The following is a 114,611-nucleotide window of genomic DNA, read 5'->3' as shown; positions in this document are numbered from 1 at the left end:
GCCGCGGCCGGAGCCGCGAAGGATGCTGTAGGAGAGCGTCACGTACTTCGTGTCGCCCTTCATGTCGAAGAGGCCGTCGTAGCCCTCGGACTCGCCGCCCGAGGCCTCGAGCGTCACGTGGTCCGCCCACACGTTCGACACGCCGGACTCCATGCCGATCGCGTCGCCGCCGTTGGACGTCGGGGAGCCCGACTTCTTGACGTTCTTGACCGTGACGTTCTGGATGATGATGTTGCTGGCCTCGCGGATGTGGATGCCCACCTGGTCGAACGTGGCGCCGCTGCCCACCCCGACGAGCGTGACGTTGCTGATCTGCTTCAGCTCGATCACGCCGTCCGCGGTATTGCAGCTGTCTCCCGAGACCTTGCTCGTGTTGCCGTGGTTGATCGTGCCCTCGACCTGGATCGTGATCGGGGTGTCCTCGGACGCGCGGCCGCACAGGGCCTCGTGGATCTGGGTGCCGGTCGTCGCCTTCACGACGGAGCCGCCGGAGCCGCCCGTCGTGCCGCCGTTCTGGGTGGCGAACCCGGTCACGCCACCCTCCGCGGCCTGGGCGCCGAGCGTCATCGCGGTGACCCCGATCGCGGCCACCAGTGACGTCGTCACCCCCGCCGCGAGAAGTCGTCGTTTCGCGTGCCGTCTCATCGTTGCTGCCTCACCTTCGTCGTCGAACGCGGGACCTGCAGCCGGTGCCGGGGCCGCTCCGCTCGGCGGAACGACCGCTGTCCGAACCCACATTGGTTACGAACAGATCACAGCAACCGGTTTCTTGACCGTAGGGGACCGGTTTCCCGGAGCGCAACCCCCAATTTCACCCGGTCCGCGGATCGACGTGTGTTGACGGGACCGCCGGACGTCAGGCGGCGGGCTCCGCGGAGCTCCGCGCCCACCCGGCCAGGAGGTCGGCCACCTGCACGCGCGGATCGCGGCGGGAGTCCACCTGCCGCACCCCGAGGAGCGGCGGCGGTGCGGGCGAGACCGCCGCGGCGAGGGTCGCGGCCAGGACGGCGGTGCGCTGCCGCGTCAGCGCGCTCTGCTCGTCGTGCACGACGACGACCGAGCGGCGGCCGTCGCTCCACCGCAGCACCGTCTCGGCCAGCGCCGGCACCAGCGGCTCGAGCGGGGGCGGGACGGCGGGGTCGCCGTCGAGCAGCCGGTCCAGGACCGCCACGACGTCGCGCCGGGCCACGCCGGCCAGCTCCGGCACCCCGTCGGCCACCACGCCAGGGACCAGGGCGAGGAACCGGTCGACGGCGGCGCGGTCCGGCCGGCGCCGGTGCTTGAGGTGGGTCATCGCGACGAACGCGGCGAGGACGTCGGCCCGCTCCCGCAGGACGGCGACCGCGCGGACGCGGTCGTGACCGAGGCGCGTCCCGTCGACGTACGACGGCTCGCCCGTGAGCAGGTCGAGCACCCGCCCCGCGACGTGGTCCCGCTTGTCGACGACGTGCACCGTCGAGCGTCCCGCGAGCTCCGCCAGGAACCACGCCACCGCCTCCGGCTGCCCGGGCCGCAGCAGCAGGTGGGCCTTGTGCTCCGTCGTCCGGCGATGGTTGAAACGCGACCGCAGCGTGCCGAGCACGGCGGCCGCCTCGTCACGGGTGAGGTCCACCCCCGCGTGCGCGATCACCGGCGACGCCGGGTCCAGCAGGTTCGTCCCGGTGAAGCCCGACTCGTCGCACGCGATCTCCACGATGGCGACCGGCCCGGACATGACGTCATCGTGGCGCGGCCGCTCGCCCACCACCACCGCATTCCGGGGACGGACCTGCCGTGCCCCCGTCCCTGCCGGCCGGCCCCATGACAGATGTCACGGCCGAGGCGTGCGATCGGCACGGGAACCGGTGACTCCGGGCACTACCGAGCCTTCTCGCTCGCGGGTGGACTGGGTGCATCGTCCGACACGCCCCCGACACCCCCGGAGCACCTCGTGAATCTCGTCGACACCTTCCAGGACCTGGTCGCCCAGGTACCCGACCTGGTCCAGCCCCTGATCGTCGCGGTCGCGGCCATGGTCCCCTTCATCGAGGGGGAGGGCGGCGCGACCATCGGCATCATCGGCGGGATCCACCCCGCGGTCGCGGCCGTCGCCGCGATGCTCGGCAACTTCCTCGCCGTCACCGCCGTCGTGCTCGCCAGCGCCGGCGCCCGTGACGCGGTCGTGAACCGCCGCCGGGCGAAGGCCCGGCAGAGCAGCCCCGTCCCGGTGGGCTCCGGGCCCGCGCCGGGCGGCAAGGGCGCGCTCGGACCGGCGGAGGACCGCCGCGACGCGCGCCGGGCGAAGTTCCAGCGCGCCTACGAGCGCTACGGCGTCCCCGGCGTCAGCCTCCTCGGCCCGCTGCTGCTGCCCACCCACTTCACGGCCTCGATGCTGGTGGCGTCCGGCGTCGGCAAGGCGCGCGTGCTCGTCTGGCAGGCGGTGGCGATCGTCGGCTGGACCACGGTCACCGCCTTCGTCGCCAGCCGGCTGCTGAACCTCGTGTCCGGAACGGCTGCCTGAGACGCCGTCAGCGCACGACGTCGTAGACGAGCTTGACCACGCCGTTCGCGTACGCGGCCGACTCCCGCAACGACAGGGCGCGGCGGTCCGCGCCCTTCGTGCCGAAGATCGTCTTCCCCCCGGGGAGCAGGTACGGGAACACGAGCAGGTTGTAGCGGTCGACGAGGCCGGCCTCGCCCAACCGCAGCGCGAGCTCCGCGCTGCCGTGGATGAAGATCGGGCCGCCGTCGGTCTGCTTGAGGGCGGCGACGTCCTGCGTGCCGCGCAGGATCGTCGTCGGACCCCAGCCGTCGACGAGGGCGTCGTCGTCGAGCGTCGACGACACGACGAACTTCGGGAGGTCCCGGTACGCCGCGTGGTCGTCGGAGCCGGGCCAGACCGCCGAGAACGCCTCGTAGCTGCGACGACCGAACATCAGGGCCGTCGTCTCCTCGAGCTCCTCGCCCTTGAGCGCGTACGCCTCGGGGAGGAACTCGGTGTCGAACACCCACCCGCCCCCGGGGTGGCCCTCGGCCGTCCCGCCCGGAGAGTCGACCGAGCCGTCGAGGGTGATGAATCCGGTATAGACGAGCTCTCGTGCCATGGTCCCGCTCCTGTCGTGTGGCCTTCACTGCTGTCACTCCGAGGTCGAACGGCCGCGGCCCGGATCGACATCGTCGCGCGAACCGCCTGCGACCGGTGCGGCGTCAGGCAGGCAGCCCGAGGCTCCCCGGCGCCTCGGCACGATGGATACCGAGGTCGGTGCGGCCGGGCAGCAGGTCCGGGTGCAGCGCCCGGAGGTCCGACGGGTAGTCGCCGTCGCGCAGGCGGCGGAACGGCCGGCCGCGCTCGGTGCCGATCCCCGCGAGCCGCGCACGCAGCCGCTGCGCCTCGCGGTCCGCCGCGGCGGCGTCCAGGGAGTCGGCGTCGTGCACGACGTGCAGGTCGAGGGCCTCGATCCCGACGTACCAGAGCGCGCCGTGGGTGAGCGGGAAGAGCAGGGAGTCGAGGTCGCCGCTGACACCCCGGGGTCCCAGCGTGCGCTCGTCCTCGCCGACGGTCACCACGATGAGCGCCTTGCGCCGCGTGAGCCCGCCGTCGCCGTACCGTCGCGGCAGCCCGAGCACCGGGTCGAGGCCGTTGTCGTAGGCGAAGCCCTCCGTGAAGGTGCGGTCCAGCCAACCCTTGAGGATCGCCGGCGGCCCGTACCACCACAGCGGGAACTGGAGCACGAGCAGCTCCGCGCGAGCGACCTTCTCGTGCTCCGCCCGCACGTCCGGGGCGGTCTGGCCGCGGGCGTAGGCCTCCCCGGCCAGCGTGGCCAGGTTGCCGGGCCGGTCCGCGAGCTCGCCCAGGTCCCTCGCACCGAGCACGGGGTCGAAGCCCAGCTCGTAGAGGTCCGACGTCGCGACGTCGTGGTCCCGGGACAACGCCTCGACGCCGGCGCGGTACAGGTGGCCGTTGAGGGAGCTGCGGCGCGGGTGCGCGAGGACCCACAGCGCGGAGCCGGGGGTGGGCGTCTGGTCGACGGACATCGTGACCTCCAGGGGTGGGAGCGGATCGGAGCCTCGCCCGGTGCGTCGTGCGGGGCCGGGCTCCTCGGGTACGAGACGAGTCCACCCCTCGCCCGTGAGACGGAGAATGGTTGGAACGCTGGACCAGATACGTCGTCGTCTAACCTCGTGAGGGTGGACACCCTGACGGAAGTGCTCGACAACCTCCGCGCCTCGGGCTCCCTCATCGGGCAGGACGTGCTCACCGCGCCGTGGTCGGTCTGCGTCGAGGCGGGCCCCACGATCACGCTCGTGGCGATGCTCCGGGGTGACGGGTGGGTCCTGCATGACGACGCCGACCCGGTCCACCTGGGCACCCGGGACCTCGCGGTGCTCACCGGGCAGGGCAGTGCCCTTCTGGCCAGCGACCGCGAGGGCGGCGGTCACCCCATCTGCGCCCTGACCGCGGAGGGCGTCCGCGACGACGCGTCCGGGCAGCTCCTCGAGCAGGAACGTCTCGGCCACGGTGAGGCGGGCGGCACGTCGCCCCTGGTGGCCGAGCACGCGCTGCTGGCCGGGTCGTTCCGCACCTCGGGCCGCATCGCCGAGCGCCTGGTCGGTGCGCTGCCGCCCGTGCTCGTGGTGCCCCGCGCGCAGCAGAGCGCCCGCACGCTGGACCTGCTCGAGAGCGAGCTCGATCGGCAGGAGCCCGGCCAGCAGGCCGTGCTCGACCGGCTCCTGGACATCCTGCTGATCGGGGCCCTGCGGGACTGGTTCGCCCTGCCCCAGGCCGCCGCCCCCGCCTGGTACGGGGCCGCGGGAGACCCGGTGGTCGGCCCGGCGCTCAGGGCTCTGCACGCCGACCCGTCGCGCGCGTGGACCGTCGAGGCGCTGGCGCGCCGGGCCCGCGTCTCGCGGGCGACCTTCGCCCGCCGCTTCACCGAGGCGATGGGGGAGCCACCCATCTCCTACCTCGCGGGCTGGAGGCTGTGCCTGGCGGCGGACCTCCTGCAGGAGCGCGACGACACCCTCGAGTCCATCGCCCGTCAGGTCGGCTACTCCAACGCCTACGCCCTCAGCGCCGCGTTCACCCGGGAGTACGGCGTGCGCCCGAGCCGGTACCGCTCCCAGGCCCGGCACGGCACCGAGCAGCCCGTGGCGTCGTGAGCCGGCCGGGTCGCACCGTCCCCAACGCAGCGAGGCCCGTCCATGGTGGCCTCCGGGCACACCCGGCTGCGGCCCGCAGGCACACCGGCCTCTCCGCGACGGTTTCCTGGCTGGGGCGGACGCCGCTCTTCAGTGGCGAGGGTCAGCCAGGGCCTGTTCGGAAGTACTGGTCAGGGCGTTGCTGGAGCCAGGCGATGGGGACGGCCGCGATCTGGGCGACGTCGCGCGGAGGGGCTGATCTCGGTGCGAGAAGGGCCTCCGGCCCGGCGACGTGGAAAGGGACGTCCCCGGGCCGGAGGCCCTTGCTGCGTGGTGCGACGCGTCAGACCTTCGGGGTCGCGGTGGTCGTGCCGCCCCCGTTGGTCGTGGTCGGAGCGATCGTGACGCGGTAGTTGTACTTGTGCGAGGCCGTGAACTTGTAGGTCTTCAGGCCGTACTTGTCCAGGGTGAGCGTCTTGCGCGTGTGCCAGCCGGTGGAGTTCTTGTACTGCACCTTCACCTTGGCGTACGAGTACGAGTGCCAGCCGGACGGGGTGTACCTCTTCAGGCCGATCTTGACGGTCTTGTGGCTGCCGCTCGAGGTCACCCGGACGACGTTGCCGTACTTGAGCTTGCCGTCGATCGAGGACTTCATCATGAAGGTGCCGCGGGAGTACGAGGCGTCCTTGAGCGTGACGTCCGGCGTGGTCGAGTTGTAGTCGGTGTCGACCACCACGCGCACGTTCTTCACCTTGAAGGTGCCGCGGCCCCAGGACGACTTCGCGGCGATGTAGGTGTCCAGGCTCTTGTAGTTCTGCGAGGCGACCGAGCCCAGGTCGAGGTTCTTCGCGACGCGGGTGCTGCCGCGGTAGATGTCGGCGGAGATGTCGGCCCACCAGTACTGGCCGTAGCCGCTGAGGTTGCCGAGCTTCACGCTCGTGTGGACGTCGTAGTACTTCGTCGCGGAGTTGGTCCCGGTGCTGCCGTTGGAGGGCGTGACCTTGATCGAGGTCACGTCGATCGCCGGGGCGGCGGCTGCGGTCGCGGGAGCGACGGCGGTGCCGAGCAAGAGCGAGGCCGCCGCCACCGTGGTGACCGCGAGCTTGGACAGGATGCGCATGGGGACCCTTTCGAGGGGAGAGATGAGCCGCGCGGATCCTATTCAGGTACCCGTGATATGTGCCCGCCGAAACCACCGCCCGGACCGCCCAGGACCTGCGGTAGCGGATACCGGCGAGCGGCCTCGCCGGCGGGGCGACAGGTCGCGCAGGCCCGGGATGCCGGGCCTCGCGGGGGCTGACCGGTCGGCCGTCGCCTCCCGCCCCGCCCTCCCGCGCGGCACGCGGCGGTCGTCCGAGGCCCGAAGATTTCACCCGCCCGGCCCACGCATGGCCGCCTCCGCAGGTGCGCAGAGGGCCCCGGCCAGACAGACACCCGCTCCTCACCGATCGGTAGGCATGAGGCGTCGCTCTTCCTCCGTCCTCACGGGCCCCCTCGCCAGCGAGGGCCGACGGTGGCCGGGGCGGTGTGGTGGCGGTCGTGGTTGTCGTCGGAGCTCGGCGGGTGGGACGAGTCCGCTTGACCAGGCTCGAGACCAGGAGAGGGCTCGCGCCGTCACCCACAGCCGGATCAGACCTCCCGGAACGCAGAAAGTCCCGGCCAGGAGAACCTGACCGGGACTTTCCGAAGGTGTTCCGGCCCTGAAGCCGAAACCCTCCTCACGTGCGCGAGGGGGGAGTTGAACCCCCACGCCCTCTCGGGCACACGGACCTGAACCGTGCGCGTCTGCCTATTCCGCCACTCGCGCGTGCCGCAGAAGATTAGCACGGCGCCGGGGGTGCTCCCCAATCCCCTGCTGAGGGGTCTGCGCGCCCGGGAACGGCCCGGACCCGCCGTTGACGGTGAGCGTGGCGGCCGTCACCGCGCCGTGACCTGCCGGTTCCGCTTCTGCGCCGAGCGTTCGCAGGAAATCCACACCGCGCGGAGGAGTGGTGCTGCGGCGCTGCCTACGATCTAGATAGTCTGCCCGCGGACGTGTCGGGCCAATGGGAGGAGGTGGCATGGGCGCCCTGGATCGCTTCGAGAAAGGCGTGGAGCGCGTGATGAACAACGCGTTCGCGAAGGTGGGTCGCAACAGCGAGATCAAGCCGGTCGAGCTGGCGAGCCGCCTGCGGCGCGAGATCGACGACCGCGCTGCCGTCGTCGGGCGCGACCGCACGGTCGTGCCGAACGAGTTCACGATCGAGCTGTCGTCCGCGGACTTCTCGCAGATCGACGCCTGGGGCGCGGAGACGATGGCCGACGAGCTGGCCACGAACCTCACCGAGTACGCCGCCTCGCAGCACTACGCCTTCGTGGGCCCGGTCAGCGTGTCGTTCGAGGAGCACGAGGACCTGCCGGGCGGCCGGTTCCAGCTCCGCTCCGCGACCGTGCGCGGCAACGTCGCCCCCGCCACGTCGGCGGCGCCGTCCACCCGCCACCCCCTCATCGACATCGACGGCCAGCGCTACCTGCTCACCGGCCCGGTGACGGTCATCGGCCGCGACGCCGAGGCCGACATCGTGGTCGACGACCCGGGGGTCTCGCGCCGCCACCTGGAGATCCGCGTGACGCCGGAGGGTGTCGTCGCGACCGACCTCGGCTCCACGAACGGCCTGTTCGTCGAGGGCCACCAGGTGCCCGCCGCCACCCTGCTGGACGGCAACACCCTGACCATCGGCCGTACCCGCATCATGTTCTGGACCGGCAGCGCCTCGGGCCAGCAGACCGAAGGCTGGTGATCCCCCCAGGATGAGTGAGCTGACGATCACCCTGCTGCGGCTGGGCTACCTGGTGCTGCTCTGGGTGTTCGTGCTCTCCGCGATCGCGGTGCTGCGCCGCGACCTGGCGCCGCGCGGCGCCCCGCGAGCCTCCAAGGCCGAGCGCCGTCGTGCCGAGTCGGCACCGGCCGCCGGTGCTCCCGCCACCGCCGCGCCCGCGCCCGCCCGGCGCTCCGGTCCCACGCGCCTGGTCGTGACGACCGGCCCGCTGACCGGCACCACCCTCCCGCTGTCCTCGGCGTCGATCCTCATCGGGCGGTCGCCGGGCTGCACCCTCGTGCTCGACGACGACTACTCGTCGTCGCGGCACGCCCGCATCTTCCCGCAGGGTGACCAGTGGTACGTGGAGGACCTCGGATCGACGAACGGCACCTTCATCGGGGACGCCCAGGTGTCGGGACCGCAGCCGCTGGCGCCGGGTGTCGGCGTCCGGATCGGCCAGTCCGTCGTCGAGCTCCAGGGGTGACCGCTCCGTGACCCTCACCCTGCGCTACGCCGCGCGGTCCGACGTCGGGCTCGTGCGGTCCAACAACCAGGACTCCGCGTACGCCGGGCCGCACCTGCTGGCCGTCGCCGACGGCATGGGCGGGCACGCGGGCGGCGACGTCGCGTCGCGGCTCGCGATCGCCGCCCTCGCGCCGCTCGACCGCACGGAGCACGGCCCCGAGGAGGCGCTGACCGACCTCGAGCAGACCGTGGAGCGTGCCCGGCAGGACCTGGTCCGGGTCAGCGACGCCGACCCCGAGCTGGTCGGCATGGGCACCACCGTCACCGCCCTGCTGCACACCGGCACCACCCTGGTGATGGCGCACCTCGGCGACTCGCGCGCCTATCTGCTGCGCGAGGGCCGCCTGACGCAGGTCACGGTGGACCACACGTTCGTGCAGCACCTGGTGGACACCGGCCGCATCTCGCCCGAGGAGGCGGAGCACCACCCGCAGCGCAACGTCGTCATGCGGGTGCTGGGCGACTTCGACGTCGACCTCACGCCCGACATGTCGGTGCGCGAGGCGCGCGCCGGCGACCGGTGGCTGCTCTGCTCGGACGGGCTGTCCGGGTTCGTCTCGCCCGAGCAGATCACCGAGGTGCTCACCGAGACCTCGGCGCCCGACGAGGCGGCCGACCTGCTGATCACGCTGTCCATGACGGCGGGCAGCACCGACAACATCACCGTCGTCGTCGCCGACGTCGTGGAGGACGGCGACGCCCCCGCGACCGAGGACGCGGCGTCGGCCCCGGTCGAGGGCGCGACCGTGCCGCAGGTCGTGGGCGCGGCCGCGACGGGCGAGCTCCCCGCGGTCCTCCAGAACCCGGTCGAGGACCCGGCCGACGACCCCGTGCCCACCGAGCAGGACGCCGACGACGACGACCCGGACGACCCCGAGGACGACGACGACGCCCGGCCAGCCCGCAAGCGCCGTCCCTGGATCACGGTGCTCGTGGTGCTCGTGGTGCTCGGCGGCCTCGGGTACGGCCTCTGGCGCGCGTACGGCTGGACGCAGCAGCAGTACTACGTCGGCGTCGCCGACGGCGAGGTCGCCGTCTTCCAGGGCATCCCGGCCAGCGCCGGCCCCCTCACCCTCTCCACCCCGGTGGAGCTCACCGGCACCCCGGTCTCCGACCTGCCGGACTACTGGGCGGATCGCCTCGACGGGTCCATCCGGGCGTCGTCCGAGGCCGAGGCTCGCGAGCGAGCGGACCGGCTCATCACCGAGGCCGCCCCCGAGCCGACCCCGTCCCCCACCCCCTCCGCGACCCCGTCGAGCACGCCGTCCCCCTCGAAGAGCACGGCGACCTCGAAGCCCTCGAAGCAGCCCGCCGACTCCGAGCAGGCGGCGGGCACGACCGACAGCGCCGACAGCAAGGCCGACGGGGGGTCGAAGGGGTGAGCGCCGCCGTCGAGACCCCCGCCGGGCGCACGGTCGAGCCCACCGAACGCCGTCCCGCACGCCTGGCCGAGCTGTTCCTGCTGATCCTCGCCCTGACCGCGGGCATCAGCGCGTTCGCGATGGTCGGCCGCAGCGTCACGGGCGAGCTGCCCGGCGACTTCTGGGCCGTCAGCCTGCTCCTGGTGGGCATCGCCGCAGCCGCGCACGTCGTGCTGCGCCTCCGCGCGCCGTGGGCCGACCAGGTGATCCTGCCCGCGGTCGTGCTGCTCAACGGGCTCGGCCTGGCCATGATCCTGCGGCTGGAGCTCGCGGGCACGAAGGGCGCCGACGCCTGGTCGCAGATGATGTACACCGCGCTCGGCGCGGTCATCGCGATCCTCCTCGTCTGGTTCCTGCGCGACCACCGCTGGATCCGCCGCCTCACCTACACGGCGATGCTGGTGGGCCTGGGGCTCGTCGTCCTGCCGCTGCTGCCCGTCATCGGGCGCGAGATCAACGGCGCCCGCATCTGGGTGAACATCGCCGGCTTCTCCCTGCAGCCCGCCGAGTTCGCGAAGATCGCGTTCGCGATCTTCTTCGCCGGCTACCTCGTGACCAACCGCGACACCCTGGCCCTGGCGGGCAAGAAGGTGCTCGGCCTGCAGCTGCCGCGCATCCGCGACCTCGGCCCGATCATCATCGTGTGGGCCGCGTCGCTGGCCGTCCTCGTCTTCGAGCGCGACCTGGGCACCTCGCTGCTGTTCTTCGGGCTGTTCGTCGCGATGCTGTACCTCGCCACCGAGCGGTTCAGCTGGGTGCTCATCGGCCTCGTGCTGTTCGCGGCGGGCGCGCTCGTCGCCGCAAGCGTGTTCCCGCACGTCGGCGCCCGCATGGACGTCTGGCTGCACCCGTTCGACAACGAGCTGTACAACGCGGTCGGCGGGTCGTACCAGATCGTGCAGGGCACGTTCGCGCTCGCCGCGGGGGGCCTGTTCGGCACCGGCTGGGGCGAGGGCTACCCGTACCTCGTGCCGTACGCCTTCTCCGACTTCATCTACTCCTCGCTGGGCGAGGAGCTCGGTCTCACCGGCCTGCTCGCCATCCTGCTGGCGTACCTGCTCATCGTGCAGCGCGGCCTGCGCACGGCGATCGCGGTGCGCGACGGCTTCGGCAAGCTGCTGGCCGGCGGCCTCGCGTTCGTCATGGCGCTGCAGCTCTTCGTCGTCGTCGGCGGCATCACGCGGATCATCCCGCTCACCGGCCTGACGCTGCCGTTCATGGCGCAGGGCGGGTCGTCGCTGCTCGCCAACTGGATCGTCATCGCGCTGCTGCTGCGGATCTCCGACAACGCCCGGCGCCCGTCGGCGCTGCCGATGCGCGGCACGATCGCGCAGGGCGGCGCCATGCACGACCCCATCGTGGTCGGCGCGCACGACGGGACGACGCCGGGGGGCGGCGTCCCCGTCCGCCGGTCCGCCGCGGACGCGCCCTCGCGCGGGTCGACGCCGTCGCACCCCACCGAGGCGTTCGGCGGACCGCTGGACCCCCGACGCGACGATCCCCGAGGCACGACTGGAGGTGAGCACCTGTGAACACGACCCTGCGCCGGCTCGCGAGCGTCGTCATGGTCATGTTCCTGGCGCTCATGGTGTCGACCACGTGGATCCAGTTCTTCCACGCCGACGAGCTGAACAGCGACACCCGCAACATCCGCTCGATCTACGCCGAGTACGGGCGCGCCCGCGGCCCGATCGTCGTCGGGGGCGAGGCGGTCGCGCTGTCCAAGCCCGTCGACGACGAGTTCGGCTACCAGCGCGAGTACACGAACGGCAAGCTCTACGCGCCGCTGACCGGCTTCTTCTCGCTGGCCAACGGCACGACGGCGATCGAGCACGCCGAGAACGACTACCTCAACGGGCAGGCCGACGCCCTGTGGGTGGACCGGCTGCAGAACCTGCTCACCGGTCGTGACCCGGAGGGGTCGTCGGTGGAGCTCACCATCGACCCGAAGGCGCAGAAGGCCGCCTGGGACGCGCTCGGCGACCAGCAGGGCGCCGTCGTCGCGCTCGACCCGAAGACCGGCGCCGTCCTCGCGATGGTGTCCAAGCCCTCCTTCGACCCGAACGACCTGGCGTCGCACTCCACCAAGGAGGCAGGCCAGGCGTACACCGACCTGCTCAACGACGACGACGACCCGCTGGTCAACCGCGCCACGGCGTGGAACCCGCCCCCGGGCTCGACGTTCAAGCTCGTCACGACGGCCGCCGCGCTCGAGAGCGGCGACTACACGCCCGACACGGTGATCGACGCCCCGTCCACCTACACCCTGACCGGCACGAGCACCCAGGTCGGGAACTTCGCGGGCACCTCCTGCGCCTCCTCGGGGGAGATGACGCTGGCCGACGCGCTGCGGATCTCCTGCAACACGGCCTTCCTGGGTCTCGGTGGCGAGCTCGGCGCCGACGCGATGAACGAGCAGGCCGAGAAGTTCGGGTTCGGCAGCAGGTACGAGGTCCCGTTCTCGACCGCCGCGAGCCAGTACGACCCCGACCCGGACGAGATGAACTCTGCGCAGGTGGAGCTGTCCGGAATCGGCCAGGGCAGCGTGGCCGCCACGCCGATGCAGGTCGCCATGGTCTCCGCCGCGATCGCGAACGGCGGCGAGGTCATGCAGCCCTACTCGGTCGACACGGTCCGCGACCCGCAGCTCGAGGTGGTCCGCCAGACGTCGCCCACCAGCCTCGGCCGTGCCGTCTCGGACAAGACCGCGAGCCAGCTCACCGACATGATGAAGAGCGTCGTCGAGTCCGGGTCGGGCACCACCGCCCAGATCCCGGGCGTCCAGGTGGCCGGCAAGACCGGCACCGCCCAGCACGGCGACAACTCCCAGCCGCCGCACGTGTGGTTCACCGGGTTCGCGCCGGCCGACGACCCGCAGGTCGCCGTGGCCGTCGTCGTCAAGAACGGCGGGAAGCTCGGCGGCCAGGCCACCGGCGGCTCGGTGTCCGCGCCGATCGCGAAGGCCGTCATGGAAGCGGTGCTGAACGGATGAGGCCGTCCACGGGGCTCGCGCTCGGCGAGCGTTACCGCCTCACGCGCCGGATCGCGATCGGCGGCATGGGCGAGGTCTGGGTGGCCGACGACGGCTACCTGGGCCGCGAGGTCGCCGTGAAGGTGCTCCGCGAGGAGTACACGGGCAACGAGGACTTCCTGCGCCGCCTGCGCACGGAGGCGCGCAACAGCGCCGCCCTGTCGCACCCGAACATCGCCCAGATGTACGACTACGGCGAGCAGGACGGCGCCGGCTTCCTCGTCATGGAGCTGGTGCTGGGCGAGCCGCTGGCCGACCTGCTGGAGCGCGAGCCCGTCGTCGCGCCCCGCAAGCTGCTGCCGATCCTCGCCGCCACGGCGCGGGGCCTGCACCACGCGCACCTGGCCAAGGTGGTGCACCGCGACGTCAAGCCCGGCAACATCCTGCTGGAGCACGGCGGCAGCGTGAAGATCACCGACTTCGGCGTCTCGCTCGCCGCGAACCAGGCCCCCATGACGGCCACCGGCATGGTCATGGGCACGGCGCAGTACCTGTCGCCCGAGCAGGCGGTGGGGCAGCCCGCGACGGCGGCGTCCGACCTGTACGCGCTCGGCGTCGTCGCGTACGAGGCGACGGCGGGCAAGCGCCCGTTCACGGGCTCGACGCCGGTCGACATCGCCGTGGCGCACGTCAACGCCCCGGTCCCGCCCCTGCCCACGCACGTGCACCCGGGTCTCGCGGACGTCATCGGGCGCATGCTCGAGAAGGACCCGTCGCGCCGACCCGAGTCGGCCGCCGCGCTCGCGGGGGAGCTCGAGTCGCTCGCCCGCGAGATCGCGGAGGACCCGCTGGGCGCCCGGTCCCGGTCCGCGCGGCGCGCCGCCGCCGCCCGCCAGGGCGCCCGACCCGCCCGCGCCGTCCCCGCGCACGCCGCCCCCACGACGCCGCGACCCGCCGGCCCGACCGGCCCCTCAGGTCCCGCCGGCACCGCCGGCCCGAACGCTCCCGCCGGCCCCGCCACGCCGCCGTCGGCCGCGCTGCCGGTCGCCTGGTCGTCGGTCACGGCGTCCGACGACGAGCGCACGACGGCCTCCGGGCCGGCGCCCCACGGCGACGAGCCGGCCCCGCCGACGCCCGTCGACGACCTCGCCGCCGGCCGCGCCTACCCGCTGCGCCGCGACGTGCGCGCCGGCGCCCACGACGCCCGCCGTCCCCCGGTGCGCAAGACCGCCCCGACCGGCACCCGGAGCCGTTCGGCGTCCCGCGCCGCGCCCGAGGCGAAGCCGGAGCGCCGGACGTCCACGTCGACGGGCCAGCGCTTCGGCCCCCTCGGGCGCCTCTCCTGGCCGCTGCTCGCGCTGCTCGGCCTCCTCGTCGTCCTGCTGCTCGCCACCATCGTGCAGGCCATGGCGGCCGACGCCGGGGGCCAGGCGGCGGCCCTCCTGGTGGGACCGGCCCTCGCGGTCTCCCGCCCCTCCCGCACGGTTGCCCCTCCCTCCTCTGGGATGATGCTCCGAGACACGCCGCGCGCCCCGCGCGCGGCCATGACCGAGAAGGACTTCTGAGTGGTGGACAACACGCCCCGGGTACTCGCCGGCCGCTACGAGGTCGGTGAGCTCATCGGCCGCGGCGGCATGGCCGAGGTGCACATCGGGCACGACACGCGCCTGGGTCGCACCGTCGCGATCAAGGTGCTGCGGTCCGACCTCGCCCGCGACCCGTCCTTCCTGGCACGGTTCCGTCGCGAGGCCCAGTCGGCCGCCGCGCTGAACCACCCCGCCATCGTCGCCGTGTACGACACCGGCGAGGACACGCACACGGACACGCAGGGCGCGTCCGTGCACGTCCCGTTCATCGTCATGGAGTACGTCGAGGGCCACACGGTCCGCGACATCCTCCAGGACGGCGCGGCGGTGCCGATCGAGGAGGCCGTCGAGATCACGGCGGGCATCCTCAGCGCGCTCGAGTACTCGCACCAGGCCGGCATCGTGCACCGCGACATCAAGCCCGCCAACGTGATGATCACGCCGACGGGCGCGGTCAAGGTGATGGACTTCGGCATCGCCCGAGCGATGGCGGACTCCGCCGCGACCATGACGCAGACGCACGCCGTCATCGGCACGGCCCAGTACCTGTCGCCCGAGCAGGCCCGCGGCGAGACGGTGGACGCCCGCAGCGACCTGTACTCCACCGGGTGCGTGCTGTTCGAGCTGCTCACCGGGCGTCCGCCGTTCATGGGCGACTCCCCGGTCGCCGTGGCGTACCAGCACGTCGGGCAGGCGCCGCAGCGACCCAGCGAGCTCGCCTCGGACGTGCCCGAGGTGCTCGACCGCATCGTGCTCAAGGCGCTCACGAAGGACCGCGACGCCCGCTACTCGACGGCGGCGGAGTTCCGCGCGGACCTCGAGACCGCGCTGCGCGGGGGTGACGTCACCGCGCCGCTCATCGGCGCGGCCATGGCCGGCGCCGCGGCGACGCAGGTCATGGGCCAGCCCCAGGGCACGCAGGTGATGGACCCGGCGAGCACGTCGCAGTGGGGCACCACCGGTGTCCAGGGCGCGAACGGCGAGCCCGACGACGAGAAGAAGAGCCGCAAGGGGCTCATGTGGACGCTCATCGCGATCGGCGCCGTCGCGCTGGCCGCGATCATCACGTTCCTCGTCATGAACGGCGCCGAGGCCAAGACCACCGTGCCCGAGCTCAAGTCCAACGTCACGCCGGCCGAGGCGGAGCGGGAGATCACGGCCGCGGGGCTCGAGTACGAGCAGGCCGTGGACACCGAGTCCACGGAGCCGGAGAACACCTTCCTGGGGCAGAACCCGGCGGGCGGCGCCGAGGTGGACCGCGGGACCATCGTCACCGTGACGTTCTCCGCCGGCCCGGACACCGTCGCCGTGCCGAAGCTCTCCGGCCTCACGCAGGACGAGGCCGAGGCAGAGCTCGAGAAGCTGAACCTCACGCTCGGCGAGGTCTCGCAGGAGAACAGCAAGGGCGTCGAGAAGGACCACGTCGTCAAGTCCGACCCGGCCGAGGGTCAGGCGGTCAGCGAAGGATCGGCCGTCGACATCGTCGTCTCCACCGGTCAGGTCGACCTGCCGAACCTGGTGGGCATGACCGAGGGCAAGGCCAAGGAGACGATCACCAACCTCGGGCTCAACTCGGAGACCAGCACCGAGGAGAGCGACGAGAAGGCCGGCACCGTGATCCGCCAGAGCCCGCAGTCCGGTTCGGTCCCGCAGGGCAGCGGGGTCTCGATCGTCATCGCCAAGGAGAAGGCCCCGGAGATGACGACGGTGCCGAACGTCGTCGGGCAGACTGCTGCGGACGCCCAGGCCGCCATCAGCGGCGCGAGCCTGAACCCGCAGATCACCTTCGAGCCCTCGGACGACGTGCCGAACGGCACGGTGATCTCCCAGGACCCGGAGGGCGGGGAGGCCGAGGTCGGCTCGAACGTCGCCGTCGTGGTGTCCAGCGGCCCGGAGGCGGAGGAGACGCCCACGGGTGAGCCGTCCGGCGACCCCACGGACGACGAGACCGACGACGCCGGCGGGCTGCCGGGTCTCGACCTCGGCGGCGACAGCTAGGGCCGGTCGAGCTCCCCAGCCACATCGGATCCACTAAGGTCGCTCAGCATGACCGAGGTCGACATCACCGCCGGCCTCGTCCGCGACCTGCTGCGGGACCAGCACCCGGACCTGGCGGAGCTGCCCCTCCGCGAGGTGGAGGGCGGCTGGGGCAACCAGATGTGGCGGCTCGGGGACGAGCTCGCCGTGCGCATCCAGCGGATGGATACCGTCCCCGATCACCAGCTCAAGGAGCGCCGGTGGCTGCCGCTGCTCGCCCCGCGTCTGCCGTTGCCCATCCCCGTCCCGGTGCGCAGTGGTGCGCCCTCCGAGCGGTTCCCCAAGGTGTGGACGGTCATGACCTGGGTGCCGGGCACGCCGCTGGACCACGCGTCGATCACCCGCGGCGAGCACGCGGCCGACACCCTGGCGGCGTTCCTCCGGGCGCTGCATGTGGCAGCGCCCGCCGACGCCCCGACAGAGGGCGGGCGCGGCGCGCATCCCCACGACTGGTCAGACGGCTTCGACCACTTCTTCGACTCCGTCGACGCCGATGCGATCGGCTCCGACGCCGCCGACGTCCGGGCGGTCTGGGACGACGCGGTCTCGGCCGCGGCGTGGGCGGGTCCGCCGGTGTGGGTGCACGGCGACCTGCACCCCGCGAACATGGTCGTCGCGGACGGGACGCTGGCCGGCGTCGTCGACTTCGGTGACCTGTCCGCCGGCGACCCGGCGTCCGACCTGGCGGCCGCCTGGGTCCTGCTGCCGAAGGGCGCGGCCGCACGCTTCTTCGCCGCCTACGGGGAGGCGGACGACGCGACGGTCCGGCGCGCCCGCGGGCTGGCCGCGCTGAAGAGTCTCTTCCTGATGCTGATGGGCCAGAACGGGGACCGTGGCCTTCCCGGCGGCAAGCCGGCATGGGGTCCAGCCGGACGGGCGGCTCTCGACCGGGTCCTGGCGAGCGTCTGACCCGGCTTCCCGACGAGCCGCTCGGGGCGACGTCAGCCCTGGTGCACCAGCGGTGCCATGCCGGCGGACCGCTCGACCGCGCCGTCGTCGCCGCACACGGCGAGCCAGTTGGCGAGCAGCCGGTGCCCGCCCTCGGTGAGCACGGACTCGGGGTGGAACTGCACACCGTGCAGCGGCAGCTCGCGGTGCTGGAGACCCATGACGACGCCGCTCGCCGTCGCGCCCGTCACCTCGAGCTCGGCGGGCACGGTCTCCGGGAGCACGGCGAGGGAGTGGTAGCGCGTGGCCGTGAACGGCGACGCGAGGCCGTCGAGCACGCCCTCGCCGTCGTGCTCGACGAGGCTGGTCTTGCCGTGCATGAGCTCCGGCGCGTGCGCGACCGTGGCGCCGTACACCTCCGCGAGGGCCTGGTGGCCCAGGCACACGCCGAGCATCGGCGTGCGGGAGCGGGCGCAGGCGCGGATGACGTCCTCCGACGAGCCGGCCTCCTTCGGGGTGCCGGGGCCGGGGGAGACGAGCACGCCGTCGAAGGGCGCGCCGTCCGCGTCGTGGAAGACGCCGTCGGCGTCGGGCTCGGGCACGGCGTCGTTGCGCACCACGACGGTGCGTGCCCCGAGCTGGTCGAGGTAGCCGACGATCGTGTAGACGAACGAGTCGTAGTTGTCGACCACGAGGATGCGCGGGCCGGCGGGGGTGGGAGCGGGGGTGGTCATGGCTGTCTCGCTTCGGGGAGGTGGTCAGGCGGGCTGCGGGGCGGGACGGCGGCCACGCCATCGCCGGCCCGGCCCCGGCACCGCGGCGCCCACGACGGTCGTGGCGCTCACGAGAACACGTCCGTGCCGGCGGGGACCGTCGCGTACTTCATCTCGGAGCTGCCGGTGTACGCGGGGAGCTGGAGCGTGCCCGCGTCCTTGACCGACCAGCCGAGGGCGACCCAGTCGACGTACTGCTGGTAGATCGCGACGCCCGGGTCCGCGTCGAGCGAGTCCCGCAGCTCCTGGGGGTCGCCCACCGCCTCGATCACGTACGGAGGGGAGAAGACCTTGCCGTGCAGCAGCAGGATGTTGCCGGAGCAGCGGAACGCCGACGTCGCGGTGACGCGCTCGCCCTGCAGCGTCATCGCCTCGGCGCCGCCCGCCCACAGCGCGTTGATCACGTGCTGCACGTCCTGCTGGTGCACGACCAGGTCGTCCGGCCGCACCCCGGCGATCGACTGGCTGGACGCGGGCGCATCGTCGAGCGCCACCCGCAGCCCGGGCCCCGAGACGGCCGCGGCGCCGGTGACGACCGACTCGTCGGCCACGAGGTCGGCGCTCCGCGTGGGCAGGTCCGTGCCGGTCTGCTTGCCGAGGTCGTCGATCTCTGCCTCGAGCTCGTTCATGCGGTCGGTGAGGCCGGCCACCCGGTCGGACTCCGTGGTGACGAGCTCGGCGAGGTCCTGCGGGTCGCGACCGTCCTTGGTGTCAGCGAGCTGCGCGCTGGCGGTGAACAGGAGCCCGGACGCGGCGAGGACGCACGCGACGGTCGCGCTCTGGCGCAGTCGGCGGTTCATCGGCACCCCTGTCAGTCCCCTGCTGTCCTTCTCGAGCCTGCTGACGACTACGCTAGTCGACAGAATCGCCGACGGTGGCGGGCATCCGGCCCGCGGCCGCCACCCACCCGTCCGGACAGGAGACCTCCCCGTGCCCGAGTCGAAGTCCCGCAAGAAGAAGAGCACGCCCGACGAGCAGCCGGTCACGCCGAAGGCGAAGCCGCAGGGCAACCCCCGCTGGCTGGTGCCGACGATGCTCACGCTCATGCTGCTGGGCCTCGCGTGGATCGTCCTGTACTACCTCACGGCACAGGGCCTGGGGCTCCCGATCCCGGCGCTCGGCGCCTGGAACCTCGCCGTCGGGTTCGTGCTGATCATCGCGGGTTTCGGGCTCACCACGCGCTGGCGCTGACGCCAGGACTTCCACCCGTGTAGTTCGTTCCACACCTGTGGGCAACCCTGTGGACGACGGGTCGGGCCGTGCGGTCAGAGCCAGCCGACGGAGGCGTACTTCCACAGGGTCGCGGCCACGAGGACGACGGCCACCCCCAGCGGCAGCAGCCATCCCACGAGCGCCTGCCGCTCGCGGGGCGCGAAGGCGAAACCTGCGCCCATCGCCAGTCCGACCGCCAGGCCGCCCAGGTGCGCCTGCCACGCGATCCCGCCGACGAAGAACGGGATCGCCATGTTGATGGCGATGAGCACGAGGATCTGCGCGGCGCTGCGCCCGGTGCGGCGCAGGACCGGGATGATCGCGCCGAACAGCCCGAAGACGGCCCCGGAGGCCCCGACGACGGCGGTGTTCCACCCGCCGTCGATCGTCGGCGTCGCGAGCAGCAGGTAGCCCACCGAACCGCCGATCGCCGACAGCACGTACAGCGCGACGAAGCGTCCGCGCCCGAACGCCTGCTCGAGGAACGGGCCGGTGAGCCACAGGGCATACATGTTGAACAGGATGTGCAGGATGCTGGTGGAGTGCAGGAACGCCGCGGTGAGGAAGCGCCACGGCTGGTCCAGCCCCACGGACGGGGCGAACGCCCACCGTTGCGTCCACTCACCGCCCGTGACGAGCTGCAGCACCCAGCTCACCACGCACAGCGCGACGATCGTCAGCGTGACGACCGGCCGCCCGCCCCGCACCGTGCCCCCGAACATCGTGCGTGCGCTCGGGACCGCGCGCGACGCCTCCTTGACGCAGTCGACGCACTGGATCCCGACGGCGGCGGGCCGCTGGCACTCGGGGCACGTCGGCCGGCCGCAGCGCTGGCAGCGCACGTAGGAGACGCGGTCCGGGTGCCGCGGGCACACCGGCGGCGCGTCGGCAGGCTGTCCGAACTGCGGGGCTGGCGGTGTCGAGATGAGTCGGCCCTCCGTGAGGCGATGGAAAGGTCAGGGTCGGGAACCTCGTCGCAGTTCCATCTTTCCCGAAGTGGAGCGCCCCTTGGGCGCGTGAACGGGACTGCGACGAGGTTCCCGACCCCGACCGTGACCAGGTGACCCGGTTTCGGTCTGTGTCGGTCAGTCCTCGATGGTGACGCTGTTGATGACGATGTCCTGGACGGGGCGGTCGCCCGGTCGGGTCGGGGTGTCACCGATCGCGTCGACGACGGCGCGGGAACCGTCGTCCACGACCTTGCCGAAGATGGTGTGCTTGCCGTTCAGCCACGGGGTGTCGCCCGTCGTGATGAAGAACTGCGAGCCGTTGGTGCCCTCGACGGCGCCCGTGACGGGGTTGCGGCGCTTGCCGGCGTTCGCCATCGCGAGGATGTACTTGCCGTCGAACTGGAGCTCGGGGTGGATCTCGTCGTCGAAGGTGTAGCCGGGGCCGCCGGTGCCGGTGCCCAGCGGGTCCCCGCCCTGGATCATGAAGTTGTCGATGACGCGGTGGAAGATCACGCCGTCGTACAGGGGGTCGTTGCGCTCGGCGCCCGTGGCCGGGTCCGTCCACGTCGTGGTGCCCTTGGCCAGCCCGACGAAGTTCGCGACGGTCTTGGGCGCGTGGTTCGGCAGCAGCTCGATGCGGATGTCACCGGCGGTGGTGTGGAGGGTTGCGAACATGCCCTCATCCTCTCACCCTCCCTCTCACCATCCGTCTCCACGACCCGCACGGCGCGGCCCGCGCGTACCGCTGCAGGCCAGGGCGCCAGGTGGCACAGTGGGTCCATGGTGCGAAAGAACGTGGGCGACAGCGTCAAGGACACTGCCAAGGACCAGGCCGAGAAGCTCTCCGCCAAGGTGAGCTCGACGATCAACGACATCGACACCGAGAAGCTCAAGGGCTCCGCGACCGAGGCGGCCGCCGTCCTGGTCGACGTCGGCGCCCGTGCTGCGGGCGGGGCGAAGGACGCCGCGAACCAGGCCAAGGACTGGGCCGAGCCGCGGGTCGACTCGTTCCTCGAGTGGCTCGTGCCCCGCGCCGAGAAGGCGTGGCGCGAGAGCGTGCTCGCGGCGGCGCCGCGGGTCGAGAAGGCCGCCGACAAGGCGGGCCCGCTCGTGGACACCGCGCACGACAAGATCGTGGACGACTACCTGCCGCGGGTCGTCACCGCCTTCAACGAGGCGGCGACGCGCGCCGGGGCCGCCGCAGGTGCGGCCGGCGTCCTGGCGGCGGACGCCGCGCGCGACGCCGCGGAGAAGGCCGGACGCGCGGGCAAGAAGGCCGCGAAGAAGGCGGCCAAGGAGGCCACCAAGGCCCAGGCCGCCGCCGAGAAGGCGGCGGAGAAGGCCGCCAAGGAGGCCGAGAAGTCCGGCAAGGGCAAGGGGCTCTTCTGGTTCCTCGCGCTCGCCGGGGCCGCCGTGGCAGGCTATGCCTTTTGGCGCCGCGCCCAGCCGCAGAACGACCCGTGGGCCGAGCCCTGGGAGCAGCAGTCGGGCCCGGACTACGACGGCGCGGCCCGCGACGCGCGGCACGCCGTCGCCGACGCGGCGGAGGCGGTCGGCGAGGCCGCGGGGCACGCCGTCGCGAAGGGCCGCGAGGCCGCCGAGCGCGCCTCGGAGAAGGCCGCCGAGCTCGGCGAGGAGGTCACCGAGGCTGTGGACAAGGCCAAGGACAAGGCGACCGACGCCGCCAAGAAGGCCACGAACCGCACGCGCTCGGCCGCCCGCAAGACCGAGGACGCCGCCGAGGACGCGGCGGACGCCGCGAAGGACGCGGGGGAGGGCGACAAGGCCTGATCCGACCGCCGTCCGGGACGGCACCGCACCGCTCGCCGCAGGGCCCCGTCCACAGGACGGGGCCCTGCGGCTCTCGGTCGGTCGTCAGCCGGACGGCACGTCCTGGAACGCCCGGACCTCGACCCGACCGCCGAGCGCCTCGGCCGCCAGGGTGCCCCATGCGATGGCCGCGGCGTCGTCCGCCGCCTCGATCACCCAGAGCCCGCCGAGGTACTCGGGAGCCTCGACGAACGGTCCCGGGGCGACGGTCGCCGTCTCACCCGACCCGTCGATCGTCGTGGCCGTGCTCGGCGGGTGCAGTCCTCCGGCGAACCGCAGCGCGTCCGCGGCCTCCAGCGACTCGTTGAAGGCGCCCACCGCCGCGAGCGTCGCCTCCAGCTCGTCCGGGTCCATCGTCGCCATCGTGGGTTCGGTCTCGGAGTCGTGCGGCACGGACAGCAGGTACAGCGTCATCGTGACCCCCTCGTCGTGACGGCCGGCCGGTCGGCGGGCCCACCCACCACCATGCGGGACCGGGGGCGGGGGCTCAACACCTCGGGCACGCCGGCACGGAACGACGAGACCCCGCACGCCGGCAGGCGTACGGGGTCTTCGGTGGTGGAGCCAAGGGGACTCGAACCCCTAACCCCCTGCTTGCAAAGCAGGTGCGCTACCAATTGCGCCATGGCCCCTGGCGGCCTCGTCAGACGGGCCGGGCGTGCTCAGTCGATGGTGTCGGTGACCTCGGACCACAGGTCCCGGTCGGCCGAGTCCTCGTTGAGACGGCGCCAGACCAGGTAACCCGCGCCCAGCGCGAGCAGGAGGACGAACAGCTTCTTCATCTTCTGCCTCCTCGTCACGACCGTCGTCGTGCGTCTCGGGCCCGGGCCTGAGGTGGCCTGGAGTGGGGCTAGGAGGACTTGAACCTCCGACCTCTTCCTTATCAGGGAAGCGCTCTAACCGTCTGAGCTATAGCCCCGAGCGCGCCCCCGCGAGGGAGCGCGTGCAGCACGGAACATTACCGTACGCGCGGGTCCGTTCCCAAACCGGGGGTGCCGTCGCGCGGTGTGACGTCGGTCCCGGTCGGGACGGGGTTCACTCGTCCGTCAGCGTGAGGTGCACGCCGCCGACGAGTGCTGCGGTGATGTTGTACAGGATGGCCATGATCGTGGCGAGCGCGGTCAGCAGCACCACGTTGACGATGGCGATCAGCACCGACAGGGAGACGACCCGGTCGAACTCGATGAACTGCATGAGGTTCACGGCCTGCGGGCCGATCGTCTCGCTCAGGAAGCCCTGGATCTTCGCGAACGTGCCCATGTCGTTGAGCACGTACCAGACCACCATCGTCGCGACGACGGTGATGAAGCCGATCGCGACGGACAGCAGGAACGCCAGCTTCATGATCGACCACGGGTCGACGCGCGAGACCGACAGCCGCACGCGGCGCGCGCCGGCGCCGGGCTGCGCGGCCCCGACCATCGGGCTCCCCACGGGGGCCGCGGCGGCAGGAGCGGCCGTCCCGTGCACGCCACCGGCCGAGTAGTGCATCTCCGGACGCGGCTCGGCGGGCTTCGCGGCGTTCTTGGCCGTGCCCGTGACGCCGGTGCTGCCCGTGCCGTCCTGCGCCTTGGCCGGCGCCTCCGGCATGACCGACTGGACCTTCTTCGCCGCACTCCGCGCGGCGGCGAGGGCGGCGGCAGCGGCCTTCACCGCGCCTTCCTTGACGGGGGACGCGCCCTGGGCGGCGGTGGTGCCGTCCGAGGTGACGCCGGCAACGGGCGACGGGGCGGCGACCGGCGGTGCGGGCGGTGCGGGCACCTCACCGAGTCGGACGGCGCCGGCGGACGCCGTGGCCGGCGCCGCGCCCGCAGCCGGGCTGCGGCGGTGGGTCGAGTCGTCGATCTCCGCCTCCCGCGTGGGAGGCGCCGACGACGCCCGGGTCGACGCGCTGTTCTCCGTCATCAGTCCTCGTCCCCGCTCGTGGTCTGCTCGTCGGCGGCCTGCTCGTCCACGCTAACCGACTCGTCGCCGCTTGCCTCGTCGACGTCCCGACGCTCGACGTTACGGGCGACGGCGATGATGCGGTCCCCGCGGTCGGGCTTCGCGAACGTCACGCCCTGCGTGGTGCGGCCGGTGAGGTTCACCTCCGCGACCGCCGAGCGCACGATCTTGCCACGCTCCATGATGACCAGCACCTCGTCGTCCGCCTCCGTGACCAAGGCCCCCACGAGGTCTCCACGAGCCTCGACCAGGTTGGCGACCTTGATGCCGTAGCCGGCGCGGCCCTGGACGCGGTACTCCGTGATCGCGGTGCGCTTCGCGAAGCCGCCCTCGGTCACGACGAACAGGTCCGTCCCCGGGGTGACGACGTCCGCGTTGAGCAGCTCGTCCTCCTCGCGGAACTTCATGCCGGTGACGCCGGACGTCGCGCGGCCCATCGGGCGCAGCGTGTCGTCGTCGGCGGGGAAGCGGATCGACTGGCCCTTGCGGGACACGAGGATGAGGTGGTCGTCCGCGTTCACGAGCCGCGCCGCGACGAGCTCGTCGGGGTGGCCCTCGTCGTCCTCGCGCAGGTTGATGGCGATGAGGCCGCCCGAGCGCGGCGAGTTGTACTCGCCCAGGCGGGTCTTCTTCACCAGGCCGCGACGGGTCGCGAGCACCAGGTAGTCCGCCGCCTCGTAGTCGGGCAGGTCCAGCACCTGGGCGATGTGCTCGCCCGGCTGGAACGCCAGCATGTTCGCCACGTGCTGGCCCTTGGCGTCCCGACCGCCCTCGGGCAGCTCGTAGCCCTTGGCGCGGTACACCCGGCCGAGGTTCGTGAAGAACAGCAGCCAGTGGTGCGTCGTCGTGACGAAGAAGTGCTCGACGATGTCGTCCTCGCGCAGCGCGGCACCGCGCACGCCCTTGCCGCCGCGCCGCTGGGCGCGGTAGCTGTCCGAGCGGGTGCGCTTCGCGTACCCGCCGCGCGTGATCGTGACGACGACCTCCTCCTCGGGGATGAGGTCCTCGACCGACATGTCGCCGTCGAACGGCAGCACCGTGGTGCGGCGCTCGTCGCCGTAGCGCGCGACGATGTCGTCGAGCTCGTCCTGGACGATGGTCCGCTGGCGCTCCGGCTTCGCGAGGATGTCCTTGTAGTCCTCGATCTCCCGCTGGAGGGAGTCGTGCTCGTCGATGATCCGCTGGCGCTCGAGGGCGGCGAGCCGGCGCAGCTGCAGCGCCAGGATCGCGTTCGCCTGCTGCTCGTCGACGTCGAGCAGCTCCATCAGGCCGGTGCGGGCCTGCTCGGCGTCGGGGGAGCGGCGGATGAGGGCGATGACCTCGTCCAGCGCGTCGAGGGCCTTGAGGTACCCGCGCAGGATGTGGATCTGGCGCTCGGCCTCCGCCAGCAGGTACTCGGTGCGCCGGCGGACGACCTCGATCTGGTGCGTGGTCCAGTGCCGCACGAAGGCGTCGAGGCTGAGCGTGCGCGGCACGTCGTCGACGAGCGCCACCATGTTCGCGCCGAAGCTGAACTGCAACGGCGTGTGCTTGTACAGGTTGTTCAGCACGACCTTGGCGATCGCATCGCGCTTGAGCACGATGACGAGGCGCTGGCCGGTGCGGCCCGACGTCTCGTCGCGGATGTCCGCGATACCGGCGAGCTTCCCGTCGTTGACGAGGTCCGCGATCTTGCTGGCGAGGTTGTCCGGGTTGACCTGGTACGGCAGCTCGGTGATGACGAGGCAGATCCGGTTCTGGATCTCCTCGACGTTCACGACGGCGCGCATCGTGATGGAGCCGCGGCCGGTGCGGTACGCCTCCTCGATGCCCTTGGTGCCGAGGATCGTGGCGCCGGTCGGGAAGTCCGGCCCCTTGATGCGGAGCATCAGTGCGGCGAGGAGCTCCTCGCGCGACGCGTCGGGGTTCGCGAGGTGCCAGCGCACGCCCTCCGCGACCTCGCGCAGGTTGTGCGGCGGGATGTTGGTCGCCATGCCCACCGCGATGCCGGCGGAACCGTTGACCAGGAGGTTCGGGAACCGGGCGGGCAGGACGACGGGCTCCTGCGTCCGGCCGTCGTAGTTGTCCTGGAAGTCGACCGTGTTCTTCTCGATGTCCCGGACCATCTCCATGGCCAGCGGGGCCATGCGGCACTCGGTGTACCGGGGGGCGGCGGCCGGGTCGTTGCCGGGCGAGCCGAAGTTCCCCTGGCCCGCGACGAGCGGGTAGCGCAGCACCCAGTCCTGCACGAGGCGCACGAGGGTGTCGTAGATCGCGGTGTCGCCGTGCGGGTGGAACTTGCCCATGACGTCGCCCACGACGCGCGAGCACTTCGAGTACGCGCGGTCAGGGCGGTAGCCGCCGTCGTACATCGCGTACAGCACACGGCGGTGCACCGGCTTGAGGCCGTCCCGCACGTCCGGGAGCGCACGCCCGACGATGACGCTCATCGCGTAGTCGAGGTAGCTCCGCTGCATCTCCAGCTGGAGGTCCACCTGGTCGATGCGGCCGTGCTGCACCGTGACCGCACCGTCGGTCGTGTCGATCGCCTCGTCGTCCGGGGCGCCGTCCGTCATGTCGGGACCGGGGGTCTCGTCCGTCACCGTCTACCTTCTTCCTGTCCTGCGCCGCCGGGGCGCGGGTTCCGTCGTCCTCGAGATCATGGATGGGCTGACGTACAACGACGTCCGTACGAGTTGTACGGCGTCGTCGTCAGCCGCTAGATGTCGAGGAAGCGGACGTCCTTGGCGTTGCGCTGGATGAAGCTGCGGCGGGACTCGACGTCCTCGCCCATGAGCACCGAGAAGATCTCGTCGGCCGCGGCCGCGTCGTCCATGGTCACCTGCAGCAGCGTGCGGTGCTCCGGGTCCATCGTGGTGTCCCAGAGCTCGGTGTAGTCCATCTCGCCCAGACCCTTGTAGCGCTGGATGCCGTTCTCCTTGGGGATCCGCTTGCCGGCCGCGATCCCTTCCTTGAGGAACGCGTCCCGCTCGCGGTCGGAGTACACGTAGTCGTGCGGCGCGTTCGACCACTTGAGCCGGTACAGCGGCGGCTGCGCCAGGTACACGTGGCCGTGCTCGATGAGCGGTCGCATGTACCGGAACAGCAGCGTGAGCAGCAGGGTGCAGATGTGCTGGCCGTCGACGTCGGCGTCGGCCATCAGCACGATCTTGTGGTACCGGAGCTTCGAGATGTCGAAGTCCTCCCCGATACCGGTGCCGAACGCCGTGATGAGGGACTGGATCTCCTGGTTGGAGAGCGCCTTGTCCAGCCGGGCCCGCTCCACGTTGAGGATCTTGCCGCGCAGCGGCAGGATCGCCTGGTTGTGCGGGTTGCGGCCGCGGACGGCGGAGCCACCGGCCGAGTCGCCCTCGACGATGTAGACCTCGCAGTCCTCGGCGCGGTTGGACTGGCAGTCCTTGAGCTTGCCGGGCATCCCGCCGGAGCTGAGGATCCCCTTGCGTCGCGTGGCCTCGCGCGCCTTGCGCGCCGCGATGCGCGCCTGCGACGCCTGGATGGCCTTGCGGATGACGTCGCGCGCCTCCGTCGGGTGCGCGTCGAACCAGTCGACGAGCTTCTCGCGCACCACGCGCTGCACGAACGTCTTCGCCTCGGTGTTGCCGAGCTTCGTCTTGGTCTGGCCCTCGAACTGCGGCTCGCCGAGCTTGACGGAGATGACGGCGGTGAGCCCCTCGCGGATGTCGTCACCCGTGAGGTTGTCGTCCTTCTCCTTGATGATCTGCTTGTCGCGCGCATAGCTGTTCACCAGGGTGGTGAGCGCCGCGCGGAAGCCCTCCTCGTGCGTGCCGCCCTCGGTGGTCGAGATGGTGTTCGCGAACGTGTGCACCGACTCGCTGTACGCGCTGGTCCACTGCATCGCGATCTCCACCGAGATCTTCCGCTCCGTGTCCTCCGACTCGACGTCGATGATCTCGGGGTGGATGAGCTCGGACTTCTTGGCCGCGTTGATGTGGGCCACGTAGTCCGTGAGGCCGTTGTCGTAGCGGTACGTCACCGTCCGGACGGGGTTCGCGACCTCGGCGTCGGCGGCGGTGACGTCGGTGTCCGCACCCTCCGGGGCCTGGCCGGCGACCTCGTCGTCCGCGACCGCGTGACCTGCGCGCTCGTCGCGCAGCGTGATCTGCAGGCCCTTGTTGAGGAACGCGTACTGCTGGAAGCGCGAGCGGAGCGTCTCGAAGTCGTAGTCCGTGGTCTCGAAGATCGAGTCGTCGGCCCAGAAGGTCTGCGTGGTGCCGGTGGGCTCGCCCTCGGCGAGCGGCTCGAGCTTCTGCACCTCGGTGACGGGCTCGCCGCCGTCCCGGTACTCCTGGCGCCAGTGGAAGCCGTCACGCTTCACCTCGGAGACGAAGCGGGTGGACAGCGCGTTCACCACCGACATGCCCACGCCGTGCAGGCCTCCGGAGACGGCGTAGCCGCCGCCGCCGAACTTGCCGCCCGCGTGCAGGATCGTCATGACGACCTCGAGCGTCGGCTTGCCCTCGGTGGGGTGCATCGCGACAGGGATGCCGCGACCGTTGTCGCGGACCCGGACGCCGCCGTCGGCGAGGAGGGTCACCTCGACGCTGTCGGCGTGACCCGCGAGGGCCTCGTCCACAGAGTTGTCCACAATCTCGTAGACCAGGTGGTGCAGGCCCCGCTCGCCCGTCGAGCCGATGTACATGCCCGGGCGCTTGCGGACGGCCTCCAGGCCCTCCAGGACGGTGATGTTGCCGGCGTCGTACCCGCTCCCCGGTCCGGCGGCTCCGTTGGCTCCGTTGGCGACAGTGTCGGGACGGGGGGTGTCGGTTCGGTCTGCCACAGGCGGAGCTGCTCCTCGGTCGTCGTGCACGCGCCGACGCTTCGTGCAGTGTGCAGGCGGCGCGGCTCTCAGGTTCCGGGCTGCGCTCGACCGAGCCGTGCGAGAGGTCGCAGCACGACCCGGAATGACCGTCCCAGTCTACCTGCCAGAGGCAAGGAAACGGCGGATTGACGCCGCTGGAGGGAAGTTCCGCACACGTTGTCCACAGGTCGTGGACGACGGGCTCTCCACAGCCTTGTCCACAGGGTTTTCCTCAGGGTTGTCCACAGTTTGGGGGCGATCAGAGCCACTCCTCCGGAACGTCGGGTATTTGTGCTCTGACCGTTATCAACGACTCTCCCGATTTACTCCAAAACCTGGTGTACTACACGACGATTCCCCGTTCCGCACGTCGACTGGCGCGCGCCTGTGCACCGGTCACCACCGAAGGGACAACCCCACAGTGAAGAGGACCCTGGCAGGCGTCGCCGCGACGACGCTCGCCGTCGGAGGGATGCTCGTCGCCACCGCGGCGCCGGCCTCCGCCCACACCCCGCGAGTCAGCGACTCCTGTACCAGCCTCGAGGTGAAGCTCACCCAGTACCAGGGCGCCGACGTCGTCGTCACCATCGACGGCGCGATCGCCGCCGACGAGTCCTTCGGAGACTCGTGGCGCCGCACCTTCGAGCTCGACGGGTCGAAGGCCCACGAGTGGTCGGTGCAGGTCGACGCCCACGACGGCGACCGCTACGACTGGCCGCGCACCCCGGAGGAGGAGAAGGACGCGAAGGGCACGACGACGCCCTGTGTCCCCACGACGCCGGAGCAGCCCGAGGGCACCGACGTGCAGGTCGGGATCTACCTGTACCCGAAGCTCGACAAGGACAAGCCCTCCGCGTGGGAGAACTCCGGGAAGCAGCAGCTGCTCGGCACCACGCCGCTCACCGTCCCCGAGGACGAGCTCACGAACGACCAGCACTGGTACACCGAGCTCCCGGAGACGGACGCGCTCGACGACATCGACCTGTGCACCGGCTGGGGCATCCAGCAGGACCTGGTGCGCGGCGGCGTCGACGACTACACGATGCCCGAGACCATCACGTACCCCGACGGCTCGTCCATGGACGGGCACCTGGTCGACTGGCAGCACCAGGAGCTGAGCGACTTCGGCATCGAGCTGCCGTCCACCGAGGACTGCGCCACGCCGACCGTGCCGGAGGTCCCGGAGCCCCAGGTCGTGGTGCCGCAGGCGCCGGCCGCGCTGGAGATCTGCGGCGCGGACGCGTCCGACGTCATCCTCCCGGCGGACACGGGGGACGTCACCTACCTCACCACCGAGCAGGGCGTGCTCGCCGTGCCGACCGAGGGGCGCACCTTCGGCGACGACCTCGCCGGGTACACCCGCACCGAGGGTGGCGACGTGATCTTCCCGATCGAGCAGCTCGTCCCGTCGGAGGAGGACTGCGCGCTGGTCCCCGGTGACATCGGCGCGGTCTGCGTGGGCGACACGCCCTACCTGGACTACGGCGTCTCCCTGCCCGAGGGCGTCGAGGTGGACAACGACACTCCGCTGACCATCACGTTCCTCCACCCGGAGGGCGGCGAGAACTACGTCGCCGCCGACCAGCCGCTGGAGGGCGAGCTGCTGTGGCCGGGCGCCTCCGACACCGCGCCGAAGCAGTGGCCGGGCTGGGAGCAGCAGGACGACGGCTCCTACGTGGAGACCGACGGGAACTACGCCTGGACGCGTGACGACGTCGAGGTGCTCTTCGAGGTCAACCCGGAGTACTCGCAGATCGTGAGCTACCCCGAGGCCAACACCGAGTGCGCCAACCCGATCGGCGCCGGCGGCGCGGACGTGGAGGTCGTCGCGGACGACACCGACGTCCCGCCGGCCGAGGCCGAGGGTGCCGACGAGCTGCCGCAGACGGGTGCGACGGTCGGCGTCTTCGCCGGGATCGCCGCGCTGCTGATCGTGGGTGGCGGCGTGCTGTTCTGGCTGCGTCGCCGCATCCAGCACTGACGCACCGACGCACTGAGCGAACGACGGGCCCGACCGCACCAGCGGCCGGGCCCGTCGTTCGTCTCGTCGTCGCCCCCGAGACGTCAGCCGTAGGTGTCGCGGGGGCCGGGGCCGCGTACCGACCGCCGTCCGCGGCGGAATCCCGGCCCGGCAGGCCCGAGCACGGTGACCTGCTCGACCACGCCCTCGCCGACCTCTTCCTCGAGCCGGCGGAGCAGCGTCGGCACCAGCAGTCGCACCTGCGTGGCCCAGGCGGTCGAGTCGGCGCGCACGACGAGCACCTTCTGCTCGAAGGTCTCCGGCTGGCAGTGGTCGGCGACCTGGGCGCCCACCACCTCCCGCCAGCGCCCGATCACGCCGCCCACGGAGACGTCCGCCGTCCACCCCTTGTCACGCATGAGTCGCCCCAGCACCTCCGACAGGAGCTGGGGATCGCGGGCGCCCGGCCCCTGCCCGGACAGGCGCGGCTCCGCGAGGGGGGAGCGTCGCGCCGGCGAGCCCGGCCGGAGTCCCTTGGCCCGCGCCGCCGCCTTCGCGCGGTTGAGGGCCTCCCGCGCGACCGCCGAGGGCGGCGTCAGCTCGGTGCGGTCCTTGACCGGTCGCGGGTCCTCGCCGGACGACGTGCCGCCCGCGTCGTCGCCGTCGTCGGGGAGGTCGCCCACGACGCTCTCGCCGTCGTCACTCCGCACGACGCACCTGGCCGGGCGTGACCTCGAACCGCGCACCGAGCAGCCCCGGCGGGACGTCGTCGGGCACTGCGGCGGTCACGAGCACCTGACGTGCCGGCGCGACGAGCTCCGCCAGCCGTTCCCGACGTCGCACGTCCAGCTCGGCGAAGACATCGTCCAGGATCAGCACGGGATCCGCGTCCGTGTCGAGGTCGGGGTCCCAGAACGCGGCGTCCGGCACGTGCTCCGGCTCGTCGCCGCCGCCGAGCAGCCGGTACGACGCGATCCGCAGCGCCAGCGCGAACGACCACGACTCCCCGTGGCTCGCGTACCCCTTGGCCGGCAGCCCGCCGAGGGTGAGGACCAGGTCGTCGCGGTGCGGCCCGACGAGGCTGACGCCCCGCTCCAGCTCCTGGGTCCGCGCCTCCGCCATCGCCTCGAGGATCGCCTTCTCCAGGTCCTCCGCGGCGCGGGTCGTCCCGTCCGCCGTCCCCGGGACGCTGGAGCGGTACGCGAGCTCGGCATCCCCGTCGGCGTCGCTGACCTGCGCGTACGCGGCCGCGACGTGCGGCCGCAGAGCCTCCACCAGTGCCAGCCTCATGGCGAGGATCTGCCCGCCGAGCTGCGCGGCCCGTGCGTCCCAGACCTCCAGCGTGCTCGTGTCCACAGGTCCGGCACCAGACCGGCGTGCACCGCGCAGCGACTTCAGCAGCGCGGACCGCTGGCGCACCACGCGCTCGTAGTCGCCCAGCAGGCCTGCCGCCCGGGGGAGGAGCTGCACCACCAGCTGGTCGAGGAACCGGCGCCGACCGTCGGGGTCGCCCTTGACGAGCGCCAGGTCCTCCGGTGCGAAGAGCACCGTGCGCAGGATGCCGAGCACATCGCGGGCCCGGCCGAGCTGGCCGCGGTTCACGCGCGCGCGGTTCGCCTTGCCCGCGGTGATCTCCAGCTCGACGGTCGATGCCCGATCCCCGCGCACGATCCGGGTCCGGACCACGGCCCGCTCCGCGCCGGCCCGGATGAGGGGGGTGTCGTTCGCGACCCGGTGGCTGCCGAGTGTCGCGACGTAGCCGATCGCCTCGACGAGGTTGGTCTTGCCCTGGCCGTTGCGCCCGACGAACGCATTGGGGCCGGGTTCGAGCTCGACGTCCGCTGCGGCGTACGAGCGGAAGTCGAGGAGGGAGAGGTGGGAGACGTACATCTAACCTGCTCGGCGGCCTGGCACCGCCGGCCTCACTGCGCGGGCTTGACCGCGTGCCCACCGAACTGCTGGCGCAGCGCGGCCACGGCCTTCATCGCCGGGGACTCGTCCTGCCGAGACGCGAAGCGGGCGAACAGCGCCGCGGAGATCACGGGAAGGGGCACGGCGTTGTCGATGGCCTCGTCGACGGTCCAGCGGCCCTCGCCCGAGTCGTCGACCCAGTCGTCGATCGCTGCCAGCGCCGGGTCCTCCTCGAGCGCCTTGACCATGAGGTCGAGCAGCCACGACCGCACGACCGTGCCGCGCATCCACGCCTTCATCGTGCCGTGCACGTCCGTGACGATGTCCTTGGCCGCGAGGAGCTCGTAGCCCTCGGCGTAACTCTGCATGAGGCCGTACTCGATGCCGTTGTGCACCATCTTCGCGAAGTGCCCCGCGCCCACCTCACCGGCGTGCACGAAGCCCTCCTCGCGCGGCCCCTCGGGGCGCAGCGCGTCGAAGACCGGCATGAGTGCCTCGACGTGCGCGCGGTCTCCGCCGCACATCAGGCCGTACCCGTTCTCCAGGCCCCACACGCCGCCGGAGACGCCGACGTCGACGTACCCGATGCCGCGCTCCGCCAGCTCCGCCGCGCGGGCCTGGTCCTCCGGGTAGTGCGAGTTGCCACCCTCGACGACGACGTCGCCCTCGCCCAGCAGCGTGCCGAGCTCCTGCACGACGCCGCGCGTCGGGTCGCCGGCCGGCACCATCACCCACACGACGCGACGGTCCGCGGGCAGGGCGGCCACGAGGTCCGCGAGCGACGCGACGTCGGACACCTCGGGCCGCGGGTCGTACCCGGTGACCTCGATGCCGCCGCGGCGCAGCCGCTCGCGCATGTTGTTGCCCATCTTGCCCAGACCGACGAGTCCGATGTGGCTGACCATGGGTACCTCCGGGGACGGTGCAGGGCGAACGGGCAGGACGGCGCTCAGCCGGCGAAGCGGATCGGCACGAGCAGGTAGCGGTAGTCCGACGAGTCCTCGCCGTCGAGCGACTCCTGGCCGGTGAACTCCACCGGCTTGTTCGGGTGCGTGAACGAGAGCCGGACGAAGTCGGTGCCGAGCGCGCCCAGCCCGTCCAGCAGGAACTGCGGGTTGAACGCGACCTGGATGTCCTCGCCGACCAGCACCGCCTCGAGCGCCTCGGACGCCTGCGCGTCGTCGCCCTGACCGGCGTCGAGCACGACCTGACCATCCGTGAAGGACAGCCGGATCGGCGTGTTGCGCTCCGCGACCAGGGACACGCGCTTGGCGGCCTCGATCAGCGGCGCCGTGGCGACGACGGCATGGATCGGCGTCGCGTCCGGGAACAGCCGCCGCACGGGCGGGTAGTCGCCGTCGACGAGCTGCGACGTCGTGTGGCGGCCACCCGCCTCGAAACCGATGAGGTCGACGCCCTGTCCGGTGGACAGGCCGACGTTCACGAGGCCCCCGCCCCCGCCGAGCGACTTCGCGACGTCGGTCAGGGTGCGTGCGCGCACGAGCGCGACGGCCGAGTAGCCAGGCGTGGCAGGCGTCCAGGTGAGCTCGCGCAGGGCGAGCCGGTACCGGTCGGTGGCGATGAGGGTGATGCGCTCGCCCTCGATCTCCATGCGCACGCCGGTGAGCAGGGGGAGCGTGTCGTCGCGGCTCGCGGCCACGCTGACCTGCGCGACGGCGTGCGTGAGCGCGTCGCCGGTCACGGTGCCGCTCAGCTCGGGCATCTGCGGCAGCGCCGGGTAGTCCTCCACCGGCATCGTCAGCAGCGTGAAGCGCGAGGCACCGCACGTCAGGACGACCTTGGTGCCCTCGAGCGTGACGTCCACGGGCTTGTTGGGCAGAGCGCGGGAGATCTCGGCCAGCAGCCGGCCGGAGACGAGCACCGTGCCGGGCTCGGAGACCTCTGCCGGGATCTCCGCCCGCGCCGACACCTCGTAGTCGAAGCTGGACAGCCAGATGGTGCCGGCCGTGTCGACCTCGATGCGGACGCCCGCGAGCACCGGTGCCGGCGGGCGCGTGGGGAGCGTGCGCGCCGTCCAGGTCACGGCCTCGGCCAGGACGTCGCGCTCAACCCGGAACTTCATCCCACTCCTCGCGTTGTCGACCCTTGTCGATCGAAGCGGACGTGCGGGCGTGGGGTCGGTGGCCCAGGACCGGCCCGGACCGTCGACGTGACCCGACCTGCCTCGTCGTCCGAGCCAAACCCTACGCGAGACAGGGGCTCTTCGGCACGTGATCCTCAGGCCGAGGCGGGCCTCGCCCTGGATCGACGAGCCGGCCTGATGAAGGTGTGTGGAATTTCTTCTTGATCAATCGTTCGTCATCGTCATCGGGGTTGTGGAATCTGGGGATGACCGGTGTTTGCGCAGGTCAGCGCACTGGTCGGGGTGTGGAGGCCGTGGGGGCGCAACTGTGGACAACACCTTGGGCCTGTGGGCGACGGAATCTGTACCCACAGCCGTCCACCGATCGGGGCGTCGTCGTCCACGGATCCGAGGCTGTCGTCCACACACATCCACAAGTTTGTCCACAGGTGTGAATCTCTCTGCGGCGTGCGCGCTGGTCGTTGTCCACGATTTTGCTCCACAGGCCTGGGGACAGATGGCGCGCAACCGGCTGTTTCCGGGCATTCCCTTGTGGGTGGGCATGTGGAGAGACGCCGACGGGCCCGGATCCACAGCCCTGTGGAGAGCGTGGTCGGGCCCGTGAGGCGTCCGTCGTGCGGCGAGACGTCAGCCGCGGTGCTGCTGCTTGATGCGGCTCGTGAGCTCGGTCACCTGGTTGTAGGTGGAACGGCGCTCGGCCATCTGGCCCGCGATCTTCTTGTTGGCATGCATCACGGTGGTGTGGTCACGGCCGCCGAACTGCTGGCCGATCTTGGGCAACGACAGGTCCGTGAGCTCGCGGCACAGGTACATGGCGATCTGTCGGGCCGTGACGAGCACGCGCGAGCGGGAGGAGCCGCACAGGTCGTCGATCGTGAGGCCGAAGTACGCGGCCGTCTGCGCGATCACCATCGACGGGGTGATCTCCTGCGTGTCGTCGTCGGTGATGAGGTCCTTGAGGACGATCTCCGCGAGGGCGAGGTCGACGGCCTGCCGGTTGAGGTTCGCGAAGGCTGTGACGCGGATGAGCGCGCCCTCGAGCTCGCGGATGTTCGTCGAGATGCGCGAGCCGATGTAGCTCAGCACCTCGGCAGGGACGTCGAGCCGCTCGCTCGCGGCCTTCTTGCGCAGGATGGCGATGCGGGTCTCGAGGTCCGGCGGCTGCACGTCCGTGATGAGGCCCCACTCGAAGCGCGACCGCAGCCGGTCCTCGAAGCCGTTCAGCTGCTTGGGCGGGACGTCGGAGGTGATCACCACCTGCTTGTCCGCGTTGTGGAGCGCGTTGAACGTGTGGAAGAACTCCTCCATCGTCTGTTCCTTGCCCTCGAGGAACTGGATGTCGTCGATGAGGAGGACGTCGACGTCGCGGTAGCGGCGCTGGAAGGCCCCTGCGCGCCCCTCGCCGATGCTGTTGATGAAGTCGTTCGTGAACTCCTCGGAGTTCACGTAGCGCACGCGCACATGGGGATAGAGGTTGTGGGCGTAGTGGCCGATGGCATGGAGCAGGTGCGTCTTGCCGAGCCCGGAGTCCCCGTAGATGAACAGCGGGTTGTAGGCCTTGGCGGGCGCCTCGGCCACCGCGACGGCGGCAGCGTGGGCGAACCGGTTGGACGAACCGATGACGAAGGTCTCGAAGATGTACTTCGGGTTGAGCCGCGTCGGCTCGGCCGACTGCTTGGGACTCGGCGGCAGCGGAGGCGCCTCCGGCTCGTCGGGGACACCCGGCTCCGGGGGAGCGGTGTAGTCCTGCGACGGCCCTGTGAGGGTGTCGCTGCTCAGCTCGGGATCCACCGTGATGCCGAAGCGGATGTCGCGTCCGAGCGTGGAGGCCATCGCCGAGACGAGCTGGTCGCGAACGCTGGTCTCGAGGTAGGCGCGGGTCTGCTCGTGCGGCACCGCGATGAACACGGTGTCCTCCAGGATCGCCATCGGCTTCGCGAGCTTGATGAACGCGAGCTGCCGGGCGGTCATGTCCGGCCGTGCCTCGAGGGTGGCGAGCGTGTGTGCCCAGACGTCGGTGATGTTCTCGTCCGGCTGGGCCACGGGCGTCGTCCTTCGGGTCGTTCGGGATGGTCAGCGAGGTCGCGAGTCTGCCACGCCAGATCTCCGTCCACAGTGTTGTCCACATGCTGTGGAACCTGTGGACAAGGCTGTGGACGATGAACGTACCGGGCGGCCGGCGCGACGTCGCGCCGAGGTGCGTGAGGTCCTCCACATCGTAGCCACCGGCCGGTGCGGGTCGCCCCTGGGCGGGTTTGACCTGAGGGGTCTCCTCGGCGTAACGTCAGACAGCCGTTCCAGGTCCTTTCGCGCGCCCTTATCCGGGCTGCCGGTCCTCGGGTCGGCCCGGTCGGTGCTTCCACGTCTCGTACGCGAGGCCTGACCTGCGACAAGACCTGCATCGTCGAGGAAATGACGGTGTGCCTCCCCGACGTTTCTTGGAGTACCTCGTGAGCAAGCGGACCTTCCAGCCGAACAACCGCCGTCGTGCCAAGACCCACGGCTTCCGGCTGCGCATGCGCACCCGTGCCGGCCGCGCCATCCTGGCGAACCGTCGGCGCAAGGGTCGCGCCGAGCTCTCTGCCTGACGGATGCTGCCCGCGGCGCACCGACTGCGCCGTTCCGTCGACTTCGAACGGACGGTGCGCCGCGGCACGCGTGCAGGTCGATCGACCGTGGTGGTGCATCTCCTTGTCGACCCCGACGCCGGCCCTGAGGCCGGCGTCGGTGCTGTCGCGGGCCATGCACCGTCACAGGTCGGTCTTGTCGTATCCAAGGCCGTGGGGAACGCCGTGCACCGCAACCAGGTGAAACGCCGCCTGCGGCACATCGCGGCGGCGCACCTTCCCGCGCTCCCCGCCGGAGCCCGGCTGGTGGTTCGCGCACTGCCGGCCTCGAGCGGCGCCACGTACGCCGAGCTCGACAGCGACCTCACGAGCAGCCTCGACCGCGCCGTCGCGCGCGCACGGAGGACGACGTGACCGCCTCGACGCTCGACCGCGGGCGGAACATGCTGCGGAACCTCCCGGCCACCGTCCTCATCGGCGTCCTGCGCGTCTACCAGTCGGTGATCTCCCCGCTGACTGGGCCCACCTGCAAGTACTACCCGTCGTGCTCCCAGTACGCGATCATCGCGATCCGTACGCACGGCACGCTACGGGGAACCGGCCTCGCTCTGTGGCGGATCCTGCGGTGCAACCCGTGGAGCCTCGGCGGAGTCGACGACGTCCCACCGGCTCGTTCCCACCACGTCGATGTCGACGCGGCGGGTCACGAGCACCGCGGCGCAGCACACCACTGACCCTCCCGGACCGCGCCGCCGGGGACGCAGACTTTCCGACAGAGGAGACAATTCGGGATGTTCGACACCATCCTCTACCCCATCGAGTGGGTCGTGGCCTGGATCATGTACGGGGCTCATGCCCTGTTCACGACCCTCGGGATGCAGGACGGCCCTGGCTGGGCGTGGGTGTTCTCGATCGTCGCTCTGACGGTCGTCATCCGTATCGCGCTGATCCCCCTCTTCTTCAAGCAGATCAAGGCCTCGCGCGGGATGCAGATGATGCAGCCCGAGCTGCAGGCGGTGCAGAAGAAGTACAAGGGCAAGACGGATCCCGCGTCCCGTGAGGCCATGGGCCGCGAGACCATGGAGCTCTACCGCAAGCACGGCACCAACCCCATGGCGTCGTGCCTGCCGATCCTCCTGCAGTCCCCGATCTTCTTCGCGCTGTTCCGGGTGCTCAACAACCTGCAGGGCATCGCGGAGGGCACGCACAAGGCGATCGGCCCGATCGACCAGCGCATCGCCGGCGACATTGAGTCGTCGAGCCTCTTCGGGGCCCAGCTCTCCGACGTCTTCCGCACCACCGACTCGATGACGTCGCGCGTGGTCGTCATCTGCCTCATCGTCCTGATGAGCGCCACAATGTTCTTCACCCAGCGTCAGCTCACGATGAAGAACATGCCCAAGGCCGCCCTCGAGGGGCCGATGGCGAGCACGCAGAAGATGATGCTCTACATCCTCCCGGTGATCTTCCTGATCTCGGGCATCAACTTCCCCGTCGGTGTGCTGATCTACTGGGTCATCTCGAACCTCTGGTCGATGGGCCAGCAGTTCTACACGATCAAGAAGATGCCGGCTCCCGGCTCGGAGGCGGAGCGTCTCCTCAAGGAGAAGCAGGCGCGGAAGGCCGCGGCCAAGGGGGCCATCGAGGCGACTCCTGAGCCCGAGCCCGAGAAGCCCCGTGGGCAGCGCGAGCAGCCCAAGCGCAAGAACCGCCAGAAGCGCCGTTGAGCAGCGAGAGGAATCGAACACCGATGACGACGGACACGCCGGTGGAGCAGGGCCCCGACCGTACGAAGCGCCTCGAAGAGGAAGGCGAGATCGCGGCGGACTACCTTGAGGAACTCCTCGACATCGCCGACCTCGACGGGGACATCGACCTCGACATCCAGCACGACCGGGCCGCGGTCGAGATCGTGGCTGACGAAGACGAGGACCTGTCGGCTCTCGTCGGGCGTGACGGCGAGGTGCTCGAGGCGCTGCAGGAGCTCACCCGGCTCGCCGTTCAGGCGCGTACGGGGGAGCGGAGCCGGCTGATGCTCGACATCGCCGGGTTCCGCTCGGCGCGTCGGCAGGAGTTGACCGTGCTGGCCGAGGGCGCGATTCGCCAGGTGCGCGAGTCTGGTCGTGAGGTCGAGCTCGACCCGCTCAACGCCTTCGAGCGCAAGGTGGTGCACGACGCCGTCGCGGCGGCGGGCCTGGTCAGTGATTCGCGAGGCGTGGAGCCGTCACGGTACGTGGTGGTCCAGCCGGCCTCGGAGCAGGACGCCGCGCCGGAATCCTGAAAGACGATTCGAGAGCCCGTTGTTTCACGTGAAACGACGGGCTCTCGGCATGTGGTGGCAGTGCAAGGGAGAGATCATGAGCGACGAGACACGGGCCCCGACGGGCGACGATGACGCCGAGCTCGGTCGGAGCGACGCTGTGCGCGCGTACTTCGGGGACCGGTACGAGCTGGTGGCGCAGTACGCCGCGAGCCTGAGGGACGAGGGCGAGCTGCGCGGCCTGATCGGTCCACGAGAGGTCGCACGGCTGTGGGAGCGGCACATTCTGAACTCGGCTGCCGTTACTCCCTACCTCGGCGACACGCGTTCGGTGGCGGACATCGGTTCGGGCGCGGGTCTGCCGGGGATCGTGCTGGCGATCCAACGCCCGGACGTCGAGGTTCATCTCATCGAGCCGATGGAGCGTCGGACGGCGTGGTTGCAGGAGTGCGTCGAGAGCCTGGGCCTGGAGAACGTGCAGGTGAAGCGGGGTCGCGCGGAGGAGTACCACGGCGCCTTCGAGGTGGACGTCGTGACATCGCGCGCGGTGGCGGCTCTGAGCAAGCTCGCGCGGATGAGCCTTCCGCTCGTTCGGAAGGGCGGTGCGATGGTCGTGCTGAAGGGCCGCAACGTCGAGCGAGAGATCGAGCCGGCGCGCAAGGTGCTGCGGTCCTTCAAGGCTGCTGAACCGGAGATCCTCGAGGGCCGCACGGTCGACAACGTCGAACCCACGACGATCCTCCGCGTGCGGCGCTCCTGACTGTCGTTGGTCCTCGGCCCGTGGACGTTCTGCCTGTCCACGGGCCGGAGTTTTGACCCGTCCGGACGTCGGTGAGGCCGTAGAGTGAGCGCGGAGCACCGGGCCGTGGCGTCGTACGTGCCGCGACTCGGGTGCAAGTCCCTGTGACGAACCGGAGGAGTGGCACGTGAGCACGAGTACGGAGCACGTCGACGACGTCCCGCAGAACGATGGGACCGCGACGGCTGATCCGCACGTTTCACGTGAAACCGCGCCCGCCCTGTCGTGGGCCCAGGGAGCACTTCCTCCTGTGATCGACGGTCATAGGGCGGCACTCGTCGCCTCGGTTCCTGAGGCCGACGAGTCCACCCCCCTCGCAGCGCAGCTCGCCATCGACGCGCGGCGCCGGATCGAGCTGCAGGGTCGGCAGTTCCCCCGCCCCGCTCGTACCCGGATCATCACGGTGGCGAACCAGAAGGGTGGCGTCGGCAAGACCACGACGACGGTGAACATTGCCGCCGGCCTGGCCCAGTCGGGACTGAAGGTGCTGGTGATCGACAACGACCCCCAGGGGAACGCCTCCACGGCGCTCGGGCTGGAGCATCGTGCCGGGACGCCGTCGATCTACGAGGTACTCGTCGAGGATGAGCCGCTCGCCAACACGGTCCAGGAGTGCCCGTCGGTTCCCGGTCTCTATGGGGTGCCGGCAACCATCGATCTCTCCGGGGCCGAGATCGAGCTCGTCTCTCTCGTTTCACGTGAAACACGTCTGCGGCGGGCGCTCGACGCGTACCTGTCCGAGCGGGAGGAGCGAGGCGAGGAGCAGATCGACTACGTGCTGGTGGACTGCCCCCCGAGCCTCGGCCTGCTCACGGTGAACGCGTTCGTCGTGGGGCGCGAAGTGCTGATCCCGATCCAGTGTGAGTACTACGCGCTCGAAGGGCTCAGCCAGCTCCTCAAGACGATCGAACTGATCAAGGCGCACCTGAACCCCGAGCTTCGTGTCTCGACGATCCTCCTCACGATGTATGACGGCCGGACGAACCTGGCACAACAGGTCGCGGCGGAGGTGCGCGAGCACTTCCCCGACCAGACGCTCAGAACGACCGTCCCGCGCTCGGTCCGCATCTCTGAGGCCCCGAGCCACGCGCAGACGGTCATGACCTACGATCCGGGCTCGACGGGATCCTTGGCCTACCTCGAGGCTGCCCGAGAGCTCGCCGAGCGCGCGCCGCAGCGCTCCGACCTGCGATGAAGCCGGGTTCTGCCGCGCCCCCGTCGCTGGCGCGTGCGATGGTGAACGTGCTCGTTGTCGCAGCCCGTGATGGGGCTGGCGAAGGTTCCTCGTCGGTGCGGAGGCGGGGCGGAAACTTCAGGACGAACAGGGGAGCGGGGAGCCGGATGGTTCAGGAGGCTGGAGCATGAGTCAGAAGAAGCGTGGCCTGGGGCGCGGGCTCGGCGCGCTGATCCCGTCCGGGCCCGAGGGCGACCGTCCCGTCGACGTCTTCTTCCCTGCGGGCGAGGGTCGCGACTCGACGGAGAGCGGCAGCACGGTCTCCACGGTCGGCGCGGACCGTCCTGCTGGCGAGAACGGCGAGGACGCAGGCCGTACTTCGCGGCGCTCCGCCTCGTGGGACTCCGCGATTGCGGGCGGTCGGCTGAGCATCCGAACGGGTGGCGAACCGCAGGCGAAGGGGTCCGGCGCCGGAGGTTCGGGCGCCCCTACCTCGGTTCTGACCGACGAGCCGGTCGCCACGACGGGTGAAGGTGGGTCGGGCGCCGAGCGTGTGGCGGACGAGTCGCTGGGCGCTGACGGCCTGTCGCTGGGGCTGATCACGAGCATCGAGTTCCCGGACGTGGACGAGACACCTGACTCGTCGTCGGACCACGGGCCCTTGGATGGGGCGGGGAGTGCTCCGGAACAGCCTGCGACGGAGGACGCGTCAGGCGCGGACGATGAGCTCGCTGCCCCCGTTTCACGTGAAACGGAACTCAAGCCGGTTCCGGGGGCCCGGTTTGCAGAGATCTCCGTCGAGTCGATCCGTCCCAACACCTGGCAGCCGCGAACCGTCTTCGACGACGGCGACCTCGACGAACTGGTGGCGTCGATCTCGGAGATCGGTGTTCTTCAGCCGATCGTGGTGCGTCCTGACGCCTCCGACCCGGACCAGTACGAGCTCATCATGGGTGAGCGACGGTGGCGTGCGAGCCAGGCTGCAGGCCTCGACACGATCCCGGCGATCGTGCGTGAGACCGATGACAGTGACATGTTGCGGGACGCGCTCCTGGAGAACCTCCACCGCGCGGCGCTGAATCCACTGGAGGAGGCAGCCGCCTACCGCCAGTTGCTGGACGACTTCGGGTGCACCCACGAGGAGCTGGCGACGCGGATCGCGAGGTCTCGTCCGCAGATCTCGAACACTCTTCGTCTCCTGAAGCTGCCGCCCCTGGTCCAGCGCCGGGTCGCCGCGGGGGTTCTCTCGGCAGGTCATGCGCGCGCCCTTCTCTCGCTCAGCGATGGGGCAGAGATCGAGCGGCTCGCTCAGCGCATCGTCTCCGAGGGGCTCTCTGTGCGAGCCACGGAGGAGATCGTCACGCTCCTGACCAGCGGTAACACCGATGTGCCGGGCCGACGTGCACCGCGCGCGGGTCAGCGCAGCGAGGCGATGGACGAGCTCGCGACGCGACTGGCGGATCGGTTCGAGACCCGCGTCAAGGTGAGCATCGGGAAGACGAAGGGCCGCCTGACCGTGGAGTTCGCCTCGGTCGAGGATCTGAACAGGATCCTGGGAGTGATGGCGCCCGAGGACCCGGGCCTCCTGCGGTCGGGACCCGCCTGACAGTCGGCAGCAGCGGACGGGCATCGCTCCTCAGAAGGAGCGATGCCCGTTCTGCGTCGCGGAGAACGAGGGTCCGCGAACTCGTCGTCCACGGCCCAAGGGGGTAGGGCCCGAGAACCGGGGACGCGCGGCCCCGCGCGTGCGGAGCGTGTTCCTCGTTCACGGTGATGGTGCGAGCGGGCCACGCCGTCATGTTTCACGTGAAACGCGGGCCAGGCAGAACCCACCGGCGGCCGTACGGTGTCGTGGCGGGGGAGGTGATCGTGGCGGCGCGTGTCCGGTGCTGGCCGGATCAGACGGTCCAGGTCGTGCCCCAGCATCCACGATGACCTGGGCGGAGTAAGCGCTGACGTCCGACGGTGTAGCGACGACGGTGCGCAACGTTCTGTGAAGCGAGCGGAGTCGATCGACGCCCGGTGGCGCGCGTCGATGCCAGGGGGTTCGGGGAGCTGACCTGCGTCGACATCCCGCACGCGGAGCGGGGTTCCGGTCTCGTTCCGGTAGGCACGCGTCCGCAGCGCAGCGATCTCCCGATCCCAAGGCTCGTGAGTGCGACCCAGGTGGCCGGAAGGGCTCCGGCGCTCCGGCGTACCAAGGGTCGGCATCGCATCGGAGTCCGAAGAGCGCCGCACGACCTGGCCGAATGCGCGCAGTCCCGGAACAGGCTCTCGAGGCGGAGTGGTCCATGGATCCATGGGTCCGCGGGGGAGTGCACGGGTGTCGGCCAGGCCGCTTCCTCGTGAGAGGCGGGACGAGGTTGGGCACACCCGGATGCCTTGGCGAGTGCGGAGGGGGCGGCGACCGCCCTGACTTGGCCCGCACGGCCTGGCGGCAATCGCAGACTGCGCTGGCCGTTCCACGTGAAACATCAACCGGCACCAGCACCGGTTGGCCGTGGGGCCGATGAGGGAACGCGCCGGGCCTTCCACTCAGACGCGTCCTCGATGTCTCACGTGAACCCCAGCCGTGGAGTCGTGCGGGTGGCATGAGGACGCGTACTGGCTCCTCCCTGGTGCGCTGCAGCAACCAGAGCCGGCAGGTGGGCGGGCGGCTCCAGTGCGCGAGTCAGGGACGCCGGACCGTGGGGTCGGGACCGCGGGCATGCCATCCATGCCTGCTGTTCATCGACAGGTGACCCACGAAGAGGGGGGCCATGTGTCTGCGAGCTCGATCAATCTCCGCCGCCGGGCGCAAGCAGACGTCGGATCGGCGCAGGTCACGGGCCTGGCCGCTGCACCGAGTCGGTACGCCGTGCGGCCGCTGCCGACCCTGGTGGGGGCGAACCCGGACGTCCGCACCGGCACGGAGGTCGGCTCGGAGCATCGGCGACGTCATCCGATCGGGAGGTCAGAGGCGAGTCGCGGGATCTCTGACTCCCCGGATCATGACGCCGAGACGGCGACGACGATCCGACAGCTTGGGTCGACCTGAACGAGGAACAGAAGAGATGTGCGGGTGCGGAGGGGCCGGGCCCACCGGCTCCGATCATCCGTGCGGGTCGGACCGTGGCGACGATGGCGGCGGGCGGCGTCGCAGCGGACGGGACAATGCATCGCCGTGATGAAGCCGCGGGACTTCGTGGCGGGCACGACCCGTGAAACGTCAGGTCCGCTCGTGCACAGACTGCCCGGGCGACGCCGGCGCTCACGACTCTGGTGCGTCTGGCGACGGTCTACCGACTCGTCCAGGCCTGGGGGAGCATCGTCGCTATCCCGTCATACAGCCGGATTCCGGGCAGACGCGTCGAACCGGCGCCGCCGTGATGGCCGACCCAGTCGGTGACGCAGTCCTACGACTGGTCGTCGGACACGGGCGATCGGCACTGGAACAGGGTCGACGGCCGGCGGACCCTTCGGTTCAGGGCACGGGCTGGAGACACCGGCATGGTCGGCCCGTGTGGGCGGGCGAGCGCTTGGGGAGCGGGGGTTCGCGTTCGCGGGCAGAGCTGGCAAGGACTCGGCACCGATCACCGTCTGTCGCGGTGTCCCGCGCGGATCGACGACGGCGCCCGCGACGAGGAGTGGCCGATGGGTGCCGGTGGCCTGCTGACAGGATTGCGGTGGTCGGGGTCGGCGCGACCCCAGACGGGAACCGTCAGCTCCGGGGTGGCCGAGCCGTCAGGGACGGCGGGCCGAGCGGCGGTGTTCGTGCCCGGCCGCCCGAGCACATCCAGCCGGGCATGACGAAGGCCGCCCCTGTTTCACGTGAAACACGGGCGGCCTTCGTTGAGGTGATCAGGCGCTCGGCGCGAGGACCGCCTCGATCTCCTCCTGCAGAGCGCGCTTCGGGCGCGCACCGATCACGGACTTCACGAGCTCGCCGCCGGAGTAGACGTTGAGCGTCGGGATCGACGTGATGCCGTAGGCCATCGTGGTGGCCTGGTTGGCGTCGGTGTCCAGCTTCACGATCTTGATCTTGCCCTCGTACTCGTCCGAGAGCTCCTCGAGGATCGGGGCCACCATGCGGCACGGGCCGCACCAGGTCGCCCAGAAGTCGACGAGGACGGGGACGTCGGACTCGAGTACCTCGGCCTTGAACGTGTCGTCGGTGACGGCGACTGTAGCCATGGTTCGCTCCTTCGGGATCGGTGGGGGAAAGGGGTCAGCCGGCGACGGAGTCGAGCGCGGCGGGGAGGCCGTCGGGGTTGGGCACGGCAGGGGTGCCGGCGAGGGACTGCTCGCCCTCGGCGTCAGCCACCTCGGTGAGGTAGGCCTGCGCGTCGAGCGCGGCGGCGCAACCCGAGCCGGCCGCGGTGATCGCCTGGCGGTAGGTGTGGTCCACGGCGTCGCCGCAGGCGAAGACGCCCGGCAGGTTGGTCCGCGTGGAGCGGCCCTCGACGAGGATGTAGCCCTCGTCGTCGAGGTCGATCTGGCCCTTGACCAGGTCGGTGCGGGGGTCGTGACCGATCGCGACGAACAGGCCTGTGGTGTCGAGCTGGCGCTCCTCGCCCGTGACGGTGTCACGCAGCGTGAGGCCGGCGACCTTGTCCTCGCCGGAGATACCGGCGACCTCGCTGTTCCAGGCGAACTCGATCTTCGGGTCGGCCTGGGCCCGGTCGGCCATGATCTTCGAGGCGCGGAGCGAGTCGCGACGGTGCACGATCGTCACCTTCGAAGCGAAGCGCGTGAGGAAGGTCGCCTCCTCCATCGCGGAGTCTCCGCCGCCGACGACGGCGATGTGCTGGTCGCGGAAGAAGAACCCGTCGCAGGTGGCGCACCACGAGACGCCGCGGCCGGAGAGCTGCTTCTCCTCGGGCAGGCCGAGCTCGCGGTACGCGGAGCCCGTCGCGAGGATGACGGCGCGCGCCTTGAACGTCTCGCCACCGCCGGTGACGACCGTCTTCACGTCGCCGGTGAGCTCCACCTGCTCGGCGTCGTCCCACAGCACGCGGGCACCGAACTTCTCGGCCTGCTCGCGCATGGCCTCCATGAGGTCCGGCCCCTGGATGCCGGCGGGGAAGCCGGGGAAGTTCTCCACCTCGGTGGTGTTCATGAGCGCACCACCGGCGGTGACGGACCCCGCGATGACGACGGGTGCCAGACCAGCCCGCGCGGCGTACACGGCCGCCGTGTAGCCGGCCGGGCCCGAGCCCACGATGACGATGTCGTGCACGGTGGCCTCACCGGTGGTGTTGGTCGGCTGATCGGTCACGTTCTCTCCTGCTCGTCTGGTGGTCTTTCGCGTCCTGAGGCGCCATCGCCCTCAACACCCCGACGGGGTGTGGTGTTCCCGGGCGACAGGCGTCGCCCGGGAACGGTCACGAGAGGACGATCTCGTTGAGCTCCAGGTAGTTCTTGCCGTTCGTGCTCGGCAGCTCCGTGATCCAGATGACGAAGGAGTCCGCCACGGTCTCCTCCTTGAGGTCGAGCTTCGTCTCGGAGCTGAACGAGCCCTCGGCTAGCACCGGGCCGTCGGTCGGCTTGTCCCGCGACGTGGCGCGGATCTCGACGCGCCCACCCTCGGAGTTGGTGTTCAGGGTGATGGAGGTGACCGGTGCGGCATCCTCGAGCTCGACGACGTAGCCGAGGCCGGAGCGCAGGCCGGCGAAGTCCGGGGTGTTGAAGTACATCGTGTACCAGAAGGTGGACGGGTCGCCGTCGTACGCGAGGTCCACGGCCTCGGGGTGCTGGCCGTCACCCTCGGGGTCGAGCTGGTCGCCGGACTGGATGACGGGGCGGACCTCCGGCGTCTCCGACGCCTCGCTGGACTCTTCGTCCGTGGGCTCCTCGGCCGCTGCGCCGCCACCCGCGTCGTCGGTCGCGACCGGCGACTCCGCCGCCGGCGGAGAGGACGGGGACGACATGACCTTCGAGACGGCCCACAGGGCGCCCGCGAGCACGAGCACGACGACGAGGCCGAGCACGATCGGCGTCGGGTTCACACCACGGCGCTTGGGAGCCGGCGACGACGCGAAGCCGCCGGTATCGGTGCGGGGCTCACCGCCACCGGGCGGCGGAGGGACGGGGGCGTGCGCGGTCTGCTGGTGGACCGGGGCACCCTGTGCCGTGGGGTACGCCTGGTTGCCGTAGGCCGCCGCGGGCGCGGCGCCGTACGCCGCCACGGGCTGCTGCGCCGGCGCGGGCTGCTGCGGGACGGGGGCCATCGCGGCCGTTGCCTGCACGGGCGGGACGGGAGCCTGAGCCGCGGTAGGCGCCGCGACCGGCGGGATCGCCTGCGTGGACTGCGCCGGCACGGCCGCAGCGGCAGCCGCGCCCGCGGCACCACCGACGGCAGCGGAGCGGGCGATGCGGCCGCTGGCCGGCCGGCGGACGGGCGGGGCCGGCGGGGGCGTGCCCGGCAGGGCGGCGCCCGTCCCGACCGCGCCCATGACGGAGGAGCGCACCGGCGGCTCGGTCGACGGCTGCACGAACTGCGGGAGCGCCGCGACGACGGACACCTCGCCCCAGGGCGCCAGCGCGGCGACGACGTCGCCGGGCGTGGCGGGGGCGTCGGGGGAGTCGGAACCGAAGGTGCGGCGCACCAGGGAGTCGAGCTCGGGGTCGACGTGCGGCACCAGCGTCGACACCGGGACCACGCCGTGCTCGTCGCGCTGCGCGGGCAGCGGGCGCACGGCGTCGGGGGCGATCCACGGCTCGTCGAGCGAGTCGCCCGGCCACCGGGCCGTGAGCGCGTAGTAGGCGAGGGCGACGAGGTCGCGTGCGTCCGCGGCCGCCGCGCCGGCGCCCGTGATGTGATCCCGACCGCCGTCGACGCCGGCGAGCGCGGCGTCGATGCCGAGCCCGGTGACGACGACGCGGTGGCCGTCCACCCGCACGGCCTCGGGCCGCAGCGCCAGGTGGTGCACGCCGCGCTGCCCGGCGGCCTCGAGCGCCGCGGCGGCCTCGCCGACGACGGCACGAGCCTGCTGGGCGTCGACCAGGCCCCCGGAGACGACCTCCGTGAGCGACGAGCCCCGATAGGGCTCGGAGATGATGTAGCTGCGCTGGCCCGCGCCGAGGTCGGTGCTGCCGACGTCGAGCACGCGGGAGAGCCGCGGGTCGGCGACGAGCGCGGCCCGGCGCGCGGCGTCGAGCGCCGCCGACGCGTACGGGCCGTCGACGAAGGTCACCCGGACGGGACGGTCCAGGATCTGGTCGTGCGCTTCCCACGCCTCGGCTGCTGCGAGGTCGGTGGCAGCGAGCTGTACGAGCCGATAGCGATCGACCATGACGGTCCCGGGATGGGCGGTGCTCACCTGTGCTCCTCGGTGGGGGTGCGGGGGGAGAGGGTCCTCCGGTCCATCGGACCATGGTACGGGCGGCCCGGTGGCCGCGAGGTCGCGCCCTGCGGGCGTGCCCGCAGGGCCCTCACGGAACCCGCGCGAGCCGGGCACGCGACCGTCGTCATCGCTTGAGCCGCCGGAGGACGGGGGCCAGCGCGTCATCGAGCTCGCGCACGTGGAGGACCTTGAGCGCGAGCACGTAGCCGACCACCATCACGATCCCGGCGACGGCTGTGACCAGCACGGAGTGGCCCCACGAGCTGACGTCGTAGCCGTCGAGGAGGCGGACGGTCAACCAGCCCAGGAGGGCGGCGATCAGCGCGCCGACCAGCGCGCGGACGTAGAGCTGCAGGACCCGCCGGCCGTCCATGCCCTGCAGCTTGCGGCGCATGCCGCGCACGCGCAGCAGCAGCGAGATCCACGTGGACAGCGCGTACGCGCCTCCGGCGGCGACGGCCCACCACTGGGGCGGCAGCAGGCGGGTCGCGCCCCACAGGACGACGACCATCGAGACGGTCGCGATGACCTGGATGCCGAAGATCGAGCGGCCGTCCTCGAACGCGAAGTACATGCGCCGGACCAGCACCGTCGCGCCGAGGGCGATGATGCCGATGGACATCGCCTGGATGATCGGCGCGACGGCGGCGATGCCGTCCGGTCCGAGCGACGGCAGCAGCGCGCCGGTCAGCGGGACCGCCAGGACGACGAGGACCGCGGTCGAGAAGACCGAGAAGACACCCGCGGAACGCATGCCCAGGGACATGTCCCGCCGTACGCCCGGGATGTCCCCGGCCTGCACGGCGGCCGTCATGCGCGGGAAGAGCACCGTGACGATCGAGACGACCACGAGCGAGTGGGGAAGCAGGTAGATCGTCATCGCGTTCGTGTACGCGGCGTTCCCGGCAAAGGCCTCGTCGAGCGACGTCCCGGCGCGGCCGGCGGCACCGAGCACGTTCGTGAGGAAGAGGACGCCGACCTGCTCGAGCGCGACGGCCCCGATGGTCCAGCCGACCACCGACCCCGCGGCGCGCAGGCCGATCCCGCGCAGCCCGAGCCGGAACCGCCACCGGAATCCGGAACGGCGCAAGGCGACCACGAGCACCAGGGCCTGGGCCGCGATGCCGAGCGTCGCCGTGCCGGCGAGCACCGCCGTCTGGGCCGACGACCACTGGGACAGGTCGGAGATGCCGCGGTCCGGCGCCGAACCCCACACCAGGAGGAACGCGCCGAACCCGAGCAGGGAGACGACGTTGTTCGCCACGGGCGCGACGCCGTAGGCGCCGAACTTGCCCTGCGCGTTGAGCACCTGGCCCAGCAGCATGTAGAGGCCGTAGAAGAAGACCTGGGGGATGCACCAGTACGCGAAGACCACGGCGAGGTGGCGCTCGTCGGTGGTCCAGGCGCCGCTGAGGGTGGACAGCCAGACGATCAGCGGGGCCGCGACGACGAGCACCGCCGTGAGCAGGAGCAGGCCGAGCCCCGAGATGCTGAGCAGCTTGTCGAGCCGCTCGCGGGCGTTGTGCGCGTTCATCGCCCGCAGGATCTGGGGGATGAGCACGGCCTGGAGCACGCCCGCAGAGATGAGTGCGAACAGCATGTTGGGCAACTTGTTCGCGATGTCGAACGCATCCGCCACCGTGCCGACGGCGCCCACGCAGGCCACCAGGAGCATCGCGCGGATCAGCCCGGAGGCGCGGGACGCGACGGTACCCAGCGTCATCACGACGGAGCCGCGGCCGAGGCTGGTGCGTCGCACGGCGCCGGCGTCGTCGCTGCCGTTGTCGTCGCTACCGTCGTCGTCCTGACCGGCGTTGCCGGCGGCGGGGTCGCCGACCGGGTGCCAGCTCGCGCCCGCGGCGCCGGTCGGCGACCCGGGGTCGGTGGCGTCGCCCTCGCCGGGCAGGTCGGGCCGGCTGTCGTCGGGGAAGGCGGACGTCGAAGTCATGAGGGGTCGGTCTCCGTGGCCTGGGCGGGCGGCGTGCGGGCGGCGGGGATCCCGCCGCCGCCCGGGGCGGTCGGGTCGTCGTCGTGCGGGTCGCGTGGCGGACTGTCGTCGGGTGCGGCGGCGTCGGGCCCCTGGGGATCGGCGGCGGCGTCCGCGACGCCCTCGTCCGTGGTCCGGGCCGAGGACCGCCCCCGACGCACCGTACGCCAGATGCCCCCGATGAAGAGGAGAGCGACCAGGGCGGCGACGACGGCGGTGCCCGCGGTCTCCCACCCCGCGCGGACGCGGAGCGAGAAGCTCGTGGGCCCGGCGACGACCGTGCCGCTCGGCGCGAGCACCTCGACCTGCAGGTTGACGTCGCCGGAGCCGATGGCACGCACGGGGACGTGCACGTTGGACGACGTGCCGGCGGGGACGACGACCGTCGGACGGGACTCGACGACCAGCCGGGACGCGTCGGGCCGCAGCACCACCGTGACGGTGGCGTCCACGGGCAGCTCGTTCGAGACGGTCACGGGCAGCTTGCCGGTGTCGCTGACAAGCGTCACGTTGGACCGGTCGGCGACGCTGATGCCCTGCTGGAGGGCGTCGGACTGCTCCACGGCGAGGTCGACGGCGCGCTCACGGGCGTCACGCTCCGTGCGTGCGGCGACGGCGAGCGGGGCGACGAGCGCCTGGTCGGCGTCGCCGCTCAGCTCGACGGGGTCGCTGGCCACGGTCGAGAACGCGGCGAGGTCGCGGTGGGAGTCGAGGAGCCGGCGGACGGAGGAGGGCGCCAGCTCGCCCTTCGACCGACCGGCCCGCTCGCCCCGTGCGGGCTCGTCGCGCGGCACGCGGGAGGCGGGGGCGGCGACGGTCTCGGACAGCGGCACGACGTCGGCCCACGACGCGTCGTGGAGGGCGCCGAGCACCGTGCCCACCAGGGCGGGGTCGGGGGACCAGTCCCGCGGCAGGGCGGCGAGCAGGTGCAGGTCCTGCTGCCCGGAGTCCTGCTGCTGGAGCGCGACGAGCGCGGCGTCGGCCAGCACGCGGGTGGACGCCTCCGCGGCGGACGGGGCGTCGTCGCCGTCGGTGAGGGAGGCGAACGCGGACGACAGCCCGTCGTCGGCGACCAGCGCGGGCACCTTGCCCGACGACGTGTCCACGGCGGTGCGTGCGGAGGCGGCGGCTCCGTCGGTGGGGGCGAGGCCGTCGGCCACCACCACCTGGTCGACGGGCGCGTCGCGGCCGGCGGCGAGGGTGGCGGCGTCGGGCCGGCCCTCCGGCCAGGCGACGGTGAGGTCCCAGCCCTCCGGCCGCTGCCAGGCCGCCCCGAGCGCGGCCTCGCCGCCGGTCGCGGCCGCGACGTCCGCCCGGGTCGGGTCGGCGTGCGCGACCGCCGCGAGGTCGGGGTCGTAGCCGGGCAGCACGGCGACGTCGCTGGGTTCACCGGTCGCCGCGGTGCTCCGGGTGCCGATGGTGCTCGTCAGGCTCGCCGAGGTGTCGGCGTCGTCGGCGGTGACGGGGGCTCCGGTGAGCCGCGTGGCCCACGCCTGGGAGTCCCCGTCGCCGGAGGCGGCGGCCGCGGCGACGAGGGCCGGGTCGACCGCGAGCGACATCCCGGGTGACGTGCCGCTGACGGCCGCGGCGTCGAGCAGCCGGGCCAGGCGTCCGCCGGTCGCGGTGGCGGTGCCGAGCTCCAGGTCGTAGCCGTCCGGGTCGAGCGGGTCGACGGCGGGGCCCGTGACGGGCGCGGCGACGCTCACCGAGACCGGGTCGGGCGCGTCGCCTTCCGGCGCGAACAGCAGGAAGGTGTGGACGACGTCGAGCGTGGACCCGCCGCGGGTCAGCGCGACGGACATCTCCCGGGGCCCCCAGGGGTTCTCCGCGCTGAGGCCGAGGGAGTCGACGTCGAGCTCCATCGTCACCTGCGCGGTGTCCCCGGGCGCGAGGCGTTCGACGGTCTCGTCGACCTGGGGAGGTCCTGCGGTGCTGGTGCCGTCGTCCTGCGCCCAGGCCGACAGGCTCTCGCGCGAGGTGAGGGGCCGCCACGAGACGCCGAGGTCGAGCCCGGCGCCGTCGAGCACCGCGTCGGTGCCGTTGGTGACCTGGAGGGTGAGCGTCACGGTGGAGCCGGGCGAGGCGAGCGTGGGCGCGGAGCCCACGAGCTCGACCGTCGCCTGCCCGTCGCGGGCGGCGGGCAGGAGGGACGGCGAGGTGAGGGCCGACGCCGACGTGCCGGGGAGCGCGACCAGCGCACCCGTCAGGAGCAGCCCGGCGAGCACGGCGAGCACGGCCAGCGCGGGCAGGAAGGGCGCGCGGTGGAGGCGGGCCGGGCGGGCGGGCGGGGGTGCGGGTGCGGCGCCGGCACCCGAGGGTCGGGAGGTGGTCACGCGGCGGGCCTCACTCGACGGCGCCTCACTCGACAGCTCCGAGGCCGGGGTGCCCGAGCACCTCGGGCGTGCGGCGCAGCACCTGCTGCGCGACGACGGCGAGCCGCTGCTCGTTGGGGTAGGAGAGCCGCTCCGTCAGCTGCTCGACCGGTACCCAGAGGGCGTCCTCCGCCTCGCCGTCGGGATCGCCCTCCGCCGTGATGATGCCGCCCTCCGCGCGCAGGAGGAAGTGGTGCACCACCTTGTGGACGCGGTGGTCCTCGCCGCTGAACCAGTAGTCGATGACGCCCAGGCGGGTACGGATCGTGCCGAGGATGCCCGTCTCCTCGTGGATCTCGCGGACGGCCGCCTGCTCCGGCGTCTCCTCGCCCTCGAGGTGCCCCTTGGGCAGGCACCACTCGAGGCGCCCGCCGCGGTTGCGCCGCACGATGACGGCGGCCTCGGGACCGCCGGCGGCGACCTGGACGACGAGCCCTCCCGCCGACGTCTCCTCGTGGACCGGCAGGTGCGTCGTCGTGCCCGACGGGGCGACGCCCACGACGGCGGGTGTCGCGGTGCCGCGCGGGCCGGAGAGCCGCGCGGGGTCGACCTTGAGCGGGTGTCCTCCCGGTGGCACGGGGACCGGCGCGGCCGGGCGCCGGCGCCGCGGGCCGGGAACCGGGGCCGGGGATGACATGCGCCCCACCCTACCGAGTGGAGACGCCCCGCCGGCCCAGTCTCCGGGGCGCCGACGCCCGGGATCTGGGAGGATGGGACGCCGTGTCGACCCCTGAACCCCCGGCCCCCGCCGCGCTGCTGCGCCGCGCCCTCGCCGTGCTGACCGAGATGGCCCCCGCGGCGGTCGAGCTGGGCGAGGTGTTCCGCGCCGCCGGGCACGAGCTCGCGCTGGTCGGCGGGCCCGTCCGCGACGCCTTCCTCGGCCGCGCGAGCAACGACCTGGACTTCGCGACCTCCGCGTCGCCCGACGAGACGCAGGCCCTGCTGGCCCGCTGGGGCGACGCCCACTGGGACATCGGCAAGGAGTTCGGCACGATCGGGGCACGGCGGTTCGCGCGCACCGGGGGAGGGCCGGGATCCGGGTCCGGGTCCGGGTCCGCGTCGGGCGACGTCGTCGTCGAGGTCACGACCTACCGCAGCGACGAGTACGACCCCGCCTCCCGCAAGCCGGTGGTGGCGTTCGGGGACACGCTCGACGGCGACCTGTCGCGGCGCGACTTCACGGTGAACGCGATGGCGGTGCGGCTGCCGGAGCTCACGTTCGTCGACCCGTTCGACGGGCTGTCCGACCTGGCGCGCGGGGTGCTGCGCACCCCGATCGCGCCGGAGCGGTCGTTCGACGACGACCCGCTGCGCATGATGCGCGCGGCGCGGTTCGCCGGCCAGCTCGGGTTCGAGGTCGAGCCCGCGACCCGCCAGGCGATCGTCGACATGGCGGGCCGGATCGACATCGTCTCGGCGGAGCGCGTGCAGGCCGAGATCTCCAAGCTGCTCCTGAGCGACCGCCCCCGCGCCGGCCTCGAGGTGCTGGTCGACACGGGGCTGGCCGACCACGTGCTGCCCGAGCTGCCCGCGCTGCGCCTGGAGATCGACGAGCACCACCGCCACAAGGACGTCTACCAGCACTCGCTCACCGTGCTGGAGCAGGCGATCGCCCAGGAGACCGGCCCGGACGGCCCGGTCCCCGCGCCCGACCTCGTGCTGCGCCTCGCCTCCCTGCTGCACGACGTCGGCAAGCCGGCCACGCGCCGCTTCGAGCCCGGCGGCGGCGTGAGCTTCCACCACCACGAGGTGGTCGGCGCGAAGCTGGTGGCCAAGCGGCTGCGCGCGCTCAAGTACGAGAAGCAGGTGGTCAAGGACGTGGCGCGGCTCGTCGAGCTGCACCTCCGCTTCCACGGCTACGGCGACGGGCAGTGGACGGACTCCGCGGTGCGCCGGTACGTCACCGACGCGGGCCCGCTGCTGGAGCGCCTGCACCGACTGACCCGCGCCGACTCCACCACGAGGAACAAGCGCAAGGCGCAGCGTCTCGCCGACTCGTACTCCGACCTCGAGCAACGCATCGCGGTCCTGCGCGAGCAGGAGGAGATCGACGCGATCCGCCCGGACCTGGACGGATCGCAGATCATGGCGGTCCTCGGCGTCGCGCCCGGGCCCGTCGTCGGGCAGGCGTACAAGCACCTGCTCGCCCTGCGGATGGAGCACGGGCCGCTCGGCGCGGAGCGCGCGGAGCAGGAGCTGCGCACCTGGTGGGCGGGCCGCGAGGCCTGACCGACCCCTCCCTCACCGGCCCGCGACGGGTCTATCCTCACGCTTGCGCGCGGGCCCGACGACGAGCCCCCGGAGCGCGACGAGCGGAGGCTGGGCATGAGCGGGTCCGGGACGACGTCGGGTGGTGCGTCCGGCGGGGCCGTCGGCGCCCCGATCGGCGCAGGGGGCGGAGCGGGCGGCGACGCCGCCGACCGGCGAGCGCGCCTCGTGGTCACGGCGTTCTACCTGGTGCAGGGCATGTGCTTCGCCGGCCTGCTCGCCCAGGTGCCGACGCTGCAGCACGACCTCGGCATCTCGGACGGCACGCTGACGCTGATCCTGCTGCTGGTCCCGGTCGTGGCCGGCGTCGGCAGCGTGCTCGCCGGCGCGCTGGCCCCGCGGGTGGGCAGCGCCCGGCTGCTGCACGTGTGCGGGCCGCTGGTGGCGCTCGCCGTCATGGGCGCGGGCCTGGCGCCGACCGTCACGGTCCTCTACCCGGTGGTCGCGGCGGTGGGTCTCCTGCTCGGCCTGGTCGACGCGAGCATGAACATGCAGGGCGTGGAGGTCGAGCAGCGGTACGGCCGCAGCCTGCTGAACTCGTTCCACGGCGCGTGGAGCGTGGGCGGCATCCTCGGGTCCCTGGCGGCCGTGCTGGCGCACTCGCTGGGCTGGTCGCTCGCCGCCGGGCTCGGGCTCGTCGCCGCGGTCGGCGTGGCCGTCGACCTCGTCGCGACGGCGGCGTCCGGTGGCGGCGCACCCCGCCCCGCCGAGCGGCAGGCGGTGCCGGGACTGGTGCTGCCGGAGCAGCCCGCCGCCGTCGCCCCGCGGCAGGACGCCGGCGCGTCGCGCGCCGCCCGCCCGCCGTGGGGGCCGCTGGTCCTGGTCGGCCTCGCGGTGACGATCGTGTACGTCGCCGACTCGGCGACGTCGAACTGGTCCACCAAGTACATCCAGGACGCGCTGGGAGCGGCGGCGAACGTCGCGCCGCTGGGCCTCGCCGCGTACCTGGGCTGCCAGCTCCTGGGGCGGCTCGCGGCGGACCGGCAGGTCAACCGGTTCGGGCCGGTGGTGCCGGTGGCCGTCGGCGGGGTCGTCGGGGCGGCGGGGCTCGCCGCCGTGACGCTGGCACCGGGGCCGTGGGTCGCCGTCGTCGGCTTCGGGCTGACCGGGCTCGGCCTGAGCGTCGTGGTGCCGCTGTCGTTCTCCGTGGCGGGGCGCCTCGACCCCGACGGGACGGGGATCGCCGTCGCGCGCGTGAACCTCTTCAACTACGTGGGGTTCGTCGTGGGCGCGGGGCTGATCGGAGGTGTGGCCGAGCTGCTGAGCATGCGGCTCGCGTTCGCCGTCCCCGCGCTGCTGGCGCTCGGCGTGATCGCGCTGGCGCCCGCGTTCAAGGTCGCGGCGCGCGACGACGTCGCCTCCCCGGCCGCGGCGCCCTGACGACGGGCGTGGGGACGACGACGGGCGGCCACCGTCGTGCGACGGTGACCGCCCGCGGCGGCGCTTCCGGCCCGTGACGGGGCCGACCGGTCAGTGCGCCGCCGGCGCACCCTCGCCCTCGGGCGAGGCGGGCACGCGGCGTAGCAGGAGCGACAGCCCCACCGCGACGAGCATGATCGCCGCGCCCCAGACGAACGCGTCGCCGACGCCCTCGGCGAGCGCGACCTGCGCCGTCGCGCCGTCCTCCATGAGGGCGACCGACCGCGTGGTCATGACCGCGACGAACATCGCGGTGCCGGCGGCCCCGGCGAGCTGCTGGACCGTGCCGATGGCGGCCGACCCGTGCGAGTACAGGGGCGGGGTGAGCGACGACAGCGCCGAGGTGAACAGCGGCGTGAACATGAACGCCAGGCCGAGGCTGAGCGTCACGTGCAGCGCCAGGATGTACCAGGGCGACGAGTCCGCGTGCACCTGCGTGAACAGGGCGAGCGCGATGGTCACGACGACCAGGCCGGGCGTGACCAGCGGGCGCGGGCCCACCCGGTCGTACAGGCGGCCGACCGTCGGTCCGAGCAGACCCATGAGCAGGCCGCCGGGGAGCACGACGAGGCCGGTGGCCAGCGGCTCGAGGCCCATCGCGTCCTGCAGGAACAGCGGCAGCAGGATCAGCGAGCCGAACATGGCGAGCATGCCGACCGCCATGATGGCGAGGCCGACCGAGAACCCGCGGAACCGGAACACGCTCAGGTCGAGCAGCGCGCGGTCGTCTCGGGCCAGGAGGAGCTGGCGCCACACGAACGCACCCAGCACCAGCAGCCCGACGACGATCGGGATCCACGGCGCGACCGGCGGCGCGTGCCGCGCGGCCTCGCCGATGCTGGACAGGCCGTACACGAGGCCGCCGAACGCGACCGCGGCGAGGAACAGCGACAGCGGGTCGAGGCGCGAGTGTGTACGGTCGGCCACGTCCCGGACGTACAGGAAGCCCATGACCAGGGCGAGCACGGCGATCGGGAGCACGATGCCGAAGACCCAGCGCCAGCTCAGCGCGTCGAGGATGATGCCCGAGATGGCCGGGCCGAGCGCCGGGGCGGCCGCCATGACGATGGAGATGTTGCCCATCACCTTGCCGCGGATCGCCGGGGGCACGACCGTCATGATCGTGGTCATGAGCAGCGGCATCATGATCGCGGTGCCCGACGCCTGCACGATGCGACCGCCCAGCAGCCAGCCGAAGCCGGGGGAGAGCGCCGCGAGGAGGGTGCCCGCGCTGAACAGCGACATCGCGAGCAGGTAGGCGCCGCGCGTGCCGAGGCGCTGCAGCAGGAACCCGGTCGCCGGGATGATCACCGACATCGTGAGCATGAACGCGGTGGTGAGCCACTGTCCGGTGCTCGCGGTGATGCCCAGGTCGGTCATGAGCGGGGCGAGGGCCACGCTCATCGTCGTCTCGTTGAGGATGACGACGAACGCGGAGCCCAGGAGCAGCGCGATGACGGTGAACTGCTGGCGCGTGAGGCGCTGGGGCACCGCCTCGTCGATGACGATGCCGCGCGACGGCGCGGTCGTGTCGGTGGCGCCGGGAGCGGTGGCGGGAGTCGTCAGGGTGGCCTCCGGGGTCTGCGCGTCGGGTGTGACGGTGGGGTCGGTCTGTCGGGGGGCTGGCACGCTGTGCTCCGCTCGCGTCGTGCCGGGGAACCCGGCGGAGGGCAGGTGAGAGCCGACGCCGGTGGGCGCGGCACGTCGTCGTGGTCGGTCGTGGTCCCGGGGGACGGTCACCCTCGGAACGGTCGCCGGACGGGCGAGACCGTACTGTGTACGACCACGAACCATCCTGCGATATTCCCGCTTCCCGTGACGACCTGATTTCCGGTCGGAACTCGTCGGTCGCTCAGGGCGGGGTCGTGCGCGGCGTGCGGGCGGGCGTCAGGCGCGCGCGGCGGCGTCCTCGGCGCCCCCGGCCCGGCGGACACGGGGCGGCACCGGTGCCGGGGTGCGGGCGCCGCGCGTCGCCATGAGCAGCGCGGCGAGGACGTACGCGACGGCGAGGCCGACGAAGACGCCGCGGGACCAGCCGGTGTCCGGCAGGGTGAAGGCGGCGAGGGCGGCGGCGCCGACGAACGCGGCGTTGTAGAGCACGTCGTAGAAGGCGAAGGCGCGGCCGCGGAACTCGTCCTCGGCGTCGCGCTGGACGATCGTGTCGACGGCGATCTTGGTGCCCTGCGCCGCGAGGCCGAGCAGCGCGGCGCCGGTGTAGACGACCGCGCGCTCCGGCGTCGTGACGAGGAGCAGCTGGCTGGCGGCCGCGAGCAGCAGCATGACGGCGATCCAGCCCTGCGGTCCGGTGCGGCGCGAGAGCGTGGGCGTCAGCACCATCGCGACGGCGCCGCCCACGCCCGTGAGGCCGATGACGACGGCGAAGGTCGCCATTCCGGCGCTCTGGCTGCCGGGATCCAGCAGGTTGCGCGAGATGAGGATCGACGCGATGAACACGACGCCGTAGAGGAAGCGGTGCACGGCCATGGCGAGCAGCGCCTGGCCGGGGGTGCGGCGCGCGACGAGGTAGCGGGCGCCGTCGGCGAGCCCACGGGCGACCTTGGCGATCTCGCCCCGCAGGTCGGCCTCCGCCGGCCGCTCGGGGCCGAGCTGGGTGCGCCGCAGGCGGGTGGCGAGCTGGGACGCGACGCCGAAGACGAGCGCCGCGCACACGAGGGCGGACGAGTCCTTGACCCGGCCGGGCTCGAACGCCAGGCCGAGGACGAAGCCGATGCCGCCGCCGACGAACGCCGCGCCCGCGCCGAGCGTGGGGGACAGCGAGTTGGCGGTGAGCAGCAGCGGGCCGTCGACGACGCGCGGCAGGCCCGCGGACAGCCCGGCGAGGAGGAAGCGGTTGACCGACAGGGCGGCCAGGCCGATCGCGTAGATCGCCCAGCCGACGCCGCCGGCCAGCATGACGCCCGCCATCGCGAGCGTGAGGACCACGCGCACCGCGTTGCCCCACACCAGCACCTGGCGGCGTTGCCACCGGTCGAGCAGCACGCCCGCGAAGGGGCCGACGATCGTGAACGGCGCGAGCATGACGGCGAACGCGCCGGCGATGGCCGCCGCCGTGCCCTGCGACTCGGGGGAGAAGAACAGCAGGGACGCCAGGCCCACCTGGAACATGCCGTCGCCGGCCTGCGAGACCAGCCGGACGGTGAAGAGCTTGCGGAAGCCCTCCAGCCGCAGCAGCGCGCGCAGCTCGTGCCAGGTCTCGCTCATCGCTCCCACGCCCACAGCCTAGGCGTTCGCCGTACCGCGCCTCCCGGGGGCGGTCCCCCCGATGGCCCGCGCGGCCGGCTCGTGAGTTCTGCAACCGGGCGACGGAAAGCTTTCGCCGTGACACCTCTTGTCGAGGCCTACTTACAAAGGTACCTTTCATAACTCCACGACGATGTGCTCCAGGTCACGTCGCGTCCGGACAGGAGGGCGTATGCCTCGCACGACCCCCACCCTCAGCCGTCGGGAGGTGCTCCGCGCGGGTGGCCTCGGCGCCGCCACGCTGGCGCTCGGCATCAGCGCACCGGAGACGGCCGGGGCGGCGTCGCCGGCGGACGGCTCGTTCGGTCTGGGGGTCGCCAGCGGCTCGCCGCGCCCGGACTCGATGGTGCTGTGGACGCGCCTCACCCGCGACCCGCTGGCCCCCGACGGGCACGCAGGCATGCCGCTGCGGAGCTACGGCGTGCACTGGGAGGTCGCGACCGACCCGGACCTCGAGCACGTCGTGCGGCGCGGGCACGCGCTCGCGCAGCCGGAGCTGGCGCACTCGGTGCACCCCAAGGTCACCGGCCTGCGACCGGGGACCGAGTACTTCTACCGGTTCCGCTCGGGCACCACCGCGAGCACCGTGGGGCGCTTCCGCACGCTGCCGGCCGCTTCCGCCGTCCCGGACACGTTCACGGTGGGCGTCGTCTCGTGCCAGGCCTGGTACCACGGCCACTTCACGGCGCACCGGCACCTCGCGGCAGAGCCCGGGCTCGACCTGGTGGTCTTCGGGGGCGACTACGTCTACGAGTACGGGATCACGGCGGCGAACCTGTGGCGCCAGGGGGTGTCGGTCGCGCCGGAGCACGCCGCCGAGGTGCAGACCCTGGAGCAGTACCGGCTGCGGTACGCCCTCACCAAGAGCGACCCGCACCTGCAGGCGCTGCACGCGCGCGTCCCGGCCGTGGCGATCTGGGACGACCACGAGGTGCAGAACAACTACGTGGGCGGTCGCTCCGCCTACGGCCTGCCCGACGAGATCTTCGCGCACCGCGTGGCCGTGGCCTACCGGGCGTTCTACGAGCACCTGCCGGTGGACCTCGAGGCGCTGCCCGACGGCCCCGGCTCGGACATCACCACGGGCTTCGACGTGGGCCGCCTGGCGAGGTTCTCCCTGCTGGACACCCGGCAGCACCGCGACCCCGTCCCGGAGACCGCCGAGGAGCAGGCCGACCCCGCGCGCACCATGCTCGGCCGTGCGCAGGAACGATGGGTGGAGGAGCGCCTGGTCGACAGCCCGGCGGTCTGGAACGTCGTGGCGAGCGGCGTGGTGCTCATGCCGGTCACGGAGGACCGGACGGACCAGTGGGACGGCTACCCCGCGGCGCGGAAGCGGCTGCTCGACGCGATGGCCCGCAGCAGCGGCGTCGTCGTCCTCTCGGGGGACATCCACCACGCGGTCGCCGGCGAGCTGCGCGCGGACGTCGGCGACCCCGGGGCGGGGAACCTGGGCGTGGAGCTGGTCTGCACGTCCGTGGCCTCGGACGGCGACGGCGCTCCGACGGACGACTACGCCCCGGACTGGCTCCAGCACGACTACGTGCGGCTCTACGACGGCCGGCGCGGCTACCTGACGGTCACCCTGACCCCGCAGGCGATGACGTCGACCTTCGTCTGCGTGCCGTGGGTGGAGGCCGACGACACCGCCCCGCGCGAGGTCCTCGCCCGTTTCGTCACCCCCGCGGGCACGTCCCGCCTCGTCGAGGCCTGAAGGAGGCATCGTGCCCGTCCCGTCGTCCCAGCGGCCCAGGCAGGTCACCGGCCTGCGCGCCGAGCCCGCGATCGCCCGCACCGAGCTGAGCTGGCGCTCGCTCGGCTTCGAGCCGCTCATCGACCACTACCGGGTGCACGCGGTCCGGGGAGCCCGCGGCCGCTTCGAGCCGGACGGGGCCAACCTCGTCGGCAAGACGGTGTACCCGCAGCTCACGCACCACGTCGACCCCCGCGGCGAGACCTGGACCTACCGCGTCGTCGCGGTGTCCGACGCCGGGCGGACCGCGCGCGCGAGCGACGTGCTCGTGGCCAGCTCGGTGGCGTCCGTCGTGGGGACCGGCCTGCCGGTCGCGACGATCGGCGACTTCGACGCCCGGACGCTGGAGCACCGCTTCGCGCCGTCGGGGTACGCGCAGATCCCGGCGGCCTACCCGGACGCCGTGATCGAGCTCGAGCAGGGCGTCGACACCCCTGCGGACGCCTGGCCCTACCTGCTGCCGGGACCCGGCGACGCCTGGGCGGGCCGCAAGGCGTACACCGCGCGCTGGCGCCTCCCGCTGCCCGCCGCTCCCGCGGCCGACCACGACCTCGCGCTCTGGCTCGTCGACACGACCCGCCTGGGCGGCACGCTCCGGGTGGCCGTCAACGGCACGGCGCTGGCCGACGTCGCCCTGCCCCCGGGCGGGACGCGCGGCTCGCGCGAGGGGGACGCCACCGTGCCGGGGACGGCGCTGGTCCGCTCGTACCACGAGCTCCCGGTGCCCGCCGGGCTGCTGCGCGAGGGCGCGAACACGATCGAGCTCGTCCTCGCCGAGGGTGGCTGGGTGGCGTGGGACGCCGTCGGCCTGTTCGCCCGGCGATGACGGCTCGAGGAACACGGGGAGAGGGACGGGGAGACATGGTCCGCAGCGGTGGTGACCGGCACGTCACGGACGTGCGCCGACGCAACACGCTCAGCTGCATCGAGGTGCTGCGGGGCAGCCAGGCGACGACGCTGACCGCGCTCGCGAAGGACACCGGCCTGTCACGACCCACCGTCGAGTCGATCGTCGCCGAGCTCGTCGAGCGCGGCCTGGCCCGCGAGGTGTCCGGGGTGGAGGAGGGCGCGGTGGGGCGGCCCGCACGCCGGTACGCCTTCGCGGCCGGCGCGCGGTACGTGGTCGGCCTCGACCTGGGCGTGCACTCCGTGACCGGGATGCTGGCCGACCTGGCGGGCCAGGTCCGCGCCGTCGTGCGGCGCACCGTGGACGGCCCGGTCGACGGCGTGGAGCGGCTCGAGACGGCCCGCGCCGTGCAGCGCGAGCTCCTGGACGTGGTCGGGGCGCCGCGGTCGCGCGTCGCCGCCGTGGCGGCGGCGGTGCCCGGCATCGTGGACGGCGAGCGGGTCCGCCTCTCGCTGCCGATCCCCGACTGGACCGGCGTCAATCTCGCGGCCCGGCTCAAGACGGGCGGCGAGCACCCGGTGATCGTCGAGAACGACATCAACATGGCAGCCCTGGCCGAGCACGCGCTGGGGGCGGCCCGGCTCGCCGACGACGTCGTCCTGGTGCAGCTGGGCTACCGCGTGGGCGCCGCCCTCGTGCTCGGGGGCCAGGTCTACCGCGGGAACCGGTTCGCCGCGGGCGAGGTCGGGGACTTCGAGTGGATGGGCTGGGACGGCTGGCTCGAGGGCAGCCTGCTCCGGGAGATCGAGGAGGCGGGCGGCGCCGAGCAGGTCGCCCAGCGCGCCCAGGAGGGCGACGGCGCGGCGCTCGGCCTGCTCCAGCAGTACGCGCGCCGGGTCGCCCCCGGCGTCGCGACGCTCGCGATGGTCGCCGACCCGGAGTGCGTGGTGCTCGGCGGCGGTCTGTCCCGCGCGGGCGAGCTGCTCCGGGTGCCGCTGCAGGAGGAGGTCGACCGGCTCGTGCGGCCACGCGCCGCGGCGTCGCTGGTGACGTCGGCGTTCGCGTCGGACGGCGCCGCCCTCGGCGCGCTCGTGCGGGCCCTGGAGGTCGGCTCCCGCGACGTCTTCGGCAGCAGCGACGTCGCGGCCCCGCCGCTGAGCGCGGCGGACCCGGCGGCGTCGCTCGCCGAGGCGCTCGCCGCCGCCACGCCGTCCTCGGCGTCGGTCGCCGTGGGGAACGACACGAATGACACGGACGACGTGGAGGGCCCGGGGGAGCCGCGGGCGGCGGAGGTCCGCGAGCCGCTGCGGGTCGCGGTGGTCGGGGTCGGCGCGCGCGCCGGGCTGGCACGGTGGGTGGGCCGCACGGGCGTCCCGGCCCGCGTCGTCGAGGCGGTCGACGTCGACCCCGGGGGCCGCGCCCGCGCGCACGAGCTGTTCGGCCCGGGCACGGCGTTCGCGGCCGACCACCACGGGCTGGTCGCCCGGGCGGGCGCGGCGGACGGCGTCGACGCGGCCTTCGTCTGCACCCCCGACGACACGCACGCCGACATCGCCGAGGACCTGCTGCGGGCGGGGGTCGCCGTCTACCTCGAGAAGCCGCTGGCCACGACCACCCAGGACTGCGACCGGGTGCTCGCCGCGGCGGCAGAGACCGGCACGAAGCTCTACGTGGGCCACAACATGCGGCACATGGCGGTCGTGCGGACGATGCGGGACGTCGTCGCCCGCGGCGAGATCGGGGACGTGCAGGCCGTGTGGTGCCGGCACTTCGTCGGCAACGGCGGCGACTACTACTTCAAGGACTGGCACGCCGACCGGGCGCGCAGCACGGGGCTCCTGCTGCAGAAGGCCGTGCACGACATCGACGTCATCCACTGGCTGGCCGGCTCCACGACGCGGGACGTCGTCGGGATGGGCGACCTGCAGGTCTACGGGCGCGTGACGGATCGCGCGGACCGCACCGGGCAGCTCATGACCGACTGGTTCTCCTACGACAACTGGCCGCCGCTCGAGCAGACGGGCCTGCACCCGACGATCGACGTCGAGGACACGTCGATGATGCTCATGCGGCTCGACAACGGTGTGCTCGCGAGCTACGAGCAGTGCCACTTCACGCCCGACTACTGGCGCAACTACACGGTGATCGGCACCCGCGGCCGCCTCGAGAACGTCGGGGACGGCGACGGCGCCTCGGTCCGGGTGTGGAACCGCCGCACGTCGTGGTCCGAGCACGGCGACGTCGAGTACCCGGTGGACGCGGCAGGCCCGGGCCACCAGGACGCCGACCGGCTCACCGTGGACGAGTTCCTGCGGCACGTGGCCGAGGGAGCCCCGATCACCACCTCACCGGTGATGGCCCGCGACGCGGTCGCGACCGGCATCGCCGCCACCGTCTCGCTGCGCGCAGGGTCCGCGCCGCAGCGTGTCCGACCCGTGGCCCCCGAGGTCGCGGCCCACTTCGACGACGACGTCGACCCCGCGGCACCGACGCCGCGGACCTGAGAGACCCATCAACCCGAGGAGCACCCCGATGAAGCATCTCCTGCGCAGCGCGTCCCTCGCGGGCGTCGCGGCCGTGGCACTGACGCTCTCCGCGTGCGGGGGCGGCGGCGACGCCGCCGAGGACAGCGCCGAGGTCGCGCCGACCGACGCCCAGGCCGAGATCACGTACGCGATCTGGGACGAGAACCAGAAGCCCGCGATCGACCAGAACATCAAGGACTTCAACGAGACGTACCCGAACATCAAGGTCACCGTGGACCTGACCCCGTTCCAGCAGTACTTCACCAAGCTGCAGACGCAGGGGGAGTCGCGGACGCTGCCCGACGTGTTCTGGATGAACGGCCCGAACGTCCAGCTCTACGCCGCGAACGACCTGCTCCAGCCGGTCACGGGCCTCGTGGACGCCGGCGAGATCGACCCGTCGAAGTACCCCGACGCCCTCAACCAGCTCTACTCGTTCGAGGACACGCAGTACGGCGTCCCCAAGGACTTCGACACCGTCGCCCTCTGGTACAACAAGGCGCTCTTCGAGAAGGCCGGCGTCGACCTCCCCACCGACGACTGGACGTGGGACGAGTTCCAGGACGCGGCCGGCAAGATCTCCGACGAGCTCTCCGACCAGGGCGTCTACGGGGTGGTCTCCGAGATCAACGGCATCGGACAGAGCAGCTACTACAACACGATCCTGCAGGCCGGCGGAGAGATCATCTCGGACGACGGCACGACGTCCGGGTACGACAGCCCCGAGGCCGCCGAGGGGCTCCAGCTGTGGGCCGACCTCATCGCCGACGGGGCCGCGCCGACCCTCCAGCAGATGTCCGACACCAAGCCGAACGTGTGGTTCGGCTCGGGCAAGGCGGCGATGTTCTGGTCCGGCAACTGGTCGGTCGCGGAGATGAAGGACTCGCCGAACAAGGACGACTTCGGCATCGTCCGGCTCCCCGCCGGGCCCGAGCGGCGCGCCACCGTCATCCACGGCGTCGGGAACGTCGTCGCCGCGGACAGCGAGAACAAGGCGGCCGCCAACGCCTTCCTGGCCTACCTGGGCTCCGAGGAGGCGCAGCGCACGCAGGCGGAGATGGGCGTGGCGAACCCGGCCTACTCCGGGACGCAGCAGGCGTTCGTCGACTCGGTCCCGAGCTTCGGCATCGACGTCTTCATCGACTCGGCCGAGGACATGGCCTTCCCGTACCCGATCTCGCAGAACACGGCGGCGTGGAACGCGCTCGAGACCGAGCTGCTGCCGCAGGCGCTCTCCGGGGAGCGCCCCGTCGAGGAGGTCGCCCAGGAGCTGGCCGACGCCATGAACGAGGAGCTCGCGAAGGAATGACCTCCGTCGACCGATCCCCCCGGGCGGGCGTCGTCGCGCCCGCCCGGGGCTCCGCCCCGCGCACCGTGGCCGGGGGCACCGCGCCCCGGGGGCCCCGGCACGGGTACGACGGCTGGTGGCCCGTCCTCTTCGTGCTGCCCACGATGGTCGGCGTCGTCCTGTTCTACCTGTGGCCGATCGTCCAGACGGGCTACTTCAGCCTCACCGAGTGGGGCGCCTTCGGCGGCCAGACGTGGGTGGGCCTCGAGAACTACCAGCGGCTCGCCCGCGACCCCGACCTGGGGACCGCCGTCGTCAACACGCTGGTCTACACGGCGATCGTGCTGCTCGGCATCCCGATCGCGATGTTCGTCGCGAGCCTGCTGCACCGGCCCGGGATGCGGTTCACGGCGTTCTACCGGGTGCTGTACTTCATGCCCTACGTCGCGATGCCGACGGCCGTGGCGATGGTGTGGCGCTTGATCTTCAACGGCGACTTCGGGATCCTCAACCAGGCGCTCGCCGTGGTCGGCATCGACGGCCCGTCGTGGACCTCGACGCCGGGCTTCGCGCTCGTCGCGGTGTCCGTCGTCGGCCTGTGGACGTCGCTCGGCTTCGCGATCATCATCCTGTCCGCCGGGCTGCGGACCATCCCCCCGGAGCTCTACGAGGCGGCGTCGCTCGACGGCGCGTCGGCCTGGCGGCAGTTCCGCTCCGTCACCGTCCCGCTGCTGACCCCCAGCGTCTTCTTCGTCACCGTCATCACGGTCATCAACGGCTTCCAGCTGTTCGACCTGCTGTACGCCCTCATGGGCCAGGCCAACCCGGCGATGCAGCAGACGCAGTCCCTCGTCTACCTCTTCTACAACGAGGCCTTCCTGCGCAACGACAAGGGCTTCGCCGCCGCCATCGCGATGGTGATCCTGCTGATCGTCGGCGCCGTCACGCTGCTCCAGTTCCGCATGCAGAGGAGGTGGGTCACCTATGCCTGACGCGACCCTCACGACGACCGCTCCCGCGCTCGCCGGGCGACCGACGGCGCCCCGCCGCCGCACGTCGCGCCACGGGTCCAACGCCTGGGCGCACGTGGTGCTCGCCGTCGGCGGCGTGGTCATGGTGTTCCCGTTCGTGTGGCAGCTGCTCACGTCGCTGTCCACGAACGCCCAGGTGATGAGCGTGCCCCCGGTGTTCTGGCCGGGGGAGCTGCAGTGGGGCAACTACGCCGAGGTGTTCTCCAAGCTCCCGTTCCTCCAGGAGTTCTGGGTCTCGGTCTCGATCACCGTGGCGCGCACGGCGGGCCAGCTCGTGCTGTGCTCGATGGCCGGCTACGCGTTCGCGCGCATGCGGTTCCCGCTGCGGGGCGTGCTGCTCGCGCTGGTGCTGTCAATCCTCATGGTGCCGTCGCAGGTGTACCTCATCCCGCAGTACCAGATCATCAACGGGCTCGGCTGGCTGAACACCGTGGCCGGCATCGCCGCCCCGGGCATCTTCAGCGCGTTCGGCACCTTCCTCATGATGCAGTTCTTCAGGGGCGTGCCCGACTCGCTCGAGGAGGCCGCGCGGCTCGACGGCGCCAACCCGTTCCAGGTCTTCTGGCGGGTCATGCTGCCGCTCGCCGGCCCCAGCCTCGGCGCCCTGACGATCATCACCGTCCTGTGGTCCTGGAACGACCTCCTGTGGCCGCTCGTCGTCTCGACCCGCGCCGAGAGCATGCCGCTCGCGGCCGGCATCGCGACGTTCGCGGGGCGCACCACCACCGACTACACGGTGATGATGGCGGCCAGCGCGCTCGCCATGGCGCCCATCCTCCTGCTCTTCGTCGTCATGCAGCGCCGTGTGATCGACGGTCTCGCCCATTCCGGACTCAAGTAGGGAGCACGATGACTGCTGCAGAGCCTTCCCCCGCCCTCACGGTCGGTCTCGTCGGCGCGGGCGGCATCGCCCGGGCCCACGCGCCGGCGTGGCGCGCGCTCGGCGCGGACCTCGTCGTCCACTCGACGGACGGCGCCGCCGAGCTCGCGGCCGCGCACGGCGGACGGGTCGTCGCCGGGCTCGACGAGCTGCTCGACGTCGCGGACGTCGTCGACGTCGTGACCCCGACGCCCACCCACCTCGAGGTGGCGACGGCCGCCCTCGCGGCCGGCCGCCACGTCCTGTGCGAGAAGCCGCTGGGCCGCACGTCGCGCGACGCCGTCGCGATGCTCGAGGCGGCCCGCGCCGCGGACCGGCAGCTCTACCCGGGGCACGTCGTGCGGTTCTTCCCGGAGTACGCCCGGATGCGCCGGGCCGTGCGGTCCGGGGAGATCGGGGCGCCGGCCGTCCTGCGGTTCGCGCGCGGCGGGATGTTCCCCGCCTGGTCCCCGTGGTTCGCGGACGACGCCCAGTCGGGCGGCGTGGTGCTGGACCTCATGATCCACGACCTCGACCTCGCCCGGTGGGTCGCGGGCGAGGTCACGAGCGTGCACGCCACCCGACGGTCCCTCGAGGAGGGCGGGGCCCCGCACACGCTCGCGCACGCCGTGCTCACCCACGCCGGCGGCGCGATCAGTCACGTGCGAGGGCTGTGGGGGGCGCCGCACACCACCTTCCGGACGTCGTTCCACGTCGCCGGGGCCGCCGGGACGCTGCGGTTCGACTCGGCCGAGGCGTCGGGGGTCCGGTCGGACCTCCCGCCGGTCCCGGCCGGCGGACAGGACCGGCCGGCCCCCGCCGCCGGCGAGAGCCCGTACCTCACGGAGATCCGGGAGGTCGCCCGGGCGTTCGCGGCGTCCCCGACGTCGTTGGCGCCCGACGACCCGCACCACCCGCGGGTGAGCGCCGTCGACGGCGTGATCGCCGTCGAGATCGCCGAGGCGGCGCTCGCCTCCATCGCGTCCGGGGAGCCCGTCGCCCTGGACACGGCCGCCCGGGCCCGCGCCCTGGCCGACCTCGAGACCACCGGGAGCCGAGCATGACGCCCACCCCGGCCCCGCTGCGGGTCGCGATCCTGTCGTTCGCGCACGTGCACGCCGCGTCGTACGTCGCGCTGCTGCGTGGCCGGCCCGACGTCGAGCTCCTCACCGCCGACCCCGACGCCGCCACGGCCCCCGCCGGCGAGCTGCGCGGGGCCGCGTTCGCCGCGGAGCACGGCGCCGCCTACGTGGACACCTATGCGGAGGCGCTCGCCTGGCGGCCCGACGCCGTCATCGTGTGCAGCGAGAACTCCCGGCACCGGGACGTCGTGCTCGCCGCCGCGGCGGCCGGCGCGCACGTGCTGTGCGAGAAGCCGCTCGCGACCCGGGTCGAGGACGCGGAGGAGATGGTGGCGGCGTGCGACGCCGCCGGGGTGCGCCTCATGACGGCCTACCCCGTGCGGTTCAGCCCCGAGTTCGGCACGCTGCGCGGACTGGTGGCGTCGGGCGCGCTCGGCACGGTGCTCGGCGGGACGGGGACGAACAACGGCAAGGTGCCCGCGGGCCGTGCCTGGTTCACCGACCCCGAGCTGGCGGGGGGCGGGGCGCTCGCGGACCACGTGGTCCACCTGGCCGACCTGCTCGACGCGCTGCTCGGGGAGCAGCCGGTCGCGGTGCGCGCCGTGAGCAACCGGGTCCTGCACGGGGACGACCCGCAGGTGCGCGCCGAGACCGGCGCGCTGGTGAGCCTCACCTACGCGGGCGGCGCGGAGATCGTCGTCGACTGCTCGTGGTCCGTGCCCGACGGCGCACCCACGTGGGGCGGCCTGACGCTGCAGGTGGTCGGCACCGGCGGCACGGTCGAGATCGACCCGTTCGCGGCGCACGTCGGCGGGCTCGTGGCGCAGGGGACGCGGCAGGCGTGGCTCGGGTTCGGCGAGAACCTGGACGCGCTGATGCTCGAGCACTTCCTGGGGTGCGTCCGCACGGGGGAGGCGCCGGGACCGGACGGGCAGGTGGGGCTGCGCACGCTGCGCGTCGTCGCCGCGGCGCAGCGTTCGGCCGCCGAGGGCGGTGCGGTGGTGCGGCCGGGGGCATGACGCGACGAGGCCGGGGCACGTCCGTGCCCCGGCCTTCGTCCTCACGCGGTGGTCGTCAGCGCTCGACCTCGCCGCGGATGAACGCCTCGAGCTGGGCGCGGCCCGCGGTGTCCTCCATCTGCACGGGCGGGGACTTCATGAAGTACGTCGACGCCGAGAGGATCGGGCCGCCGATGCCGCGGTCGAGCGCGATCTTGGCGGCGCGCACCGCGTCGATGATGATGCCGGCCGAGTTGGGGGAGTCCCACACCTCGAGCTTGTACTCCAGGTTCAGGGGCACCTCGCCGAACGCGCGGCCCTCGAGGCGCACGTACGCCCACTTGCGGTCGTCGAGCCAGGCGACGTAGTCCGACGGGCCGATGTGGACGTTGCGGTCCTCCTTCTTGCCGCCGAGCGGGCCCTCGAGGTTCGAGGTCACCGCCTGCGTCTTGGAGACCTTCTTCGACTCGAGGCGGTCGCGCTGCAGCATGTTCTTGAAGTCCATGTTGCCGCCGACGTTGAGCTGGTACGTGCGGTCGAGCACGACGCCGCGGTCCTCGAACAGCTTGGCGAGCACGCGGTGCGTGATCGTGGCGCCGACCTGCGACTTGATGTCGTCGCCGACGATCGGCACGCCGGCGTCCTCGAACTTCTTCGCCCACTCGGGGTCGGACGCGATGAAGACGGGCAGCGCGTTGACGAAGGCGACCTTCGCGTCGATCGCGGCCTGCGCGTAGAACTTGTCCGCCGCCTCGGAGCCGACGGGCAGGTAGGAGACGAGGACGTCGACCTTCGCGTCCTTCAGCGCCTGCACGACGTCGACCGGCTCGGCGTCCGACTCGTCGATCGTGGCGGAGTAGTAGTCGCCGAGGCCGTCGAGGGTGTGGCCGCGCTGGACGGTGACGCCGGTGGGCGGCACGTCGGCGAACTTGATCGTGTTGTTCTCGGACGCGTGGATCGCCTCGGCGAGGTCGAAGCCGACCTTCTTCGCGTCGACGTCGAACGCCGCGACGAACTCCAGGTCACTCACGTGGTAGTCGCCGAGCTGCACGTGCATGAGGCCGGGGACGGTGTCGGTCGGGGCGGCGTCGCGGTAGTAGTGCACGCCCTGGATCAGGGACGATGCACAGTTTCCGACACCGACGATGGCAACGCGGACGGAGGTCATCCTCGCTCCTTGTTTCTCTGGGCCGGGGCGTCCTGCACCCCGGCGCTGTGGTCGCGGGCGCGGCCGAGAGCACGGTCGCGTTCCGTGGTGATGAGTCCGTCGAGCCAACGCACCTCGCGCTCGACCTGTTCGAGCCCGTGGCGCTGCAGCTCGAGGGTGTACTCGTCGAGCCGCTCGCGGGTGCGTGCGGCAGACTCTCGGACCGCCTCCAGCCGCTCGGTGAGCCGGGTGCGCCGGCCTTCGAGGATACGGATGCGGGTCTCGGCGTCCGTCTGCGCGAAGAACGCGAAGCGGACGTCGAAGTTCTCGTCCTCCCAGGCGGCCGGGCCGGACGACGCGAGGACGGTCTGGAGGTGCTCCTTCCCGTCCGCCGTCAGCCGGTACACGATCCGCCCGCGCCGGCCCGACAGCGGCGCCTTGCCCGAGGGCTTGGCGCCGGCCTGGCGGGTGCCCGACGCCCGACCCGCGGGGGCCGGGGCCTCGCGCTCCGTGGTCTCGATGAGGCCGCGGGCGACGAGGGACTTGAGGGCCGGGTAGAGGGTGCCGTAGGAGAACGCGCGGAACGAGCCGAGCAGCAGGTTGAGCCGCTTGCGCAGCTCGTACCCGTGCAGCGGGGCGGAGTTGAGCAGGCCGAGGATGGCCGTCTCGAGCACCACAGACCTGCTGCGCACGAGGGTTCCCCTTCCCGTCCTGTCCCGATGTCGCTGCCGACCCGTCGTCACGACGTATCGAGTCGATACATCGCGAGAATAGGACTCGCCGACATGGTCGTGCAACGGGAAGCACCCGCCACGGGCGTCCGGGCAGTTGTGAAGGTTCCGCGGAGCGCAGGCCAGAGGGCTGCGGACGCCTGGGGTCGAACCGTCGCCCTGGGCGCCCGAGGCTCCCGTCGGCCCTACCGCATCGCCTAGTGTTCCCTGTGGTCCGCAGGCCGGCGCACTGTACGAGCACGACGCCGGTCCCGCACGACGAAAGGCTTGACGTGGCGAGGAGACGTCGCTTCTGGAACTACCCGCGCCCGCGCAAGGGCCCGGTGCAGCGCTGGCTGCCGTCCTGGCGCATCGTCGTCGGCACCCTGCTCACCGGGACGGCGCTGGGCGCCGGTCTGTTCGTGGCCGCGTGGAGCACGACGACGATCCCCAAGAACCTCGACGAGGTGAACAACCAGGCCACGACCGTCTACTGGTCGAGCGGCAAGCCGATCGGCCAGTTCGCCGAGCAGAAGCGGGAGCTCGTCAAGCTCGACGACCTGCCGGCGTACGTCGGGAACGCGGTCGTCGCGTCCGAGGACGACACGTTCTGGACCAACAACGGCATCGACGTCAAGGGCATCGCGCGCGCGGCGTACAACAACGTCACGGGCGGTGGCCGGCAGGGCGCGTCCACGCTGACGCAGCAGTACGTCGAGCGGTACTACCTCAACACCGAGGACTCGTACGCGGGCAAGGCCCGCGAGGCGATCATCGCGCTCAAGGTGGCGCAGAGCCAGCCCAAGCAGCAGGTGCTCGAGAGCTACCTCAACACCATCTACTGGGGCCGGAACACCTACGGCATCCAGGCCGCGTCGCAGGAGTTCTTCGGCAAGGACGCCAAGGACCTCACGCCGTCCGAGGCCGCGATGCTGTCGGGGATCATCCCGTCGCCGAACAACTGGGACCCGTCGGTCAACCCGGAGCGGGCCCAGGAGCGCTGGGAGCGCAGCATCAACCGGATGTACCAGCAGGGGTACATCACCAAGGACGAGCGGGCGAAGGCGGAGTTCCCGAAGTTCAAGAAGAAGAAGGAAGCCACCAACACCTGGGGCGGCCAGAAGGGCTACCTCATGGCCCAGGTGCGCAAGGAGCTCGTCAGGTCGGACAGCAACCCTGACGGCCCGCTCGAGTCCGAGCAGGAGCTGGAGACGCGCGGCCTCAAGATCACCACGACGATCGACCAGAAGCTGCAGAAGGCGGCCGTCGAGGTCGAGAAGACGCTGCACGAGGACGGCCAGTACGGCAAGGCGAACAAGAACGTGCGCATGTCGCTGGTGTCGATGGACCCGAAGACCGGCGCGGTGAAGGCGCTCTACGGCGGGCCCGACTACGTGAAGCAGTCGCTCAACACCGCCACGCAGGACGTCGTCCAGGCCGGCTCGACGTTCAAGCCGTTCACGCTCATGGCGGGGCTCGAGAACGACGTCACGCTCGAGGACCGGTTCGACGGTCAGTCGGGGAAGGTCTTCCCCGCGGCGAACAACGGCGAGGACTGGACGGTCCCCAACTTCGGTGGCGCCAACTACGGCGGCAGCATCGACCTCACCACGGCGACCGCGCACTCGGTCAACACCGCGTACGTGCAGCTCAACGACGAGATCGGGCCGGAGAAGACGCGTGAGGTGGCCGAGCGCGCAGGGATCCGCAAGGACGAGAACTACCCGCTGACGGCGGGGCTGTCGAACGTGCTCGGCGTCGACTCCGTGCGACCGATCGACCTCGCGCGGGCCTACTCGACCATCGCGTCGGGCGGCTACCGCACGACGCCGCACATCGTGTCGAAGGTCGAGACGCTCGACGGCACGGTGCTCTACGAGGCCCCGCAGGAGCAGGAGAAGGAGTTCGACGCGGACGTCACCACGGCGGCCACCTACGCGATGACGAAGGTCGTCGAGGACCCGACCGGCTCCGGCCGGGTCGCGCAGGAGCTGGGCCGCCCCGTGGCGGGCAAGACCGGTACCTCGAACGACAACAAGTCGGCGTGGTTCGCGGGCTTCGTGCCGCAGCTCACGACCGTCGTCGGCCTGCGCCAGTACAAGACGCTCGACCTCGAGGCGGGCAAGATCGCCGGGCAGGACGACATCGACGGCTTCGGCGAGTGGCCGGAGATCACCGGCGGTACCTGGCCGGTGCGCGCGTGGACCGACTTCATGCAGGTCGCGACCGAGGGCATGGACGAGGAGAGCTTCCCCGAGTACGTGCCGGCGCAGCCGACCTTCTCGCCCTCGCCCACCCCGTCCGAGACGGAGGAGGAGACGGTCACCGTGCCGGACGTCACCGGCTGGGACATCGCGAAGGCCACCAGGGAGCTGGAGAAGCTGCAGCTCGTGGTGAGCACGAGGGCGCAGAACGGCGACGAGCGCAAGGGCACGGTGCTGCAGGTGTCCGGAGCGGGGCAGGAGGTACCCGTGGGCACGACCGTCACCCTCGTGGTCTCCACCGGCCAGCCGGACAAGCCCGAGCAGGTCGTGGTGCCGAACGTCGTCGGGCAGCCGCGGACCACGGCCGAGCAGATGATCTACGGCGACGCCCTCCAGCCGGCGGTGCGGGAGGAGTTCAGCGACCAGCCGGTCGGCATCGTGATCGACACCGACCCCGGCCAGGGCAGCAGCGTCGATCAGGGCTCGACCGTGACGCTGATCGTCTCGAAGGGTCCGGAGCCGGGCAACGGCGACAACGGGAACGGCAACGGGAACGGGAACGGGAACTCACCGTCGCCCGACCCGACCGCCACGGACGACGGCGGCATCTTCGACGACCTGGAAGGCGCCGACAACTGACCGATTTCCGGGACACCCGCCCCGGCGGGTATCCTGGTCGACTGGCTGTGCCCACCGCCCCGGACCGTTCCGGGACGGCGCGCGGCCGACGCACGCAAGAACCCTCCTGTCACGGAACGACCGTGACCGCTGAGACCAGAGGAGGTGGGTTGAACACATGCGTCAGTACGAGCTGATGGTGATCCTGGACCCGGAGGTCGAGGAGCGCACGGTGGCCCCGTCGCTGGACAAGTACCTGTCGGTCATCTCGACCGAGGGTGGTTCCGTCGACAAGGTCGACATCTGGGGCCGTCGCCGCATGGCGTACGAGATCTCCAAGCGTTCCGAGGGCATCTACGCCGTCGTCGACTTCACCTCGACGCCGGCCACCGCGAAGGAGCTGGACCGCCAGCTCGGCCTGAACGAGGCCGTGCTGCGGACCAAGATCCTGCGCACCGACGCCCGCTGAGACCTGAACCGAAACTCTGCCCCCGTCGCGGGCGGCGTCCCGGCCCAGCCTGTGGACGTCGACATCGTGGATGTCACAGCCCCGTGATGGGATCCCCTCACGACTCTCGGACGAACGAAGGAGCATGGCATGGCTGGTGAGACCGTCATCACGGTCGTCGGAAACCTGGTCGCGGACCCGGAGCTGCGCTTCACCCCGTCAGGGGCTGCCGTCGCCAACTTCCGCATCGCGTCCACGCCGCGCACGTTCGACCGCCAGACCAACGAGTGGAAGGACGGCGAAGCGCTGTTCCTGTCCTGCTCGGTCTGGCGCGAGGCCGCGGAGAACGTCGCCGAGTCGCTGACGAAGGGCATGCGCGTCGTCGTGCAGGGCCGTCTGACTCAGCGCTCGTACGAGACCCGCGAGGGGGAGAAGCGCACCGTCATGGAGCTGCAGGTCGACGAGGTCGGCCCGTCGCTGAGGTACGCCTCGGCGAAGGTCACCCGCGCCCAGCGTTCCGGTGGCGGTGGCGGCTTCGGCGGCGGCGGCGGCAACCAGGGGGGCGGCTACGGCGGCCCCCAGGGTGGCGGCCAGCCCGGCGGAGGCTTCGGTTCTTCCGGCGGCGGTCAGAGCAACGACCCGTGGGCCACGGCCGGTCCCGCCTCCTCCGGTGGCGGGTTCTCGGACGAGCCCCCGTTCTGATCGGCGCCAGTCCCCAGATCACCCGTCCTCCGACGCCGGCCCCGGCCGGCGCCTCGTGAGGACAGCACCTGTGAAGGAGCAACACCATGGCGAAGCCTGTGGTGCGCAAGCCCAAGAAGAAGGCCAACCCGCTCAAGACGGCCAAGATCGAGTCCGTCGACTACAAGGACACCGCGCTGCTGCGCAAGTTCATCTCCGACCGCGGCAAGATCCGCGCGCGTCGCGTGACCGGCGTCTCCGTCCAGGAGCAGCGCCAGATCGCCCGTGCGGTGAAGAACGCCCGTGAGATGGCGCTGCTGCCGTACTCGTCCTCGGCCCGCTGACCGGAAGGATCACTGAATCATGTCGAAGCTGATCCTGACCCACGAGGTCACCGGTCTCGGTGAGCCTGGCGACGTCGTCGAGGTGAAGGACGGGTACGCCCGGAACTTCCTCATCCCGCGCCGTCTGGCCACCCCCTGGACCAAGGGCGCCGAGTCCCAGGTCTCCGCGATCCGCAAGGCCCGCAAGGCCCGCGAGATCGCCACGCTGGACGAGGCCAAGGCGGTGGCCGACTCGCTCGCCGCCAAGACGGTCGTCGTCACGGCGCACGCCGGTGAGTCCGGCCGCCTGTTCGGTGCCGTCACCACCGGTGACATCGCCGACGCGGTCGTGGCCGCCGAGGGCCCGCAGGTCGACAAGCGCAAGATCGAGATCGGCCAGCCGATCAAGACGACCGGTGAGTACACCGTGTCGGTGCGCCTGCACCCCGAGGTCTCCGCGAAGATCGCCGTCAAGGTCGTCGCCGGCTGAACGCCTGACGCCTGACGCACGAAGGTCCCGGCCCCCGCGAGGGGACCGGGACCTTCGTCGTTCCTCCTGTCAGGCGATCAGGGCAGCGGCTTCAGGGCGACGTCGTAGACCGTGGTCTGCCCGGCCACGATCGGGGCGGTGCGGACGGCCGGGATGAACCCGTTCGCCGCGACGACGAGCTGGAGCGGCCCGTTGGCCTTGGGCATCCAGTACCCGTAGGTGCCGTCGGCCCCCGTGACGAGGGTCTTGTCGTACGCCTTCCCGTCGAGGTGCACGACGGCGCCGTCGAGCGGGCCGCCGCCGCCGGTCACCGTGCCGGTGACCTTGCCCCAGCCGGTCGGCGCCTTCACCGTCATCAGCGCCGCGACGGTGGGTGCCTCGTACGGGGTGTTCCCGGCCGCCGTGATCGTGGCCGAGTACGCCCCGGGCTGCTCGACCGCGGCGGTGAGGGTCACCGCGGCCTGCACGGACGCCCCCGGTGCGAGGGTGAGCTCGGGCGGCTGGACGTCCAGCCACTCGAGGCCGCCCCCGCCTCCCGACGTCTCGCCCGACACGTTCATGACGATGTGCATGCCGGGGTAGCCGATGTCGGCGGTGTCGGTCGGCTCCGGGATGGAGCAGGACTCCGACCGCAGGTACGACGGCGCCGTCTGGCCGGCGTCGTTGGACCCGATGAAGAACCAGCCGCCGGCCGGGACGTCGATCTCGACGACCAGCGTGCCGTCCTTCGGCACCTCGCCCTCGACCGGCACCGAGACGACCGTGCCGCCGGCGCTGGTGCCGGCCGTCGCCTCGGCGCTGCCGATCTTCGTCATGTTGGCGTAGGTCAGCGCCCCGTCCAGCGTGTACAGGTTCACGGTCAGCGGCTGCGCGACCCGGGCGGCCTCGACGGCGAACGACACGCTCTTCACGTCGAACGAGCCGTCGATGCCGAAGTCGCTCAGCGTGAACGTGCGCAGGTAGCCGTTGTCCTGGGTGGTCACCTGGTTGGTGCACGCCACCGAGTTGTTGGCCACGACGTCCTGCGACGCCGAGTGGGTCAGGGTCGTCTCGTCGAGGGGGACGGCCGACAGGTCGGGGGAGACGGTGCCCGCCTTCGCCCCGGACGTCGCGAGGCCGCCCTTCTTCCCGTCCGACGTGCCCAGCCCGGACCCGGCCGGTGTCGTCGACCTCGGCACGGTGGCGTCACCGGCGACGTGGCTGATCACCGCGCCGTCGCCGCCCTTCGCACCGAGCAGCTCGAAGCCGCCCTGGCCGGCGCCGAGGGAGACGTCCACCGGCTCCGTGCCGGTGTTCGTCACCCGGAACGCGCGGCTCGCGGTGGCGCCCATCCCGATCGAGGCGGAGACGCTCTCCTTGTTGACCTCGAGCCGGCCGGCGCCGAGCGCGACGTTCCGCGTCACGACCTGGCCGTCCTCCGTGAGGGCCGCGTTGCGGGTCGCGCCCGCGTACGCGTCCTTCGCGTAGGTGATGCCGTACCGCTCCAGCGGGAGCCGGGCCGCGTAGGCGCCGTCGGCGCCGGTGGTCACGACCGTCTCGTCGCCGTCGTCCTTCGACGTGATCGTGACGGTGGCGTCCTCGAGCGGCTCGTTCGTGTTCCCGTCGGTCACCGTGCCGGCCACGGAGCCCATGCCCGCGACGTCGTACGTGACGGACAGGCCGTCGGCGACGACCGGCGCGTTGTACGAGAACTGCGAGGCGACCGCGCCCGCCGCGTCCTCGATGCCGATCGTGGCGGAGTCGCCGCGCGCCGTGGTGGTGTCGGTGACGGAGCCGTAGCCGAGGGTGACCCGGCCGTCGGCGAGGAGGGTGGCGGAGAAGTTGACCCGGTCGGTCTCGGGCCGGTACTTGCGCACGTTGCGCCACTCGACGACGAACGCGTCGACGCCGTCCACCGTCGTCGTGGCGGTGTGGACGGACGACTCCGCATCGACGTTGAGGTCGTCCCAGAAGGGGTAGACCGCGGCGTTGGGCGCGGCCGCGCTCGGGAGCGCGCCGTTCGTCAGGCTCGTCGACGAGGTGAGGAAGTTCAGGAACCCGTTGGTCGACACGTACGCGGTGTCGTACGTCTCGCCGTAGAACGGGAAGCCGAACGGCAGGTCGACGGAAGCCGCCTTGTCGTCGCCGGTGAGCGCCAGCAGCGTGTCGCCCGTCGCGACCCCGGCGGTGCCGGTGGAGCAGTAGTACCCGTAGGAGTCGATCAGCCGCTTGAGGGTGGCGTCGACGGACTCGTCGCCGTCCACCACGACCTCCGTGCTGAACGGCGCCGCGCACGTGCCCGCCGAGACGCCCAGGGTGTAGGTGCCGTCCGGCACGCCCGAGATGGCGTACGTGCCGTCGGCCCCGGTCGTGACCGGGTCCAGCGGGCCGGAGAGGGTGACGACGGCGCCCGGGGTGGGCGACCCGTCCTTCTCGGTGACCGTGCCGGAGACGGTGCGGGTGGGTGCCCGCTCCAGCGTGATCGGCAGCGTGACGGTCTCGTCCACGGCGACGGCGACGTCGGCCGGCGCCGAGGCGAGGAACCCGAAGGCCCGCGCGCTCACGGCGTAGTCGCCCACGGCCAGCTCGGCGGTGAACGCGCCGTCGTCGCCGGTCGTGACGGTGCGGTCGCGGTCCCCGTCGAACGTCACCTCGGCGCCCGCGACGGGGGCGCCGTCGGCGGCGGTCACGGTGCCGGTGACGAGGCCGGTGTCGCCCACGGGCGCGGCGTCGAGCAGGGCCGTGACGTCGAGCTTGCCCTCGCCCCACACGTTGTTGTCCGCGGCGGTTCCGCCGCACGTCGTGTCGTCGACGTCGACCGCGGCGCCGTCGAGCAGGGCCTGCGTCTCCTCGATCTGGCCGACGAGGCTCGGTGCCGCGCTCCACAGCAGCGCGACCGCGCCCGCGAGGTGCGGGGCCGCCATCGACGTGCCGTTGTAGGAGGCGTAGCCGTCGCCCGGCACGGACGAGCGCACGTTGACGCCGGGGGCCGAGATGTTCGGCTTGGTCCCGCCGTTCTCCCCGGTGCCGCGCGACGAGAACGCCGCGATGGCGCCCGACGAGTCGAACGCGCCGACGGAGTACGTGGCCTCGTTGGCGCCCGGCGACGACGTGGACCGGCATCCCGGACCCTCGTTGCCCGCCGACCAGGTGCCGAAGATGCCGGCGGCCTCCCACGCGGCGATCTCCTCGGCCATGAAGTCGTCGATGGCGCCCGACGCGTCCAGGCCCCAGGAGTTGTTCACGACCTGGGGACGCTTGCTCGGGTCGGGGTCGCTGCCGTCCACCTTGGTGGGCGCGAGCACCCACTGCCCGGACTCGAGCAGGTCCGCGTCGGAGCAGGTGGAGCAGCCGTTGGCCGCGACCCAGTCCGCGCCGGGGGCGACGCCGATCTGGTTGCCGGCGCCGTCGTCGCCCACCATGGTGCCCATCGTGTGGCTGCCGTGGCCGTCGGTGTCGCAGGGGGAGTCACCGGCGCAGGCGTTCGACGAGTCGAACCAGTTGTAGTCGTTCACCACGCTGCCGTCGGCCTGCAGCCCGCGGTAGTGCGGTGCGAGCGCGGGGTGGTCGCCCTGCACGCCCGAGTCGATGTTGGCCACGGTGACGCCCTCGCCCGTGTACCCGAGGGCCCACGCGTCGTCGGCGTTGATGGCCTGCAGCCCCCACTCGACGGCCTGCGTGCCGCGGACGGGGGACTTGGTGCGCTCGACCGGCTCGACCAGGTCGAACTTCTGCGGCGCGGAGATCGCCTCGACCTCGGGGGACGCCGCGAGCGAGGTCGCGAGGGCGGCGTCGCCGTCGCGGACCAGGATGCGGTTGGAGATCCAGAAGGACTCGTGGTCGACGCCGGCGGCGTCGAGCTCCTTCACGAGGTCGGCCTGCGCGTCGCCCGCGACGGCGGTCAGGGTGTCGTAGACGTACTTCCCGCGGTCGTCCCAGTCGGCGATGTCCTTCGCCGCGCGCAGGTCGGCCGTGTCGGCGAGCTCGAGCCAGAAGTCGGCGGGGCCGGCGGCGAGGTCCTTCTCGACGGCGGTCCCGATCTTGTCCGCGGGGTCGGGGACGTCGACGGACGGGGCGAGCGGCGGGTCGTCGTCGGCGGCGAACGCCGGCGCGACCCCGACCGCGGACGTGGCGAGGAGGGCGACGGCCGCGCTCGTCGCGACCCACCCCCTCCTGCGGCCGGTCGACGTCCCCGTCGACTTGGTTCGCATCGATCTCGTGCGGATCGGTGAGTGCACGCTTCCTCCAGGTGAGGGAGCCCCCGGGTGCGGGGGCGTCGTGACGGGCGCCCGGTCGGGGCCCGCCCCCCAGCCCATCCGGCGATCCTCCGGCGGACAAGGACGGCCGGCGGCCAGTTTCCGGTCAACCCGGGGGCAGGTCCGGGTCGGTTCCGGGCGCCGTCGGCGGGCGGTTCGGTCTGAACTCTGATAGGCACCTGGGTAAACGATGTCCGCGACCCTGCCAGGAGCGCGCGTCGGACGGAGGACGGCAGATGCCCCCCAAGAACGTGGTCGAGCCGGTCGGCGGTTACGTGCTCTGCATCGGGCTGCCGCTGCAACGGGTGGGCGAGGTCGCCCGCCTGCTCCGCGGACGGGCGGCGGTGATCGCCACGGCGGACACCGACGGCGCGCGGACGCTCCTCGGCCAGCCCCCGCCCGCGGTGGTGCCCGACGACGAGGCCCCGCACACGCTCGAGGTGCACGCGCGCGCACCCGCCGCACCGTCGGGCGAGATCCCGGTCGTCGCCGTCGCGGCGGCCGACGTCCGGGCGCGGCGGATCGTGCTCGGCGCGCTCGAGGTCGACCTCGCGGCCCGGGAGGTCACCGCGCGGGGCGTGCCGGTGCACCTGTCGATCCGGGAGTTCGACCTGCTGGTCGCGCTCGCGTCCGCGCCGGACCGCGTGTGGTCGTTCGCCGAGCTGACCAGCACCGTGTGGCGCACCGGCTACCTGGGTGACCCGGACCCGGTGGTCTCCGCCGTGAAGCGGCTGCGCAAGCGGCTGCGCGTGCTGCCGGAGCTCCGGGTGTCGTCCGTGCGCGGCATCGGCTACCGGCTCGTGGTGCCCTCGTGACGGCGCCGCGCCGCCGATGTCACACCGCGTTCACCGGACGGTCCGTCGGCGTCACGCGCCCGTGACCATCCAGCGGTCGCCGCGGGCGCGCAGGCCGGTCGTGAGGGCGCGGGCGAGCATGAACACGCCCGCGAACGCGCCCCACAGCCACGCCAGCCCGATCGCGCCGTCGGGCGCCCAGGCGCGGACCGCGAGGGCGAAGGGCACGTAGACGACGAGGGTCAGCATCCCCGCCCACGCGAGGAAGCGGCCGTCCCCGGCGCCGATGAGGACGCCGTCGAGCACGAAGACCCAGCCCGCCATCGGCATGAGCACGCCGGTGACGACCAGGCCCGCGGTGATCGCGACGCGCACGTCGTGGTCGGACGTGAACAGCGGAGCGATCCACCACCCGGAGACGGCGAACACGACGCCGATGGCGACGCCGGCGCCGACGCCCCACTGGAGCGAGCGGCGCAGCACGGCGCGCACCCGCCCGACGTCGCCCGCTCCGAGGCCGTGGCCCACCAGCGCCTGCCCGGCGATGGCGAGCGCGTCGAGGGCGAACGCCGCGAGCCCCCACAGGCTGTTGACGACCTGGTAGCCGGCCAGCGCCGTCGCGCCCAGGCTGGTCGCGACCGCGACGGTGAGCAGGATGGCGAGTCGCAGCGACGCCGTCCGGACGAACAGCGGCGCGCCGGCCCGGGCGTTGGCCCAGATGCCCGCGTGGTGCGGCCGCAGCGACGCGTGGTGGCGGCGGGCGCCGCGCACCACGACGACCGTGAGGACCGCTCCCATGCCGAGCTGGGTGGCGGCGGTGCCGATGGCCGAGCCCGCGATCCCGAGCCCAGCGCCGTACACCAGGACGACGGACAGGATGGCGTTCACGACGGCGCCCGTCGACGCCACCCACAGGGGGGTGCGCGTGTCCTGCAGGCCGCGCAGCACGCCCGTGGAGGCCAGGACCACGAGCATCCCCGGCAGGCCGAGCAGCGACCAGCGCAGGTAGGTGGCCGCATAGCCCGCGATGTCCGCGCCGGCGCCCATCGCCCCGACCGCCCAGTGCGCCCCGACGGCGAGCACCGCGGCCAGCACGACGCCCAGCCCGAGGGCGAGCCACATGCCGTCGATGCCGGACTGGAGGGCGTCGCGGGTGCGGCCCGCGCCGACCAGGCGGGCGACGGCGGCCGTGGTGGCGTAGGCGAGGAACACGCACAGCCCGACCAGCGTGACGAGCAGCGTGGACGCGACGGACAGGCCGGCGAGCTGCGCGGTGCCGAGGTGCCCGACGACGGCGCTGTCGACGAGCACGAACAGCGGCTCGGCGACGAGGGCGCCCAGCGCGGGCAGCGCGAGGGCGAGGATGTCGCGGTCGATGCGGCGGCGGTCGCCCCTGTGGACAACCTTGTGGGCGGACGCGGCGGCCGGGTGACCCTCCGACGGCGTCGGTGAAGGAGGGGTGGCGCCGGGGTGTCCGCCGTCTGGATCCGGGGTGCGGTGCACCTCACCCAACTTTTTTCTCCTCCACAGCCTGAGCGTAATGTCGTCGCAGGTCAGGGGCCTGCGAAAAGTTGTACACAGCCGATATCCCCAGTTGTGCACATGCCTGTCCACCGCCCGTGCACAGCCTGAGGCGCATATCCACAGGCTCGTCCACACCTGAGTCCACACCGTCGATTGCGCACGGTCGCGGGCGCGCCTAGCGTCGTCCGCGGTGTCAGAGGGCCACGGTAGAACGTGGACCTGACAGCGGGAGTCGATGTCCGGTGACGGACCGGACGCCGGCGACGGCGGGGGAGCGGGGTGAGCATGTCGATCGAGGAGCTCGAGGCGGGATATCAGGGGGCGTCCGGCGCCACCTTCGACCGCACACCTCCTCAGGACGTCGCCGCCGAGATGAGCGTGCTGGGCGGCATGCTGCTCTCCAAGGACGCCATCGCCGACGTCGTCGAGCAGATCCGCGGCAACGACTTCTACCGCCCCGCGCACGAGGCGGTCTACGACGCCATCATCGACCTGTACGGCCGCGGCGAGCCCGCCGACGCCATCACGGTCGTCGCCGAGCTCACCAAGCGTGGCGAGCTCGCTCGCGTCGGCGGCGCCCCGTACATCCACGACCTCATGGCCGGCGTCCCCACCGCCGCCAACGCCGGCTACTACGCGCGCATCGTGCAGGAGCGCGCCGTGCTGCGCCGCCTCGTCGAGGCCGGCACCAAGATCGTGCAGCTCGGCTATGCCACCGACGGCGGCGACGTCGAGGGCATCGTCAACACCGCGCAGGCCGAGATCTACGCCGTCACCGAGCGCAAGACCTCCGAGGACTACCTGCCGCTCGCCGAGATCATCGGCGGCACCATGGACGAGATCGAGGCCGCCGGGAACCGCGGCGAGGGCATGGTCGGCGTCCCCACCGGCTTCGCCGACCTCGACCGGCTGACCAACGGTCTGCACCCCGGGCAGATGATCGTCATCGCCGCCCGGCCGGCCATGGGCAAGGCCCTGGCGCTCGACACCCCGCTGCCCACGCCGCACGGCTGGACGACCATGGGCGACGTTGCCGTGGGCGACGAGCTCATCGCGGCGGACGGGACGCCCACGCGCGTCGTCCGAGCGACCGAGGTCATGACCGATCGACCCTGCTACGAGGTCGTCTTCGACGACGGCGCCACCATCGTCGCCGACGCCCAGCACGAGTGGTCGACGAGCTTGTCCGGGAGCCCCGCCGACGCCACGATCCGGACCACGGAGAGCATCGTGACCTCGATGCGTTCCGGGGCTGCGCACACCGTCTCCCGACCCGGCGCCGCGTGGAAGATCGTCGATGTCGTCGCCGTCCGGTCGGTGCCCGTGCGGTGCGTCGAGATCGAGCACCCGTCGCACCTGTACCTCGCGAGCCGGGCGATGATCCCGACGCACAACTCGACCCTGGCCATCGACATCGCGCGGGCGGCGTCGATCAAGCACGGGCAGTCGTCCGTGGTCTTCTCGCTGGAGATGAGCCGCAACGAGATCACGATGCGTCTGCTGTCCGCGGAGGCGCGGGTCCACCTGCAGAAGCTGCGCAACGGCTCCATGGGCGAGGACGACTGGCAGAAGGTCGCCAAGGTGATGGGCCGGGTCTCCGAGGCGCCGATGTTCATCGACGACTCGCCGAACATGTCGCTCACCGAGATCCGCGCCAAGTGCCGGCGGCTCAAGCAGAAGCACGACCTGAAGCTCGTCGTGATCGACTACCTGCAGCTCATGACCTCCGGAAAGAAGGTCGAGTCCCGACAGCAGGAGGTCTCCGAGTTCTCCCGTGCGCTCAAGCTCCTGGCGAAGGAGATCGGCGTCCCGGTCATCGCGCTGTCGCAGCTGAACCGTGGTCCCGAGCAGAGGCAGGACAAGAAGCCTGCTATGTCTGATTTGCGTGAGTCAGGCTCGATCGAGCAGGACGCCGACATGGTGATCCTGCTCCACCGCGAGGACGCGTACGAGAAGGAGTCGCCGCGTGCCGGCGAGGCGGACCTGATCGTCGCCAAGCACCGTAACGGCCCGACGGACACCATCACCGTGGCGTTCCAGGGCCACTACTCGCGGTTCGTCGACATGCAGTCCTGACCGTATCCGCCGTCGTCATGTAGTGCCGCGTGGCCTTCCACAACAGGTCGCGCGCAGGGGGTGAGAGGCCGTCCTCCGCGACCATGGGCTCCGAGCCGTCCCGTGGTCGGAGTGTTGGAAGGAAGCCCAGGATCCGGTCTGGGGATAGGCCCGGAACAGCCTCCGCCACCCGCCTCGCATCGCTCCAGAGGGCGTGACCTGGCCGGGTGGACGTGGCAGAACGGCAGGCTAGTCCGATTCTCCGGGGATCGAGCCCGGGGGCGGGCCGGGGCTCTTGGGCTCGTCGAGGGCGTCGGTCGAGGAGTCCGGCGTCCCTCGACGAGCCGGCGGGCCGGGGCTCTTGGGCTCGTCGAGGGGCTCGTCCGAGCGACGTGTGACTGGGTCGGTGGGATTGCCGGGACTCGTCGGTGCGGCGGGTTCGGAGTCCTCTGAGCTGCTCACGATGTCTCCTTCGGTGGTGGAGTGCGAGCGTCGCACTGACGTCGATCTTCGCGCGGGGGCGCCGTGGTCGCACGAGGTGGTGAAGTCGCGATCGACGTGGCCACCGTGCCTGCTGGTCGGGCGTCTCTCGGGGCATGATGCCCCCGTGGACTTCTCGCAGCCGCCGGTGGTGCGGGTCGCGCCGGACCCCGAGCACCCGCTTCCCGCGGGCGCGTGGCCGCGCACCGTCCCCGCCGTCGAGCAGGTGCTGCGCGACGGGCTGGAGCTCGCGCCGGGCGTGACGTTCCTGGTGGGGGAGAACGGCAGCGGCAAGTCGACGCTCGTCGAGGCCGTGGCGGTCGCCTACGGGCTGTCTCCGGAGGGCGGCACGGCGTACGGCCGGCACTCGACCCGTGAGTCCGAGTCGCCGCTGCACCGGGCCGTCCGGCTGCAGCGCGGCGTCGGGTCGGGGCGGTGGGGCTTCTTCCTGCGCGCGGAGACGATGCACGGCTGGTACACGTTCCTCGAGGAGCATCCGGGGCCGAGGGACCCGGTGTTCCACGAGATGAGCCACGGCGAGTCCTTCCTCGCGGTCCTCGAGTCGCGGTTCGACGGGCCGGGCCTGTACTGCCTCGACGAGCCGGAGGCGGCGCTGAGCTTCTCCTCCACGCTGAGCCTCATGAGCGTGCTCGAGGACCTGGCCGGGCGCGGTGGCCAGATCCTCTGCGCGACGCACTCGCCCGTGCTGGCGGCGCTGCCCGGCGCGACGATCCTGGAGGTCGGGCCGTGGGGCCTGCGCCCGACGACGTGGGACGATCTCGAGCTGGTCCAGCACTGGCGCGCGTTCCTCGACGCGCCGGGCCGCTACCTGCGCCACCTGCTCGGCTGAGCGTCGCCGGCGCGCCGGGCCGGAGCAAATGCGCGTCAGCGCGGCTGCCAGCCGCCGTCCTCCCGGACGGCGCGTCCGATCCGCCTGCTGATCTCCCGCAGCTGCCGGGTCTGCGGGGTCGTCAGTCGGTCCAGCACGAGCTGGTGGACGAGGCGCACGTGGCCGGGGGTCGCGTCCCGGACCTTCGCCCGTCCGGGCTCGGTGAGGACGGCCAGGGTGTAACGCCCGTCCGAGGGGTCGGGCGTGCGCCGCACCCATCCCTGCGTCTCCAGCCGCGAGGCTGCCCGCGAGAGCCGCGAGAGCGTGCTGTTCGCGTAGCCCGCCAGGACGCTCATCCGGAGGGTGTCGTCGGGTGCCTGGGCCAGGGCGTACAGCACGCCGTACTCGAAGTGGGACAGCTGTGCGTCGCGCTGGAGCTGGGCGTCCAGCGCGGGGGGCAGCCACTCCAGCACGGTCGCCAGGGCGGCCCAGGTCTCCAGCTCCTCGCCCGTGAGCTCCTCGGGGGCGGCGGCGCGCGTCTCAGGGTCCTGCATGACCGCCAGCGTACGGGTATCGGCCCGGCCAGCAGTGACTTGCTCAGGAAAGTCATCACTGCCTAGTCTGCACTTGCCTGGGCAAGTGAACCAGGCGGACGACGACGGGAGGGCGGCAGGTGGACCTGGGGCTGGCAGGCAAGAGGGCGTTCGTGAGCGGGTCGACGCAGGGCATCGGCTTCGCCGTGGCCGAGGCGCTGCTCACCGAACGGGCGTCGGTGGTCGTCAACGGGCGGACCGAGGACGGCGTCGCGGCGGCGGTGCGAAGGCTGGAGGAGACGGTGCCCGGCGCGGCGGTCTCCGGGATCGCGGCGGACTTCGCGGAGCCCGACCAGGTCCTGCGGCTGGGCGAGACGCTGGGCGAGGTGGACGTCCTGGTGAACAACGTGGGCGTCTTCGATGTCCAGGCGTTCCAGGAGGTCCCCGACGACGCGTGGCAGCGGTACTTCGACATCAACGTCATGAGCGGCGTCCGCCTGTCCCGGCACGTGCTGCCCGGCATGCTGAGCCGTGGCTGGGGCCGCGTCGTCTTCGTGAGCAGCGAGTCCGGCGTGGACGTCCCCGCCGACATGACCCACTACGGGACGACGAAGGCCGGGGCGCTGGCCCTGGCCAACGGCCTGGCCAAGCTCACCCGAGGGACGGGCGTCACGGTCAACTCGGTCCTCGGCGGTCCGACGTACTCCGACGGCGTCGCCCGGGCCGTCGAGGACCTCTCTCGGGCCCAGGGCGTCCCCGCGGACCAGGTGCGGAGCGCGATCGAGGCGGCGAACCGGACGTCGCTCCTGCAGCGGTTCATCGAGCCGGCCGAGATCGCGCACCTCGTCGCCTACCTGGCGGGCACGGTCTCCTCGGCCACCAACGGCGCCGCCCTGCGCGCAGACGGAGGCGTCCTCACGACGACGCTCTGACGGACCGCTCGGTCCGCCGGGGCTGCGGTCGGCTCCCGCACGACCAGCCGGGTGGCGAGCTGGACGGGGTGAGAGTCCGGCCGTTCCCCGTGCGCCTGCTGCAGCACGGTGCGCAGGCGACGTGCACCGTCGCGGGGACGTCGGCGGCACTCCGGCCTTCGGACCGTCGTCGTGCCGGAGGGGGACGACCGGCGCACGGGCGTCCGACCACGGGCGGACGCCCGTGCCTCGCCACCACCCCTAGGTTCAGGACGTGCCCGACACGACACCGTCCCGCGACCGTGCGGTCGCCCCGTCGTCACCCCGCCCCGCCGGACCTGCGCCGACGCCGTCGACGCCTGCGCCGTGGGGACGGCCGTGGACGCGCGGCGCCGTCGTGCTCGTGGCGAGCCTGCTCCTCGGCGGCCTGACGTCGTTCGCGCAGGGCGCCCTGCCGGCTGCGGTCGTCCCGGTCGCGAACTCGGCGAGCGGCTGGACCCTGGTCTCCGCGGCCCTGGTCTTCTGGTGGGCGGCGGCGACGGGGGCCCGCACGTGGCAGGCCGCGGTCCTGGGGGCCGCGAGCTTCGTCCTCCTCGTCCTGGGCTACACGTTCGCGGCGGACCTGCGCGGCCTCGTGTACCGGCCGTTGCTGTTCAGCGTGGTGGGGGTGGTCGTCGGCCCGTTCGTCGGGGTCGCCGCCGCATGGCTCCGCCGCCCGGGGACCCGCGCCGCGCTCGGCACGGCGCTGCTCGCGGGCGTCGGCGTCGGCGACGGGGTCTACGGCCTCACCACCGTCGCGGACACGACGGGCGCGACGTACTGGGTGGCGATCGGCGTCGTCGCGGTCGTCCTGCTCGCGAGCATGCTCGCGAGCATGCTCGCGCGCAGCCTCCGCGGCGCGCTCGCCGTCGCGACGGCCGTCGCCGGCACCGCCGTGACCGCGGCGCTGTTCGTCGTCGCCTTCCGCGCGCTCGGTGGGGCCGCCTGAGGCGCGACGGCTCCCGAAGCGGACTCTGCACCCATGACACCGTGGCGGAGGCGGCGAGTCCCGACCGGGCGAACTCCGCAGGGGCACCGTCGCCCCTCCTACTCCTGCCAGGAGTTGCCCGTCTGGACCACGGCGAACGTCTCCGGGGAGTCGTTGCGGAGCGGGACCTGGCCGGCACGCATCCCGTCGAGGCGGGTGCGGGTGATCCGGGCGGTCCCGGCGACCTCGCTCCGCACAGTGACGCCGTCGCCCGCGGGTCCCTCGATGGTGTTGCCGCGGAAGGTCAGGTCGTGGTGGTACCGGTCGACGAGGACGCCGGGCCCGAGCGAGCCGATCTGCACCCCGGCCCGGGAGCCGTTCCACCCGCCCCCGCCGGTGTTGAGAAGTCGCCCAGAGGGTGTCCCACGAGGTGGACGCCGCCCGGGGCGGGCCTGAGGACCCGGTCCCGGGCGGCGTCCGTGCTGGTCGGGCGTCCGTCAGATGCGCGGGGCGTCGGACAGAGGCACGGCCGCGGGTCGCTCGCAGGCGCTCGCGACGGAGACGGACGTCCCCTTCTCGACGGCGGTGAGCAGCGACGTCATGACGTCGAGCACGTGGTACGCCAGGTCGCCGTTCGCCCGGGCGGTGGCGCCGGGCGGGGTGGCGGCCAGGTCGGCGAGACCGTAGCCGCGGCCGGCGTCGCGATACCCGGCGCTCACGGGGAGGTCCTCCCACGTGCCGCCGAGCCGGTGCAGCTCGACGGTGCCGTCGAAGCCGTTGGGGTCCGGCACGACGAGCGAGCCCTGGTCCCCGTGCACCTCGATGCACGACGCGCGCGTCGCGACGGCGTCGAAGCTCATGACGAGCGTCGACAGGGCGCCGGACTCGTGCCGCAGCACGCCCGTGACGTGGGTGTCGACGTCGACCGGCACCTGATCGCCCTCGCGGGGCCCGGAGCCGATGGTGCGGGTGGCCCGCGCGCGGCCGGCGCTGCCGACCACGGACTCCACCGGGCCGAGCAGCGTGACCAGCGCGGTCACGTAGTACGGGCCCATGTCCAGCAGCGGGCCGCCACCGGGCTGGTAGTAGAAGTCCGGGTTCGGGTGCCAGCGCTCGTGGCCGGGGGTCACCATCGTCGCCGTCGCGGCGACGGGCGTGCCGACCAGGCCGTCGTCGATCGCCTTCCGCGCCGTCTGTACCCCCGTGCCCAGCACGGTGTCCGGCGCGCAGCCCACGCGCACGCCGGCGGCGCGCGCGGCCTCGACGATGGCGCGCGCGTCGTCGGTCGTGGCGGCGAGCGGCTTCTCGCCGTACACGTCCTTGCCCGCCGCGATCGCCTTGAGGGCGACCTCGGCGTGCGCGGCGGGGATCGTCAGGTTGAGCACGGCGTCGACCTCGGGGTCGGTGACGAGCTCGTCGACGGTGAGGGCGCGGACGCCCTGCTCGGCGGCGACGGCGGCCGCGCGATCGGCGTCGAGGTCCGCGACGGCGACGAGCCGCACCGCCCCGCTCCCCAGCGTCCCGAGCCGCTCGAACGTGCTCAGGTACTGGCCGGAGATCGCCCCGACGCCCACGATGCCGATCCTCAGCGGCTGGCCCACAGGATGCCCCTCTCGATGATGGTGCGGACGTTCGGGTCGTTCACGACGTCCAGGTTGTGCCCGGGCGTCGAGACGAAGACGCGGCCGTCGCCCCACTGCCGGGTCCACACGGCCGGGCAGGTCACGGGCCGGTGCCACGGGTGGTAGTCGGGCGCGGCGATCGTGGTGGTCGCCAGGACGTCGTTGTACTCGTCGCTGAGCACCCAGTACTGCTCGGTGGTGAGCTCGAAGTCGGAGATCCCGGCGACGATCGGGTGGTCGGCCTTCTCCGGCACGACGTCGACCGTGTACCGCACGAAGCAGTCCGTGCCGTCGCCCGGCAGCTCCTCGCGCGGTGCCTTGGCCGGGTGGGTGGCGAACTGCCCGCCGATCAGGTGCAGGTAGTCCGAGCTGTTGCGGTACGAGTCGGCGATCCCGCCGTGCCAGCCCGCGAGGCCGGTGCCCGCCCGGACCGCGGCGGTGAGGCCGCGCAGCTCGTCGTCGGCGATCGTGCTCATCGTGACGGTCTGCACCACGACGTCCACACCGGCCATGTAGTCGGCGTCGGCATAGACGGTGGTCTCGTCCTCGACGTGCACCTCGTAGCCCTGCCCGGTGAGGAACGGGACGAACGAGTCGGTGGTCTCCACCGGCTGGTGCCCGTCCCACCCGCCCCTCACGACCAGCGCTCGTCGCTGTGTGCGGTCTGTCATCTGCAACTCCCGTTGTTGCGCAACTGCATGGTGGCTCTCGACTGTGCCCGACGAGTCTTCCATGGGAGAAGTTCGCCCTTCAAGGGGTGAGAGACGATCCATCTGGGCCAGATAGTTGCGCAACTTCTGTGGGCGTCGCTAGAGTCCGGACGTGCCCGCCGACCGCCCCACCACGCTCGCCGACGTCGCCGCCGCCGCCGGGACCACCGTCCCCACGGTCTCCAAGGTGCTGCGCGGCCGCTCCGACGTCTCCGCCGCGACGCGCGCCCGCGTGATGGCCGCGGTCGACGACCTCGGCTACCGGGGCCGGTCGGGCCGGGGCGTCGCTCCGCGGGGGGAGCGGCCGCCGCTGGTGGACCTCGTGCTCAGCGGCGTCGACGGGACCTGGGCCAACCGTGCCCTGAGCGGCGTGGAGCAGGCGGCCACCGCGGCCGGCCTCGACATCGTCGTCTCGGTGGCCCGACCTCCGGACGACGCATGGCTCACGCGGCTGCTCGCGCGGCACTCGCGCGGTGCCGTCGTCGCGCTCGTCGACACGACGCGCGAGCAGCTGGCCACGCTCACTGCGGCGCGCGTCCCCGTCGTCCTGCTCGACCCGGTGACCCAGCCGCCGCGGACCGTCGCGAGCGTCGGCGCCACCAACTGGGCCGGCGGCCGGGCGGCCGCCGAGCACCTGCTGGGCCTGGGCCACCGGCGGCTCGCGGTCCTCGCGGGCCGGCGCCGGCACCTGTACAGCCAGGCCCGGGTGGACGGCTTCCGCTCCGCGGCCGCCGAGGCGGGCGCCGAGCTGCCCGACGACCGCGTCGTGCACGGCGACTGGACGCGGGCCGGCAGCGCTGCGCTCGCGGGCAGGTTGCTCGCCGGCCGCGGCCGCCCGACCGCCGTCTTCGCCTGCTCGGACACGATGGCGCTCGGGGTGTACGACGCCGCGTCCGCCGCCGGGCTCCGGGTGCCGGAGGACCTCGCCGTCGTCGGCTTCGACGACCTGCCCGAGGGGGAGTGGGTCCACCCCGGCCTGACGACCGTGCGCCAGCCCATCGCGCAGATGGGCGCCGCTGCGCTCCGGATGCTGCTGCGCCTCGGCGACGAGCCCTCGGCGCAGCCGCCGACGGACGCGCCGCGCGAGGAGCTCGCCACCACGCTCGTCGTGCGCGGCTCGACGTCGACCCCGGACCGGTCGGCCGGGTAGGTCAGAACAGGCCGCCGTACCCCATCGCGACGAGGTTGTCGTGGGAGGTGCGCAGGCACTCCAGCGCGGTGCGGCCGTAGAACTCGTCCTGCTCCACGAGCAGGTACTCGGCCCCGACGTCCAGGCTGGTCTCGACGATCGACGGGAAGTCGAGGTTCCCCTCGCCCACCTCGGCGAACTGCACGATCTGCCGCAGCTCCTCCTGCCACGGGCCCTGGTCGCCGGCGTCGATCGCCTCGTACACGGCGGGGGAGAGGTGCCCGATCCGGTAGTCCTTGAGGTGCACCATCGCGACCCGGCCCGCGTACCGGCGCAGCGTGCGCACGGGGTCCAGGCCGCCGCGCTGCACCCAGTGCACGTCGATCTCGAAGCCGACGAGCGGCGAGCGCTCCGCGACGACGTCGAGCAGGTGCCGCCCGTCGTACCTCGCGAAGTCGACGTGGTGGTTGTGGTAGTAGAGCCGGATGCCGTGCTCGGCCAGCGCGGCCGCGACGTCGTTGCACCGGTCGGCGAACTCCTCGACCCGCGCCGTCGTCGCCATCGCCGCGGCGGGGAGCATGCCGATGCGGATCATCCGGGCGCCGAGCATCTGCGCGTCGGCCACGAACGCGTCGAGATCCGTGCTCAGAGACGGCGCGCCCGGCGGGGCCGTGAGCCCGCCCGAGATCGACGCGATCTCCACGCCGAGGTCGTCGCGGACCTTGGCGAGCTCGGCGACGTTCTGCGGGCTCATCTCGACCGCGGAGATCTCCGCGGCCCGGTACCCGAGGTCGCGCACCTCGCGGAAGGTCTCGAGGATGCCGCGCTTCGCGAACTCGTCGCGCAGCATCATCGTCTGGACGCCGATCCTGGTCACCGGGGCTCCTTCGCCATGGGGTGGGGGGTGGGGTGGGGGGTGGGGTGGGGGGTGGGGTGGGTGCCGCGCACCGTGGCCGCGATCTCGAACCGGGCGGCGAGCTCTGCGCCGCCCGCGAGCACGAGCGGCCCGAGCGCGTCGTCGTCGGGGTCGTAGGGGCGGCACGCGGGCTCGAGCGCGACGGCGTCGACCGCGCCCCACCAGGGGAAGCCGGCGGTTGCGCGGTGCTCCTGCCACACGTGCACGTGGGGGAACAGGTCGGGGTCGAAGCGGAGCACGACGGCGACCCCGGCGGCGTCGTTGCGCAGCTCGACGTCGCCGCGCCCCTTGGCCCGCAGGGACTGGAAGCCGCCCGAGGGTTCACCGTCGCGCGGGAACGCGGCCTCGACCGGGTCGCCGCCGAGGGTCACGGTCGAGCCGGGGCCCGCGAGGGCGCCGCCGAACGCCGGGTGCTCCGTCCAGGTGAAGGCGACGGGCCGCGGCGCGTGGTTGGCGACGCGCTGCTCCACCTCGAGGCCGGCCGCGGTGGCGCGCACCGTGCGCCGCACGGTCAGCGGGACGGTGCGCAGCACGACCTCGAGCGTGCAGGAGCCGGCGTCGTGCGCCAGCACCCGCCACCGCCGCCACGCGGCCTCGCCGTGGAACGGGTGCTGCACCCCGTCGACGGTGCGGGCGTCGCCCGCGTGCGGCACGAGCGTGTGCCAGCCGCCCGCGTACCGGCGGTGCCACTCCTCGTTCGAGCTCGCCGACGGGAACGCGCCCGACCAGTCCTCGTCCTCCCAGGGCAGCCGCAGCAGCAGCTCCGTGCCGGTGGGCGTGTGCACGAGGGACGCGACGCGCGCCCCGGTCGGCTCGACCTCGACGGCGTGCTCGCCGCCGGGGGAGCGCAGCCGCAGGCGTCCCGCTGTCGTCATGGCAGTCGTGGCGGCCGCCGTCACGAGATCGAGTACTGCCGCGTGCGCCGCACGGAAGGCGCGAACGAGGCGTGGAAGATCGTCGAGGCGGCGCCCACGGCGCCCGCCTCGTCCTGGACGAGGGACCGCTCGACGACGACGTGCCGCGCGTGGTGCGCCGTCGGGAGGCTGTTCACGGCGCGGTCGATGGTGTCCACGAGGAACGGCTGCAGCTCGGGCGCGAACGCCGGGCCGCCCACCACCAGCAGCGGCAGGTCGAGCAGGTCGATGAGCGCCACGGCGCCGAGGGCGATGACGTCCGCGATCTGCTGCGCGGCCGCGACGGCGGCGGGGTCGCCCGCGCCGACCTCCGCGCACATCTCCCGGAAGCTGCGCGCCGTGCCCGCGTACCCGAGCTCGCGGGCGATCTCGGGCAGCGCGACGGTCGGGTTGCACTCCCGGACGAGCTGCGGGCCGCCGTCCTCGTCGACGAGCCCGAGCCGGATCGCGCACAGCTGGCCGAACTCGCCGGCGTTCGCGCTGCCGCCCCGATAGGTCTCGCCGTTGAGGACGAGACCCGAGCCCATGCCGGTGCCCACGTAGAGGTAGACGAAGTCGCCGGCGCGCTCCGTCCGGCCGATCCACCGCTCGCCCACGGCGGCCGCCGCGCCGTCCTTCTCGAGGACGACGGGGCAGTCGAGCCGCTCCGCGAGCATGCTGCGCAGCGGCACGTTGCGCCAGGCGTGCGACAGGGGCAGGTCGAGCAGCTGGCCGTCGATCGTGATCGGCCCGGGCGCGGCGACGCCGACACCGAGGAACGTCGCGGCGTCGATCCCGGACGCGACCACGACGTCGTCGACGGCGTCCGCGACGATCTCCACGAGCGCCTCGGGCGCGACCTCGGCGTCCAACGGGACCGTGCGACGCTCGAGCACCGCCCCGTCCAGGTCGGTCAGCACGACCGACACCAGCTCCGGGTCGACGAGCACGCCCGCCGCGTGCGCTGCCTCGGCCCGCAGCCGCACGGGGGTGCGCGGTTTGCCGAGCCGCTCGGTCCGCTCGGCGGCGCCCTCGGCGAGCAGGCCGCGCTCCAGCAGCCCGCGCAGGATCCGGGACACGGACTGCTGCGTGAGGCCGGTCTGCTGCGCGATCTCCGTCCGCGAGATGGTGCCCGCGATCCGGATGGTCTCGATGATCGTCGCCTCGTTGAAGGACCCGAGGTCGTACTGGTTGGCGCCCGGCTGGCTCCGGTCGCCCGCCGGCCGCGGGCGGCGCGAGGCGTAGGGCCGGACGTCGCCCTGGCGCTGCCTCGAACGGTCGGTCAGCTCGGTCACGGCGCCTCCAGCGCTCCGTCGGGTCGGCGGACGCCCGCGGCCCAGGCGTCGTGTCCGGAGAGCTCGGCGGGAAAACGGGCCGCCGCCTCCTCGTCGACGTCGATCCCCCAGCCCGGCGCGTCGTTCGGGACCAGCCAGCCGTCCTGGATACGCAGGGTCCCCGGGAAGACCTCGTGGGTCGCCTCATTGTAGAGGTGGCCCTCCTGGATGCCGAAGGCCGCGGAGGTCACGTCGAGGGCCACGTTGGCGGCCGCGCCGATCGGCGACGTGTCGCCCGGGCCGTGCCACGCCGTCTTCACCCCGCAGAGCTCGGCGAGGTCCGCGAGCTTGCGCGCCGGCGTCAGGCCGCCGATGTCGGAGACGTGCGAGCGGATGAAGTCCACCCCGCCGTCGCGCACGAGCCTGACGGCGTCCGGCAGGGACGTCGTGAGCTCGCCGACCGCGATCGGCACCGGGCTGGCGGCCCGCACCTCGGGCAGCCGGTCCCAGTGCTCGGGCGGCAGCACGTCCTCGAGGAAGTACGGGCGGTACGGCTCGACGGCGCGCGCCAGCCAGACGGCGTCCTTCGGGGTGAGGCGCGAGTGCACGTCGTGCAGCAGCTCGACGCGGTCGTCGAGGGCCTCGCGCACCGCCTCGAACAGGCCGGGCACGCGCCGCAGGTAGTCCCGCGCGCTCCAGCCGTTCGGGTACGGGGCGTCCGGGTACTCGGTCGGCACCGCGGGCGCGCCGTACCCGCCACCGCCCGGCGTCGAGAGCTGGATGCGCACGTGCCGCCACCCGGCCTCCACGAAGCCCTGCGCCTGCTCGACGACCTCCGCCGCCGTGCGCCCCGCCGCGTGGATGTAGGTGTCGGCCGCCGCGCGGACCTTCCCGCCCAGCAGCTCGTGCACCGGCATGCCTGCCCGCTTGCCGGCGATGTCCCACAGGGCCTGGTCGACGCCGGAGATCGCGTTGTTCGTCACCGGGCCGCCGCGCCAGTAGCCGGAGAACGCGGCGAGCCGGGTGAGGTCGCCGATGTCGCCGGGGTAGCGGCCCACGAGCAGCCGCGCCAGGTGCTCGTCGACGAACGTGCGCACCGCCTTCCAGCGCTGCGTGAACGTGGCGCAACCCAGGCCGTACAGGCCGGGCACGTTCGTGTCGATCCGCACCACGACCAGCGCCGTGCCCTCGGGGGCGGTCGTGATGGCGCGGACGGACGTGATCCGGATGTCCTCCCGGGGCGGCCAGGGGTTGGCGAAGGTGTCGAGCGGCAGGTCGTGCGGCATGGCGGGGATCAGTGCTCCTTGCTGGCGATGGTGCCGGAGGTCGTGCGAGGGGCGGTGCCGGGCAGGTCGAGCGTGGGGAGGTCGATCTCCTGCTCCGCGCGGAAGCCGATGAGCTCGCGAGCAGGGGTGAGGTCGATCGGCACCTCGCGCCCGACGAACCTGCGGGTGCGGGGGACCTGGGGCGCGTACGCGTCGAGCAGGTCCTCCGTCCGGTACGGCGCGAGGGTGCGGTCGGCGGCGAGGAAGAACGCGTGCGCGCCGGTGGTGGCCGCCGTGAGGGACAGCTCGACCGCGCGCGCGGCGTCGTCGGTGGTGAGGTACGACCAGCCCTCGAGCACGCCGGGGCGCGGGTCGTCGGTGAGGTGACGGGCCTGGGCGCGAAGCGCCTCCGCGGAGTTCACGTGCGGGAAGCGCAGCGTGACGACGTCGATGCCCCAGTGCCGCCACGCCATCCGGGCCGTGCTCTCGTCCTGGTGCTTGGACAGCGAGTACCAGTCGGCGATGTCGACGGGCAGGTGGGTGTCGTACGGGACGTACGCCGGCCACACCTCGTGCACGTTCTGCGGCAGCCCGCACGCGTTGATGCTGCCGGCGACGACGGCCCGGGAGATACCGAGCGCCCCCGCCTGGGCGAGCACGTTGAACGTGGAGACCACGTTCGTCGAGTAGACGTCGTACGGCGGGGCGATGTCCCGGTGCGCGAGGGCGGCGAGGTGCACCACCGCGGAGACGCCGTCGAGCGCGTCTGCGACGTCGTCCTGCGAGGTGGTGTCGCCGACCAGGACCCGGTCCGCCTCGAGCGACGGCGCGTCGTCGATGGACAGCGCCGTCACCCACGCCCCGGCGGCCCGCAGCCGCCGGGTGACGACGCTGCCGATCCGCCCCGACGCACCGGTGACGAGGATCTTCGTGCCTTCGACCGTGCTCATCCCTTGATCCCTCCAGCCGTGCCGACCCCGCGCAGGAACTGCTTCTGGAAGATCACGAACAGCACGACGGGGATGATGATCGTGAGGAAGACGGCCGCCATCTGCACCGACAGGGGCGCCGTCCCGGCGGCCAGCTTCGGCAGCATCACCGACACCGGCTGCAGGTCGGGGTTGGACAGCACCAGCATCGGCCACAGGAACTCCTTCCACGCGCCGACGACGGACAGCAGCGCGACCACGCCGATGATCGGCCGCGACAGCGGCAGGATGACCATGGACAGGATCCGCAGCGGTCCGGCGCCGTCGATCTTGGCGGCCTCGAGGTACTCCCGGGGGATCGAGTCGAAGAACCGCTTGAGCACGATGACGTTGAAGGCGCTCGCGGCGGACGGCAGCCACACGGCCCAGAACGTGTCCTGGAGCCGGATGTGCAGCAGCGGCATGTCGAGCACGGTGAGGTACAGCGGCACGAGCGAGATGACGCCGGGCAGGAACAGCGTGGCCAGGATGGCGCCGGTGAGCCACGGGCCCCACTTCGGTCGCAGCACGCTGAGCAGGAACGCGGCCGCGACGCTGACGACCAGGGTCGCGACGGTCGAGCCCACCGCGAGCATCACGGTGTTGCCGAGGGACTGCCCGATCTGGGCGCCCTTCCAGGCGAGGGCGAGGTTGCCCCACTCGTTCGGCGTGAACCAGATCCCCATCGGGTCGGACACGATCGCCTGGCTGCTGGAGACGGACGCCTTGGCGGACCACAGGAGGGGGCCGAGGCAGGCGACGATCAGGCCGACCAGCAGCACGCCCTGGATGAGCGTGAGCCAGAACCGGACGCTGCGGCGCTTGCGGTCGCCGGCAGAGATGAGGCCGCGGGTCTTGGGCTCCTCCGAGGCGCGCCGTCGGCGGCGGGATGCCCGGGGCGGGGGCGCGGCCGCGGGATCGGGGGCGGGCACGGTGGTCGTGGCCCGCGAGGCGTCGACGACGCTCATGACTGGCTCCACCTCTTGGTCGCGTAGTAGTAGACGACGGAGAGCAGGCCGAGGAAGGCGGCCAGGAGCACGCTCAGGGCCGTCGCGGCGCCGAAGTCCCCGTTGACGAAGGCGTAGTTGTAGATCTTCAGCAGGATGGTCTGGGTGGCGTTGTTGGGTCCCCCGCCGGTGAACAGGAACGGCTCCGTGAAGATCTGGAAGGTGCCGATGAGCTGCAGCAGGAGCATCACGAGGATGACGCCGCGCAGCTGGGGGATCGTGATGTGCCAGACGCGGCGCCAGATACCGGCACCGTCGATCTCGGCGGCCTCGTACAGCTCGGTCTGCACGGTGGCCAGCGCGGCGATGTAGATGATCGCCGTCGAGCCGGCGCCCGCCCAGGTGGCGTAGAGGACGATCGACGGCATGGCCATCGCCTCGGAGTTCAGCCAGGGGTACGGGCCCAGTCGGATCCACCCGAGCATGGTGTTGAACATGCCGGCGGACGACGGGTCGAAGAAGAACTTCCACAGCAGGATCGCGGCCACGGGCGGCACGATGGCGGGCAGATATGCCAGCGCGTTGTACAGGCCGTCGTGCTTGCGCAGCTCGTTGATCATCACGGCGAGAAAGATCGGGATCGGGAAGCCGATCACCATCGCGAGCAGCGCGAAGTAGGCCGTGTTGAGCGCGGCCTGCGCCAGCCCGGGGTCGGACAGCACGTACTCGAAGTTGCTGAGCCCCACCCACTGGGCGGGGGCGATGAGGTTGGTCTTCTGCAGGCTCAGCACCAGGCCCTGGATGACCGGGCCCCAGCTGAAGTACGCGAAGACGAGGACGACAGGGATCGCGAACAGCACGGCGTGCAGACCGCCGGCCCGGTACCAGCGGGTGATGCCGGGGCGCGGTCGCACGCGCGGCACGGCGGCCGGCGCCGCGAGGGTCTTGGACAAGGCGATGCCTCCCTTCGGGGGACCGGCCGGGCGCGTCGCGCGCCCGGCCGGTCGACGTTCGGCTAGCGCGCGGCCTGCGCGATGATGCCGTCGACGGTCTTGTTCGCCTCGTCGACGGTGGAGCCGATGTCGGCGTTCTTGTCGGTGAGCACCTTCTGCACGACCGGGTCGAGCGCGGCGTACGTCTGCTGGGTGCCCGTCGGCGGCTCGGGGACGAGCTGGAGCCCGGAGTCGGTGTAGCCCGAGAAGTTCTCCAGCGGCACGTTGATGTAGGGCTCGATCCAGCCGAGATACCGGTCGTAGACCTCCTGGGACACGGGCGGCAGCCCGGGCAGGCCGACGGGCTTGTCCTCGCCGGCGTTGGTCTTGGCCTCGTCGACGGCGACGTCCTCGTCGTAGTACTTGTCGAACTCGTAGTACTTGACCCACTTAGCGGCGGCGAGCAGCTCGTTCGGGGTGGCCTTGGCGTTGAACAGCTTGAGGGAGCCGCCGGTGAGCGTGCCGTGGTCGCCGCCGGTCTGCGGCAGCGCCGTGATGCCGAAGGCCTCGGGGTCGAAGCCGTACGTCTTCACGACCGTGTCGTACGCGTCCGGAGCCTGGAGCACCATGCCGATCTTCCCGGCCGCGAACGCCTGGCGGACGGACTCCTGGTCGTAGAGGAACTCCTTGCCCATCGAGTCGTCCTCCCAGCGCATGTCGTGCAGCGCCTGGAGCGAGTCGGCGGTGGCGTCGCCCATGGTGGCCTTCGTGCCGCCGGCGTCCTGGACCTCGCCGCCCTTGCTGTAGGTCATCGTGGTGAGCATCCAGCCGCCGGTGTTGTTGGTCGTCATCTGGGCGTAGCCGGCGACCCCGGGCACCTTCTCGGCGATGGTCTTGGCGTACTCGCGCACCTCGTCCCAGTCGGCCGGCGGCTTGTCGGGGTCGAGGCCCGCCTGCTCGAAGACGTCGCGGTTGTAGGCCAGGCCCACGGAGAACAGGCCGGTGGGGATCGTGTAGATGTGCCCCTCGTCGTCCTTGACCTTGTCGAGCGCGAGCGGGTTCAGGTCGTCGACCATGTCGAGCTCTTCGAGGTACGGAGTCATGTCGGGCAGCTGCCCGTTCGCGATCAGCTCGTGGCTGTAGGTGAGCGAGACACCCATCACGGTGGGCAGCGTGCCACCCGCGAGCTTGGCCTGGAACGTCTGCGCGTCCCACACCTCCGTGGTGGGCTCGATGGTGATGTTCGGGTTCTCCGACTCGAACTCGTCGATCCGCTTCTGGAAGGCGGCCTGCTCCTCGGGCTTGTCCGCCGTGGGCTGGTCCCCCACGGAGATGGTCACGTCGGCCTCGGGGTCGAGCGCAGCGTCCTGGCCCCCGGCGGTTCCGCCGCCGTTGGAGCACGCCGTCAGCGCGACGAGGGCTCCGGTCGTTCCGACTGCGACGGCGAGCCGCAGCGACAGTTTCCTCATTGAAACTCCTCGGGTCGGGGCTCGGGTGGTGGGACCGAGCCTGCGGTCGAGACATTAAAACCATGAGTGTTAATTAGTCAAGACCCCTGTTCACCTGGGCGATCACGTGCCTACCATCGCCGCCATGACCAACAGCACCGGCGCACCGCTGCGCCTCGCCATCGTCGGCTGCGGCGTCATCGGCCGCCTGCACGCGGAGGTTGCGGCCGCGAGCCCCGACCTCGCCGTCGTCGCCCTCGTCGACCCGCGCACTGACCGTGCGGCGGTCGTGTCCGAGCAGCTCGTGACCGCGGGCCGGCCCGCGCCCGAGGTGTGCGCCGCCCTCGGGGAAGCCCTCGCCGTAGGCGGCATCGACATCGTGAGCGTCTGCACGCCCAGCGGCGAGCACGCCGGCCTCGCGGTCCAGGCCCTGGAGGCCGGGACGCACGTGGTCGTCGAGAAGCCGCTCGACGTCGCGATCGAGCCCGCGCGCCGGTTGCGGGACGCCGCGGCGGCGCGCCCGGACCAGGTCGTCGCCGTCATCTCCCAGCACCGGCACGACGAGTCGGCGCTCGGCGTCCGCCGCGCGCTCGACGCGGGCCGCCTCGGCCGTGTGACCTCCGCCGTCGCGAACGTCGACTGGTACCGCACGCAGGAGTACTACGACTCCGGAGCGTGGCGCGGCACCTGGGCCCTCGACGGGGGCGGTGCTCTGATGAACCAGGGTGTGCACACCCTCGACCTGCTGCTCTGGTACCTCGGCGAGCCGGTCGAGGTCGTCGCCTACACCGCGCGCCTCGGCCACGAGCGGATCGAGGTGGAGGACGTCGCCGTCGCGATCGTCCGCTTCGCCTCCGGCGCGCTCGCCACCGTGCACGCCACCACCACGGCGTACCCCGACCTCGGGGTGCGGCTGCAGGTCCACGGCACGGACGGGTCGGCGGTCATCGAGGCCGACGAGCTCACGTACTTCCACGCCCGGGACGCGGAGGGCGGCGAGTGGTCGGCGAACCAGGTCGAGGCCGCGTCCGGCGGAGCCCGCGGCGCCCTCGACCCGCAGGAGTCGCACGTCGCGCAGTACGGCAGCTCGCACGGCGCCCAGTGGGCCGACGTCGTCGGTGCCGTCCGCGAGGGCCGATCGCCCTGGGTGACGCTGGACGACGGCCTGCGGGCGCTGGCGACCGTCCGGGCGGTCTATCTGTCCGCGACTCTCGGCGAGCCCGTGCGGGTCGCGGACGTCGTGGAGGGCCGGTACGACGGCGTCAAGACGCGGACCGGCGAGCCCGAGCGCGTGGCCGCGGGGGGCTGAGCGCCGGGGGGCCTGAGCACCGCGGTCGGCGTCGTCGCCGCGGGCGGATGTCGAGAACCCGCCCGCGGCTCCGTCCCCGGGGTGCGTGCCGACGGACGGCACGCCACGAGACCGACGGAGACACCATGACGCAGCAGACCGGCCGCACCGTGGCCGCGAACCTCAGCCTCAGCCTCGACGGCCGGTACCGCGGACCCGGGGGCCCGGGCGACTTCGGGGCGTTCCTGCCGTACGTCGCCACCGACACGGCGCGCGACCACATGAGCCGGATGTGCGCGGACGCGACGACGGCGGTGCTGGGGCGCGTCAACGCGGAGGGCTTCCTGGGCTACTGGCCGCCCGTGGCCGACGACGAGGCTGCCGACCCGCGCGACCGCGCGTACGCGCGGTGGTTGGTCGGCACGGAGAAGGTGGTGCTCTCGCGCACCCTCACCACGGCGTCGTGGCCGGGGACGCGCGTGGTGAACGCCCCCGCGAGCGACGTCGTGCGCAGCCTCCGGGGCTCCGGCGCGGGAGAGATCCTCGTCAACAGCAGCGCGAGCGTCATCAAGGCGCTGCTCGCCGCGGGCCTGGTCGACCGCCTATACCTGCTGATCGTCCCCGTGGTCGTCGGCGGCGGGCCGCGACTGTTCGACGACGGCTCGCCGGGCTCCACCTGGACGCTGTCCTCGCAGGTCGTGGGCGCACAGGGGGAGGTTGCCGCGGTCTACGACCGGGTACGGTGACGGCACGACCGGCGCCGCCGGGCGCCGTCCCGGACTCGAAGGAGAGCACCGCCATGGGCACCACCAGGAAGATCCTCACTGCCGCCGCCGGTCTCGGGCTCGCCGCCGGGCTCGTGGCCTCCGCGTCGTCCGCGGTGGCCGCGGAGCCGGCCGGCGACGTCACCTTCTGGGCGAGCGAGTGGTTCACGGGGGAGTCGGCCACGCTCCCGGTCACGGACGACTGCACCACGCTCCCGTTCGTCGCCCACGCCGAGTACAACGCGGGCTCGGTGGGCATCGACGTCTACGCCACCCCCGACTGCAGCGGGCACGCGCTGCACTTCCCGGCCAACGACATCCACAGCTTCGTGGACTTCGACGGCCTGAGCTTCCGCGCCTCGCGCTGACACCTGACGGACCCGCACGCGACGACGGCCCGCCCGCCACTACGCTGCCCCGGTGCTCGAACCCGCCCCGCTGATCGCCGGACTGCCGTGGACCGGGTGGGCCGTCGTCGTCCTCGTCGCGCTGCTCGTGGGCTTCTCCAAGACGGCGCTGGGCGGGCTGGGGATGATCGCCGCGGCGCTGATGGCGCTCGTCGTCCCGGCCAAGGAGTCGACCGGCGCGGTGCTGCTGCTCCTGATCACGGGCGACCTGGTCGCCATCTGGGCCTACCGCAGGTACGCGGACTTCCGGGTGATCGGGCGCCTGCTCGCACCGGTGCTCGCGGGCGTGGCGCTCGGCGCGGCCTTCCTCACCGTCGTCAGCGACGACGTCATGCGCCGCACGATCGGCGGCATCCTGCTGGCGCTGCTGGTGCTGAACCTCTGGCGAGACCGGCTGCGCGTGGACACGCGCGCCGCGACGCTCGGGTACGGCGGCCTGGCCGGCTTCACGACGATGGTCGCGAACGCCGGCGGTCCGCCGATGAGCCTCTACCTGCTCGCCGCGCGCTACGAGAAGTGGCGGTTCCTCGGCACGACGGCGTGGTTCTTCTTCACGGTGAACGTCATCAAGCTGCCGGTCGCCGTCGGCGTCGGGATCGTCGGCGCCGACACGGTCGGGCTGTGGGCCGTCCTCGCGCCCGTCGTGCTGGTCGGGACCTGGATCGGCCGGCGCGTCATCGGGCACGTGGACCAGCAGCTCTTCGAGCGACTCGTCACCGTGCTCGTGGCGCTCGCGGCCCTCAACCTCCTGCTGCTCTGACGCCGGCGCGTCAGGTCGGGCGCAGGCCCCAGCGTGCGGGCGCCATCGTGTAGATCTGCCGGTACAGCGCGGTGCCGACGAGGACGCCGAGCGCGATGGCGACGATCGACCCTGCGATGGTCGGCAGGTTCGTGGAGCTGACGGCGTCGCCGCTGGCGGTCTGGGTGAGCCCGATCAGCCCGGTCGCGCCCGGCACGAGCAGCCAGAACGCGGGCAGGAAGCACACGACGGCGGGCGGGGCGCCCCGGACGGTCTGCACGAGGTACGCGCACAGCGTCAGTGCCGCGGCGCCGAGGAAGCCGCTGTAGATGCCGCTGGTGACGGTCGCTCCGACGACCTGACCGCCGTACGCCACCAGCAGGACGACCGTGAGGAAGAAGAGCGACCGGGGCGGCCCGCAGTGGTACAGGAAGATGCCGAGCGAGAAGAGGAGCACGCCGATCCACGGCTGGAACGCCCCGAGCGTCGTGGGGGAGGAGGCCAGCGCGTCGGCGCTGGGCACCGCGGTGATCGCCAGGGCCGCGAGGATCCCGAACGCGAGGAACAGCAGCTGCGCCATCCCGGACACGAGCCGGCTGGCCCCGGCGACCATGTCGCCGGCGGCGAGCTCCTGCACGCCGGTGGTCAGCGCGGCCCCCGGCAGCAGCGTGACCAGCGGGGGTACCAGCACCTGCAGCGGCTCGCTCACGACGGCGGTGTCCGCGAGCCCGAAGACGAGCAGCGCCAGCACGAACGCGGTGACGACGGGCAGCAGGGTCGCGGCGTACGTGCCGGGCCGCACGGTCAGCTTGACGGCGCCCACCAGCACGCCGAGCACGAACGCGTACAGCAGGCTGAGGGGGTTGCCGCCGAGCAGCACGAGCCCGAGGCCCGCCGCCGCCAGCCCGTGGCCGGCCGTGCGCACCCAGACCGGGAACCGCGGGTGCGCGTCCCGGACCTCCCGCAGCCGCTCGACCCCCTCGGACGCGTCGACCCGGCCCGCGACGGCGTCGTCGACGATGGCGTAGACCTGCGCGGCGCGGTCGAAGCGGACCTCGCCGCCGGCCGACTCCGCGACGTCGAACCGGGTCTCCGTGTCGCCGGGCATCCGGATGAGGATCAGCGTCGGGAACACGAACAGCGTGGTCTGCGGCGACCCGAGCGCGACGGCCACCCGCTTGAGCGTGTGCTGGATGTCGGTGGCGGCCGTGCCGACGGTGAGCAGCGCGCCGCCGAGCAGCACCAGGAACTCCTGCAGCCGCTCGGACGCCTCGTCCACCACCGGCTCCGCCTCGAGCGACCGGCGCCGCAGGGAGAACCGGCCCAGGTGCAGGTGCCGGGGCCACCGTCGCGCCGGCGGGGCCGCCCGCGGTGCCTCGTCGCCGCCGTCACCGGTCACCGTGCCTCGCCCTCTCCCGACGGGTGCTGGATCGCGCTCGCCACCCTAGGGCCGGTCCGGGAGGCCGACCACCGCGACGCCCGGCGTCGCGGCGATCAGCGCCCGAGCAGGACGAGGACGGCGTAGGCGACCACGGCCGACGCCGCCGTCAGCAGGGCCAGGGCGGTCCAGCCCACGGCGCGTCGGGCGCGCCCGGGGCGGGGCGCGTGCGCCGTCATCCGGTCCGGTCCTCGAGGAAGTCGAGCGTGGCGTCGAAGGACCGGGCGGCCTGCGGGCGGTCGAAGTGGAACTGGTACTCGTGGGGCAGGTCGTCGCCGTCCCAGAACAGTGTCTCGGTGGGGACGCCGCGCTCCTCGAGCGCCGCCGCCAGCTCCCGGCTCTGGCTCTCGAACGGGTCCGCGTCGCCGACGGTGAGGTACGTCGGCGGGTAGTCCGCCGTCGCCTGCTCGGTCGTGGAGAGCTCGTCGGCGAACGGGGCGTCCGCCCAGTCGCGGTGGCCGGTGTACGCCCAGAGGAACGTCTGCAGGCCCGGGAACCCGGTCGCGGCCAGGGTGTCCAGGTCGTACGCGCCGCAGTACAGGACGACGGCGCGCAGGCGGTCCGCCGGGACGCCCGGCGTGAGGCCGAGGTCGTCCGCGAGCCGCGGGTTCGTCTGGACGGCGGCGAGCTGGCTCGCGATCTGCGCACCGGCGGAGTCGCCGCCCAGGACGATGCGCGCGGGGTCGCCGCCGAGCTCCGCGATCCGCTCCTGGACGACGGCGAGCGCGGCGTTGCCCTGCCGCACCGGCACGGGGTACCGGGCCTCCGGGGCCAGGGTGTAGTCCAGGCTGACGACCGTGTAGCCGCGGCTCGCGAGCAGGAAGGAGAAGTCCTCGACGGTGGCCGGGGAGCCCGAGACGTAGCCGCCGCCGTGCACCCACAGCACCACGGGGTGCGGCCCCTCGGACCGTGGCATGTACACGACGGCGCTCGCGTCGGGGGCGTCCGGGGTCGGGACCGGCACGGTCCGCGGGGCCGCGACCGCCGCCCGCGCGGCCTCGACGTCCGGCGGTGCCGTGACGCCGGGACCGGAGTCGAACAGCGCCCGCAGCATCGCCGCGCCCGGCTGCACGGAGACCTGGTACCAGCCCAGCGCGAGGAGCGCGCCGACCACGACGGCCGTGACCGCGCGTCCCGTGCGGCGCAACCACGGTCGACTGCCGCGTGCCGGCGGGCCGGGCCCCTCGGCGGCAGGCACGACGGTCAGCGCCGCGTCAGGCGGATGACCGGGAGCTCGCGGTCCGTCCGCTCCCCGTACCGCGCGAACCCGGGCGCGGTGGCGGTGATGGTCCGCCACACCTCGGCCCGCTCGTCGCCGTGCAGCTCGGTGGCGGAGACGGGGATCTTCTCGCCGCCCGTCTCGACGGTCGCGCGGTCGGGCGCGGCCGCCAGGTTCAGGTACCAGGCCGGGTTCTTCGCCGCGCCGGCGGCGGAGGCGACGACGTACCAGGACCCGTCGCCGACCGGGAACGACGCGACCGGCACCGGCCGCTCCTCGCCGCTCCTGCGGCCGAGCGTGGTCAGCACGATCGTGTCCCCCGCCCCGGTCCGGCCGCTCCTCCGCCGGATCCGGTGCGCCATCCGCCGGTTGATCCACGCGAGGAGCGGGCCGCGCGGCTGCCGCGCCCCGCGCGTGCCCTGGGGGTGCGTGAAGGTCATCGGTTCCTCCATCGTCGTCGACGTCGTCGCTGGCCGGGACGGTCCCGGCCGACTGTACGCCCGGGTGCGGGCTCGGCCCGGCCGGCACGGTGCAGCACCACGAAGGCGCAGGCGGCCGAGAGGACCTCGCCGGCGGCGAGGGCGACCCAGGTGCCCGTCGGTCCCTGCGGCCCGAGGGCGAGCACCAGCGGCACCTTGAGCACGAGCAGCGTGCCGACGGAGAGCACGTAGGACGGCCGCGCCCGGCCCAGGGCCTGGAAGTACGCCGAGACCAGGGGCGTCACGCCGGCCAGGGCGACGCCGACCGCGATGATGCGCAGCGCGTCGGTGGCGGTCCGCACGACGTCCGGCTCGTCGACGAAGAGGCGCACGAGCGGCTCCGCGAGCAGCGCGACCACGGTCGCGGCCCCGATCCCGTACGCGACGGTGGCGCGCAGCGCGAGGGTCCGGGCGCGGGCCACGCGCTCGTCGAGCCGCGCCCCGGCGTTGTACCCGACGATCGGCTGGAGGCCCTGGCTGATGCCGGTCTGGGGCATGGTGACGAACGTCTGGACGCGGGCGCAGATGGCGTAGGCCGCGAGGGCGACGGCCCCGCCGGCCGCGGCTCCGGCGCCCGCGGCGTCGTCGCGCGCGAGGGACAGGTTGACGAGCACGGCGAGCACGGTGGTGCCGAGCCCCGCGAGGAACGACGGCGCGCCGATCCCGATCAGGGCGCCGACCGTCCGCGCGCGCGGCCGCAGGTCGGCCCAGCCGATGCGGTAGGGCCGGCGGCGCTGCACGAAGAAGAACCAGATGCTCATGGCGGCCGACACGGCCTGCCCGCCGACGGTGCCGAGCGCCGCGCCGCGCACGCCCAGGTCGAGACCGAAGATGAGGATCGGGTCGAGCGTGATCTGCACCAGGACCGGCACGAGCCAGAGCATCGTGGAGAAGAGCATCCGGCCCTCGGCGCGCACGAGCGCCGAGAAGCCGGTGGACACCAGCGCGCCCGCCAGGATGACCACGGCGTAGTCGCGGGCGTACCCGAGCGTCGCGCCGGTGGCGCCGAGCGCCGTCAGGAGCGGCCCGAGGAACACGAGCCCGGCCACGGTGGTGACGACGGCGGCCGCCCAGAACACGACGAACGCGTTCCCGGCCGCGCGGGCCGCTCGCGCCGGGTCGCCGGTGCCGAGGCTGCGGGACACCAGCGACGCCCCGCCCACGCCGACCGTGGTGGACACGGCGCCCAGGCCGAGCAGCACCGGCGCGACGAGGTTGACGCCCGCCATCGCCGTCGGCCCGACGCCGCGCGCGACGAACCAGGCGTTGGTCAGGGCGTAGATGCCGTACACCCCGACGGACAGGGTGGTCTGGGAGCAGGTGTGCCACAGCAGCCGCCCGACCGGGCGGGAGCCGAGCCGGTCGGCCTGCGCCGTGGTGTCGGGCGCCGTCCTCCGTGCCACCGTCACCTCGTGCGGCCGAGCAGGCGCATCGCGACGTCGAGCTGCTCGCACGCCCACCGGTACTGCTCGGCCGTCTGTCCGCGGTAGGTGGTCTCGACGAGCATCGTCACGGCGAGCCAGAGCGTGTACAGGCGCCGGCGCGAGCGCTGGGAGGCCGTGAGCTCTCCCAGCCCGAAGCCGCGCAGGAACGGCGCGGGGTCGGGGAAGACGGTCAGGTCCAGGCCGGTGAGCCCGGCCTCCATGAGCGGGTCGCCGTACATCGCCCGCTCGTGGTCGATGACGGCGACGACGCGGCCGTCGCGGAGCATCGAGTTCTTGGCCCACAGGTCCACCTCGACGAACCGGGGCTCGGTGACCTCATCGAGCACGTCGGCGTGCGCGGCCCAGGCCTCCCGGACGTCGTCGTACTTCCAGCCCAGGTCGACGGCGGCCCGCTCGCCGTCGGCGAGGACGTCCTCGAACCACGCGGTCGCGGCGTCGCGCCAGGTGGCGAACCCGGGACCCTGGAGCGGGCCGAAGTGCGGGCCGACGATCTCGGTGAGCCGCCGGTTCGCGGCGCCGAGGGCCTCGAACCCGACCTCGACCTCCTCGGGGGTGAGCTCGCCCGCCTCGGCGGCGATGCCGAAGCACGGGGCGTCGACGTACTCCATGACGAACCAGTCGGCCTCGATCAGCCCGCCCGTCAGGTCGACGAAGTCGAGCCGCGGGACGGGCACGTCCGAGCGCTCGCGGACCAGCTCCATGGCGGCGAGCTCGTTGCGCATCATCCCGTGCTCGCGGGCCATCAGGGCCACGTCCGCCGGCGGCGCGATCTTGAGCACGACCTGCTGCCCGTCGCGCAGCCGGAGCCGGTACAGGGCGTTGAAGAACCCGTAGGACAGCTCGGTCGCGAAGTCCTCGCCGTCCGGCACCTGCTGCGGCCCGTAGGCCCGCTCGATCATCGCCCGCAGCGTCGCCGTCGACTGCCGGTTCTTGGTGATGCTCTCCACGCGTCGTCGCTCCTCGGGTCCCGCTGGTCCGTCGTCATCGGTCGGTCCGCCTGTGGGAACGCTCCCACGCGGCTTGCCCAGGAGGCTAGCCGAGTCCTCGACAAATGACTACCACTCGGTAGGCAATCGGCCGATCTCTATGTACGATCGTACGCATGCCCCGTCCCGACCTCGGCCCCGCCCTCGCCGACCGCCGTGCCCGCGCCGCCGTCGCGGCGCTGTTCCTCACCAACGGGGCGCTGTTCGCCAACCTCATCCCGCGCTACCCGGAGATCAAGGCCGACCTGCAGATCAGCAACGCGACCTACGGCCTCGCCGTCGCCGCGTTCCCCGCGGGCGCCATCGCCGCGGGCTTGGCCGCCGGGCTCCTGGTCCGGCGGTTCGGGTCCGCGCGCGTGGCCGTGGCCGGCACCGTCCTCACGAGCCTGGGGGTGCTCGCGGCCGGCGTCGCGCCCGGCCTCGGGCTGCTCGTCGCGGCCCTCTTCCTCGGCGGCGCGATGGACGCCTGCACCGACGTGGCCCAGAACGCGCACGGCCTGCGGGTGCAGCGCCGGTACGGGCGCTCGATCCTCAACTCGTTCCACGCGGTGTGGTCGATCGGCGCCGTGCTCGGCGGCTCGATGGCCGCCGTGGCGATCGCGCTCGACGTGCCGCGCGGCGTCCACCTGGGGGTGTCGGCCGTCCTGTTCTCCGCCGTCGCGCTCGTCGCGCTGCGGTTCTGCCTGCCCGGGCTCGACGGCGCCGTGCAGGACGGCGACCCCGCACCCGCCGCAGACGCCGGCGCCGCCTCGCGGTCGCGGGGCCGCACGGTGCTGGTGCTCGCGGCCCTGGTGCTGGTCGCGTTCGCGGGCACCCTCGTGGAGGACGCCGGGAACTCCTGGGCCGCCGTGTACCTGTCGGGCAGCCTGGGCGCGGCCGCGGCCGTGGCGGCGACCGGCTACATCGCGCTCACCGGGGCGCAGTTCGTCGGGCGGATGCTCGGCGACCGGTTCGTGGACCGGTTCGGCCAGCGGGCGGTGGCGCGTGCGGGCGGCCTGCTCGTCGCGGTGGGCACCGGCCTCGCGCTGGCGTTCCCGTCGGTCCCGGGGACGATCGCCGGGTTCGCCTGCGCCGGCTTCGGCGTCGCGACGCTCGTGCCCGCCGCGATGCACGAGGCCGACGAGCTGCCGGGCCTGCGGGCCGGCACCGGGCTCACCGTCGTGTCGTGGCTGATGCGCCTCGGGTTCCTGCTCTCGCCCCCGGTCGTCGGGCTGGTCGCCGACGCCACGAGCCTGCGCACCGGTCTCCTGGTGCTGCCGCTCGCCGGCGTGGTCGTCGTGCTCGCCGCGGGAGTCCTCTCCGGTCGTCGCCCGGCCCGGGCCGTGACGGCCGCCGCGCGGCCCGCGGACGCCATCATGGGGTCATGACCGACGGCACCCGACCGCGCCGCTACGACCCCGAGCGCCGCGACCGCATCATCGACGCCTGCCTCGACGTCGTCGCCGCCCACGGCGTCGCGGGCACCTCGCAGCGCCGCGTCGCCGCGGCCGCGGACGTGCCGCTGGGCTCCATGACCTACCACTTCGCCGGGCGGGACGAGCTGCTGCGGGAGGCGTTCGGACGCTTCACCCGTCAGGCGTCCGCGCAGTTCGACCGGCGCATGGCCGAGGCGCCGGACCGTGACGCCGCGCTGCGCGCCGTCGTCCGGCTCATCACGCTCGACGTCTTCGCCACCCAGCGCGACCTCGTGCTGTCCCACGAGCTCTACACGCTCGCCGCGCGCGACCCCGCGTTCCGCGACCTGACGAACGACTGGATGCGCCGCAGCCGCGCGGCCCTCGGCCGGCACTTCGACCCGGCGACCTGCCGCGTGCTCGACGCGTTCGTGGAGGGCATGACCATCCACCGCGCCCTCGACACCGAACCGCCGGACGGGGTGGACGTGCTCGACGCGGTGCGCCGGCTCGCGGGCCCGGGCTCAGGTGCGGAGGCCGGGACCGGTCAGTAGCCGCCCATCTGCGTGACGCCCGCGGTGTACTCCCAGTGCCACGGCTCGTACTTGGAGCCGCCGGGCCGGGCCCAGTCGGGGTTGTCCCAGCCGTAGGCCGGGGCGTTCGCGGCGAGCCAGGCCCACCGGGAACCGGAGTACGTGTCGGGGCAGATGTCGACGGCGAGGCCCCAGCCGTGGTTCGACGTGCCGGGCACGGCCGCGAGGTACCCCTTGGCGGCCTTGGTCGCGACCTGCTGCGCGTAGCTGCGGAAGCCGTCGGTGATGCACATCGACTCGCCCCACGCGGCCTTGTACGCCTCGTTGAGCTCGGCGAGCTTCACGGCCGCGTCGGCGCGGACCTGCGTGCGCCCGTCCCACAGCGTGCACAGCTCGCTCGACGGGATCTGCCCGTTGGACCCGCTCCCGGAGGCGAACCCCTCGCACCCGGGGAGCACCGGCGGCGCGGCCTCGATCTCGCCCCGGTCGAGCGTCTCGACCGACATCTTCGCCTTGTTCGACACCGTGACGGTCGCGCCGCCCGCGGTCTGCTTCACGGCCGAGGCCTGCGCGACCCCCGCCCGGGCGCCGCTGCGCGAGGCACCGCCGGCGCGGTCGTCGACGGCGGCGGCGGCCGCGGCCGTGATCGACTCGAGCGAGCCGGTCGTCGGCTGGTCGTCGGGCTCCGGTGCCGCGGCCTGGGGCGCGATGGCGGTGAGCGTCGTGGTGGTGGCGACGGCGACGGTCAGCCCGACGCCCAGTCCCGCCAGGCGGCCGGGGACGCGCTTGCGTGCCGACTTGCGCACCGGACGGCGCTCGGAGCGGGTCGTCTCGGAGCGGGTCGTCTCGGGGCGGGCGGTCTCGGAGCGGGGCTTCTGGCTGCGGGGCGTCTCGTGCCGGGCGTCCGGGCGGACGGGGTCGAACACGTGCACGTGCACGACGGCGGGCGCCGCAGGCGCCGGAGCGTGGACGTGCACGGGAGCCGCGGGTGCGGCCGGCGTCGGAGCGTGGACGTGCACGGGAGCCGCGGGTGCGGCCGGCGCCGCGTCGGCCTGGTGGACGGGCTCGTGGACGGGCTCCGGGACGTGCCGCACGGCGGTGGCGGGACGGCTGCGCCCGCCGCGGCCGGGGTCGCGTCGGCTCGGGTAGGTGCGGGTGGGGGCCGGTGCGGGCTGCGTCTGCGTCATCGGGCGGCCAGCGCCGAGGCGTCGGGCAGAGCGGATGCGCCGCGGTGCGCGGTGCTCCTGTGAACGTGCGTTGTCATGCGACCTCTCCTGCTGCCTGAACCACCGGCCCGGAGGAACGTACCGCACCGGCGGGTGGAATGTCACGAAACGATCACGAGGTGGTATGGCGGCGGCGACCCGGGCCGCGGGGACCCGGGTCACCGGAGCGTCACCGGGACGCCAGGAGGTCCCGCATCTGCTGGATCTCGGCCGTCTGGGAGTCGACGACGGACCGCGCCATCTCGACGGCGCCGGCGTGCTCGCCGGCGGACACCTCGGCCTGCGCCATCTCGACCGCGCCCTCGTGGTGCGCGACCATCTGCTCGAGGAACAACCGCTCGGCATCCGTCCCGGTCGCGTCCTCGAGGGCCTGTAGGTCCTCGGCCGACATCATGCCGGCCATGCCGTGATCGCCGTGATCGCCGTGGCCCGCGTCGGCTCCGGCCCCGGCGTCGGCGCCCCAGTCGTCCAGCCAGCCGGTGAGGGTGTCGATCTCGGGCCCCTGGGCGGCCTTGACCTGCTCCGCCAGGTCGACGAGCTCGGGGCTGACGCCGTCCTTGGCGAGCAGGGCGTCCGACATCTCGATCGCCTGCTCGTGGTGGGGGAGCATCATCTGCGCGAACATCACGTCGGCGGCGTTGAACGTGGCGTCGGTCGCGGTGCCCGACGGTGCGTCGGACGACGGCGAGGAGCCGCCCGTGCCGGTCGTGCCGTCCATGTCGTGGCCGGCGTCGTCCGCGGCGCACGCGGCGAGCGCGAGGCCGACGGCGAGGACGAGCGCGGGCACGCGGGCGCGCGTCAGGAATCGGTGCGTCATGAGGATGGGGCCTTTCTCGAGGTTCTCGGTGGGATCCGCGGCGGGCCGGCGCCCCCGGACGGGGGCGGGCCCGGGCGGTCCTACGTCCGAGAGATCCCGAGGGTGTGCAGGCGGGGACCGGCCGCCGGGCGGGCGGCGACCGGGAGCGGGAGCCACGC

At 72.6% G+C, this 114,611-nt stretch carries 100 protein-coding genes and 3 tRNA genes (2 of these 103 running past the window's edge); 48 read left to right on the top strand and 55 right to left on the bottom strand.

Translation table 11 applies throughout. From position 1 onward, the window contains the following. Together ACFQ8Y_RS02450 and ACFQ8Y_RS02445 are read right to left on the bottom strand one after the other, a co-directional pair. On the bottom strand, window positions 1–591 hold the start of the coding sequence (locus ACFQ8Y_RS02450) for a hypothetical protein (RefSeq protein ID WP_430584486.1). 2,058 nt of this gene lie to the left of the window's left edge; the window shows 591 of its 2,649 coding nt (coding positions 1–591); the start codon lies at window positions 589–591; the stop codon falls past the left edge of the window. 265 nt (window positions 592–856) lie between these two features. Beyond that, entirely contained in the window at window positions 857–1,714 is an 858-nt protein-coding gene (locus ACFQ8Y_RS02445; protein WP_430563586.1) for a DUF3800 domain-containing protein, read from the bottom strand. A gap of 216 nt (window positions 1,715–1,930) precedes the next feature. On the opposite strand from ACFQ8Y_RS02445, the gene ACFQ8Y_RS02440 reads away from it, so the two are divergent. Then, entirely contained in the window at window positions 1,931–2,500 is a 570-nt protein-coding gene (locus tag ACFQ8Y_RS02440; RefSeq protein ID WP_430584485.1) for a small multidrug efflux protein, read from the top strand. Between the two features lie 7 nt (window positions 2,501–2,507). Here ACFQ8Y_RS02440 and ACFQ8Y_RS02435 read toward each other — a convergent pair whose 3' ends face one another. Both ACFQ8Y_RS02435 and ACFQ8Y_RS02430 read right to left on the bottom strand, forming a co-directional pair. Beyond that, a complete protein-coding gene (locus tag ACFQ8Y_RS02435) occupies window positions 2,508–3,083 on the bottom strand; it encodes a dihydrofolate reductase family protein (RefSeq protein WP_430584484.1) in 576 nt (191 codons plus the stop codon). 103 nt (window positions 3,084–3,186) lie between these two features. Next, window positions 3,187–4,014, bottom strand: a complete 828-nt coding sequence (locus ACFQ8Y_RS02430) for an NAD(P)H-dependent oxidoreductase (protein WP_430549443.1) — start codon at window positions 4,012–4,014, stop codon at window positions 3,187–3,189. A 153-nt stretch (window positions 4,015–4,167) separates the two neighbouring features. On the opposite strand from ACFQ8Y_RS02430, the gene ACFQ8Y_RS02425 reads away from it, so the two are divergent. Next, window positions 4,168–5,139, top strand: a complete 972-nt coding sequence (locus ACFQ8Y_RS02425) for a cupin domain-containing protein (RefSeq protein WP_430549442.1) — start codon at window positions 4,168–4,170, stop codon at window positions 5,137–5,139. A gap of 322 nt (window positions 5,140–5,461) precedes the next feature. Here the strand turns inward: ACFQ8Y_RS02425 and ACFQ8Y_RS02420 are convergent, their stop codons facing one another. Then, window positions 5,462–6,238, bottom strand: coding sequence for a hypothetical protein (locus ACFQ8Y_RS02420; RefSeq protein ID WP_430584483.1), 777 nt, complete (start codon window positions 6,236–6,238; stop codon window positions 5,462–5,464). A gap of 603 nt (window positions 6,239–6,841) precedes the next feature. Further along, window positions 6,842–6,925, bottom strand: a tRNA-Leu gene (locus ACFQ8Y_RS02415). A gap of 253 nt (window positions 6,926–7,178) precedes the next feature. Here ACFQ8Y_RS02415 and ACFQ8Y_RS02410 point away from each other — a divergent pair. Genes ACFQ8Y_RS02410 through ACFQ8Y_RS02375 form a run of 8 tightly spaced genes read left to right on the top strand, consistent with a single transcriptional unit; the run spans window position 7,179 to window position 17,368 of the window. Next, window positions 7,179–7,898, top strand: coding sequence for an FhaA domain-containing protein (locus ACFQ8Y_RS02410; RefSeq protein WP_430549440.1), 720 nt, complete (start codon window positions 7,179–7,181; stop codon window positions 7,896–7,898). Window positions 7,899–7,908: 10 nt separating this feature from the next. Then, a complete protein-coding gene (locus ACFQ8Y_RS02405; RefSeq protein ID WP_430584482.1) occupies window positions 7,909–8,403 on the top strand; it encodes an FHA domain-containing protein in 495 nt (164 codons plus the stop codon). Window positions 8,404–8,410: 7 nt separating this feature from the next. Next, window positions 8,411–9,826 (top strand): Stp1/IreP family PP2C-type Ser/Thr phosphatase, encoded by a 1,416-nt coding sequence (locus tag ACFQ8Y_RS02400; protein ID WP_430584481.1) that lies wholly within the window; start codon window positions 8,411–8,413, stop codon window positions 9,824–9,826. Further along, on the top strand, window positions 9,823–11,397 hold the full coding sequence (locus ACFQ8Y_RS02395; protein WP_430584480.1) for an FtsW/RodA/SpoVE family cell cycle protein: 1,575 nt from the start codon (window positions 9,823–9,825) through the stop codon (window positions 11,395–11,397). The genes ACFQ8Y_RS02400 and ACFQ8Y_RS02395 overlap by 4 nt, the downstream gene beginning before the upstream one ends. Then, window positions 11,394–12,857 carry a peptidoglycan D,D-transpeptidase FtsI family protein gene (locus ACFQ8Y_RS02390; protein ID WP_430549436.1) on the top strand — a complete coding sequence of 488 codons (1,464 nt, stop codon included), beginning with the start codon at window positions 11,394–11,396 and terminating at the stop codon, window positions 12,855–12,857. The genes ACFQ8Y_RS02395 and ACFQ8Y_RS02390 overlap by 4 nt, the downstream gene beginning before the upstream one ends. Further along, entirely contained in the window at window positions 12,854–14,401 is a 1,548-nt protein-coding gene (locus ACFQ8Y_RS02385; protein ID WP_430584479.1) for a protein kinase, read from the top strand. The genes ACFQ8Y_RS02390 and ACFQ8Y_RS02385 overlap by 4 nt, the downstream gene beginning before the upstream one ends. Then, window positions 14,402–16,420 (top strand): Stk1 family PASTA domain-containing Ser/Thr kinase, encoded by a 2,019-nt coding sequence (gene pknB, locus ACFQ8Y_RS02380; RefSeq protein ID WP_430549434.1) that lies wholly within the window; start codon window positions 14,402–14,404, stop codon window positions 16,418–16,420. Between the two features lie 48 nt (window positions 16,421–16,468). Beyond that, window positions 16,469–17,368, top strand: coding sequence for an aminoglycoside phosphotransferase family protein (locus ACFQ8Y_RS02375; protein ID WP_430584478.1), 900 nt, complete (start codon window positions 16,469–16,471; stop codon window positions 17,366–17,368). A 32-nt stretch (window positions 17,369–17,400) separates the two neighbouring features. Here the strand turns inward: ACFQ8Y_RS02375 and ACFQ8Y_RS02370 are convergent, their stop codons facing one another. Further along, window positions 17,401–18,081: an aminodeoxychorismate/anthranilate synthase component II gene (locus tag ACFQ8Y_RS02370; RefSeq protein WP_430549432.1), complete on the bottom strand. Its 681-nt coding sequence runs from the start codon at window positions 18,079–18,081 to the stop codon at window positions 17,401–17,403. 107 nt (window positions 18,082–18,188) lie between these two features. Next, window positions 18,189–18,920, bottom strand: a complete 732-nt coding sequence (locus ACFQ8Y_RS02365) for a DUF881 domain-containing protein (protein WP_430549431.1) — start codon at window positions 18,918–18,920, stop codon at window positions 18,189–18,191. Between the two features lie 130 nt (window positions 18,921–19,050). On the opposite strand from ACFQ8Y_RS02365, the gene ACFQ8Y_RS02360 reads away from it, so the two are divergent. After that, window positions 19,051–19,311 carry a cell division protein CrgA gene (locus tag ACFQ8Y_RS02360; protein WP_430549430.1) on the top strand — a complete coding sequence of 87 codons (261 nt, stop codon included), beginning with the start codon at window positions 19,051–19,053 and terminating at the stop codon, window positions 19,309–19,311. A gap of 74 nt (window positions 19,312–19,385) precedes the next feature. Here ACFQ8Y_RS02360 and ACFQ8Y_RS02355 read toward each other — a convergent pair whose 3' ends face one another. Further along, window positions 19,386–20,207, bottom strand: coding sequence for a rhomboid family intramembrane serine protease (locus ACFQ8Y_RS02355; protein ID WP_430549429.1), 822 nt, complete (start codon window positions 20,205–20,207; stop codon window positions 19,386–19,388). A 210-nt stretch (window positions 20,208–20,417) separates the two neighbouring features. Continuing rightward, on the bottom strand, window positions 20,418–20,957 hold the full coding sequence (locus tag ACFQ8Y_RS02350) for a peptidylprolyl isomerase (protein ID WP_430549428.1): 540 nt from the start codon (window positions 20,955–20,957) through the stop codon (window positions 20,418–20,420). Window positions 20,958–21,062: 105 nt separating this feature from the next. Here ACFQ8Y_RS02350 and ACFQ8Y_RS02345 point away from each other — a divergent pair, with 105 nt between their 5' ends. Then, window positions 21,063–22,073, top strand: coding sequence for a hypothetical protein (locus tag ACFQ8Y_RS02345; protein WP_430584477.1), 1,011 nt, complete (start codon window positions 21,063–21,065; stop codon window positions 22,071–22,073). An 84-nt stretch (window positions 22,074–22,157) separates the two neighbouring features. Here the strand turns inward: ACFQ8Y_RS02345 and ACFQ8Y_RS02340 are convergent, their stop codons facing one another. From ACFQ8Y_RS02340 to gyrB, 7 genes are all read right to left on the bottom strand, one after another. After that, a complete protein-coding gene (locus ACFQ8Y_RS02340) occupies window positions 22,158–22,526 on the bottom strand; it encodes a YciI family protein (RefSeq protein ID WP_430549426.1) in 369 nt (122 codons plus the stop codon). Window positions 22,527–22,668: 142 nt separating this feature from the next. Next, window positions 22,669–22,744: transfer RNA gene (locus ACFQ8Y_RS02335), tRNA-Ala, on the bottom strand. A gap of 30 nt (window positions 22,745–22,774) precedes the next feature. Next, a complete protein-coding gene (locus tag ACFQ8Y_RS02330; RefSeq protein WP_217700772.1) occupies window positions 22,775–22,894 on the bottom strand; it encodes a DLW-39 family protein in 120 nt (39 codons plus the stop codon). A 63-nt stretch (window positions 22,895–22,957) separates the two neighbouring features. Next, a tRNA-Ile gene (locus ACFQ8Y_RS02325) sits at window positions 22,958–23,031 on the bottom strand. A 116-nt stretch (window positions 23,032–23,147) separates the two neighbouring features. Then, the gene (locus ACFQ8Y_RS02320) at window positions 23,148–24,017 is read right to left on the bottom strand and encodes a DUF3566 domain-containing protein (RefSeq protein ID WP_430584476.1); all 870 of its coding nucleotides are present in this window, start codon (window positions 24,015–24,017) and stop codon (window positions 23,148–23,150) included. Beyond that, entirely contained in the window at window positions 24,017–26,638 is a 2,622-nt protein-coding gene (gene gyrA / locus ACFQ8Y_RS02315; RefSeq protein ID WP_430584475.1) for a DNA gyrase subunit A, read from the bottom strand. The genes ACFQ8Y_RS02320 and gyrA overlap by 1 nt, the downstream gene beginning before the upstream one ends. Before the next feature lie 116 nt (window positions 26,639–26,754). After that, a complete protein-coding gene (gyrB, locus tag ACFQ8Y_RS02310; protein WP_430549423.1) occupies window positions 26,755–28,854 on the bottom strand; it encodes a DNA topoisomerase (ATP-hydrolyzing) subunit B in 2,100 nt (699 codons plus the stop codon). Window positions 28,855–29,296: 442 nt separating this feature from the next. On the opposite strand from gyrB, the gene ACFQ8Y_RS02305 reads away from it, so the two are divergent. Continuing rightward, a complete protein-coding gene (locus ACFQ8Y_RS02305) occupies window positions 29,297–30,856 on the top strand; it encodes an LPXTG cell wall anchor domain-containing protein (RefSeq protein ID WP_430584474.1) in 1,560 nt (519 codons plus the stop codon). Window positions 30,857–30,939: 83 nt separating this feature from the next. Here ACFQ8Y_RS02305 and ACFQ8Y_RS02300 read toward each other — a convergent pair whose 3' ends face one another. The 5 genes from ACFQ8Y_RS02300 to dnaA all read right to left on the bottom strand — a co-directional run bounded on the left by ACFQ8Y_RS02300 (window position 30,940) and on the right by dnaA (window position 36,893). Continuing rightward, on the bottom strand, window positions 30,940–31,434 hold the full coding sequence (locus ACFQ8Y_RS02300) for a DUF721 domain-containing protein (protein WP_430549500.1): 495 nt from the start codon (window positions 31,432–31,434) through the stop codon (window positions 30,940–30,942). Between the two features lie 100 nt (window positions 31,435–31,534). Further along, window positions 31,535–32,725 carry a DNA replication/repair protein RecF gene (gene recF, locus ACFQ8Y_RS02295; RefSeq protein ID WP_430584473.1) on the bottom strand — a complete coding sequence of 397 codons (1,191 nt, stop codon included), beginning with the start codon at window positions 32,723–32,725 and terminating at the stop codon, window positions 31,535–31,537. Between the two features lie 32 nt (window positions 32,726–32,757). Then, complete coding sequence (gene gnd / locus ACFQ8Y_RS02290; RefSeq protein WP_430584472.1) at window positions 32,758–33,651, bottom strand: phosphogluconate dehydrogenase (NAD(+)-dependent, decarboxylating); 894 nt, start codon at window positions 33,649–33,651, stop codon at window positions 32,758–32,760. A 44-nt stretch (window positions 33,652–33,695) separates the two neighbouring features. Continuing rightward, a complete protein-coding gene (dnaN, locus tag ACFQ8Y_RS02285; RefSeq protein ID WP_430549419.1) occupies window positions 33,696–34,829 on the bottom strand; it encodes a DNA polymerase III subunit beta in 1,134 nt (377 codons plus the stop codon). A 648-nt stretch (window positions 34,830–35,477) separates the two neighbouring features. After that, entirely contained in the window at window positions 35,478–36,893 is a 1,416-nt protein-coding gene (gene dnaA, locus ACFQ8Y_RS02280; protein ID WP_430549418.1) for a chromosomal replication initiator protein DnaA, read from the bottom strand. A gap of 407 nt (window positions 36,894–37,300) precedes the next feature. Here dnaA and rpmH point away from each other — a divergent pair, with 407 nt between their 5' ends. The 8 genes from rpmH (at window position 37,301) to ACFQ8Y_RS02240 (ending at window position 43,256) form a co-directional block, all read left to right on the top strand. Further along, window positions 37,301–37,438 (top strand): 50S ribosomal protein L34, encoded by a 138-nt coding sequence (gene rpmH, locus ACFQ8Y_RS02275; RefSeq protein WP_013840089.1) that lies wholly within the window; start codon window positions 37,301–37,303, stop codon window positions 37,436–37,438. A gap of 3 nt (window positions 37,439–37,441) precedes the next feature. After that, a complete protein-coding gene (gene rnpA, locus ACFQ8Y_RS02270) occupies window positions 37,442–37,831 on the top strand; it encodes a ribonuclease P protein component (protein ID WP_430549417.1) in 390 nt (129 codons plus the stop codon). Further along, a complete protein-coding gene (yidD, locus tag ACFQ8Y_RS02265) occupies window positions 37,828–38,151 on the top strand; it encodes a membrane protein insertion efficiency factor YidD (protein WP_430584471.1) in 324 nt (107 codons plus the stop codon). Before rnpA ends, yidD begins: the two co-directional genes overlap by 4 nt. 57 nt (window positions 38,152–38,208) lie before the next feature. After that, window positions 38,209–39,144, top strand: a complete 936-nt coding sequence (yidC, locus tag ACFQ8Y_RS02260) for a membrane protein insertase YidC (protein ID WP_430544843.1) — start codon at window positions 38,209–38,211, stop codon at window positions 39,142–39,144. 23 nt (window positions 39,145–39,167) lie between these two features. After that, window positions 39,168–39,698: a protein jag gene (locus tag ACFQ8Y_RS02255; protein WP_430584470.1), complete on the top strand. Its 531-nt coding sequence runs from the start codon at window positions 39,168–39,170 to the stop codon at window positions 39,696–39,698. 76 nt (window positions 39,699–39,774) lie between these two features. After that, window positions 39,775–40,437: a 16S rRNA (guanine(527)-N(7))-methyltransferase RsmG gene (rsmG, locus tag ACFQ8Y_RS02250; protein ID WP_430584469.1), complete on the top strand. Its 663-nt coding sequence runs from the start codon at window positions 39,775–39,777 to the stop codon at window positions 40,435–40,437. Window positions 40,438–40,726: 289 nt separating this feature from the next. Next, the gene (locus ACFQ8Y_RS02245; protein WP_430584541.1) at window positions 40,727–41,671 is read left to right on the top strand and encodes a ParA family protein; all 945 of its coding nucleotides are present in this window, start codon (window positions 40,727–40,729) and stop codon (window positions 41,669–41,671) included. 166 nt (window positions 41,672–41,837) lie between these two features. Beyond that, window positions 41,838–43,256, top strand: coding sequence for a ParB/RepB/Spo0J family partition protein (locus ACFQ8Y_RS02240; RefSeq protein ID WP_430584468.1), 1,419 nt, complete (start codon window positions 41,838–41,840; stop codon window positions 43,254–43,256). A 2,234-nt stretch (window positions 43,257–45,490) separates the two neighbouring features. On the opposite strand, the gene trxA is transcribed toward ACFQ8Y_RS02240, so the two are convergent. The 6 genes from trxA to ACFQ8Y_RS02210 form a co-directional block, all read right to left on the bottom strand. Further along, complete coding sequence (gene trxA / locus ACFQ8Y_RS02235) at window positions 45,491–45,823, bottom strand: thioredoxin (RefSeq protein WP_429762817.1); 333 nt, start codon at window positions 45,821–45,823, stop codon at window positions 45,491–45,493. A 34-nt stretch (window positions 45,824–45,857) separates the two neighbouring features. Then, complete coding sequence (gene trxB / locus ACFQ8Y_RS02230) at window positions 45,858–46,907, bottom strand: thioredoxin-disulfide reductase (protein WP_430549411.1); 1,050 nt, start codon at window positions 46,905–46,907, stop codon at window positions 45,858–45,860. Between the two features lie 106 nt (window positions 46,908–47,013). Then, window positions 47,014–48,951: a hypothetical protein gene (locus ACFQ8Y_RS02225; protein WP_430584467.1), complete on the bottom strand. Its 1,938-nt coding sequence runs from the start codon at window positions 48,949–48,951 to the stop codon at window positions 47,014–47,016. 148 nt (window positions 48,952–49,099) lie between these two features. Next, complete coding sequence (murJ, locus tag ACFQ8Y_RS02220; RefSeq protein ID WP_430584466.1) at window positions 49,100–50,923, bottom strand: murein biosynthesis integral membrane protein MurJ; 1,824 nt, start codon at window positions 50,921–50,923, stop codon at window positions 49,100–49,102. Continuing rightward, window positions 50,920–53,295, bottom strand: coding sequence for a DUF6049 family protein (locus ACFQ8Y_RS02215; protein ID WP_430584465.1), 2,376 nt, complete (start codon window positions 53,293–53,295; stop codon window positions 50,920–50,922). Before ACFQ8Y_RS02215 ends, murJ begins: the two co-directional genes overlap by 4 nt. Window positions 53,296–53,320: 25 nt before the next feature. Further along, complete coding sequence (locus tag ACFQ8Y_RS02210) at window positions 53,321–53,971, bottom strand: NUDIX hydrolase (RefSeq protein WP_430549407.1); 651 nt, start codon at window positions 53,969–53,971, stop codon at window positions 53,321–53,323. Between the two features lie 83 nt (window positions 53,972–54,054). Here ACFQ8Y_RS02210 and ACFQ8Y_RS02205 point away from each other — a divergent pair, with 83 nt between their 5' ends. Then, window positions 54,055–55,563 carry a CCA tRNA nucleotidyltransferase gene (locus tag ACFQ8Y_RS02205; protein WP_430584464.1) on the top strand — a complete coding sequence of 503 codons (1,509 nt, stop codon included), beginning with the start codon at window positions 54,055–54,057 and terminating at the stop codon, window positions 55,561–55,563. A gap of 96 nt (window positions 55,564–55,659) precedes the next feature. Further along, window positions 55,660–56,982, top strand: coding sequence for an MFS transporter (locus tag ACFQ8Y_RS02200; RefSeq protein ID WP_430549405.1), 1,323 nt, complete (start codon window positions 55,660–55,662; stop codon window positions 56,980–56,982). A gap of 90 nt (window positions 56,983–57,072) precedes the next feature. Here ACFQ8Y_RS02200 and ACFQ8Y_RS02195 read toward each other — a convergent pair whose 3' ends face one another. Both ACFQ8Y_RS02195 and ACFQ8Y_RS02190 read right to left on the bottom strand, forming a co-directional pair. Then, window positions 57,073–58,650, bottom strand: a complete 1,578-nt coding sequence (locus ACFQ8Y_RS02195; RefSeq protein WP_430584463.1) for an MDR family MFS transporter — start codon at window positions 58,648–58,650, stop codon at window positions 57,073–57,075. A gap of 258 nt (window positions 58,651–58,908) precedes the next feature. Continuing rightward, window positions 58,909–60,243 carry an MFS transporter gene (locus ACFQ8Y_RS02190; protein WP_430584540.1) on the bottom strand — a complete coding sequence of 445 codons (1,335 nt, stop codon included), beginning with the start codon at window positions 60,241–60,243 and terminating at the stop codon, window positions 58,909–58,911. 211 nt (window positions 60,244–60,454) lie between these two features. Here ACFQ8Y_RS02190 and ACFQ8Y_RS02185 point away from each other — a divergent pair, with 211 nt between their 5' ends. Genes ACFQ8Y_RS02185 through ACFQ8Y_RS02150 form a run of 8 tightly spaced genes read left to right on the top strand, consistent with a single transcriptional unit; the run spans window position 60,455 to window position 70,686 of the window. After that, window positions 60,455–61,996 (top strand): alkaline phosphatase D family protein, encoded by a 1,542-nt coding sequence (locus ACFQ8Y_RS02185; protein WP_430584462.1) that lies wholly within the window; start codon window positions 60,455–60,457, stop codon window positions 61,994–61,996. Between the two features lie 10 nt (window positions 61,997–62,006). Further along, window positions 62,007–62,861 (top strand): hypothetical protein, encoded by an 855-nt coding sequence (locus ACFQ8Y_RS02180; RefSeq protein WP_430584461.1) that lies wholly within the window; start codon window positions 62,007–62,009, stop codon window positions 62,859–62,861. Between the two features lie 35 nt (window positions 62,862–62,896). Further along, window positions 62,897–65,386: an ROK family protein gene (locus tag ACFQ8Y_RS02175; protein ID WP_430584460.1), complete on the top strand. Its 2,490-nt coding sequence runs from the start codon at window positions 62,897–62,899 to the stop codon at window positions 65,384–65,386. 28 nt (window positions 65,387–65,414) lie between these two features. After that, a complete protein-coding gene (locus ACFQ8Y_RS02170; protein WP_430584459.1) occupies window positions 65,415–66,716 on the top strand; it encodes an ABC transporter substrate-binding protein in 1,302 nt (433 codons plus the stop codon). Beyond that, window positions 66,713–67,687, top strand: a complete 975-nt coding sequence (locus ACFQ8Y_RS02165) for a carbohydrate ABC transporter permease (protein ID WP_430549399.1) — start codon at window positions 66,713–66,715, stop codon at window positions 67,685–67,687. Before ACFQ8Y_RS02170 ends, ACFQ8Y_RS02165 begins: the two co-directional genes overlap by 4 nt. Further along, window positions 67,680–68,567: a carbohydrate ABC transporter permease gene (locus tag ACFQ8Y_RS02160; RefSeq protein ID WP_430584458.1), complete on the top strand. Its 888-nt coding sequence runs from the start codon at window positions 67,680–67,682 to the stop codon at window positions 68,565–68,567. The genes ACFQ8Y_RS02165 and ACFQ8Y_RS02160 overlap by 8 nt, the downstream gene beginning before the upstream one ends. An 8-nt stretch (window positions 68,568–68,575) precedes the next feature. Further along, window positions 68,576–69,649, top strand: a complete 1,074-nt coding sequence (locus ACFQ8Y_RS02155; RefSeq protein ID WP_430584457.1) for a Gfo/Idh/MocA family protein — start codon at window positions 68,576–68,578, stop codon at window positions 69,647–69,649. Beyond that, entirely contained in the window at window positions 69,646–70,686 is a 1,041-nt protein-coding gene (locus ACFQ8Y_RS02150; protein WP_430584456.1) for a Gfo/Idh/MocA family protein, read from the top strand. Before ACFQ8Y_RS02155 ends, ACFQ8Y_RS02150 begins: the two co-directional genes overlap by 4 nt. Before the next feature lie 55 nt (window positions 70,687–70,741). Here the strand turns inward: ACFQ8Y_RS02150 and ACFQ8Y_RS02145 are convergent, their stop codons facing one another. Both ACFQ8Y_RS02145 and ACFQ8Y_RS02140 read right to left on the bottom strand, forming a co-directional pair. Next, on the bottom strand, window positions 70,742–71,833 hold the full coding sequence (locus tag ACFQ8Y_RS02145; RefSeq protein ID WP_430549395.1) for an inositol-3-phosphate synthase: 1,092 nt from the start codon (window positions 71,831–71,833) through the stop codon (window positions 70,742–70,744). Continuing rightward, window positions 71,830–72,504 carry a helix-turn-helix transcriptional regulator gene (locus ACFQ8Y_RS02140; protein WP_430549394.1) on the bottom strand — a complete coding sequence of 225 codons (675 nt, stop codon included), beginning with the start codon at window positions 72,502–72,504 and terminating at the stop codon, window positions 71,830–71,832. Before ACFQ8Y_RS02140 ends, ACFQ8Y_RS02145 begins: the two co-directional genes overlap by 4 nt. Window positions 72,505–72,815: 311 nt before the next feature. Here ACFQ8Y_RS02140 and ACFQ8Y_RS02135 point away from each other — a divergent pair, with 311 nt between their 5' ends. The 5 genes from ACFQ8Y_RS02135 (at window position 72,816) to rplI (ending at window position 77,286) form a co-directional block, all read left to right on the top strand. Continuing rightward, window positions 72,816–75,365, top strand: a complete 2,550-nt coding sequence (locus tag ACFQ8Y_RS02135) for a transglycosylase domain-containing protein (protein ID WP_430584455.1) — start codon at window positions 72,816–72,818, stop codon at window positions 75,363–75,365. A 157-nt stretch (window positions 75,366–75,522) separates the two neighbouring features. Beyond that, entirely contained in the window at window positions 75,523–75,813 is a 291-nt protein-coding gene (rpsF, locus tag ACFQ8Y_RS02130) for a 30S ribosomal protein S6 (RefSeq protein ID WP_430549392.1), read from the top strand. A gap of 129 nt (window positions 75,814–75,942) precedes the next feature. Beyond that, a complete protein-coding gene (locus ACFQ8Y_RS02125) occupies window positions 75,943–76,494 on the top strand; it encodes a single-stranded DNA-binding protein (protein WP_430549391.1) in 552 nt (183 codons plus the stop codon). 86 nt (window positions 76,495–76,580) lie between these two features. Further along, window positions 76,581–76,817, top strand: coding sequence for a 30S ribosomal protein S18 (gene rpsR, locus ACFQ8Y_RS02120; RefSeq protein WP_100422261.1), 237 nt, complete (start codon window positions 76,581–76,583; stop codon window positions 76,815–76,817). 19 nt (window positions 76,818–76,836) lie between these two features. Then, entirely contained in the window at window positions 76,837–77,286 is a 450-nt protein-coding gene (gene rplI, locus ACFQ8Y_RS02115) for a 50S ribosomal protein L9 (protein ID WP_429731013.1), read from the top strand. A gap of 77 nt (window positions 77,287–77,363) precedes the next feature. Here rplI and ACFQ8Y_RS02110 read toward each other — a convergent pair whose 3' ends face one another. Next, window positions 77,364–81,476 (bottom strand): carboxypeptidase regulatory-like domain-containing protein, encoded by a 4,113-nt coding sequence (locus tag ACFQ8Y_RS02110; protein WP_430584454.1) that lies wholly within the window; start codon window positions 81,474–81,476, stop codon window positions 77,364–77,366. A gap of 281 nt (window positions 81,477–81,757) precedes the next feature. On the opposite strand from ACFQ8Y_RS02110, the gene ACFQ8Y_RS02105 reads away from it, so the two are divergent. Next, window positions 81,758–82,336, top strand: a complete 579-nt coding sequence (locus tag ACFQ8Y_RS02105) for a winged helix-turn-helix domain-containing protein (RefSeq protein WP_430549389.1) — start codon at window positions 81,758–81,760, stop codon at window positions 82,334–82,336. Between the two features lie 51 nt (window positions 82,337–82,387). Here the strand turns inward: ACFQ8Y_RS02105 and ACFQ8Y_RS02100 are convergent, their stop codons facing one another. Further along, window positions 82,388–83,692, bottom strand: a complete 1,305-nt coding sequence (locus tag ACFQ8Y_RS02100) for an MATE family efflux transporter (protein ID WP_430562213.1) — start codon at window positions 83,690–83,692, stop codon at window positions 82,388–82,390. Between the two features lie 432 nt (window positions 83,693–84,124). Between ACFQ8Y_RS02100 and dnaB the strand changes: the two genes are divergently transcribed. Both dnaB and ACFQ8Y_RS02090 read left to right on the top strand, forming a co-directional pair. Next, complete coding sequence (gene dnaB / locus ACFQ8Y_RS02095) at window positions 84,125–85,915, top strand: replicative DNA helicase (protein ID WP_430584453.1); 1,791 nt, start codon at window positions 84,125–84,127, stop codon at window positions 85,913–85,915. 586 nt (window positions 85,916–86,501) lie between these two features. Then, the gene (locus ACFQ8Y_RS02090) at window positions 86,502–87,224 is read left to right on the top strand and encodes an AAA family ATPase (RefSeq protein ID WP_430584452.1); all 723 of its coding nucleotides are present in this window, start codon (window positions 86,502–86,504) and stop codon (window positions 87,222–87,224) included. A 35-nt stretch (window positions 87,225–87,259) separates the two neighbouring features. Here the strand turns inward: ACFQ8Y_RS02090 and ACFQ8Y_RS02085 are convergent, their stop codons facing one another. Then, the gene (locus ACFQ8Y_RS02085) at window positions 87,260–87,757 is read right to left on the bottom strand and encodes a MarR family winged helix-turn-helix transcriptional regulator (RefSeq protein ID WP_430584451.1); all 498 of its coding nucleotides are present in this window, start codon (window positions 87,755–87,757) and stop codon (window positions 87,260–87,262) included. A gap of 152 nt (window positions 87,758–87,909) precedes the next feature. Between ACFQ8Y_RS02085 and ACFQ8Y_RS02080 the strand changes: the two genes are divergently transcribed. Next, window positions 87,910–88,668, top strand: coding sequence for an SDR family NAD(P)-dependent oxidoreductase (locus ACFQ8Y_RS02080; protein ID WP_430584450.1), 759 nt, complete (start codon window positions 87,910–87,912; stop codon window positions 88,666–88,668). 253 nt (window positions 88,669–88,921) lie between these two features. Continuing rightward, the gene (locus ACFQ8Y_RS02075; protein WP_430584449.1) at window positions 88,922–89,635 is read left to right on the top strand and encodes a DUF6518 family protein; all 714 of its coding nucleotides are present in this window, start codon (window positions 88,922–88,924) and stop codon (window positions 89,633–89,635) included. Window positions 89,636–89,733: 98 nt separating this feature from the next. On the opposite strand, the gene ACFQ8Y_RS02070 is transcribed toward ACFQ8Y_RS02075, so the two are convergent. The 3 genes from ACFQ8Y_RS02070 to ACFQ8Y_RS02060 form a co-directional block, all read right to left on the bottom strand. Continuing rightward, a complete protein-coding gene (locus tag ACFQ8Y_RS02070) occupies window positions 89,734–89,976 on the bottom strand; it encodes a hypothetical protein (protein WP_430584448.1) in 243 nt (80 codons plus the stop codon). Between the two features lie 135 nt (window positions 89,977–90,111). After that, window positions 90,112–91,215 (bottom strand): Gfo/Idh/MocA family protein, encoded by a 1,104-nt coding sequence (locus tag ACFQ8Y_RS02065; protein ID WP_430584447.1) that lies wholly within the window; start codon window positions 91,213–91,215, stop codon window positions 90,112–90,114. Continuing rightward, window positions 91,200–91,907 carry a ThuA domain-containing protein gene (locus ACFQ8Y_RS02060; protein WP_430584446.1) on the bottom strand — a complete coding sequence of 236 codons (708 nt, stop codon included), beginning with the start codon at window positions 91,905–91,907 and terminating at the stop codon, window positions 91,200–91,202. The genes ACFQ8Y_RS02065 and ACFQ8Y_RS02060 overlap by 16 nt, the downstream gene beginning before the upstream one ends. 151 nt (window positions 91,908–92,058) lie before the next feature. On the opposite strand from ACFQ8Y_RS02060, the gene ACFQ8Y_RS02055 reads away from it, so the two are divergent. Then, window positions 92,059–93,096, top strand: coding sequence for a LacI family DNA-binding transcriptional regulator (locus ACFQ8Y_RS02055; protein WP_430584445.1), 1,038 nt, complete (start codon window positions 92,059–92,061; stop codon window positions 93,094–93,096). 1 nt (window position 93,097) lies between these two features. Here ACFQ8Y_RS02055 and ACFQ8Y_RS02050 read toward each other — a convergent pair whose 3' ends face one another. The 8 genes from ACFQ8Y_RS02050 to ACFQ8Y_RS02015 form a co-directional block, all read right to left on the bottom strand. After that, on the bottom strand, window positions 93,098–93,952 hold the full coding sequence (locus ACFQ8Y_RS02050; RefSeq protein WP_430584444.1) for a sugar phosphate isomerase/epimerase family protein: 855 nt from the start codon (window positions 93,950–93,952) through the stop codon (window positions 93,098–93,100). Next, on the bottom strand, window positions 93,949–94,866 hold the full coding sequence (locus ACFQ8Y_RS02045; RefSeq protein WP_430584443.1) for a hypothetical protein: 918 nt from the start codon (window positions 94,864–94,866) through the stop codon (window positions 93,949–93,951). Before ACFQ8Y_RS02045 ends, ACFQ8Y_RS02050 begins: the two co-directional genes overlap by 4 nt. A 20-nt stretch (window positions 94,867–94,886) precedes the next feature. After that, entirely contained in the window at window positions 94,887–96,179 is a 1,293-nt protein-coding gene (locus ACFQ8Y_RS02040) for an ROK family protein (protein WP_430562117.1), read from the bottom strand. Further along, window positions 96,176–97,444 carry an enolase C-terminal domain-like protein gene (locus ACFQ8Y_RS02035; RefSeq protein WP_430584442.1) on the bottom strand — a complete coding sequence of 423 codons (1,269 nt, stop codon included), beginning with the start codon at window positions 97,442–97,444 and terminating at the stop codon, window positions 96,176–96,178. The genes ACFQ8Y_RS02040 and ACFQ8Y_RS02035 overlap by 4 nt, the downstream gene beginning before the upstream one ends. A gap of 8 nt (window positions 97,445–97,452) precedes the next feature. Further along, window positions 97,453–98,373 (bottom strand): NAD-dependent epimerase/dehydratase family protein, encoded by a 921-nt coding sequence (locus tag ACFQ8Y_RS02030; protein ID WP_430584441.1) that lies wholly within the window; start codon window positions 98,371–98,373, stop codon window positions 97,453–97,455. After that, window positions 98,370–99,359 carry a carbohydrate ABC transporter permease gene (locus ACFQ8Y_RS02025; protein ID WP_430562120.1) on the bottom strand — a complete coding sequence of 330 codons (990 nt, stop codon included), beginning with the start codon at window positions 99,357–99,359 and terminating at the stop codon, window positions 98,370–98,372. Before ACFQ8Y_RS02025 ends, ACFQ8Y_RS02030 begins: the two co-directional genes overlap by 4 nt. Continuing rightward, window positions 99,356–100,291: a carbohydrate ABC transporter permease gene (locus ACFQ8Y_RS02020; protein WP_430584440.1), complete on the bottom strand. Its 936-nt coding sequence runs from the start codon at window positions 100,289–100,291 to the stop codon at window positions 99,356–99,358. The genes ACFQ8Y_RS02025 and ACFQ8Y_RS02020 overlap by 4 nt, the downstream gene beginning before the upstream one ends. 62 nt (window positions 100,292–100,353) lie before the next feature. Next, window positions 100,354–101,739 (bottom strand): extracellular solute-binding protein, encoded by a 1,386-nt coding sequence (locus ACFQ8Y_RS02015; RefSeq protein ID WP_430549372.1) that lies wholly within the window; start codon window positions 101,737–101,739, stop codon window positions 100,354–100,356. 124 nt (window positions 101,740–101,863) lie between these two features. On the opposite strand from ACFQ8Y_RS02015, the gene ACFQ8Y_RS02010 reads away from it, so the two are divergent. The 4 genes from ACFQ8Y_RS02010 to ACFQ8Y_RS01995 all read left to right on the top strand — a co-directional run bounded on the left by ACFQ8Y_RS02010 (window position 101,864) and on the right by ACFQ8Y_RS01995 (window position 104,937). Next, window positions 101,864–103,027, top strand: coding sequence for a Gfo/Idh/MocA family protein (locus tag ACFQ8Y_RS02010; RefSeq protein ID WP_430584439.1), 1,164 nt, complete (start codon window positions 101,864–101,866; stop codon window positions 103,025–103,027). Window positions 103,028–103,152: 125 nt separating this feature from the next. Next, on the top strand, window positions 103,153–103,752 hold the full coding sequence (locus tag ACFQ8Y_RS02005) for a dihydrofolate reductase family protein (RefSeq protein ID WP_430584438.1): 600 nt from the start codon (window positions 103,153–103,155) through the stop codon (window positions 103,750–103,752). Window positions 103,753–103,805: 53 nt separating this feature from the next. Then, the gene (locus tag ACFQ8Y_RS02000; RefSeq protein WP_430549369.1) at window positions 103,806–104,138 is read left to right on the top strand and encodes a hypothetical protein; all 333 of its coding nucleotides are present in this window, start codon (window positions 103,806–103,808) and stop codon (window positions 104,136–104,138) included. A 52-nt stretch (window positions 104,139–104,190) separates the two neighbouring features. Next, on the top strand, window positions 104,191–104,937 hold the full coding sequence (locus ACFQ8Y_RS01995) for a sulfite exporter TauE/SafE family protein (RefSeq protein ID WP_430549368.1): 747 nt from the start codon (window positions 104,191–104,193) through the stop codon (window positions 104,935–104,937). A gap of 10 nt (window positions 104,938–104,947) precedes the next feature. Here the strand turns inward: ACFQ8Y_RS01995 and ACFQ8Y_RS01990 are convergent, their stop codons facing one another. From ACFQ8Y_RS01990 to ACFQ8Y_RS01965, 6 genes are all read right to left on the bottom strand, one after another. Further along, complete coding sequence (locus ACFQ8Y_RS01990) at window positions 104,948–106,315, bottom strand: threonine/serine exporter ThrE family protein (RefSeq protein WP_430562123.1); 1,368 nt, start codon at window positions 106,313–106,315, stop codon at window positions 104,948–104,950. A 95-nt stretch (window positions 106,316–106,410) separates the two neighbouring features. After that, the gene (locus tag ACFQ8Y_RS01985; protein ID WP_430549366.1) at window positions 106,411–106,533 is read right to left on the bottom strand and encodes a hypothetical protein; all 123 of its coding nucleotides are present in this window, start codon (window positions 106,531–106,533) and stop codon (window positions 106,411–106,413) included. Beyond that, complete coding sequence (locus ACFQ8Y_RS01980) at window positions 106,530–107,501, bottom strand: alpha/beta hydrolase (RefSeq protein ID WP_430584437.1); 972 nt, start codon at window positions 107,499–107,501, stop codon at window positions 106,530–106,532. Before ACFQ8Y_RS01980 ends, ACFQ8Y_RS01985 begins: the two co-directional genes overlap by 4 nt. Window positions 107,502–107,557: 56 nt before the next feature. Beyond that, on the bottom strand, window positions 107,558–108,013 hold the full coding sequence (locus ACFQ8Y_RS01975; protein ID WP_430584436.1) for a nitroreductase/quinone reductase family protein: 456 nt from the start codon (window positions 108,011–108,013) through the stop codon (window positions 107,558–107,560). Continuing rightward, entirely contained in the window at window positions 108,010–109,455 is a 1,446-nt protein-coding gene (locus ACFQ8Y_RS01970; RefSeq protein ID WP_430584435.1) for an MATE family efflux transporter, read from the bottom strand. The genes ACFQ8Y_RS01975 and ACFQ8Y_RS01970 overlap by 4 nt, the downstream gene beginning before the upstream one ends. A gap of 2 nt (window positions 109,456–109,457) precedes the next feature. Next, window positions 109,458–110,444 (bottom strand): phosphotransferase family protein, encoded by a 987-nt coding sequence (locus tag ACFQ8Y_RS01965; protein WP_430584434.1) that lies wholly within the window; start codon window positions 110,442–110,444, stop codon window positions 109,458–109,460. Between the two features lie 155 nt (window positions 110,445–110,599). On the opposite strand from ACFQ8Y_RS01965, the gene ACFQ8Y_RS01960 reads away from it, so the two are divergent. Continuing rightward, window positions 110,600–111,850: an MFS transporter gene (locus tag ACFQ8Y_RS01960; RefSeq protein WP_430584433.1), complete on the top strand. Its 1,251-nt coding sequence runs from the start codon at window positions 110,600–110,602 to the stop codon at window positions 111,848–111,850. Further along, window positions 111,847–112,431, top strand: a complete 585-nt coding sequence (locus tag ACFQ8Y_RS01955; RefSeq protein ID WP_430549360.1) for a TetR/AcrR family transcriptional regulator — start codon at window positions 111,847–111,849, stop codon at window positions 112,429–112,431. Before ACFQ8Y_RS01960 ends, ACFQ8Y_RS01955 begins: the two co-directional genes overlap by 4 nt. Here the strand turns inward: ACFQ8Y_RS01955 and ACFQ8Y_RS01950 are convergent. From ACFQ8Y_RS01950 to ACFQ8Y_RS01940, 3 genes are all read right to left on the bottom strand, one after another. Continuing rightward, window positions 112,425–113,597: a D-alanyl-D-alanine carboxypeptidase family protein gene (locus ACFQ8Y_RS01950; protein ID WP_430584432.1), complete on the bottom strand. Its 1,173-nt coding sequence runs from the start codon at window positions 113,595–113,597 to the stop codon at window positions 112,425–112,427. The two genes, ACFQ8Y_RS01955 and ACFQ8Y_RS01950, sit on opposite strands and share 7 nt — an antisense overlap. A gap of 208 nt (window positions 113,598–113,805) precedes the next feature. Further along, entirely contained in the window at window positions 113,806–114,453 is a 648-nt protein-coding gene (locus ACFQ8Y_RS01945) for a DUF305 domain-containing protein (RefSeq protein WP_430584431.1), read from the bottom strand. 80 nt (window positions 114,454–114,533) lie between these two features. After that, on the bottom strand, window positions 114,534–114,611 hold the 3' end of the coding sequence (locus ACFQ8Y_RS01940; protein WP_430584430.1) for a hypothetical protein. It continues 363 nt past the right edge of the window; 78 of the gene's 441 nt are visible here — the last part of the coding sequence; its start codon lies off the right edge, out of view; the stop codon is at window positions 114,534–114,536.

The sequence above is a fragment of the Isoptericola sp. NPDC056605 genome (assembly GCF_042792795.1).
Taxonomy (GTDB): domain Bacteria; phylum Actinomycetota; class Actinomycetes; order Actinomycetales; family Cellulomonadaceae; genus Isoptericola.
The sequence above is the reverse complement of the archived record's forward strand: the minus strand, read 5'-3'. Positions and strand labels throughout refer to the sequence as shown.

Bases quoted from the DNA above. Each gene is read 5' to 3' on its own strand.
- ACFQ8Y_RS02445 (WP_430563586.1), bottom strand. From the start codon at position 1,714: ATGTCCGGGCCGGTCGCCATCGTGGAGATCGCGTGCGACGAGTCGGGC.
- ACFQ8Y_RS02435 (WP_430584484.1), bottom strand. From the start codon at position 3,083: ATGGCACGAGAGCTCGTCTATACCGGATTCATCACCCTCGACGGCTCG.
- ACFQ8Y_RS02430 (WP_430549443.1), bottom strand. From the start codon at position 4,014: ATGTCCGTCGACCAGACGCCCACCCCCGGCTCCGCGCTGTGGGTCCTC.
- ACFQ8Y_RS02420 (WP_430584483.1), bottom strand. From the start codon at position 6,238: ATGCGCATCCTGTCCAAGCTCGCGGTCACCACGGTGGCGGCGGCCTCG.
- ACFQ8Y_RS02410 (WP_430549440.1), top strand. From the start codon at position 7,179: ATGGGCGCCCTGGATCGCTTCGAGAAAGGCGTGGAGCGCGTGATGAAC.
- ACFQ8Y_RS02405 (WP_430584482.1), top strand. From the start codon at position 7,909: ATGAGTGAGCTGACGATCACCCTGCTGCGGCTGGGCTACCTGGTGCTG.
- ACFQ8Y_RS02385 (WP_430584479.1), top strand. From the start codon at position 12,854: ATGAGGCCGTCCACGGGGCTCGCGCTCGGCGAGCGTTACCGCCTCACG.
- ACFQ8Y_RS02375 (WP_430584478.1), top strand. From the start codon at position 16,469: ATGACCGAGGTCGACATCACCGCCGGCCTCGTCCGCGACCTGCTGCGG.
- ACFQ8Y_RS02370 (WP_430549432.1), bottom strand. From the start codon at position 18,081: ATGACCACCCCCGCTCCCACCCCCGCCGGCCCGCGCATCCTCGTGGTC.
- ACFQ8Y_RS02365 (WP_430549431.1), bottom strand. From the start codon at position 18,920: ATGAACCGCCGACTGCGCCAGAGCGCGACCGTCGCGTGCGTCCTCGCC.
- ACFQ8Y_RS02350 (WP_430549428.1), bottom strand. From the start codon at position 20,957: ATGTTCGCAACCCTCCACACCACCGCCGGTGACATCCGCATCGAGCTG.
- ACFQ8Y_RS02345 (WP_430584477.1), top strand. From the start codon at position 21,063: ATGGTGCGAAAGAACGTGGGCGACAGCGTCAAGGACACTGCCAAGGAC.
- ACFQ8Y_RS02340 (WP_430549426.1), bottom strand. From the start codon at position 22,526: ATGACGCTGTACCTGCTGTCCGTGCCGCACGACTCCGAGACCGAACCC.
- ACFQ8Y_RS02330 (WP_217700772.1), bottom strand. From the start codon at position 22,894: ATGAAGAAGCTGTTCGTCCTCCTGCTCGCGCTGGGCGCGGGTTACCTG.
- ACFQ8Y_RS02320 (WP_430584476.1), bottom strand. From the start codon at position 24,017: ATGACGGAGAACAGCGCGTCGACCCGGGCGTCGTCGGCGCCTCCCACG.
- recF (WP_430584473.1), bottom strand. From the start codon at position 32,725: ATGTACGTCTCCCACCTCTCCCTCCTCGACTTCCGCTCGTACGCCGCA.
- gnd (WP_430584472.1), bottom strand. From the start codon at position 33,651: ATGGTCAGCCACATCGGACTCGTCGGTCTGGGCAAGATGGGCAACAAC.
- dnaN (WP_430549419.1), bottom strand. From the start codon at position 34,829: ATGAAGTTCCGGGTTGAGCGCGACGTCCTGGCCGAGGCCGTGACCTGG.
- rnpA (WP_430549417.1), top strand. From the start codon at position 37,442: ATGCTGCCCGCGGCGCACCGACTGCGCCGTTCCGTCGACTTCGAACGG.
- yidC (WP_430544843.1), top strand. From the start codon at position 38,209: ATGTTCGACACCATCCTCTACCCCATCGAGTGGGTCGTGGCCTGGATC.
- ACFQ8Y_RS02255 (WP_430584470.1), top strand. From the start codon at position 39,168: ATGACGACGGACACGCCGGTGGAGCAGGGCCCCGACCGTACGAAGCGC.
- rsmG (WP_430584469.1), top strand. From the start codon at position 39,775: ATGAGCGACGAGACACGGGCCCCGACGGGCGACGATGACGCCGAGCTC.
- ACFQ8Y_RS02240 (WP_430584468.1), top strand. From the start codon at position 41,838: ATGAGTCAGAAGAAGCGTGGCCTGGGGCGCGGGCTCGGCGCGCTGATC.
- trxA (WP_429762817.1), bottom strand. From the start codon at position 45,823: ATGGCTACAGTCGCCGTCACCGACGACACGTTCAAGGCCGAGGTACTC.
- murJ (WP_430584466.1), bottom strand. From the start codon at position 50,923: ATGACTTCGACGTCCGCCTTCCCCGACGACAGCCGGCCCGACCTGCCC.
- ACFQ8Y_RS02210 (WP_430549407.1), bottom strand. From the start codon at position 53,971: ATGTCATCCCCGGCCCCGGTTCCCGGCCCGCGGCGCCGGCGCCCGGCC.
- ACFQ8Y_RS02200 (WP_430549405.1), top strand. From the start codon at position 55,660: ATGAGCGGGTCCGGGACGACGTCGGGTGGTGCGTCCGGCGGGGCCGTC.
- ACFQ8Y_RS02190 (WP_430584540.1), bottom strand. From the start codon at position 60,243: ATGAGCGAGACCTGGCACGAGCTGCGCGCGCTGCTGCGGCTGGAGGGC.
- ACFQ8Y_RS02185 (WP_430584462.1), top strand. From the start codon at position 60,455: ATGCCTCGCACGACCCCCACCCTCAGCCGTCGGGAGGTGCTCCGCGCG.
- ACFQ8Y_RS02175 (WP_430584460.1), top strand. From the start codon at position 62,897: ATGGTCCGCAGCGGTGGTGACCGGCACGTCACGGACGTGCGCCGACGC.
- ACFQ8Y_RS02170 (WP_430584459.1), top strand. From the start codon at position 65,415: ATGAAGCATCTCCTGCGCAGCGCGTCCCTCGCGGGCGTCGCGGCCGTG.
- ACFQ8Y_RS02165 (WP_430549399.1), top strand. From the start codon at position 66,713: ATGACCTCCGTCGACCGATCCCCCCGGGCGGGCGTCGTCGCGCCCGCC.
- ACFQ8Y_RS02160 (WP_430584458.1), top strand. From the start codon at position 67,680: ATGCCTGACGCGACCCTCACGACGACCGCTCCCGCGCTCGCCGGGCGA.
- ACFQ8Y_RS02155 (WP_430584457.1), top strand. From the start codon at position 68,576: ATGACTGCTGCAGAGCCTTCCCCCGCCCTCACGGTCGGTCTCGTCGGC.
- ACFQ8Y_RS02150 (WP_430584456.1), top strand. From the start codon at position 69,646: ATGACGCCCACCCCGGCCCCGCTGCGGGTCGCGATCCTGTCGTTCGCG.
- ACFQ8Y_RS02145 (WP_430549395.1), bottom strand. From the start codon at position 71,833: ATGACCTCCGTCCGCGTTGCCATCGTCGGTGTCGGAAACTGTGCATCG.
- rpsF (WP_430549392.1), top strand. From the start codon at position 75,523: ATGCGTCAGTACGAGCTGATGGTGATCCTGGACCCGGAGGTCGAGGAG.
- ACFQ8Y_RS02125 (WP_430549391.1), top strand. From the start codon at position 75,943: ATGGCTGGTGAGACCGTCATCACGGTCGTCGGAAACCTGGTCGCGGAC.
- rpsR (WP_100422261.1), top strand. From the start codon at position 76,581: ATGGCGAAGCCTGTGGTGCGCAAGCCCAAGAAGAAGGCCAACCCGCTC.
- rplI (WP_429731013.1), top strand. From the start codon at position 76,837: ATGTCGAAGCTGATCCTGACCCACGAGGTCACCGGTCTCGGTGAGCCT.
- ACFQ8Y_RS02110 (WP_430584454.1), bottom strand. From the start codon at position 81,476: ATGCGAACCAAGTCGACGGGGACGTCGACCGGCCGCAGGAGGGGGTGG.
- ACFQ8Y_RS02105 (WP_430549389.1), top strand. From the start codon at position 81,758: ATGCCCCCCAAGAACGTGGTCGAGCCGGTCGGCGGTTACGTGCTCTGC.
- dnaB (WP_430584453.1), top strand. From the start codon at position 84,125: ATGTCGATCGAGGAGCTCGAGGCGGGATATCAGGGGGCGTCCGGCGCC.
- ACFQ8Y_RS02085 (WP_430584451.1), bottom strand. From the start codon at position 87,757: ATGCAGGACCCTGAGACGCGCGCCGCCGCCCCCGAGGAGCTCACGGGC.
- ACFQ8Y_RS02060 (WP_430584446.1), bottom strand. From the start codon at position 91,907: ATGACAGACCGCACACAGCGACGAGCGCTGGTCGTGAGGGGCGGGTGG.
- ACFQ8Y_RS02045 (WP_430584443.1), bottom strand. From the start codon at position 94,866: ATGACGACAGCGGGACGCCTGCGGCTGCGCTCCCCCGGCGGCGAGCAC.
- ACFQ8Y_RS02035 (WP_430584442.1), bottom strand. From the start codon at position 97,444: ATGCCGCACGACCTGCCGCTCGACACCTTCGCCAACCCCTGGCCGCCC.
- ACFQ8Y_RS02030 (WP_430584441.1), bottom strand. From the start codon at position 98,373: ATGAGCACGGTCGAAGGCACGAAGATCCTCGTCACCGGTGCGTCGGGG.
- ACFQ8Y_RS02025 (WP_430562120.1), bottom strand. From the start codon at position 99,359: ATGAGCGTCGTCGACGCCTCGCGGGCCACGACCACCGTGCCCGCCCCC.
- ACFQ8Y_RS02015 (WP_430549372.1), bottom strand. From the start codon at position 101,739: ATGAGGAAACTGTCGCTGCGGCTCGCCGTCGCAGTCGGAACGACCGGA.
- ACFQ8Y_RS02010 (WP_430584439.1), top strand. From the start codon at position 101,864: ATGACCAACAGCACCGGCGCACCGCTGCGCCTCGCCATCGTCGGCTGC.
- ACFQ8Y_RS02005 (WP_430584438.1), top strand. From the start codon at position 103,153: ATGACGCAGCAGACCGGCCGCACCGTGGCCGCGAACCTCAGCCTCAGC.
- ACFQ8Y_RS02000 (WP_430549369.1), top strand. From the start codon at position 103,806: ATGGGCACCACCAGGAAGATCCTCACTGCCGCCGCCGGTCTCGGGCTC.
- ACFQ8Y_RS01985 (WP_430549366.1), bottom strand. From the start codon at position 106,533: ATGACGGCGCACGCGCCCCGCCCCGGGCGCGCCCGACGCGCCGTGGGC.
- ACFQ8Y_RS01975 (WP_430584436.1), bottom strand. From the start codon at position 108,013: ATGACCTTCACGCACCCCCAGGGCACGCGCGGGGCGCGGCAGCCGCGC.
- ACFQ8Y_RS01960 (WP_430584433.1), top strand. From the start codon at position 110,600: ATGCCCCGTCCCGACCTCGGCCCCGCCCTCGCCGACCGCCGTGCCCGC.
- ACFQ8Y_RS01955 (WP_430549360.1), top strand. From the start codon at position 111,847: ATGACCGACGGCACCCGACCGCGCCGCTACGACCCCGAGCGCCGCGAC.
- ACFQ8Y_RS01950 (WP_430584432.1), bottom strand. From the start codon at position 113,597: ATGACGCAGACGCAGCCCGCACCGGCCCCCACCCGCACCTACCCGAGC.
- ACFQ8Y_RS01945 (WP_430584431.1), bottom strand. From the start codon at position 114,453: ATGACGCACCGATTCCTGACGCGCGCCCGCGTGCCCGCGCTCGTCCTC.